Origin of the sequence: Caballeronia mineralivorans PML1(12) (assembly GCF_001028175.1) — a bacterium.
Lineage (GTDB): Bacteria > Pseudomonadota > Gammaproteobacteria > Burkholderiales > Burkholderiaceae > Caballeronia > Caballeronia mineralivorans.
The window spans coordinates 1-84,866 of record NZ_AEJF01000136.1 but is presented as its reverse complement, the minus strand read 5'-3'; the positions used below and the strand labels follow the sequence as shown (position 1 = coordinate 84,866).

General features: G+C 59.8%; 81 protein-coding genes and 2 pseudogenes. 41 read left to right on the top strand and 42 right to left on the bottom strand.

The features are described 5' to 3' along the window. The 7 genes and pseudogenes from EOS_RS22505 to EOS_RS45695 form a co-directional block, all read right to left on the bottom strand. A partial coding sequence (locus tag EOS_RS22505; protein ID WP_047848924.1) for a type VI secretion system baseplate subunit TssG occupies nt 1-680 on the bottom strand: 680 nt, incomplete at its 3' end. Continuing rightward, on the bottom strand, nt 635-2,398 hold the full coding sequence (tssF, locus tag EOS_RS22500; RefSeq protein WP_047848911.1) for a type VI secretion system baseplate subunit TssF: 1,764 nt from the start codon (nt 2,396-2,398) through the stop codon (nt 635-637). The genes EOS_RS22505 and tssF, both read right to left, overlap by 46 nt. A gap of 1 nt (nt 2,399) precedes the next feature. Then, the gene (gene tssE, locus EOS_RS22495; protein WP_047848910.1) at nt 2,400-2,855 is read right to left on the bottom strand and encodes a type VI secretion system baseplate subunit TssE; all 456 of its coding nucleotides are present in this window, start codon (nt 2,853-2,855) and stop codon (nt 2,400-2,402) included. Nucleotides 2,856-2,915: 60 nt separating this feature from the next. After that, nucleotides 2,916-3,407, bottom strand: a complete 492-nt coding sequence (locus EOS_RS22490; protein ID WP_047848909.1) for an Hcp family type VI secretion system effector — start codon at nt 3,405-3,407, stop codon at nt 2,916-2,918. A 67-nt stretch (nt 3,408-3,474) separates the two neighbouring features. Further along, nucleotides 3,475-4,971, bottom strand: coding sequence for a type VI secretion system contractile sheath large subunit (tssC, locus tag EOS_RS22485; protein ID WP_047848908.1), 1,497 nt, complete (start codon nt 4,969-4,971; stop codon nt 3,475-3,477). A gap of 52 nt (nt 4,972-5,023) precedes the next feature. Continuing rightward, a complete protein-coding gene (gene tssB / locus EOS_RS22480; RefSeq protein WP_047848907.1) occupies nt 5,024-5,560 on the bottom strand; it encodes a type VI secretion system contractile sheath small subunit in 537 nt (178 codons plus the stop codon). A gap of 386 nt (nt 5,561-5,946) precedes the next feature. Next, nucleotides 5,947-6,144: pseudogene (locus EOS_RS45695) on the bottom strand (DDE-type integrase/transposase/recombinase); the annotation flags it as partial. A 36-nt stretch (nt 6,145-6,180) separates the two neighbouring features. Here EOS_RS45695 and EOS_RS22470 point away from each other — a divergent pair. The 9 genes from EOS_RS22470 (at nt 6,181) to speB (ending at nt 13,625) form a co-directional block, all read left to right on the top strand. Then, nucleotides 6,181-6,681, top strand: coding sequence for an SDR family NAD(P)-dependent oxidoreductase (locus EOS_RS22470; protein ID WP_235442919.1), 501 nt, complete (start codon nt 6,181-6,183; stop codon nt 6,679-6,681). A gap of 362 nt (nt 6,682-7,043) precedes the next feature. Continuing rightward, a complete protein-coding gene (locus tag EOS_RS22465; protein WP_047848905.1) occupies nt 7,044-7,901 on the top strand; it encodes a transporter substrate-binding domain-containing protein in 858 nt (285 codons plus the stop codon). A gap of 15 nt (nt 7,902-7,916) precedes the next feature. Then, nucleotides 7,917-8,579, top strand: coding sequence for an amino acid ABC transporter permease (locus EOS_RS22460; protein ID WP_047848904.1), 663 nt, complete (start codon nt 7,917-7,919; stop codon nt 8,577-8,579). 7 nt (nt 8,580-8,586) lie between these two features. Then, on the top strand, nt 8,587-9,240 hold the full coding sequence (locus tag EOS_RS22455) for an amino acid ABC transporter permease (protein ID WP_047848903.1): 654 nt from the start codon (nt 8,587-8,589) through the stop codon (nt 9,238-9,240). Next, entirely contained in the window at nt 9,237-10,040 is an 804-nt protein-coding gene (locus tag EOS_RS22450; RefSeq protein WP_047848902.1) for an amino acid ABC transporter ATP-binding protein, read from the top strand. The genes EOS_RS22455 and EOS_RS22450 overlap by 4 nt, the downstream gene beginning before the upstream one ends. Further along, nucleotides 10,037-11,287 carry a M20 family metallo-hydrolase gene (locus EOS_RS22445; protein ID WP_047848901.1) on the top strand — a complete coding sequence of 417 codons (1,251 nt, stop codon included), beginning with the start codon at nt 10,037-10,039 and terminating at the stop codon, nt 11,285-11,287. Before EOS_RS22450 ends, EOS_RS22445 begins: the two co-directional genes overlap by 4 nt. A 25-nt stretch (nt 11,288-11,312) precedes the next feature. Next, nucleotides 11,313-12,005 (top strand): DUF1989 domain-containing protein, encoded by a 693-nt coding sequence (locus EOS_RS22440; RefSeq protein WP_047848900.1) that lies wholly within the window; start codon nt 11,313-11,315, stop codon nt 12,003-12,005. Nucleotides 12,006-12,133: 128 nt separating this feature from the next. Beyond that, nucleotides 12,134-12,676 carry a cupin domain-containing protein gene (locus EOS_RS22435; RefSeq protein ID WP_082163477.1) on the top strand — a complete coding sequence of 181 codons (543 nt, stop codon included), beginning with the start codon at nt 12,134-12,136 and terminating at the stop codon, nt 12,674-12,676. Nucleotides 12,677-12,686: 10 nt separating this feature from the next. Further along, nucleotides 12,687-13,625, top strand: coding sequence for an agmatinase (gene speB / locus EOS_RS22430; RefSeq protein ID WP_047848899.1), 939 nt, complete (start codon nt 12,687-12,689; stop codon nt 13,623-13,625). Nucleotides 13,626-13,708: 83 nt separating this feature from the next. Here the strand turns inward: speB and EOS_RS22425 are convergent, their stop codons facing one another. Continuing rightward, a complete protein-coding gene (locus EOS_RS22425) occupies nt 13,709-15,016 on the bottom strand; it encodes an MFS transporter (protein WP_047848898.1) in 1,308 nt (435 codons plus the stop codon). 189 nt (nt 15,017-15,205) lie between these two features. Here EOS_RS22425 and EOS_RS22420 point away from each other — a divergent pair, with 189 nt between their 5' ends. From EOS_RS22420 to mdcH, 8 genes are read left to right on the top strand one after another with little or no spacing between them, the layout of a single operon-like run. Next, complete coding sequence (locus tag EOS_RS22420) at nt 15,206-15,946, top strand: GntR family transcriptional regulator (protein WP_047848897.1); 741 nt, start codon at nt 15,206-15,208, stop codon at nt 15,944-15,946. A 32-nt stretch (nt 15,947-15,978) separates the two neighbouring features. Beyond that, the gene (gene mdcA, locus EOS_RS22415; RefSeq protein ID WP_047848896.1) at nt 15,979-17,655 is read left to right on the top strand and encodes a malonate decarboxylase subunit alpha; all 1,677 of its coding nucleotides are present in this window, start codon (nt 15,979-15,981) and stop codon (nt 17,653-17,655) included. 6 nt (nt 17,656-17,661) lie between these two features. After that, nucleotides 17,662-18,519, top strand: a complete 858-nt coding sequence (locus EOS_RS22410) for a triphosphoribosyl-dephospho-CoA synthase (RefSeq protein WP_047848895.1) — start codon at nt 17,662-17,664, stop codon at nt 18,517-18,519. A 15-nt stretch (nt 18,520-18,534) separates the two neighbouring features. Continuing rightward, complete coding sequence (locus EOS_RS22405) at nt 18,535-18,837, top strand: malonate decarboxylase subunit delta (RefSeq protein WP_047848894.1); 303 nt, start codon at nt 18,535-18,537, stop codon at nt 18,835-18,837. Beyond that, nucleotides 18,834-19,679, top strand: a complete 846-nt coding sequence (locus EOS_RS22400) for a biotin-independent malonate decarboxylase subunit beta (RefSeq protein ID WP_047848893.1) — start codon at nt 18,834-18,836, stop codon at nt 19,677-19,679. The genes EOS_RS22405 and EOS_RS22400 overlap by 4 nt, the downstream gene beginning before the upstream one ends. Next, the gene (gene mdcE, locus EOS_RS22395; RefSeq protein ID WP_047848892.1) at nt 19,676-20,497 is read left to right on the top strand and encodes a biotin-independent malonate decarboxylase subunit gamma; all 822 of its coding nucleotides are present in this window, start codon (nt 19,676-19,678) and stop codon (nt 20,495-20,497) included. Before EOS_RS22400 ends, mdcE begins: the two co-directional genes overlap by 4 nt. Further along, nucleotides 20,494-21,120, top strand: a complete 627-nt coding sequence (locus EOS_RS22390) for a malonate decarboxylase holo-ACP synthase (RefSeq protein ID WP_235442918.1) — start codon at nt 20,494-20,496, stop codon at nt 21,118-21,120. Before mdcE ends, EOS_RS22390 begins: the two co-directional genes overlap by 4 nt. Beyond that, nucleotides 21,117-22,055, top strand: coding sequence for a malonate decarboxylase subunit epsilon (gene mdcH, locus EOS_RS22385; RefSeq protein ID WP_047848890.1), 939 nt, complete (start codon nt 21,117-21,119; stop codon nt 22,053-22,055). Before EOS_RS22390 ends, mdcH begins: the two co-directional genes overlap by 4 nt. A 267-nt stretch (nt 22,056-22,322) precedes the next feature. On the opposite strand, the gene EOS_RS47140 is transcribed toward mdcH, so the two are convergent. Then, nucleotides 22,323-22,835, bottom strand: a complete 513-nt coding sequence (locus EOS_RS47140) for a class I SAM-dependent methyltransferase (RefSeq protein ID WP_160312519.1) — start codon at nt 22,833-22,835, stop codon at nt 22,323-22,325. A gap of 742 nt (nt 22,836-23,577) precedes the next feature. On the opposite strand from EOS_RS47140, the gene EOS_RS22375 reads away from it, so the two are divergent. Then, nucleotides 23,578-23,967: a hypothetical protein gene (locus tag EOS_RS22375; protein WP_047848889.1), complete on the top strand. Its 390-nt coding sequence runs from the start codon at nt 23,578-23,580 to the stop codon at nt 23,965-23,967. 213 nt (nt 23,968-24,180) lie between these two features. On the opposite strand, the gene EOS_RS48215 is transcribed toward EOS_RS22375, so the two are convergent. Beyond that, on the bottom strand, nt 24,181-24,591 hold the full coding sequence (locus EOS_RS48215; RefSeq protein ID WP_235442917.1) for a hypothetical protein: 411 nt from the start codon (nt 24,589-24,591) through the stop codon (nt 24,181-24,183). 522 nt (nt 24,592-25,113) lie between these two features. Here EOS_RS48215 and EOS_RS46380 point away from each other — a divergent pair. Then, nucleotides 25,114-26,370: a glycoside hydrolase family 71/99 protein gene (locus EOS_RS46380; protein WP_152693161.1), complete on the top strand. Its 1,257-nt coding sequence runs from the start codon at nt 25,114-25,116 to the stop codon at nt 26,368-26,370. A gap of 157 nt (nt 26,371-26,527) precedes the next feature. Here EOS_RS46380 and EOS_RS48210 read toward each other — a convergent pair. The 3 genes and pseudogenes from EOS_RS48210 to EOS_RS22355 all read right to left on the bottom strand — a co-directional run. Then, a pseudogene (locus tag EOS_RS48210) lies at nt 26,528-26,689 on the bottom strand (IS5/IS1182 family transposase); the annotation flags it as partial. A 254-nt stretch (nt 26,690-26,943) separates the two neighbouring features. Next, nucleotides 26,944-28,290: an IS110 family RNA-guided transposase gene (locus tag EOS_RS22360; protein ID WP_047848887.1), complete on the bottom strand. Its 1,347-nt coding sequence runs from the start codon at nt 28,288-28,290 to the stop codon at nt 26,944-26,946. 354 nt (nt 28,291-28,644) lie between these two features. Beyond that, entirely contained in the window at nt 28,645-28,935 is a 291-nt protein-coding gene (locus EOS_RS22355; RefSeq protein ID WP_047847947.1) for a hypothetical protein, read from the bottom strand. Between the two features lie 278 nt (nt 28,936-29,213). Here EOS_RS22355 and EOS_RS22350 point away from each other — a divergent pair, with 278 nt between their 5' ends. Beyond that, nucleotides 29,214-30,353: an acyltransferase family protein gene (locus EOS_RS22350; protein ID WP_047848886.1), complete on the top strand. Its 1,140-nt coding sequence runs from the start codon at nt 29,214-29,216 to the stop codon at nt 30,351-30,353. Nucleotides 30,354-30,844: 491 nt separating this feature from the next. On the opposite strand, the gene EOS_RS22345 is transcribed toward EOS_RS22350, so the two are convergent. Continuing rightward, nucleotides 30,845-32,047 carry a hypothetical protein gene (locus EOS_RS22345; protein ID WP_152693159.1) on the bottom strand — a complete coding sequence of 401 codons (1,203 nt, stop codon included), beginning with the start codon at nt 32,045-32,047 and terminating at the stop codon, nt 30,845-30,847. Between the two features lie 522 nt (nt 32,048-32,569). On the opposite strand from EOS_RS22345, the gene EOS_RS45690 reads away from it, so the two are divergent. Next, on the top strand, nt 32,570-33,421 hold the full coding sequence (locus tag EOS_RS45690; protein WP_082163471.1) for a glycoside hydrolase family 16 protein: 852 nt from the start codon (nt 32,570-32,572) through the stop codon (nt 33,419-33,421). A gap of 67 nt (nt 33,422-33,488) precedes the next feature. Next, nucleotides 33,489-34,628 (top strand): hypothetical protein, encoded by a 1,140-nt coding sequence (locus EOS_RS22330; RefSeq protein WP_152693158.1) that lies wholly within the window; start codon nt 33,489-33,491, stop codon nt 34,626-34,628. Nucleotides 34,629-35,209: 581 nt separating this feature from the next. Here the strand turns inward: EOS_RS22330 and EOS_RS22325 are convergent. Further along, nucleotides 35,210-36,862 (bottom strand): FAD-dependent oxidoreductase, encoded by a 1,653-nt coding sequence (locus tag EOS_RS22325; RefSeq protein WP_047848881.1) that lies wholly within the window; start codon nt 36,860-36,862, stop codon nt 35,210-35,212. Between the two features lie 578 nt (nt 36,863-37,440). Here EOS_RS22325 and EOS_RS47135 point away from each other — a divergent pair. The 3 genes from EOS_RS47135 to EOS_RS43635 all read left to right on the top strand — a co-directional run bounded on the left by EOS_RS47135 (nt 37,441) and on the right by EOS_RS43635 (nt 38,958). Then, nucleotides 37,441-37,617, top strand: coding sequence for a hypothetical protein (locus tag EOS_RS47135; RefSeq protein WP_160312518.1), 177 nt, complete (start codon nt 37,441-37,443; stop codon nt 37,615-37,617). Between the two features lie 169 nt (nt 37,618-37,786). Continuing rightward, a complete protein-coding gene (locus tag EOS_RS22320) occupies nt 37,787-38,392 on the top strand; it encodes a hypothetical protein (protein WP_047848880.1) in 606 nt (201 codons plus the stop codon). Beyond that, entirely contained in the window at nt 38,389-38,958 is a 570-nt protein-coding gene (locus tag EOS_RS43635; protein WP_053064011.1) for a hypothetical protein, read from the top strand. Before EOS_RS22320 ends, EOS_RS43635 begins: the two co-directional genes overlap by 4 nt. Before the next feature lie 425 nt (nt 38,959-39,383). On the opposite strand, the gene EOS_RS22310 is transcribed toward EOS_RS43635, so the two are convergent. From EOS_RS22310 to EOS_RS22295, 4 genes are read right to left on the bottom strand one after another with little or no spacing between them, the layout of a single operon-like run. Then, nucleotides 39,384-40,163 carry an AraC family transcriptional regulator gene (locus EOS_RS22310; protein WP_235442916.1) on the bottom strand — a complete coding sequence of 260 codons (780 nt, stop codon included), beginning with the start codon at nt 40,161-40,163 and terminating at the stop codon, nt 39,384-39,386. 50 nt (nt 40,164-40,213) lie between these two features. Continuing rightward, the gene (locus tag EOS_RS22305; RefSeq protein WP_047848878.1) at nt 40,214-40,936 is read right to left on the bottom strand and encodes an NAD(P)H-dependent oxidoreductase; all 723 of its coding nucleotides are present in this window, start codon (nt 40,934-40,936) and stop codon (nt 40,214-40,216) included. After that, nucleotides 40,929-41,663, bottom strand: a complete 735-nt coding sequence (locus EOS_RS22300; protein ID WP_047848877.1) for an enoyl-CoA hydratase/isomerase family protein — start codon at nt 41,661-41,663, stop codon at nt 40,929-40,931. The genes EOS_RS22305 and EOS_RS22300 overlap by 8 nt, the downstream gene beginning before the upstream one ends. Then, entirely contained in the window at nt 41,660-42,112 is a 453-nt protein-coding gene (locus tag EOS_RS22295; RefSeq protein ID WP_082163470.1) for a DUF2000 domain-containing protein, read from the bottom strand. Before EOS_RS22295 ends, EOS_RS22300 begins: the two co-directional genes overlap by 4 nt. A 562-nt stretch (nt 42,113-42,674) precedes the next feature. Here EOS_RS22295 and EOS_RS22290 point away from each other — a divergent pair. Both EOS_RS22290 and EOS_RS22285 read left to right on the top strand, forming a co-directional pair. Beyond that, nucleotides 42,675-43,433 (top strand): alpha/beta hydrolase family protein, encoded by a 759-nt coding sequence (locus tag EOS_RS22290; protein WP_152693157.1) that lies wholly within the window; start codon nt 42,675-42,677, stop codon nt 43,431-43,433. Nucleotides 43,434-43,685: 252 nt separating this feature from the next. After that, nucleotides 43,686-44,405, top strand: a complete 720-nt coding sequence (locus tag EOS_RS22285) for a DeoR family transcriptional regulator (RefSeq protein WP_047848875.1) — start codon at nt 43,686-43,688, stop codon at nt 44,403-44,405. A 22-nt stretch (nt 44,406-44,427) separates the two neighbouring features. On the opposite strand, the gene EOS_RS22280 is transcribed toward EOS_RS22285, so the two are convergent. The 8 genes from EOS_RS22280 to deoC form a co-directional block, all read right to left on the bottom strand. After that, nucleotides 44,428-45,501 carry an ABC transporter permease gene (locus tag EOS_RS22280; protein WP_047848874.1) on the bottom strand — a complete coding sequence of 358 codons (1,074 nt, stop codon included), beginning with the start codon at nt 45,499-45,501 and terminating at the stop codon, nt 44,428-44,430. Beyond that, nucleotides 45,498-47,027 (bottom strand): sugar ABC transporter ATP-binding protein, encoded by a 1,530-nt coding sequence (locus EOS_RS22275; protein ID WP_047848873.1) that lies wholly within the window; start codon nt 47,025-47,027, stop codon nt 45,498-45,500. The genes EOS_RS22280 and EOS_RS22275 overlap by 4 nt, the downstream gene beginning before the upstream one ends. A gap of 78 nt (nt 47,028-47,105) precedes the next feature. Continuing rightward, nucleotides 47,106-48,110: an autoinducer 2 ABC transporter substrate-binding protein gene (locus EOS_RS22270; RefSeq protein WP_047848872.1), complete on the bottom strand. Its 1,005-nt coding sequence runs from the start codon at nt 48,108-48,110 to the stop codon at nt 47,106-47,108. Nucleotides 48,111-48,186: 76 nt separating this feature from the next. After that, nucleotides 48,187-49,221: an ABC transporter permease gene (locus EOS_RS22265; protein ID WP_047848871.1), complete on the bottom strand. Its 1,035-nt coding sequence runs from the start codon at nt 49,219-49,221 to the stop codon at nt 48,187-48,189. 16 nt (nt 49,222-49,237) lie between these two features. Continuing rightward, the gene (rbsK, locus tag EOS_RS22260) at nt 49,238-50,194 is read right to left on the bottom strand and encodes a ribokinase (protein WP_047848870.1); all 957 of its coding nucleotides are present in this window, start codon (nt 50,192-50,194) and stop codon (nt 49,238-49,240) included. Continuing rightward, on the bottom strand, nt 50,191-50,679 hold the full coding sequence (locus EOS_RS22255) for an RbsD/FucU family protein (RefSeq protein WP_047848869.1): 489 nt from the start codon (nt 50,677-50,679) through the stop codon (nt 50,191-50,193). Before EOS_RS22255 ends, rbsK begins: the two co-directional genes overlap by 4 nt. A 92-nt stretch (nt 50,680-50,771) precedes the next feature. Beyond that, on the bottom strand, nt 50,772-53,159 hold the full coding sequence (locus EOS_RS22250) for an aldehyde dehydrogenase family protein (protein WP_047848868.1): 2,388 nt from the start codon (nt 53,157-53,159) through the stop codon (nt 50,772-50,774). A gap of 34 nt (nt 53,160-53,193) precedes the next feature. Next, on the bottom strand, nt 53,194-54,204 hold the full coding sequence (gene deoC / locus EOS_RS22245; protein WP_047848917.1) for a deoxyribose-phosphate aldolase: 1,011 nt from the start codon (nt 54,202-54,204) through the stop codon (nt 53,194-53,196). Nucleotides 54,205-54,443: 239 nt separating this feature from the next. Between deoC and EOS_RS22240 the strand changes: the two genes are divergently transcribed. Next, a complete protein-coding gene (locus EOS_RS22240; RefSeq protein WP_235442915.1) occupies nt 54,444-56,027 on the top strand; it encodes a sensor histidine kinase in 1,584 nt (527 codons plus the stop codon). 21 nt (nt 56,028-56,048) lie between these two features. On the opposite strand, the gene EOS_RS22235 is transcribed toward EOS_RS22240, so the two are convergent. Further along, complete coding sequence (locus EOS_RS22235; RefSeq protein ID WP_047848867.1) at nt 56,049-57,197, bottom strand: CaiB/BaiF CoA transferase family protein; 1,149 nt, start codon at nt 57,195-57,197, stop codon at nt 56,049-56,051. A gap of 344 nt (nt 57,198-57,541) precedes the next feature. Between EOS_RS22235 and EOS_RS22230 the strand changes: the two genes are divergently transcribed. Then, on the top strand, nt 57,542-58,345 hold the full coding sequence (locus EOS_RS22230; RefSeq protein ID WP_047848866.1) for a hypothetical protein: 804 nt from the start codon (nt 57,542-57,544) through the stop codon (nt 58,343-58,345). A 31-nt stretch (nt 58,346-58,376) separates the two neighbouring features. On the opposite strand, the gene dapA is transcribed toward EOS_RS22230, so the two are convergent. Both dapA and EOS_RS22220 read right to left on the bottom strand, forming a co-directional pair. Further along, entirely contained in the window at nt 58,377-59,234 is an 858-nt protein-coding gene (gene dapA / locus EOS_RS22225; protein ID WP_047848865.1) for a 4-hydroxy-tetrahydrodipicolinate synthase, read from the bottom strand. Nucleotides 59,235-59,464: 230 nt separating this feature from the next. Beyond that, on the bottom strand, nt 59,465-60,364 hold the full coding sequence (locus EOS_RS22220; RefSeq protein ID WP_047848864.1) for a DMT family transporter: 900 nt from the start codon (nt 60,362-60,364) through the stop codon (nt 59,465-59,467). 112 nt (nt 60,365-60,476) lie between these two features. Here EOS_RS22220 and EOS_RS22215 point away from each other — a divergent pair, with 112 nt between their 5' ends. Then, the gene (locus EOS_RS22215; protein WP_087881984.1) at nt 60,477-60,950 is read left to right on the top strand and encodes an Lrp/AsnC family transcriptional regulator; all 474 of its coding nucleotides are present in this window, start codon (nt 60,477-60,479) and stop codon (nt 60,948-60,950) included. Here EOS_RS22215 and EOS_RS22210 read toward each other — a convergent pair. Continuing rightward, entirely contained in the window at nt 60,933-61,865 is a 933-nt protein-coding gene (locus tag EOS_RS22210; RefSeq protein WP_047848862.1) for a LysR substrate-binding domain-containing protein, read from the bottom strand. The two genes, EOS_RS22215 and EOS_RS22210, sit on opposite strands and share 18 nt — an antisense overlap. 137 nt (nt 61,866-62,002) lie before the next feature. Here EOS_RS22210 and EOS_RS22205 point away from each other — a divergent pair, with 137 nt between their 5' ends. Continuing rightward, on the top strand, nt 62,003-63,184 hold the full coding sequence (locus EOS_RS22205) for a M20 aminoacylase family protein (protein ID WP_047848861.1): 1,182 nt from the start codon (nt 62,003-62,005) through the stop codon (nt 63,182-63,184). 53 nt (nt 63,185-63,237) lie between these two features. After that, the gene (locus EOS_RS22200; protein ID WP_047848860.1) at nt 63,238-64,554 is read left to right on the top strand and encodes an MFS transporter; all 1,317 of its coding nucleotides are present in this window, start codon (nt 63,238-63,240) and stop codon (nt 64,552-64,554) included. Nucleotides 64,555-64,611: 57 nt separating this feature from the next. Here the strand turns inward: EOS_RS22200 and EOS_RS22195 are convergent, their stop codons facing one another. Continuing rightward, nucleotides 64,612-65,670: an aldo/keto reductase gene (locus tag EOS_RS22195; RefSeq protein ID WP_047848859.1), complete on the bottom strand. Its 1,059-nt coding sequence runs from the start codon at nt 65,668-65,670 to the stop codon at nt 64,612-64,614. Beyond that, nucleotides 65,667-66,047: a TIGR04076 family protein gene (locus tag EOS_RS22190; protein ID WP_047848858.1), complete on the bottom strand. Its 381-nt coding sequence runs from the start codon at nt 66,045-66,047 to the stop codon at nt 65,667-65,669. Before EOS_RS22190 ends, EOS_RS22195 begins: the two co-directional genes overlap by 4 nt. Before the next feature lie 274 nt (nt 66,048-66,321). Between EOS_RS22190 and EOS_RS22185 the strand changes: the two genes are divergently transcribed. From EOS_RS22185 to EOS_RS22175, 3 genes are all read left to right on the top strand, one after another. Then, entirely contained in the window at nt 66,322-66,603 is a 282-nt protein-coding gene (locus tag EOS_RS22185) for a DUF3311 domain-containing protein (RefSeq protein ID WP_047848857.1), read from the top strand. Then, nucleotides 66,600-68,111: a sodium:solute symporter family protein gene (locus EOS_RS22180; RefSeq protein ID WP_047848856.1), complete on the top strand. Its 1,512-nt coding sequence runs from the start codon at nt 66,600-66,602 to the stop codon at nt 68,109-68,111. The genes EOS_RS22185 and EOS_RS22180 overlap by 4 nt, the downstream gene beginning before the upstream one ends. 121 nt (nt 68,112-68,232) lie before the next feature. Next, nucleotides 68,233-69,435, top strand: coding sequence for a porin (locus EOS_RS22175; protein ID WP_047848855.1), 1,203 nt, complete (start codon nt 68,233-68,235; stop codon nt 69,433-69,435). Between the two features lie 21 nt (nt 69,436-69,456). Here the strand turns inward: EOS_RS22175 and EOS_RS22170 are convergent, their stop codons facing one another. Further along, entirely contained in the window at nt 69,457-70,398 is a 942-nt protein-coding gene (locus tag EOS_RS22170) for a LysR substrate-binding domain-containing protein (protein ID WP_047848854.1), read from the bottom strand. Between the two features lie 223 nt (nt 70,399-70,621). On the opposite strand from EOS_RS22170, the gene EOS_RS22165 reads away from it, so the two are divergent. The 5 genes from EOS_RS22165 to EOS_RS22145 all read left to right on the top strand — a co-directional run bounded on the left by EOS_RS22165 (nt 70,622) and on the right by EOS_RS22145 (nt 75,334). Further along, entirely contained in the window at nt 70,622-71,944 is a 1,323-nt protein-coding gene (locus EOS_RS22165) for an aspartate aminotransferase family protein (protein WP_047848853.1), read from the top strand. Between the two features lie 47 nt (nt 71,945-71,991). Continuing rightward, nucleotides 71,992-72,900: an amino acid ABC transporter substrate-binding protein gene (locus EOS_RS22160; RefSeq protein WP_047848852.1), complete on the top strand. Its 909-nt coding sequence runs from the start codon at nt 71,992-71,994 to the stop codon at nt 72,898-72,900. Nucleotides 72,901-73,044: 144 nt separating this feature from the next. Next, nucleotides 73,045-73,773 (top strand): amino acid ABC transporter permease, encoded by a 729-nt coding sequence (locus tag EOS_RS22155; RefSeq protein WP_047848851.1) that lies wholly within the window; start codon nt 73,045-73,047, stop codon nt 73,771-73,773. Nucleotides 73,774-73,781: 8 nt separating this feature from the next. After that, the gene (locus tag EOS_RS22150) at nt 73,782-74,516 is read left to right on the top strand and encodes an amino acid ABC transporter permease (RefSeq protein ID WP_063779106.1); all 735 of its coding nucleotides are present in this window, start codon (nt 73,782-73,784) and stop codon (nt 74,514-74,516) included. Nucleotides 74,517-74,542: 26 nt separating this feature from the next. Then, a complete protein-coding gene (locus EOS_RS22145) occupies nt 74,543-75,334 on the top strand; it encodes an amino acid ABC transporter ATP-binding protein (RefSeq protein WP_087881983.1) in 792 nt (263 codons plus the stop codon). 31 nt (nt 75,335-75,365) lie between these two features. Here EOS_RS22145 and EOS_RS22140 read toward each other — a convergent pair whose 3' ends face one another. The 7 genes from EOS_RS22140 to EOS_RS46375 form a co-directional block, all read right to left on the bottom strand. Next, nucleotides 75,366-75,902 carry a cupin domain-containing protein gene (locus EOS_RS22140; protein WP_047848850.1) on the bottom strand — a complete coding sequence of 179 codons (537 nt, stop codon included), beginning with the start codon at nt 75,900-75,902 and terminating at the stop codon, nt 75,366-75,368. A gap of 294 nt (nt 75,903-76,196) precedes the next feature. After that, nucleotides 76,197-76,997 (bottom strand): MipA/OmpV family protein, encoded by an 801-nt coding sequence (locus tag EOS_RS22135; protein ID WP_047848849.1) that lies wholly within the window; start codon nt 76,995-76,997, stop codon nt 76,197-76,199. Nucleotides 76,998-77,141: 144 nt separating this feature from the next. Further along, nucleotides 77,142-77,726, bottom strand: coding sequence for a DUF4136 domain-containing protein (locus EOS_RS43630; RefSeq protein WP_160312517.1), 585 nt, complete (start codon nt 77,724-77,726; stop codon nt 77,142-77,144). Nucleotides 77,727-77,745: 19 nt separating this feature from the next. Beyond that, nucleotides 77,746-80,196, bottom strand: coding sequence for a CHASE2 domain-containing protein (locus EOS_RS22125; RefSeq protein ID WP_047848848.1), 2,451 nt, complete (start codon nt 80,194-80,196; stop codon nt 77,746-77,748). A gap of 9 nt (nt 80,197-80,205) precedes the next feature. Next, entirely contained in the window at nt 80,206-81,549 is a 1,344-nt protein-coding gene (locus EOS_RS22120) for a FecR domain-containing protein (RefSeq protein ID WP_053064009.1), read from the bottom strand. Nucleotides 81,550-81,617: 68 nt separating this feature from the next. After that, a complete protein-coding gene (locus EOS_RS22115) occupies nt 81,618-82,316 on the bottom strand; it encodes a response regulator transcription factor (RefSeq protein ID WP_047848846.1) in 699 nt (232 codons plus the stop codon). A gap of 108 nt (nt 82,317-82,424) precedes the next feature. Further along, on the bottom strand, nt 82,425-82,832 hold the full coding sequence (locus EOS_RS46375; protein ID WP_053064008.1) for a hypothetical protein: 408 nt from the start codon (nt 82,830-82,832) through the stop codon (nt 82,425-82,427). 771 nt (nt 82,833-83,603) lie between these two features. Here EOS_RS46375 and EOS_RS22100 point away from each other — a divergent pair. Next, nucleotides 83,604-84,386, top strand: coding sequence for a substrate-binding domain-containing protein (locus EOS_RS22100; RefSeq protein WP_047848844.1), 783 nt, complete (start codon nt 83,604-83,606; stop codon nt 84,384-84,386). An 18-nt stretch (nt 84,387-84,404) separates the two neighbouring features. Here the strand turns inward: EOS_RS22100 and EOS_RS22095 are convergent. Beyond that, the coding region (locus EOS_RS22095; RefSeq protein WP_047848843.1) for a zinc-binding dehydrogenase at nt 84,405-84,866 on the bottom strand (462 nt) is incomplete at its 5' end.

Here is an 84,866-nt window from a genome sequence, read left to right as displayed (position 1 = left end):
GACAGCAGCGCAAGCAGCCCCGTCAGCGAGTGCGGTGCGCCGCCGAACAGCCCTGCGTGGCGCAGCCAGAGCCGCGTGCCTTGTGGACCTCGTTCGCCACCGTGCAGACCGAGGTTGCCGAGCGCATCGAGACATGCCGCGAGCGCGGCGTCGTCGGGTGAGCGTCCGCTCAGGCCCGGCGCATGCTTCTGCCGGCTCCGGTACAGGAACGACAGGAAGCGGTGATTGAAAATGTCCAGAAGATCGGCCATTGCCGGCTCGCGCGTCGTGCGCCGCGCCAGCACCATCTCCGTGAACGGCAGGGGCAACGGGCCGTTCGCACCGGCCAGCGTCAACACCGGCGTGGTCAGCGTGTAGGTCTCGCGGGGTGCGCGCGCGGCTTGCTTTGCCGCGCTGTCGGTAGCGTCATCGACAGGATCGATCGCTGCCGTCTCCACTGCGTCCGGCAGCGCGTGACGGAGCACCGTGCGAATATCGCTGGCTTCAAACGCCAGCGACACGAACCCCTTGAGACGCACCGCTTCGTCCGTGCCATCGCCGTAGCCGAGCGCCCGGGCCCATGGCTGCGCACGCTCCAGCAGATGGATGGCCTGGAACAGGTCGAAACCCTGTGGCTGCGCGACCAGACGAGCGATCAAAGCAGTTGCTGGCAGCCGGTCATCGGCTCCCATTGCTTCCATATCTCGTCTCCCCGGCGCACCACCAGCCGTACAAAGGAATTGACCGACGTGTACATCGCGAAGAAGCGCGCGAGCACCGCACCCAACAGCAACGGCGAACCGCCGACAAACGCGTCGGCATCGAACTCGACGCTGACTTCAGTGCCGCGGCAATAGCCGCGCCACGCCTCGCCACCCACGTGTGCCGTGACGTTACGCGCCGCGATGCTCCTGATGCCGCGAATCTGATCCTGCTCGCGCGGCCCCTCCGAGGCGAACAGGCGCAGCATCTCCTGCAGCTCGCGCTGACCGGTCGCCCCGCTTACCAACGAGTGATAGTTGCGCGTCAGCAGCGATACCAGGCGCCAAAGCGTGTCGCTGCCGAGCGGCGGATTGCGCTGCGCAGTCGGTTCATAGAGGCAGCGCACCCGCGCGTTCTGCGAAACCCGTTCGACCAGCATGCGTGCACCGACCGGCACCTGTTCGGCGAGCCGGCGGTTGGTGCATAGCACGTTCGCATAGACGACCGGCGCATCGGGCTGGCCGGCCACGTTGCTTGCATCGACGAAACCCAGATACACGTCCACGCCCGGCAAGTTGCTACGCAGGCTGTGCTCACGGCGGGCAAACCAAAACATCGTGTCGCTGCCCGCCTCATTCCGGCCGCTGTGGTCGGCCGCTGTGAAACACGGCACCATCGTCTCGCGATCCTTTGCCGGATCGGACACGACCACCGACAGAATCGAATGGATCTCGGTGATCGGTTCGCGCTTCTGATCCGCGACGAGCCGGTATTCGTAAGTGCGTTGGTCGATCACGACCGGTTCGCTGGTCTGCGAGAACAGATTCACGATCGGCGTGCAGCCGAGCCGGAAATGCTGTGCGCCGAGCATGCCGAGCCCACTCGGCACGTGGTCCAGATGCAGCACGATGTCGCAGGTGCGCCCAGCGCCGAGGCGACCGGCCGGCAGACTCAGATCGAAGAAATGAAACTTGCGCGGAAACGCAAAGTACTCCTGCATCAGCCCATACGCCGGATGCGCGTGAGACGGCTGCGGCAGCACGCTGTCCTCCTCGGCGTAGCCGACCTCGCGCCATGCGGACGGCGACAGCATCACCGCCGGCCCCTGCCCCGGACGCAACGAGACATCGGTAACGCCCGACACGAGCAGTTCATAGAGTGGCATCGTCACCATCCAATCCCCGTGCAGATGGATGCGCAACTGCGTCAGGTCGAGTTCGGCAAAGTCGCCCCCCGCTTCGCATTCAAGCGTCAGGCGCAGCGTCGCGTCTTCGCCGAAGACCGCGCGGCTGATCTTCAACGGCCACAACACGGTGTCCCATGCGGTGCGAAAGCGGCACGACTCTCCTGTTTCGGTGCGGGCGGCAAGACCCGTGTGACGCGGTACACGAAATCCGGCTGTCACCTTCCCCTGAGTGAGATCGAGATCGAACTGCGCGACCGTCATCGACGGAATTGTCTGCACCAGCGATGGACAGACGTTCTCGAGCAACGCCCCGGCGATCTCCGGAAACGCCTGATCGAGATCGCGATGGACACGGGCGGCGAGAAATGCGGTCGCCTCGACCAGACGCTCCGTGTGCGGATCAAGCGATTCGGTTCCGTGCAGCGCGAGGCGCGCGGCAACCTTCGGGTATCGCTGCGCAAAGTCGGCACCCTGCGTGCGCAGGTACGAAAGCTCGCGTTTGTAGTACTGGAGAATGTCGTCGGACGCCATCTCAATCAAGCTCCAGCGGACGCGTCTCGACGGTGCCGCTGCCGCTGGTCGCCAGTTCGAAGAAGACGTGCTCGACCGACTTTCCCTGGCGCATGTCGCCGTCGATCGCGAGTATGGCGTGCTGCTCCCGCCCTGGCGGAAATGCGAACTCCACGGTGACATTCACGAGCCGCGGCTCGAACAGCTTTATTGCATGCCGGATCGCATCGGCGATTGCGTCTCGATCTGGGCCTGAACGCAGCGAACGTTCGGAGAAATCCGGTACACCGTAGTCGATCACCGTACCCTCGCTCTGGAGAAATGCCTCCATCGCCAAGCGCGAACGCGCATTGAGCAGACGCGATAGTTCACGCGCAACAGATTGCCGAAGCGCATCCTCTCCGAGCATCGATGCGTCCGCATTCTCGACGAGACGCTCGAAGAGGGGCAGGGGATAACCGTTGGCGATTGCCGACATAACGCGAAACCGGTTGAACTAGCTGGACGGGTCGCCCACCGGGCGGCGGGCGACGGCGTGTTACGCCTTGGGAGCGACGGCCTTGTTGGTCGAGCGATCCCAGCCGAACGGCGCAGTGCCTTTTTTCGTCGAGTCCGTGTTCTGCTGGGTGTATTGGGACGTCATCGCCGAATAGTTAATCGACAACGAATCCATCATGTCGGAACCGCCGCCGCTCGTCGCGATGTTTGCGACCATCGCATTGGTGAGCACGTATTTCATATGCAGCATGAACTTGCCGCCCTCGTTGCGCCCGATGGAAATCGTCGCGTCGCCGAGCTTGGTGCCGGCGGCGCAAGCCGCGTATAACGCAGGCGTCGACTGGTCCGTGCTCTTGCTGACCGAGAATTCGGAAAAAGACGGGCGCCCCAGGGTGCGCTCTGTATTGGAGGAATCGACGCCCATTGCCATTGAGACGCTGTGGGAAAACGACATGAGCAGGATGCCGTTGGCAAAACCGTCGACCAGCGAATTGCCCTTAATATCCTTGAATTGAAGGATGATCGTATCCATGATTGGCCTGAATTAGATAGTTATGAAAAGACAACACGACGCGCGGCGCGGTGCCGCACGTCGTCCATCAAGCTGCCGCAGCGGGCAGGTCTGCAACCAGACGAATCGATGCCGTGAGTTCTTCCATCTGGAAGTGCGGCTTCAGGAAGCAGGTCGCGCGATATGCGCCTGGCTTGCCAGGAACCTCGGTGACGTCGACCCGTGCTTCGCCCAGAGGAAAACGCGCCTTCTGCGCCTGCGACGCCGCCGGGTTGATCAGCACGTAATCGGCAATCCAGTTGTTCAGATAATTCTCCACGTCAGCGCGCGTCTGAAAACTGCCGACCTTGTCGCGCATCATCACCTTGATGTAGTGCGCGAAGCGCGACGCCGCGAGCACAAACGGCAGGCGTGCCGACAGTTGCGCGTTGGCGTTGGCCGCATCCTTGTTGTAGACCTTGGGCTTGTTGGCCGTCTGTCCACCGAAGAAGGTCGCGAAGTTCGAGCCCTTCGAATTGACGAGCGCGACGAAGCCGAGATCGCTCAGTTCCTTCTCGCGGCGGTCGGTGATCGTGACCTCGGTCGGGCATTTGAGAACAACGTCGCCTTCGCCGGTCTTGTAGGCATGCGCGGCGATGCCGTCCACCTTGCCGCCACCCTCCACACCGCGAATCGCGGTTGCCCAGCTGTATTTCGCGTAAGCATCCGTGATGCGCAAGCCGAGTTGATAAGCGGCGTTCGCCCACAGGTATTTGCTGTGATCCGTGCCGTCGACGTCTTCTTCGAAGTTGAAATTCTCGACCGGCTTGGTCTTCGCGCCGTACGGCAAGCGCGCCGCATAGTTCGGCAGCACGAGCGTCACGTAGCGCGAATCTTCCGACTCGCGGAAGCTGCGCCAGCCGGCCAGTTCAGCGCTTTCGAAGGTCTTCGACAGGTCGCGTGCGACACCGAGTTCGGTATAGGACTTGAGATCGAACAGGCTTGGCGCCGCTGCTGCCACGAACGGCGCATGCGCGGCCGCCGCGACGCGCGAGATGCGCTCGAGCAGCGCGATGTCCTGCGGATGCCGGCCGAACGTGTAGTCGCCGATCAGCAGCGAATACGGCTGACCACCGAAGGTGCCGTATTCGTCCTCGTAAATCTTCTTGAACAGCACGCTCATGTCGTGATCGACGGCCGACTCGAGATCCTTGAGCAGCTCTTTCTTCGTGACGTTGAGCAAACGCAACTTCAGGCGCGTGCTCGTCTCCGTACCGTACACCATGTCATGCATGCCGCTCCACGACGCTTCAAGCGCCTGAAAGGCGGAATCGTGCATGATCGCATTGAGCTGGTCCGTCAGCAGTCCGTCGATTTCAGCGACACGCTCGTTGATCATTGCCACCACGCTCTTGTCGGGGCTCGTGCGCATGCCCTCGTCGAGAATTTGCGAGGCGAGCTGACCGATCAGCTTCTTCGCGTAGACTCCCTGCGAGGGTTCCACGGCCATGTTGCCTTCCTGAACGATGCGGTCGAGGAGACTCAGCTCGGCCTCGTTCGAGGTCGTCCCGGCTACCGCGCTGTCGGCGGCAGAATTCGTTTTCATCTGGATCCCCCTTGGGGAGTTCGTTGCGTCAGCGACGCGGAGAATGGGTCCGTCACTCAGACGGCGCGCCTTCGGCCACTGGCGCCCCGGACGTATCGCCAGCATGTGCCTGGCTTTGCACCTTCTTCAGTTCTTCGGAGTTCTGCACAATGCTTTCGAGCATCGAGTCCAGCTCGTCGTTGCCGTCGAGCTTCGCAAGCAGATCGCGCAACTGTTGCCGGGCTTCGAGCAGCTTGGCGAGGCGCGGTACCTGGCTCACCAGGCTCTCCGGATGGAAGTCGGAGAACTTTTCGAAATTCAGCTCAACCTTCAGATTGCCTTCGCCTTTCATCGTATCGGGTACCGACAGATCGAGGCGCGGACGGATCTTGCTCATGATTTCGTCGAAATTGTCGCGATCGATTTCGACGAGGCGGCGCTCCTTGAGCTTGGGCAACGGCACTGCAGGTTGACCCGAAAGATCGGCGAGCAGGCCAACCACCATGGGCAATTCACGCTTTTCGACGGCATCGCCGAGCTCGACATCGTAGGTAATCTGAACGCGCGGGGGGCGATTACGTCCCACCCACTGCTGTAAACTGTTGGACATGAACCTCTCCGGGAATGAGAAACTCTAATGCGTTGGAAATCACCCAAACTCGCAGCGATCATCTGCGGATGGACACGATAAACAGTGGGATTGGGAAGCGATGACGCACGACAGCCATTGCCCAGATGCAACGCCAGAGCGAAACGATAGCCAGAGCAACAGGTTCCTCCGACCACGGCCCAAATACTCGTTGCCAGCACCTGCGGCAAAGCCAATGCAATCCCCCGACGCATTGACGACGAGGAGTGTAGGTGTGCCGCCAAGACCGAATTGATCGGGTGTCTCAGTTTTTAGAATAAATTTTGGCTCGTCCGCCCGCAGGACGAGTTCGGGTTCTGTCGGGGTAGGGATTTCCAGGCGATTCGATGCAAAGTTGATGGGAATGCTTAAATTGCAAGTTCGTAGAACTGTTCGGCGGCTGAGCGTTTCTGGTCGACGCCAGTCTGCATCTGTCCTTTCGCGATCATGTGCATAACTTCGATACCAGACAAGATGATGCGAGCGCAGCGAAAGTTCTTAAACCCAAGCATCGGCCGCGCAACACGTTTGATCGCTCGATGGTCCTGCTCAACAAGGTTGTTTAGGTTACGGTAAAGGCCGCGAAAGGACGCATCGACGTATTGCTCGCCAATGCGGGACTGGGAGACACCCAGCCGATTGGTTCGATCACCGAAGAATCGTTCGACCGGATTTTCGGCGTGAACGTCAAGGGAACTCTGTTCACCGTTCAGAAAGCATTGCCGATGATGACAGCGGGTGGGTCGATCATCCTTACCGGCTCGACGACGGATCAGATGGGAACGCCTGCCTTCAGCGTCTATAGTGCATCGAAGGCCGACATTCGCAATTTTGCAAGAAGCTGGGCGCTGGACTTAGTGGGGACCGGAATTCGTGTAAACGTGCTTTCGCCAGGCCCGACTTCCACACCGGGTCTGCTCAATGGACTGGCCCGCAGCGGCCAGCAGGAAGCCATGATGGCCGGCCTGATCGCTAAAACCCCTCTTGGGCGCATGGGGGACCCGGACGAAATCGCCGCTGCCGCACTCTTCCTTGCGTCTAATGACAGCAGCTTCATGACTGGAAGCGAGTTGTGCGTCGACGGCGGGTACGCGCAGATCTGAAGCGCTTGCCTTCGCAGGCATGGGTTGACCTACCCTTGGAGCGGCTCTAAGCCGCTTTCTTCAAAACCGCGTACGGCCCTCCGCGCGGCTTCCATCCATCTATATAGGGCTTGGCCGCGCCTTTTGCGGCGGCAACCCTATCCCTCCCCAAGCGAACGACCATCCTGTCGTTACGTTGTGCATGACGGCACTTTATCGGTGCCTGACCTCTTTCAAATTCCACGACGGTGCACGCAGGTCGCGTCAATTAACACCCGCACAAGCCTGTTTTATGTGGCACACTTCATGCATAGTGAATTTTATTCAAGTTACTTGAATACACTCACTAACCCATCTTTGCGGCGTGGCCGCACGGGAGCATCATGCATAAGTCACTCCGTACGTTTGTCTTGTCGATGACCGGCGCGCTTGCGCTGTGCGCGTCGATCCCGGGTCACGCGCAAAGCAGCGACCTGCTCGCACGCGTGAAGGCGAACAAGGAAATCACGGTGGGAACGGAAGCGCGTTATGCCCCGTTCGAGTCTATCGAGAACGGCAAGATCGTCGGTTATGACGCGGACCTTCTGCAATACGTGCTGAAGTCGTTGCCCGACGTCAAGCTCAAGCAACTCGACCTGCCGTTCCAGGGCTTGCTACCGGGCCTTGACGCAAAACGCTTCGACATGGTGATCACCGCCGTCACCGTCAATAAGGATCGCGCGAGCCACTTCGCGTTCACGTTGCCCATTGCGGATGCAACCGCAGGTGTGCTGGTGCGTTCGAACGAAGCTTCCATCAAGTCGCCGAACGACCTGAACGGCAAGATCGTCGGATCGCAAACGGGCTCGGCACAATTGCAGGCGTTGATGACACTCGACAAGAACCTGAAGGCCGCCGGCGGTCCGGGTATCAAGCAGATCAAGCAATACGTTGCCTTCGACGAAGCTTATGCGGATCTCGCGGTGGGCCGGCTCGATGCGGTCGCGCAGTCGGTCTCGAATCTCGGACCCTTGCTGAAGTCACGTCCGGGCGTGTTCACCCTGCTGCCGCAGAGCATTGGACCGAAGAGCTATTTCGCGTGGGTCGCGCGCAAGGACACCGACAGCGCGACGCTGCTCAAGCTCTTCAGCGACGGCATTGCACGCGCGAATCATGACGGCACCATGAAAGCGCTGCAGATGAAGTGGTTCGGCACGACCATGGACGTTCCCGCCGACGCCATGCCCGAACCGTCGATGTAAGCAGTATCCATCGACATGAATCCGCCCGATCTCCTCGCGCGCTGTCTCGGTTATCTGCCGCAACTGCTGGACGGCGCCATCACGACGCTGTGGCTCTCGGCGATCGCGGTGGCGTGCGGCTTCTTCGCGGGCATCTTCATCTACATGATGTCGGCGAGCAAGAGCCGCACGCTGGCCACGGCCGCACGGGCCTACGTGAGCATCTTTCGCGGCACGCCAGTGCTCGCGCAATTGCTGGTGTTTTTTTACGTGCCATCGGGGCTCGGGTGGGCCATCCCTGGTGTAGTCGCGGCGGCCGTGGGCTTATCGATGAATACGGCGGCGTATCAGTCGCAGATTCTCGGCACCGGTTTTATCGCGATTCCGCGCGGGCAGATCGAAGCGGCGCAGACCTTCAATCTCACGCGCCGCCAGACGCTGTGGCACGTCGAGATTCCGCAAGTGGTTGCGTTGACGTTGCCGGCGCTGGTGTCGGAGATGATCGATATCGTGAAGGCGTCGGCGGTAGTGTCGGTGATTGCCGTCACCGACCTGATGCGCGTCGGCCAGCAATTGTCTTCGGTCAGTTACCGGCCGCTCGAGGTCTACACGCTCGCTGCGTGCTTCTATCTCGCGATCACTTCGCTGCTGTCGCTCGCCGGCCGGGGTATCGAACGGCGCGTGGCGCGGCGAGCCTGAGCCATCTATGAACAGTTTCCTCTCGCTCATACCGCGCTTCGCCGAAGCCATCCTCGTTACGCTCGAGGTCAGCTTGCTCGCGGCCTTTATCGGCGCGCTGGGTGGCTTCGTGTTGAACGCGCTGCGGCTGCGGTTTCCGCGCTGGCTTGCTGGACCGTATCGCGTCTATGTGTGGCTCGTGCGTGGTACGCCGTATCTGTCGCAACTCGTGATTGTCTATTTTGGCTTGCCCGTGATCGGCATCACCATGACCGCCGTGCAGGCAACTATTGTGTCGCTGGCGTTCTATTCCGCGGCCTACTTCGCGGAGATTTTTCGCGCCGGCTGGGCCAGCATTCCGCGCGGCCACATGGAAGCGGCGCGCGCCTTTGGCATCAGCCGGTGGGCCGCTTTTCGCGGCATCGAAATGCCCCAGGCGATCGCGTTTGCCATTCCGTTGCTCGCGAACCAGACCATTCTTGTCATTAAGGAAAGCGCAGTGGCGTCGATCATCACCGTGCCTGAATTGACGATGACGGCAAGCGACATTGTCGCCTCGACTTATACGTACATCGCGCCGTACGCGATGTTGATCGTGTGCTACTGGCTTCTCACGCAATGCATCGCCATCGCCGCTCGGTGTGCGCAGGCGATGATTGCTCCTTCGCGGAAAACTTCATGAGTTCATTGCCCATTCTCGAACTGCGCGCCGTGGGTAAATCGTATGGCGCCAATCGCGTGCTCAAGGGCATCGACCTCGCGGTGACGCGCGGTGAAATAGTCTCGCTGATCGGGCCTTCGGGTTCCGGCAAGACGACCGCGCTGCGCTGCATGAATTTCCTCGAAGCCTACGATGAAGGCGAAGTGTGGATCAAAGGCCAGTTGCTCGGTTACCGCTCGGCGGGCCGCTCGGAACGTGATCGCGATAGTGAAAAGAGCATCGCGGAAGTTCGTCGGCCTGTGTCCATGGTGTTCCAGCAATTCAATCTCTGGCCGCACATGACCGTGCTGGGTAACGTGGCTGCGCCGCTGGTGTTGTCGAAGAAAACGAGCAGGGCCGATGCGCATAAACAGGCGCTGGCTGCACTTACGCGCGTCGGCCTCGCTGAAAAAGCGGATGCTTACCCCACGTCTCTCAGCGGCGGTCAGCAACAACGCGTGGGCATCGCGCGCGCGTTGGCAATCGAACCGGAAGTGATGCTGCTGGACGAGCCAACCTCTGCGCTCGATCCTGAACTCGTGGAAGAAGTATTGAGCGTGATCCGTTCGCTTGCGCAAGACGGCATGACCATGGTCATGGTCACGCACGAGATGAGCTTCGCTGCGAAGATCTCGGACCACGTAGTGTTCATGGAAGCCGGGCAGATTGTGGAAGCCGGACCGCCAGAACAGATTTTCGGCAACACTCGCACGCCGCGTTTGCAGCAGTTCCTGAAGCCGTGGTTCGATCGCAGTCTGACCTCTGTCACTGGAGTCGCATGATGCAGGACGACGCACTCAGGGCGAGCTCTTATGTCGATGCATCGCGTCTGCTCGATTCCATCGAAACGCTAGCTCATTTCGGTGCGGGCGAAGACGGAGGCGTGGATCGCCCGGCGCTGTCTCCCACGGACATACACGCGCGGCGCCATCTGATCGAACGCGCCATCACGCTCGGCTGCACCGTACGCACCGACGCCTGCGCGAACCTGTTTTTCCGTCGCGCGGGTCTCGAAGCCCTTCCACCGGTAATGACCGGCAGCCATGTCGATACGCAGCCGACCGGCGGCAAGCTCGATGGCTGCTACGGCGTGCTCGCAGGCTTCGAATGCCTCGCCGCACTGAACGATGCCGGTATCCAAACGCGCCGCCCGCTCGAAGTCGCGGCGTGGACCAACGAAGAAGGCACGCGTTTTCAACCGGGCGCGATGGGATCGAGCGCGTTCGTCGATCCGGGTTTGCTCGAGCATTATTACCCGGCAAAAGACGGCGATGGCATCACGCTCGCCGCCGCACTTGCTACTCACTGTGAAGCGTTTCCCACGCTCGAAACGCGTGCCGTAGAAAAGGCGGCGCATGCGTTTATCGAGTTGCATATTGAGCAAGGACCGTTGCTCGAACTCGCCAATATTCCCCTCGGCGTGGTCAAGGGCATTCAAGGCGTGCGCTGGTACGCGGTGCGTTGCAAGGGCGTCGCAGCGCACGCGGGCACCACGCCTATGCATGCGCGCCACGACGCCATGACGCTCGCCGTGCGCATACGCGCCGAGATCGCGGCCCTCGCGCATCAGCTAGGCGGCGACGACACCCGCATCACCTTCGGCCGCTGGACCGTGCTGCCAAACTCGATCAACACGATTGCATCGGAGGTCACGTTCAGCATCGACTTCCGCCATCCGGACCCGGCCGTGCTCGGCGCGTTCGATCGCAAGCTTCTGGACTGCACGGCGCGAAACGCCGTGACATCGGAGGCGCTCTTCATTCATCCGCCCGTCGACTTCGCACCCGCCGTGATTCAACGCGTAGCCGATGCATGCCACGCGCTTGGCGTGCCATCGCTGAGCATCACGTCGGGTGCATTTCACGACGCCATGTATCTGGCGAAACATTGCCCGAGCGCGATGCTGTTTGTTCCGAGTCGCGGCGGCATCAGCCACAACCCGCTGGAAGCCACCGACGACGATCACCTTGTACTGGGCGCACGCGCACTCGCGCACTGCCTGGTTAATCTCTGCAACGAAGCACCTTGAAACCGATACGACCGAAGGAGTCACCATGAGCACGCCGCACGTTGAACATCGTCACGACAACAGCCACGCACTCGGCGAAAACGCCACGCTGCGCGAACCCATTTCCGCCGACGGCACGCCCGAGATCGGCAAGACGTACACGGTCCCGGCGCGCAATGGCCGCGCGGTGCGCGTGAAGTCGGGCCAGACGATCCGCATCACGAATACACATGGCACCCAGGTCTGCGATACGTGGATCTTCAACGCCGATCACCTCGATGAATTCCTGTCATTCGAACATGCACGCGCATCGCTCGACAAGGTGATTCCGCAGGCTGGCGATCCGCTGATGACCAATCATCGCCGACCGATTGCCGAGTTCGTCACGGACACATCGCCGGGTGTGCACGACACGCTGATGGCCGCCTGCGACCTGTATCGCTACAAGAACCTGGGCGTAGCCGGCTATCACGATAACTGCGCCGACAACATGCGCATGGCGCTGAAGGCAATCGGTCTGCGCGCCCGCGAAGTGCCGCAACCGTTCAACCTGTGGATGAACATTCCGATCAAGCCGGACTATTCGATCGAATGGCTCGCGCCGGTATCGAAGGCGAGCGATTACGTGGATATCAAGGCGCTGATGGATTGCGTCGTGGTGATGTCCGCTTGCCCGCAGGATATTATTCCGATCAACGCGCTCAATCCGCTGGAAGTCGAGTTCACGGTGCTCGCGTAGATCCCCTACTTTTAGAAAGAGCCTTCCCGGTGGCCACAAAAAAAACTGCAACACGCAAACCGGCGAACCCGCGCCGGGCACAAGCCAAGCCGCTCGAAGCGCAGCCCGATCCGGCCGCGGCGCTCGGCGTGCGTCTCAAACACGCGCGCATGGTCAAGCAGTTGACGCTGAAAGCGCTCGCAGCGGAGGCCGGTTGCTCGGAGAGCATGTTGTCCAAACTCGAAGGCGGCCACGCGCAGCCTTCGCTTGCCACGCTGCACAAGATCGCGCTGGCGTTGTCGACCAACGTGGGTGCGCTCGTCTCGGGACCGGACATCAATACATCGCCCGTACAGCGTGCGAACGAGCGTCCCACCACCGAGTTCCCGTCTGCCGGCAAGCGTCTTTCGATCATGCTTGAACGGGTGATCGTGCCCGCTGCGGGACAACTGCTGCAAAGCGATATCCACGTGATCGCCCCGCTTGCCAGCAGCGACGAGCAGATCAGCCATGCAGGCGAAGAACTCGGTTATGTGATTGAAGGCGAGTTCGAACTGACGCTCGGCGATGACTGTTATCTGCTGCATGCCGGCGACACCTTCTATTTCCCCAGCACGGTGCCGCACAGCTATCGCAACCCCGGCAAGACTGTGACACGCGTGCTGTGGACCAATACACCGCCTACCTTCTGACGAGAACCTCATGCCCGGCACCGATCGAAGCCAGATGGCGTTACCCCGTTTCAGCGGCATTCCCACCTTCATGCGCGTGCCGTACTGCACGAGTATCGATCAACTCGATATCGTGCTGGCCGGCGTGCCGTTCGACGGCGGCGTAACAGCGCGACCTGGTGCGCGTTTCGGTCCGCGCGAGATTCGCAACATGTCGAGCATGACGCGTGCGATCCATCATGTGACACGTTTTAATCCGTTCGATGTCTGCCGCGTGGGCGATATAGGCGATGTGCCCTTCACCGACCTCTATCATCTGGAACGCTCGCATGAGGACATCCGGCGTTTCTTCGAGCCCGTCTTCGCGGCTGGCAAGATCCCGTTGAGCGCGGGCGGCGATCATTCCATCACCTATCCGATCTTCCAGGCGATGGCGCCGAAGCAACCTATCGGCATGGTGCATATCGATGCACACACGGACACTTGGGATAATTTCAAGGGATCGAAATTCACGCACGGCGCACCGTTTCGCCGTGCGGTGGAAGCGGGTTTGCTCGACCCGAAGCGGACCATTCAGATCGGCATTCGCGGTGCGCAGAATTCCGACGAAGGCTGGCGCTATTCGCTGGAGAGCGGCATGCGGGTGGTGTTTATCGAAGAGTTCGAGGCACGGGGCGTGGGTGCGATCATCGATGAAGCACGCAAGGTGGTGGGTGATGGCCCGACCTACCTTTCGCTCGATGTCGACGGGCTCGATCCGGTCTTCACGCCCGGTACGGGCACGCCTGAAATAGGTGGGCTGACGACGCGTGAAACCCTGGCGTTGCTGCGCGGACTCGACGGGTTGAATTGGATCGGCGGTGATGTGGTGGAAGTGTCACCGCCTTACGATCCGAGCGGTAATACTGCGCTTGTTGCCGCTACGCTGATGTATGAAATCCTGTGTTTGCTGGCGCGGCGATTCGAATGAGAGCCTTAGTGGTCGGGGGTGATGCCCCCGACCACCGGCGCCGGCAGACGAAAACCCAAACCCGTTCGCCGGCGCGAGCGATCCTATGTCGGTAAGTCCTGCCCCTTCGTTTCCGGCGCAAAAGGGATCACCGCAAGCCCGATCACAAACGCAACGGCAGTCAGTGCAATAGGCACGCCGAGCGTCTTCATGTGCAGCACCATTGCGCCGATCCCAAAGTTCACGATCGCCCCAAAAAACCGCCCTATCGATGTACAGAAAGCGAACGCCGTAGCACGCACGCGGGTTTCGAACTGCTCCGGCAACCACAGGCTGAACAACGCGAAGTTGCCGCCGAAGAAACCCAGCACCACCAGCAACGCGATAAACGGCACAAGCCCATTCTCCAAATAGAAGGCCCAGCCGAACGCCAGTACGATCGATAACGCCATACCCACGAAGTACACCGCCAGTGTAAGTTTGCGGCCAATACGCTCGGCAATAGGCGGCAACGCGAGACAACCGATAATCGTGCCGATCGACAACAAGCCTGTCGCAATCGATGCGGTTCGTGCAGCGTCCGCCTTCGTCATGCCGGCCTTCGTTGCAAGTTGAATGACGGCGGATGGTTCGTACACGGCCCCCGCCCACAGGCCAATAATCGCCACGGTCAACAACACCGTCGCAACGATGGTCCGCTGTTTATATTGCGCGGAAAAAATCGTTCGCAACGAACTGGCCTGCTTGACCACCGTTGCTTCGACCTTCTGCCACTTGTCGGTTTCCTTCACGCGCAGCAACACAATGATGGACACGATCACCGGCACTACGCCGACCAGGAACATCGCGCGCCAGCCAAAGGTTGCGCCGATCGTATAGTTAAGTGCAGCGGCCATGAAGAAGCCAGCGTAATACCCCGTCTGCAGATAACCCGCACCCATCTTGCGACGATCTTCCGGCCACGCTTCAGCAACATAAGTGCCGGCCAGCGCCCACTCCCCGCCAATACCCACGCCCGCAAGAAAGCGATAAATGCCCAGCTCCCACACCGTGTGCGAGGTCGCGGCAAGCCCGGTAAAGATCGCAAAGGTGAAGATGGTCGCGGCGAGCACCTTGGTGCGCCCGAAGCGGTCGGCAAGCGGCCCCCAAATGAAAGACAGCCCCCAACCCACGAGGAACAGCGCGAACAGGATCGACCCAGCCAATCCGACATTTGCCGGCGTGGCCGCGTAGCCTGACCTCGGCAACAGTTCCGTCAGCGCGGGCGCCAGTACCAGCGCATAGATGAACGAGTCCATGCCATCGAGCGTCCATCCCGCCCAGGCACCCCAGAAGCCTACTATCTGGGTCCGGTTAAGTGGCGTACGCGTGCGCCGGGCGGCGCCTATCGAACGTTCCAGCGTGCTTGGCATGACTGTCTTCCTCGTAGGTGTGACCTGATATGAACCTGATATAAGCGACGCACTCTCTTCGGTTGACCGGGCGTCTGCGGGTAAGCACCGGGTCTTGCGTTCCCGGCCTAAAGTGCAATTTCATATATAATATTTGAAAACGAGCTGTTGACCACTCCGCACTTGTACCTAGCTTCGGTAGGAAAAAGCATGAAAAACGAGCTGAATCCCCTGTTCCGCGAGGCGCAATTCGAGCCGCGCCAAAGCACGCCGCGTTATATAGCGGACGCGTTGCGCTCGGCGATTGTCGAAGGCACCCTGCTGCCGGGTGAGCCGCTGCGGCAAGACGCTATCGCCAGGCAGTTCTCCGTCAGCGCCATTCCCGTACGCGAGGCGTTCAGGCAACTGGACAGCGAGGGCTGGGTCACTATCGAGCAGAATCGCGGTGCATCGGTGAGTCTGCAATCGCCCGATGAAGCCCGCGAGATCTACGAGATCCGCGCGTCGCTGGAGAGTCTCGCGATCGGTATCGCGATCGAACGTCATACGGAGGCAACGCTGGCTGAGGCGCGCAAATTGCTGGAGGCCGCGGCCAACGAGCCGGACCCTGCGCTGTATGTAGTACGCAACGAGCAGTTCCATATGAGCCTGTATGCGCCCGCCGAGCGTCCTCATCTGATGGAACTGATCGGTACGATGCATCGGCGAGGCGAGCGTTATCTGCGGCTCAAGTTCGGTATGCCCACGTTCAAAGGCCAGTCGGACGCCGAGCACGAAGCCATTCTCGAGGCGTTGCGCGCCCGCGATACCGAAGCGGCCCAAACACTTGTCGCACGCCATCTGCTCGCGACGGGCGAACTGGTTTATCGTTTTCTCCACGATGCGCAAATGCAGGCTCAAGCCGCGCAGCCGAAGAAGCGCCGCCGTGCTTCCACTTCGCGGTCAGCCTGATCGCTGGATCCATTCAATACCGAGGCCACCGCATGAATCCTCCCGCCCAAGCTGAAACCGTCCCGGCACCGCGTCAGTGGAACACGCGTGCACTGGAAAAGGCCCGGCGCCTGAAGGCTATCGAAGGCTGGCTCGACAACGGCGTGCTCAAAGCAGAACGCATCGTCGATGCCCTCGAAACCCTGATTCAATCCGGCGATCGTGTCGCGCTGGAAGGCAACAACCAGAAGCAAGCCGACTTCCTCTCGCGCGCATTCGCCAAGCTCGATCCGGCACGTGTGCACGACGTGCATCTCCTCATATCCAGCATCAGCCGGCCCGAACATCTGACGTTGTTCGAACGTGGCATTGCCCGGAAAGTGGACTTCTCGTTCGCGGGGCCGCAGAGCCTGCGCGTGGCGCAATTGCTCGAAGACGGGCAACTCGAGATCGGCGCGATCTATACGTATATCGAGTTGTATGCGCGCATGTTCATCGACCTGACGCCGCAAGTCGCGCTGGTCTGCGCGGTGCAGGCCGATCGCCACGGCAATTTGTATACGGGTCCGAACACTGAGGACACGCCGACCATCGTTGAGGCGACTGCGTTCCGTCATGGCATCGTGGTGGCGCAGGTGAACGAGATCGTCGACGAATTGCCGCGCGTCGATATTCCAGGTTCATGGGTCGATGTAGTCGTGCAGGCCGACCGGCCGTTTGCCGTCGAACCGCTGTTCACGCGCGATCCGCGTCATATCGGCGAGTTGCAGATCCTCATGGCGATGATGACCATTCGCGGCATCTACGAGCGTTATGGCGTGACGGCGCTGAATCACGGCATCGGCTTCGATACCGCCGCGATCGAATTGCTGCTGCCGACCTATGGCGCGGCGCATGGCCTGAAAGGCAAGATCTGCACGCACTGGGCGCTCAATCCGCATCCCACGCTGATCCCGGCTATCGAAAGCGGCTGGGTGGAAAGCGTGCATTGTTTCGGCAGCGAAGTGGGCATGGAGGATTACATCGAAGCGCGCTCGGATGTGTTCTTTACCGGCCGCGACGGCAGCCTGCGATCGAACCGCGTGCTGTGCCAGCTTGCGGGTCAATATGGCGTCGATCTGTTTATCGGCTCGACGCTGCAGATGGACGCCGACGCGAACTCATCTACCGTGACGCTCGGCCGCCTCGCCGGATTCGGCGGTGCGCCGAACATGGGACACGATCCGCGCGGACGCCGTCATTCGAGCGCGGCGTGGTTATCGCTGATGAAAAACGACGGGCCGAACAACGCGATCGGACGCGGTCATAAGCTCGTTGTTCAAACCGCCGAAACCTTCAAGAAGGGCGGCGAGCCGACCATTGTGGATGCGCTCGATGCCATCGCCGTCGGCAAGCAGAGCAACATGCCGATTGCCCCGGTGATGATCTACGGCGACGACGTGAGCCATGTGGTCACTGAAGAAGGGATCGCGTATCTGCACGCGGCCGAAGGCGTGGAGGAGCGCCGTGCGGCGTTGAGCGCGGTGGCGGGCGTGACACCCATCGGCATGCGCGCCGACCCCGCCAAGACGGCGGAATTGCGTCGACGGGGCATTGTTGCGTATCCGGAAGACCTCGGCATCCGGCGCGGCGAAGCGAAACGCTCGTTGCTGGCGGCACGGAGTATCGACGATCTGGTCGCGTGGTCGGGCGGGCTGTATCAGCCGCCGGCAAAATTCCGCGGCTGGTGAAACGCGATGGCCTGCACTCAACCCGTATTCTTCGACATTGCCTGCGACCCATCGATCATCGCGGATAAAGCAGTCACAGCGTTGATCGACGAAGCGTGCCTCACGCCGAAACCCGCGCTGGTGGACCGGCGTGGAAGCGGTGCGCATCGCGATCTCGACCTCGACACCATGCTTCGTTCGGCGCGTTCGTTGCGATCAACTTTTCTTGAGCTGGCGTGCGCAGCCATTGGCGAAAAACCCTCGCAACGGCTGCGTGAGCAACTTGCGCGTATCGGCCGCGAAGGTGAAGTCGCTATGCTGCGTGCAACGAATGGCAGCAATGCGCATCGTGGGGCGATCTGGGTCGTTGGCTTGTTATGCGCCGCTGCCGCAATGAGTCCGCTCAGCGACCCCTCCGTACTCTGTGCGCAAGCCGCCGCTATCGCGCGCTTCGACGATCGTTTCGCGCCGTCGCCCAACGCGTTGAGTAACGGTGCGCGCGTGGTCCAGCGCTTCGGCGTGGCGGGCGCGCGCGGGCAGGCCGCAGAGGGTTTTCCGCACGTGCTCGAAGCCGGCTTGCCCGCGTTGCATCGATCGCGTGCGAATGGCGCGACCGAAGACGAAGCGCGGCTCGATGCGTTGCTCGCCATCATTGCGACGCTCGATGACACCTGCGTGCTGCATCGTGGCGGCCGCGTCGCGCTCGAAGCGGCGCAATCCGGCGCGCGCGACGTGCTGCAAGCAGGCGGCGCAGCGCAACCGCAAGGCCGCGCCGCGCTCACCCGTCTCGATCACCGGCTAACCGAACTGAACGCATCGCCCGGTGGCGCCGCGGATCTGCTGGCCGCCACCCTCTTCCTCGACACCTTGCCGCGCGTCGACTGACGCGGAGAACACGCCATGGAAAACTTGCGCTATGAATATCCCGCCACCCGCCCCGTGCCGCAACGCGCGCATGTGGGCGTGGTCGGCTCGGGCGACCTGGAAATCCTGCTGTCGCCATCGGAGAGTCAACACGCGGAAGTCGTGATCCGCACGAGCGTGGACGGTTATGAACACGTCTGGAAAAGCGTGCTCGACCGTTTCTTCTCGCGCTACGACGGCGCCGCCCGACTCGAACTCAACGACTTCGGCGCGACGCCCGGTGTCGTCATGTTGCGCCTCGCCGAAGCGGTTGAAGCGAGCGAAGGAGATGCACCGTGAGCGCCCACGATATCTTCATCGCGCAGCATAGTTTTATCGAACTGACCGCACGCGAGCGCGCCCGTGCATTGCTCGACGCAGGCACCTTTCGCGAGTTGATCGGGCCATTCGACCAGCTGGAATCGCCGTGGCTCGCCATGCAGAATGTCGTCTGCCAGTCCGACGACGGCGTGGTTATCGCACGCGGTAAGCTCGGTGGCGAGGCGGCGGTTATCGCTGCGATCGAGCCCGCGTTCCAGGGCGGCAGCATCGGCGAAGTGTCGGGTGCGAAGATCGCGGCGGCGCTTGAACTGGCTGTGCGCGAGCTCGAAGCGGGCCGCAAGATACGGCCAGTGATCTTGTTCGAAACCGGCGGTGTCAGGCTGCAGGAAGCGAATCTCGGGCTCGCGGTCATCGCGGAGATTCAGGCGGCGATCGTCGCGTTGCGTCGATACGTGCCGGTCGTCGGTGTGATCGGCGGCATGGTGGGCTGCTTCGGCGGAATGTCGCTTGCGGCGGCCTTATGCAGCCGGCTCGTGATGACACGGCAGGCGCGGCTGGGGATGAACGGACCTGAAGTCATCGAACAGGAAGCGGGCGTGGAGGAGCTCGATTCACGCGATCGTCGGCTTATCTGGTCGATGATTGGCGGCGAACAACGTACCGCCGTGGGTCTTGCTGATACTCTCGTGGAAGACGATACGAATCAGGTTCGCGACGCCGTGCTCAGCGCGTTCGAACGCGGTGTGCCGGCGAGCCATCGAACAGAACAGGTCGATGCGCAACTTGAACGGCTTGCGCGCGTCGATCCATCGACAATCGACCCCGCTGTGTTGCGGACGCTTTGGCAAGGAGATGCATGATGGAAGCATCACGTGGGCAGATCTGGTTCGACGCGTTGACGTCGGGCAAAGGATCGGCGTCGAACAACGAAGGTCCGATCCGCAACGCCGATGCGCCGCTCGGCGAGACGACCGCGCGTTTCATCACCGTCGTTCCCGATCCGCATAACCGCTTTCCGCGCGCAACCGATAACGTGGTCGGCCTCGAACAAGGCTGGCTGCTCGCGCGCGCCGTACGCAACGCGATAGATGCGGACCGCGAGACTTCGGTCAAGCGTCCTATCGTGGCTATCGTCGATGTGAAAAGCCAGGCTTATGGACGCCGCGAAGAATTGCTCGGCGTCCATCTCGCGTGCGCTGCCGCCGTCGATGCCTACGCGAGTGCGCGGCTTGCCGGACATCCGGTGATTGCGCTGATCGTTGGCCCGGCGATGTCCGGCGCGTTCCTCGCGCATGGTTATCAGGCGAACCGGATCATCGCGCTGGACGCGGACGGCATCAGCGTGCACGCGATGGGCAAGGAAGCGGCCGCGCGTGTCACGCGGCGCAATGTGGAAGGACTCGATGAACTCGGCGACCGCGTGCTGCCTATGTCGTACAAGATGAGCGCTTACGCGAAGCTTGGGCTGCTGCATGAGCTGATTGCCGGCATTGATGCGGATACGCCTGGACAAGAAGATATTGGACGCGTGCGGGCATCGTTGATCGCGGCTATCGACGATGCTCGGCAAGGACCGCGCGATCTGTCGTCGCGATTGAAATCGGCGGATGCGAAGCAGATTCGCGCGGCGTCGATAGAAGTCCGCAAGCGCATGGCGGAGCAATGGGACGCGTCGTGAGCCCACACGATCTGCTGCGGCTTGCGCCAGGTACGCCCAATTTTTCGGATGCGCCGGCGTGGATCCCGGCGTCATTGAAACGCGCACCGTTCGTGGTGGTTCGACGGGCCGTGTCGTTGAACGGCTTGATCGCGGTTGGCGTTCGGGGCGAGACACGCGGCGAACGCTTTGGCTCCTGGCTTGACCCGCGTTATGTTGAACTGGTGCTGAGGCCGGAAGCGCTTAGGAAGCTGAAGCCTTTAATGACGCGCAAGAGCTTGCCCGCGTTTGCATTGCTTCAAGCGATCTCCCCCCTCTGCAATGCAAGCGGCTACGTTTGGGGACCCACCGGCAGCGTCGGCTTCGAACTGGCGAGTGGCTGTCCAACGGTCACGCAAACGAGCGATCTCGATCTGCTGATGCGCGCGCCTGAGCGACTGGACCGCACCACCGCGAAGACATTATTCGATGCTCTCTCCCAAGCAGCGCTCGACCACGGCACACGCGTTGATATGCAAATCCAGACGCATGACGCCGCGTTCTCACTGGCCGAATTCGCGCACCCGGGCGCACGCGTGATGATGCGTTGCGCCGATGGCCCGAAGCTCGTCGCCGATCCCTGGCAGGCGGATTGCGCCGCATGATCGCGTTCCTCTTCCCCGGTCAAGGCTCGCAATTCGCGGACTTTTTGCACACGCTCGGCGGCGCCACGCCGCACGCACGGATTGCTGAGACCATCGAAGAAGCCTCCGACGTGCTGCATATCGACGTGCTCAATCTCGACCATGCCGATGCATTGAATTCGACCGTCGCCGTGCAGATCAGCTTGCTGGTCGCGGGTGTAGCCACGGTGCGGGCACTACACGATGAAGGCATCGTGCCGGACGTGGTGGCAGGTTTATCGGTGGGGGCTTATGGCGCGGCGGTCGCGTGCGAAGCCATTTCTTTCGATGACGCTTTAAAGCTCCTGCACCTGCGCGCGCAATTGATGGAGCGCGCTTATCCGCAGGGTTACGGAATGCTCGCTGTGTCCGGTCTTGGCGAGCGCGAGCTCGACGCGGTGATCGCGAATGCTCATACGCAGGCCGCTTACATCGCGAACTTGAATGCACCGCGACAGATCGTGGTCGCAGGCGCCGACGCGGATCTCGACCGCGTGCGCGAACGCGCGCTAAAAGCCGGCGCGCGCAAGGCCGAGCGGCTTGCGGTGAGCGTACCGTCCCATTGCGTGCTTCTCGACGATGCCGCTCGCGAACTCACCGAAGCCGCGAGCAGGATCGCGTTTCGTGCGCCATCGATTCCGTATATCAGCAATCGCGGCGCGCGGCCCTTGCGTCAGGCCGATGTCATTCGCACCGACCTCGCGACCAACCTGCGATATCCCGTTCGCTGGCACGACTCGACTATCGTACTGGGCGAACTCGGAGCGCAGGTGTTCGTCGAAATGCCGCCGGGGCGCACGCTGACGCAACTAGCCGAAGACGCGCTGCCTGGGATCGCGAAGGTCGCTGTGGAGCAGACATCGATTACATCGGCCGCCGCGCTGATACGGGCACGTGGCGGGTGCCAGACAAAGTGAAATCTGTTTCAGTAAATACTACACATTGAGAGAAATTTTTGCGAAAGGATCGGCGGGTGAAGGTCCGTTATCTGGGACGGTGCAGCGGTCATTCATCCTTCTGTCGGCAGGTCATTGGCCGTTGAGGACATTCATCGCTGGCCGACACGGTTTAGCGACGCTCACAAGAAGGGCTATCGCTGCGAGCATTCGGATCAGATTGAAGTTATTGTCGCGCTTTCCCGTGTACGCGTTCCCCAAGATCATAGACACTCCGTGTTTGTCTGCTTAGGCTTTAATGGCGTAGATCACTTTCATTGGGACCTGCTGTGATTTTGCTATGGTGACATCTGCCAGGCGGGCAGAGAATCCGACTTTTGATACTCGCTCGCAAATATCATGGTAACTGTGACGCCAAAACGTCAGGGCCGACTCCGGTCCACCGGTTCGGCTGTCGTGATATTCCGGTTCTCCAAAAAACTTGATCCCGTCGAGGCCTATCGCGGCAAGTTGCTGCGTTGTGGCGTAGTCGTATAGCGGCACGGTAAAAATCAACGCGCCGCCTTTTTTCAAGACTCGAAAGCACTCGCTATACCCTCGTATATCGTCTGGAACGTGTTCGAAAACTTGGTTTGACGTGATCAGATCGAGGCTCTCGTCCCCAAATGACAGGTTTTGGACATCCTGGCTCAGAGTCCCATTTACGATTTCGCCAGAAGGAACTTCAGAAAAGAACTCACTGGATGTCACATGGTGGAAAGTTCTTTTCAGGAAGGCGAGAACCGCACCGTAGGTCGACATCTCCCAGACCCTATCGATGTTGCTGTGCGCTGCATGCGACTTGATCACGGGAATCAACGATAGGTTCGTCGCATTGGTACCGCATGTTAAGCATCTCGTCATGAATGGGCTGCCACCCAGTGACAGAAAGAGGTGGCCATTGCAGTTAGGGCACTCGGCACGACTCAGCCGCCACTTGAAAATGTTGTCTGCCCATTGTAAGTACCGCAACGCGGCCCGCCATCTGGGTGGAACTGCGATGCTCGCTAAGGCGGATTTAGGGCGTGGGGTTGAACTAGTAGTCACGTTGCTTTCCTTAAAGTGAAGAACTTTCAGGTTTTGCTGCCTACGGTATGCCTACTGGACTCGGTAATGGCCAACCGGAACATCGTGAGTTACGGGTCGTTTGGTGTGAAATAGCAGCAGGATCTATCAGGATGCTAGCAATGATTAAACCCGGTCCGAGCGCCGGGCTTGTCGGTCATAGCATCGAAGCATCTCGTGCACCGAAGTCCGATCGGGACAATGCGTCGACGATCGTGCACTCAGCAGCATGCAAGAGCTAACGTAGCTATTGAGCAACCGGACATGGGTGCCGCGGACACGGATCGTCCGCTTCGGGCCGACCCTTGCCTGTCCGCGATCGGCGGCACGCGACCCGGAGTGGCCCTTCGGATTTGCCGATAGCGGCCGTTCAACATATACGGCTAACGCGCTGGTACGATGCCACCCGTGCTCCACTAGCATCGAAGTAAATCGGCCAATGAAATTCAACATTGAGGGTAAAGCGGGCATCGCAGCGCCGACGCAGGCTCAAATCAGCCGCGCAATTAAGTCGTTGCGAAGTTATGGACCGTCCTCCTATGCCTCTTTGACAGATGACGCCGGAAATTATGTGCAGGTTGCAGGTGGCGGCGTCTCCTGCATGGTTGAGCAATTCGAAATTGACGGGGAAAGGCGGCGGAGGGCATTCCATGACAAGCCCAGTCCTGTGCGTCCAAACGGCACGATTCTATTGTTCGGCGCGGGCAACGTTCCCATGCAGTCGGATGAGTGGTTCATGTCCGATCAGGTAGTGGAAATATTTCTAGCCTTCCTGGACGGAAAAGCATTTCCGCCATCCATTCATTGGCGGCCAGCCCCTGGGTTTTAATCCTGAGCTTTGCTTGACGCGCACCCTGTGTCCCCTCTCGGTCGCCGTCAACCTGACCTTTGCCTAGCGACGGACCTGTTTGTCAACGATCTGGCCGGCGATGTCCGATGGCCGTAGCTGGCCGCACTGGCACGTTCTCCGATCCGCGTTGCCAGCCCCAGACATGATCGTCAGGAGCCGCTTCCAGTCACACCGCAGCAAGTCGCGGTCAGACTAGCGATAGTTAATCAAGTTGACGATGTCATTGAGGAACCACGGCAGAATCAATTGCGTATCGGGATAGCTAACACCGACTCTGAGCCTCGGTGGCGTTGACGTGGAGTCACCGGACATCGCACCGTTAGTAGTGTGCAGAATGTAGGTATCAGTGTCGGCCGGACTTGGCCGGGCGGTCTGATTATTCGCGGGCGACCATGTCGAGGAGCAGCCGGCGGTGAGCACGACGAAGGCCGCTGCGAAGCAAAAGGGCTTCATGATGGCGTGAACTCCAGCAACGTTACTTTGACAATATGGCCGATGATGAATTCGTCCCGGTACGTGGCTGGACTCTGCCGAACGCAGGAGGCGCAGTCCGACCCGTTCCAGCCCTTCGGCGAGTTTTGCCGACGTCTCCACCCCTTTCAAGAGCGGCCGTTCCTAGACGCAGACCAAAACGGACTTCGCTCCGGTGGTAGATGATCGGTCCTGCCCGTGCTTGCGACAAATAATCACATCGTGGGCATGACGGTTTCGGGTCCATGGCATCTACAAGCGCTCTCTCGCCGACGCTCACAGACTTTATGCCAGCCCAGTGCATCCGAGCGCCGTTCTCAAGCTAAATACGACTACATCTGTAAGCAGTATGGCATTTCAGGGATTAGTCGCGTAGAACTCTATCCTGAACATACAAGTTAAGTCGGCTGCGTAATGACGATGATGTAGAGGTCTGCGAAGGACATAATCTCTATGCATGCGGAATCAAGCGCAGCTGCGCATTTCCAGGTTTCTCAATTCCGTCCCATGCGGAATGACTACATTGATGTGTACTCGAATTGCGAACTTATGCGCGCAAGATGATTGATAACTAAGGGGCGATGATTGAAGCCGCCCAACCGGGGGAGCGTACGGAAGTTATAGAATTCAATTCAACTTTCCAGGAGTTAAGTCATGAAAAACTTTTTATCAACCCTAGCGCTACTCGCATCTCTCCCGATTCACGCCCAGACAGTTAATAATCTGTTAGCACCCAATACTCCCGCACCGTATTTCACTGGAGCATCTGATGGAGATCTCGCAGGCTCCAACAATATCTCAGAACTAGATGTGCATTCGCTACTTTACTCTGGAAACTCCACACAAGTATATGTGCAATACATGCCTTGGTGGAGTGGTACGCACAATGGCAGTAGTATCAATGTCGGATACAATTCGAACGATCCAGCTTATATCCAGGACATGCTGGCATCTGTCGCAGGTCGAGGAATCAATGGCCTAATCGTAGACTGGTACGGTCCATCCGATAATACTACTCCATGGTGGGACACCACAGTTTCTTACTTTTCTGGAGCACCATCACTCAAATTCGCAATCATGGTTGATGCAGGAATGCTATCTGAGCCGTGCAACCAATGCAATAATCAACAGACGCTGCTAGCGGGTCTTGCATACATGCAATCGCATTATTTTTCCAATTCGCAATACCTAACAGATGGAGGTAAACAAGTTGTATTTGATTTCGGGATGACAGCTGTATCCGGAATCAACTGGACGACTGTCCAGAATGACTACCCAAATATCAAATGGATCCACCTAGATAACGCAACTAGTCCTTCTGGATTTGCGATTACCAAGAGTGCCGGTTCATTCTTGTGGATAGACCCTCCTCCGTATCCCACGCAGGAATCGCAAGCAGATATGTCGGAACCTGATTACTTCTACACCAATGCGCAGAGCTACCCGACGAAGATTGCTTTCGGGGGGGCGTTCGCAGGATTTGATAACTCTCTTGCAGCGTGGAATAACGGCCAACCGCAATACATTCCACAGAACTGTGGAGCAACTTGGTTAGCAACATTTGCACAAGTAAACAACTACTACAGCTCTACGCATCAGTTACCGTATCTCCAGTTAATTACTTGGAATGATTACGAAGAAGGTACGGAGGTCGAAACGGGAATTAAGACCTGCTCGGCCGCAGCGGCTTCTGTCTCCGGTCACACGGTAACTCTAAGCCTTACTCATCCGGAAACCATCGACCACTTCGAGCTCTGGAAGAAAATCAACTCCACCACCTATAACTACATTCAAGATGAGGCGAAAAGTGTTGGCTCCTTCACCGTTCCTACCTCAGGAACTTATTATCTGAAGGGTATCGGAGTTCCTTTCATGCAGAACTTCGTTTCGAACTCGATAACTATTAATTGAGCGAATGGGACGTCTATGATAGCTATAACTCGTTGATTGCGAGATGCTGTCGGAAGCCGCCCCACGTTATTTCCACCCAACGGTCAACTGTGCAGGATTGCGAAGATGGAGCCCCGATGGCGAGTCCGAAGATCGAAGCCGCAAGCCAGCGGTGGTAGATCTTCATACCGTCGACTGCGGCACCCTTGTATCCACGATCGACAATGGCGACTTCCGAAATGGCGTCCCTCGGGATCGCCGCCTGCGCCAACGCTTCAGCCAGCGTATGACCGTCGTACGGATTGGCCGGCATTGAGCGCATGTCAACTACCAGTCCTTCGTTCTGAATCGGGTCGAACGAAAAGCGTCGTCGGTCAAAATGACCGACGGAATCTAAACCGCCGCTCACAGCGCTTCAAAAAGAAGCTGGCTCGCCTGGCGACTCGCTGCTCATCAGCAGACGTTCGCCAATCAACTGCGAAGGACCGCTCATGGCCGCCCGCTGCCTATCGGTGATCGGCCCTTCATGACCCTGTCGGGTCTTCCAAGATCTCTCAAGAAACAATTTCAAGTAGTTGAAAAGACGAGTTATTTTCAATCAGATTGTCCTTGTGGCTGTATGGGCACGAGGTCGAGCCCCATGGCAGCGGCCCTTTTCTTGAGGTGAAAGAGCACGCGTTGCTGATAGCGTTCCTCGTAGTAGGCCTGCCCCTGATCGACGTATGCCGTGCCTTTGGTGAGCATGGCGTAGATCAGGCGTGCAAGTTTGTGTGCGACGGCGGTTACGGCTTTGGCCTTGTCTAGACGCCCGCACATACGTCGATAATAGGCGCCCAGGGCAGACTGGCTGGGGCGAAGTCCGACGGCAGCGAGCTTGAGGGCCTGGGCGGCGCGATTGGCGTTGCCTTTGGTTGCGCCCGAAAGGAGCTTGCCTCCAGATATCTTGGTTCCGGGGCACAAGCCAAGCCAGGAGGCAAAGTGCTTGGCGCTTTTGAAGCGGGACAGATCGGGGCCGACCTCGGCAATCACCTTCAGTGCCGTACTAACGTCGATGCCATCAATGGCAGTCAGGTCTACGCCGCAGATTTGGAACAGGTAGGTGCGCACATCAAACTTTGGGGCATTCTTGACCTTGCTGATGCGACGTCGCTTTGACGGTCCAGGCTCGGCTTGGGTTCGACTCAGCGTTCTTAGCATGCTTTCCAGTTGCACGTCACAGCGCTGGAGCGCTTGAGAATAGGCATCGAACAGTTCAACCGACTGAGCCAGGACAAACAGGTGTTCTTCCCGCCAGTTGCCCCGCAGCGACCTAGCGATCTCCTCTTTGCTCGCCCGAATTCGTGCGTGCTTGAGCTCAGCCAGCTTCAGCGGATCGCGCTCGCCAGCAACGATGGCGCGCAAAATCCTCTGCCCCGTCTCCCCGGCAACATCGGAAATGACGTTGGTCAACTGCACGTTCATTTGCGTGAGAGCCTTTTGCATATGCTGCACATGCCGCGCCTGGTAGGACAGCAGCATTGCGCGCTGTCGCATCACCGCGCGCAACGCACAGATCTCGTCCCTCGGACGAAACGCTCCTGACAACAGCCCGTAACTCATCAGCTGCTGCAACCATTGGCAGTCCAGCACGTCCGACTTGCGGCCCGAGACGTTCTTGACGTGCCGGGCGTTGACCAGATACACCCTCAGGCCCCTTGATTCCAGCAACTCGAACAGGGCAATCCAGTACACCCCTGTCGATTCCATTGCCACCGTGTCTACGCCGCACGCGACCAGCCAATCCGCCAGTCGCTCCAGGTCCTCCGTGAAACTCCGGAATTCCCGCACGGGCTGGTCGTCCCGATCAGGCGGTACTGCCACAAAATGACTTGCGGAACCGACATCTATTCCCGCGGCATTCGGGTTCGCTATTTCCAGCTTGACTCGCGTGCGCTGCGCCATTCTCCACTCCATAATTAATAGAGGAATGCCGCGCCGCTGAGGGTACGTCGTCACTGCTCAATCTCTCAAACGGGATGTTCGCTCGCACGAACTCACCAATGTCGCCGACGTGACCCCGGACCACGCTCGAAATCGGGCGTTCATAGCACCATTAAAATTTCGGTCTTCAGTGGCGCGACATGCCACCTTACCAAACCCGAAACCGCCGCTACGTTTCTTCGGAACGCCTGCCGTGCAGCGGTTACTACGCTCGTTAGCGGACCATCGTGACCGATTGATGCGGAGAAGCCTCAATCCGAGATTTTGAAATGTGATTCCCGTCCGGCGATGTGTGCGAGTTCGAAAATCGGGTCGCTATCGGATGCCGTCTTGGTGTATCACGGTCGTTTCCGTGCGGGATCCGTAGTGCTTCGTGACTTCGGCGCCGTTCATCAGTTTGGACGATTTCAGGATTGGACTCACCGCCACATACATCCGATCGGGATCGGAGCCGTACATATACAAATAGCCATCATTGCCATCGATGTGATATTCCGTTTCACCAAGTTCGCCGACACCCGCGCGCTTAATTGCGCTTTCTAGCCGATGTTCCAGAACGCCAATTCGCGCCCGGTCCTTAGGGTAGAAATCGAAATGGACCATCATTACCGGTCCTGGTGGCCTCTGTGGTTGTTCCGAAGCTGCGCTGCCTGCGAACAAAACTGTGCATAGAACCGCGACGAATACTTTTATTCTCAACATGGGTGCGATATCGTCCGCGAAATGAAGATCAATTGTCGACGATGTAGACAGTCCCGTCGAGCGTCCCTTGGCGGTCGCACTCTAACCGGCGATGCGGTTGGATCTGCTGAGGTAACCATCTCCTTGCGCGACGCGTTTCTGCAGGCGCTACCCGCGCGAGACGCGACGTCGGGACAGACGCCATGAGCGCCGGCCCACGCAATCTGCGGATCGATGCACTGCGCGGCGTATCTATCCTGCTTGTGCTGCTGCATCACTTCAGCATCGCTTACGCACTGAGCGATACGGCCGTCGCGCGCACATTCGGCTGGGACGCCGTGCATGCGGTGGTCCGAAACGGCAACTATGGCGTCACGATGTTCTTCGTCATCTCGGGCTACCTGATCACGTCAAACGCGCGGCGTCGATGGGGCCGTCTCAGTGCAATCAACGCGCGCACGTTCTATGTGTCGCGCATCGCGCGCATCATGCCGTGCCTGCTCCTGCTGCTCGTCCTCGTCAACGCGCTTGCGGTGGCCAGCGTGCCGATATTCCGTAATCATGCGCCGCTTGGCGTGCCTGTGTCGTTCTGGCTGGTCAATTTGGCGTCGTTGACTTTCTGGATGAACGTGCTGATTGGCACACACGGCTGGGTCAATTACGCGCTCGGCGTGCTGTGGTCGCTGTCGGTCGAAGAGGTGTTCTACCTGTCGTTTCCGCTGCTTTGCGTAGCACTACGCCGCGATGGGCGACTGCTCGCGTTCTGGGCGTTCATCGTCGCGATCGGCCCTGTATATCGTGCGACGCATTCGGGCGACGAAGGTGGATTTCTCTACGCGAACTTCGCGTGCTTCGACGGAATCGCGATCGGCTGCTGTACGGCGCTTTTGGCCGACCGGCCTCTGTGGCGCGCACTCGCGATGCGCGGCACGCAATGGCTGGCGGTCGCCGGAATGACGGTTCTCTATCTTGCGTGGCCCATCGCGCAAAGCCATGTCTTCGGGGTGACCGGCATCGCGCTCGGCACGGCCGTGCTGCTGATCGGCGCGCACGCCAATGGTGCTCGCGACAGCGCTCGCCTGCTGGCACCGCTACGCTGGAGCGGCAAACTCAGCTACGAGCTTTATTTGTTTCATCTCGTTGTGCTCAGCGGGCTTCGCACACTCTTTCCGCCATCGGCGACGCACGGGAATGAGAAACTGCTGTTGCTCGGCGTTTATCTGGTGCTATCGGCTACCGTGAGCACACTGATCGCGCGAGGCTATGCGACTCCGCTCGATCGCTTCGTTAAACGGCAGTGGCTGCGCGCCTCAGCGCGGGGTCCGGACGGCGCCCGCCTTTGACACCGCGGCCCGCGTCACCGCGACGCGAATTCTGCGCGCCGCTCTACGGGACCATGTTTCCTGCACCGCTTGCATCGATTGTCTGGCGCGATCCGTCGCAGCCATGAATCGAAGAAACGGGTGCGATCGGCTACTGCATTCGGTCACTGGAATCGAAATCGGCTGCTCAGGCAGTCGAGGGTATTGTTTGCTCACTTGACACCTGGCCCGCTAATGGGTGTCAACGATTCATACACCATCGTCGAAAGAAACTGGCCGAACCCGGTCCGATGCCGAACAACTGAAGTCGACCCACACGAGACAGACAGGTCGCCCCAAAGCGGCCATGCAATTTGAAAAGTGGCTGCGCAACACAACCGATCGACGCAACACTAGCTTCCGTGGCGCGAGAAGATGTGAGCCGAGCGTCGCACGCAGATTTACGCGTGGGGATCCGTTGGATTGCGCTGCTTACTAAAATCGTGACGGTCCCCGTGTCTTTGCCATCACATTCAATTTGCGACGATGTTGAACACGCGGCGGTACATGAGGTGTTGAGAGCCGACGCCAGTCCCCTTTGCGTAGTAGAGGTAGCCCGTCTGATCCGAAGTCCGGTCGGACGGCTGATCAGTGCTGACAATAGTCGGATACCAGTTGAACGGCGATGGCGGCTTCGTCGAGAAGGTCACGGTTGAATCTGGAACAGGAGCTTTCAGAATGACAACGCCCGGCGTCCAGCTAATCAGATCGAGAGATGTCTGGGCGTAAATTCCGCCATTTCCGATACTGACCATTAGAAACTGATTGAGATAGGTATTGAATGAGACTTGGGGTTGTCGCATATCGCCTGGGACTGTGGGATCGAGAACAATGTTCAACGGCGTGAATGTGCCCCCCAGGCCTGCAGTGCTAAAAGAGCCGCCGCTGTACTTTTGCCAACTCCCCGGCATGCCGTCGCTTGCGATCGGTGCTCGTGCGATCGCGAAGCCAGTCACCCTGCTCTGCGGATCGATTTCGCGAAAGACAACGTAGATGTACCCTCCGGACTCGACGGCCGAAGGCGTGAGCGCGCCTGCTCCGCCACTGGCCTGCGTCGGCAATTGGGGATCGTGAGCCCCGATAATCTCCCCCTCCCGCGTCCACGTCACGCCTCCGTCGCTAGACCGCGCGAGCCCTATAGCGACATAGAACGGATTACCCGAAGAGAGAACACCGTTGAAGAGGTGATTTTCGGCGTGATAGATCATCAATAGATCGATCCCGTTGGCAGACGGGAACACGCTGCCCGCACCGACGTAGTCGGCATCGAACGCGGTGGTTCGAGGTCCGGAGGGTAGCAAGACGCCTGTCGGAACGCCTCCGGAAGCCACGAGCGACGTAAAGGACAGCAAATCCGGACTCGCCAATCCGTAGGTCCCTGCACTACCACCGCCAGCGACCCAAAGCCGAAAGCTTCCGTCCGCCTGACGCCGAAACGACAAATGTTCATCCGGGTTGTCCGCTCCGAAGGGTGAGTCCGGGGGGATGACATTTTGTTCGTCTGAGCTCACGATGAACGATGAAATCGACTTTACAGTGGAGGCTGGCGCGGCCGTGTTTCCACTGCCTCCGCAGCCACATAACGACAGAATCACCGCAAAGGTGATGTTTCGTTTCCGGCTGTAAACTGAAAACCGCAGCGAAGATCGAAAGGACAGCAGCGAATGATTGAGCATGAGACCCTCACCTTGGTTAAGCTAGGTTGGCCGAAGCTAGGGGCATTAAACCGGGAGTGTATTTCAAGCAGAGGGCGGCAACAAAACGCTGCCTTGGTCGAACAGGTGTCGGCCGCGTCGCGAGCGCTTGCTGAGCAGGCGAAGGCATTCCGCAAGACTGTTGCGGTATTACGGTTGCACGATGACTATACAGTGACGGTATCGGGATCTACGGTCTGACTGAGGCCGTCATCGGCCAACCCTTAACCGGTTCGGAGGCGTCTTCCAAATTCGAGCGCTTTGATTGCTATCGATCCGGGCACCGATGTCGAACAGCCGCAACCGATTCTGGTCTATCCGCCACGAACAGATGTCGAGCCACTGCAGCCATGCAACTTTCTAAGGGACGGACACTCGCGATCGACAGACACAACTTCGCCATGTCGAATGAGTTACCCTCCAGTATTCGCGAAATAAACGATGCGCTCCAACCAATGGGCTGCCCGACGCCGGCGTACCGCGATCACTGACGAAGAACACTAAATGCCGAAAACCAACGTCTTCCCGGCAATGCTTGTTCGTGCGCTTTCTGCTGCTATAGCCGGTGCGCTGATGAGTTCGTTCGCACTGGCAACAAGCCTTTCCGGACCAGTTACGTTCGGGTCTCCGAATCAGCCATTCGGTATAAGGCGGCCGGTTACGGCTGCAGATCAAGCACTTATAGCGGGTTATCGTTCAATGGCACCGATCTTTACAACAACCTTCTCAAAACCTGACGAGCTTCGGTCGGATTGGACGGCTCAGACCGACGATCTCGCAGCCCTTAAATCGTGCCGTCGGCCCGGTAACGTGGAAACATCGAATGTCGGGGCGAGATTTGCGACTTTGGTCGCCACTGATTGTCGCGCGCGTTGGTCTACCGGTTCGATCTTTACCAAGGCACAGTACTCCTATGGTTTCTTTGAGGCCACGATAAAAATTGCTGACATCAAGGGTATGAACAATGCTTTCTGGTTGACCACCCAAGACCACTACGAAATCGACATTGGCGAGGTCCAATATCCGAACTACAGCCATATTGGATTGCAGTACTGGCCTACGGATAAGAGCGAAAAGCATGCTGGGGTCGGATTTGGCGCGAAGTTCACCGATAACCTTTCCTATGGTTTTCATGACTATGGTGTTTTGTGGACCCCGAAAGAGTTGATTTTTGAAGTCGATGGGGAACCCGTCGCGGCCTTGGTAACCAATGACGCCATCAAGGGACCCGTCAATATCTGGTTATCCGCTGCACTGGCGGATTGGGCGGGTGGCAGTGTCCCGGACCATCCTGAGGGGCACGGCATGGTAGTGAAATCGCTTCGCGTCATCGGACTCAAAGCCAGCGAGCGGTGAGTGGCGGTGGACCAGGATTTGTCACGTGAATTCCAGCACCGACAACGTTTGATGGATGGAGAACTTCATGCCCGTAATGAAGCGATATGGAGGCTTGATATCTGTCTGCGTTCTTCTCATCTCTTTACAGTTCGGGAGCTCGGCGCAAGCACAAGACGTCGTGCGCGGCGTCAACTTTGTTCATCCGCTACAGTACAGCGTGGCCGATCAGAATACCGCCCTCGCCAATCTGAAAGTTGCCGGCGTCCACGTCATCCGCTTTGGCATCGAGGAGGATCTGGATAAAAACATCGATTTCGTCCAGCGAGCCAACGCACAAGGAATTGCGACGGTTTTGATCCTGCATGGGAAATACACTCCTAATGCGCCAGTTCGCCCGTATCGCCCAAATGAATTTCCGGGCATGTGGGCGGGGCCGCAACTCTCTGCTTTGGACCCTGAGCTTTCCGGACAATATTTCCAGCAGGTGATGGACAAGCTGGATGCCGACGGGATTGTTCTGGCCGCACTGGAATTGGAAAACGAGATCAATATGGCCGGAAACAATCCGGACTTTAGCTTGCCCGGAGAGGGGAAAGTCCTTGGTCTGAACGATCTTTACCATGATCCGGAAGGGCAGCAAGTCGCGAAGGGTTATCTGCAATATCTGAAGGAGTTGGCGGCGCTGAAACAGGCACGGGATCATTCGAAACTCAACCGGCAGACGCCGCTGCTTCCGACGAGCCTTGTCGACATCGTGCAGGAGGGGCCATGGCCAACGCCCAAGAAATATGATGGAGTCAGCGTCGGCGCAACATTGGCATTTTTCCGCGCGAACGGGTTGGATAAGCTCGTCGATGCCTACAACCTTCACACCTATCCTTGGGCCGATGGTCCCGGTAATCAGGTCTCCGCAACACATCGTTTGCGACGCTTGCAGGGGTTGGTGACGCCTGTGTGCTCTCCCGTCGGTTTGCCAGATGGCAAACCTTGCTGGGTTACGGAGTGGGGATTTACGAATGCCAATAAAGTCTGCCCTTCAGATGAACATTCGCGCAGCGCACTCGTGCAGGAAATGATGGGAGACTTCGGTCAACTGACCCAGGAGAAGCGTCTCGTGGCGCTGATCTACTATTCCTGGATCGGCGACCCGCCGTTCGATGTTTATCGCTGTGGTAGGCTGACGGAAAGCGGCAGAGCGGCGATCGGCCCGATATCAACTCGTTGACTATCAATGGTGAGCTGTAAGTACGAAAGTTTGTCGCAGGAATTGTTAATCACGCGTTCCCCCGACACTTGCGGGAAAAATGATGGCCGTAATCAGAACATCTCAACATGCTGATGCCTGGAGGTCAGTCGCTTCGCGGATTACCGCCTTGGCTTCGCGATGAATGCGAGCTTTTCATGCCCGTCAAAACCTGCTGACTCATAAAACTGCGCAGTTGCTTTATCCTTTCTTCCTGTTAGCAATACGTCTTCGACGACGCGGCATACGTCCGATTTGACGTCAACGACGATGGTGTTCAAACCATATTGATTATTCGCTGACACGATATGTTATCGACGCGAGTGGTCCATTCCGCACGTTGATTTGCCTCCGATTCACGGCGCCGTCGTTCCTCCGAGCGGGGTCCGAAAGCGGAATTGGGCAATCGTTGGTCGGCATAACTAAGATTGGCCGATCACTGCTTGTCTACGATCGTCGGCACGCGACCCAAAGCGGTCTATCCGACTCATCGAAGCGGACGTTCAAAATCAATCGAAATCCGCTACGACAAGCACACATACGCCTCACTGTCGCACCCAATGCTATCTGGCGTCGTACTGCAAATATTTGTGCGCGAACGCGATCGCCATGCTGCCTTCGCCGACCGCTGAAGCGACGCGCTTGACCGGGCTCAATCTCACATCCCCACAGGCAAACACGCCAGGAACACTCGATTCGAGGAGGTAGGGATCCCGGCTATGGGACCAGCGTCCCGCCTTGACGACGTCGTCGCCGGTGAGAACATATCCGCGCACATCGCGTGCGATTTCCTCCGGCAACCACTCAGTCTCTGCATCGGCGCCAATGAACACGAACAATGCACCGCAGTCGTGTCGACGCACCTCTGCGCTCAACCCATCGCGTACGTCGATCGCTGTCAGATGGGTATCGCCGTGCGCACCGACTACGTCCGATCGCAGTTGCACCCCTACGTTTGACTTCCCACGAAGCTGCTCGACAAGGTAGCGAGACATGCTCTTCTCCAGCGAATCGCCTCGCAGGACTAGCGTAACCATGCGCGCATGATTGGCAAAGTACAACGCTGCCTGGCCGGCCGAGTTCCCACCGCCGATCAGATACACGTCGAGGCCGTGAGTAGCGTTCGCTTCGCTGCGTGACGCGCCGTAGTAAATGCCTTTACCGATAAACCGGTCGAAGCCGTCGATCGCGAGGCGGCGCCACGTGACGCCAGTCGCGAGAATGATCGTTCGCGCCCGGATGACGCCGCCTCCGTCGAGGTGAACGCTACGGCCGGCGACATCGATTCGAGCGACAGACCGTGTCACCAGAATCTCTGCACCGAGCCGCCTTGCCTGCTGCAGTGCACGGCTCGCCAGTTCGTCGCCCGACACGCCGTTGGGGAAGCCGAGGTAATTCTCAATACGCGAGGAGGTCCCGGCCTGCCCGCCTGGCGCTTCGCGCTCCAGCACCACAGTACGCAAGCCTTCCGACGCACCGTATACTGCCGCAGCGAGACCGGCCGGCCCGCCACCAATGATCATCGTGTCGTATTCGGCGAGGCGAGGCTGTGTCTGCAGACCCAGCAACTCCGCAAGCTCTCGTGTCGTAGGTCGGCTCAGCACCGTCCCGTCGACCAGTCGCAATGCCGGGCAATCCTGCTCTGGCGGACAGGTTCCAGGCCAGCGCGCCGTCACTTCGGGCGCATCCCGTGTCATCCAGTCGTAGCTGATCTGGTTGCGGGCGAGGAACACGCGCAACGCGGTACAAGCGGTGTCCCAGCGACTTCCAATCATGGTCACGCGGGCCTTGGGCGGCTCGGCGGAAAGGCCCTGCAGTCCGCCAATCCGCTCACGCGCAAGGGCGCCCATCTTGAACGCAATTTCCGGCGACGCCGCAGCAAGTACGTAGTAACGCTGAGCGTCCACGCGCATGACACGCGACGGCTCCGCGGCCCGATAGGCACCTGGAAACGGCGAACTCAGCGCGAGCGGCACCTCGCCAAAGATGGTTCCGGGCAGACGCCAGCCCAGCGTGCGCTCGATACCGTCGAACGTCTTGATGACTTCCATCTTGCCGGACACAACGGCGTACAGTGCGCGCTCTCCACCTTCATGGACCGCGAACTCACCCGCGCACAGATGCAGGTCTGCGCACGTGTGCGCGAGATGTTCCAGTTCGTCGTCGGGGAGTGTTGAAAACAGTGGAATCGCCCGGATGTCGTCGATTGTCAGCATGGCTTCGTCCAAACAGGCAATTGAGGTGAAGCTCGGTCCACTTGGTTTCACGTCGCCCGCCTGGCCAAAAGAACATGCGCAAGCAGACGGCTCAGCCCCTGGCGTTCGATCCGAGGCGGGCACAACGCCGTTAGTCTTCCCGCACCGAGTGCACCAATACCGCTCGAATAGTTATGCGAACGCATACCATAGCTGCGCGATAGACAGCAGGCAGACCGAGCCAGTATATGACTTTCGGATGCGAATGTTTATTCGCTGGAGCCAGTTCCCCGGTCTAAGCGCGGCGATAGCGTTCGCCGCTCCTACGAGGCAACCAAGGTCGGAGGTCCGCTTTGTGCCTCACGACACGAATGACGGCTCCTGGCCGCCCCCTGCCTGTCGACTATCGGCAGTACCCAACCCTCTCCGGACGTCAGAGCTGACTAGCGCGACACTTCTGCCATATACGAGTCTCGCATAACTTGCCCTCATTTCTGCCTTGCTCCCGAAGCGACTAGCGATCATGTTCGGCCATCACGGCCGTTCAGGCCTTCCCAGTTGCGGCCATCGGGCGATGTCCGGTATCGCGCACCTGCCAATTGGCGCAATCGATCCGTTTCGCCCAGTTGGACAACCGTGCGATCGTCGAGGGACGACGACAGGAAGCGCTCGATTCCGTCGCGAAGTCCAATCCTGCCATGCAGACAGAGGTGATCAATGTTCAGGATCCGCGGGACATCGAGCGCTTAGATGCCCAGTGCCTTTCAAAAAAATAACGCCGACCACGAAACCTAAAGAATCGCAATTGTGGGCCGTAAAGGAAGATGCGCCTTTTCGTCGGTCGATGCATCTGATGCTTCTGATGCAGTCCGATCCCTCGAGCGGCGGCTACCGGGGATAGCTTCTCTTCCAGATAATCCGAAAAAATAGAAACAAGAGATATTTATGTTCAATACGAAACGTACAATCGTGCTTGCCGGTGCAATCGGTCTTGCCCTATCGCTCTCCGCCTGCATGACGCCACATTCCTATGTGGACCAGTCGCTCGGCGAGCCGCACTACGCGGATCTGAAAAAGTCCGCAAGCCCACAGCCAATCCAGTTGCTGGTCGAATTCCAAAGCAAGGGCGTAGCAAATGCACGGGCTACTGAGGCCGTTAAACCACGCGTGTACGAGCAGGTATCGCAATCCGGCCTGTTTAGTCAGGTGTCGTACGACCCTGTACCGTCTGGCCGCAAGCTGTCCATTTCAATCAACAACATCGCGTTGACAGACAACGTAGCAGCCAAGGGATTCGGTGTCGGACTGACGTTCGGCCTCGTGGGCACGATGGTCACCGATGGGTATATCTGCACCGTCAACTACGTCGAACCTAAACATGATGCAGTGACCAAGGTGGTCAAGCACGCTATCTACACGACGATCGGCAACGCATCTGGCCCCGCGGGACTTCAACCGATGCCTATTCAACAAGCCTCCGACACAATGATCCGACAGATCGTGGCCAAGAGTCTCGAAGAAGTCGACCAGTCGTCGGACCTGGCCCAGTGACACGCTACCCCGGAGCCCGTCGGCGCTTTGCCAGATCGCTTGCCGGATCGGCGATCCTGGCTGGTGCGCTGACCGTGAGCGGGTGCGTCACGCAGCAAGTGCTGTCCTACCAGGCCAGTGTGGCGAACCAGATGACGCTAGCGCGTCTTCCTCCTGAAGCACGCTACCGGGTGACGACCGGAGCCGATCCCTCCGACGTTCAGACATCGGTGCGAGCCATTCGATTCTCTGCGCCCGGAAGCGGTTCGTGGTCCTCATACCTGAACGAAGCGATACGTACCGAGCTGTCAACGTCGGGGAATTACGACGCTAGCGCAACTGCAACGTTGGAAGCAACGCTGCTTGAAGTCCACGTGACAGACGGTAAGGCAGAACTGGCGGCACACTTTGTCGTCAGACGGGACCAGACCGTCCGGTATGACAAACTGCTGCGCGTGAACACCCAGTGGGATTCGGAGTTTCTTGGTGTGCTCGCCGCGTCGAACGGACTTAACCACACCACGGCCATCTTCCAGGATCTGCTTCGCAAGCTCTTCGAAGATCCGGATTTCGTCAAAGCCACGTAGTCCGGAGCTTCGTCTGGATCGCCAGGTTGGGCGGCAACTGGATATTTGATCGCTAGTGCATGCACTGCGATTCGTCAATTCCCAGGGTGTTGACGTTGGTTAAAGTCACAATGCCTTTGTTATTGCGACAATGCATTTCGACTTCGCTTGTCTCGCTTTCGCGCTTATCATTCGCCAACGGGGCTCCGGCGCTTTCGACGCAGGGGAATTCCGAATATGTTCGCCCAAAGGTAGTTTCGTAAGCCGATGCATGAAGTATTTGGTTAGATACATAACGATACAAATCCATTGGAATCCTAACTGTTTATGCCAATGCGGAATTCGAAAAGAGTTTTCGCTTTCTCTGTACCGTTGCAGATCAACATCCGCGCCGATGCTTTTCCGTGTACGCCCTTCACGGCAGCTCACACGGTCAAATCACCTCATCATGAGAAGGCATCCTGATAGACCTTCGGCGTCACGCCAGTCTGCTGCTTGAACACGCGCGTGAAGTGCGGTTGGTCCGCAAAACCCATTAGCGCGCCCACCTCTGCGATGGGCCTGCCGGCTCGCAACAACGGCATCGCATTGCGCACGCGTTCCTGTTGCTGGAAGGCATGCGGGCTCAATCCCGCGTCGCGCACAAAGGCACGCAGCAGCACGAAAGGCGTCACGCCAAACTCGCACGCAAGCGTCGACAAGGTCAGGTGTGCGTGCAGTTCGTCGCGCAGCCGGGACTTGACCGCGCGCGCCAGCGCGGGCTCGCTGCGCACCACGGGCAGCGCGGCAGACCGGCCCGTGTGTCGGGCATGCAAGCCGATGACGGCGCGGGCCAGCGTTTCACTGCGCTTGAAGCAGTCCTCGTCCACCTCGGAACACCAGTTCACGCCGTAGAGCTGCTGTGACAGTTCAGCGTCGGCGACGAACGGACTCGGGATGTCGAACCGCTCGCGCCGGGGAATGCCAAGCCTCTCGCAATAGGCAGCCAGGGCTGCGGGCTGCACATGTGCCACGCGCATCTTCCATTGCCCATCGCCGGCGGCCGAACCGGCGTGCACCACGTCGGCATCAATGACGATCACGTCGCCACGGCGGCACACGCGTCGCTCGTCCTGAACTTCGACCGCCAGCGCCCCGCCCGTAATCACCGCAAGGCAATGCGTGTCGTGCGCGTGCGGCGGATAGCGGTGGCCGACGAACTGGCCCTTGAGCATGACGGCGTCCATGACGTCTGGCGCGTGCCAGAGCTTGATCGACTTCGTCGGTCCAGTGGTGTTCATGGTGAGGCTGCCCCTGGAAGTGGCTGGAAGATTTCATCATATTCCTCAAGCCGCGGCATCGGCATGCGCGGCTGCTCGTCGAGGCGGGCGACGAAGTCGCCCCATCGCTTGAGCGTGTCGACTCGCTGGGCGTGCGAACAGTAAGGAATGTGCCAGGCAAAGAACGGATCGAGCACTTCATAACCGACGTAACCCAGGGTCCCCTGTAGCAGGTGACGCAGCATGCCGCGTGCAAGTTCGCCATGTATCCCTTGCGGCCCGAACATGTGCTCCCGGCCGCCCAGGCTTACCCCGACCACCGCGCGCTTGCCGACCATGCCACCGCGACCGTAGATGCGCTTGCCGCCGTAAAGCGCGCCGGACAGGAAACAGCGGTCGATCCATCCCTTGATAAGCGCAGGCACCGAAAACCAGTAGAGCGGGAACACCAGCACCAGCGTATCGCTGGCCAGCAGCGCGTCGACTTCCCGCTGGATGTCGGGCGCAAGGGCGTTGCACTCAAGTGCGTGGCGCTGCTCCTTGGCGTAGACGAGGTAGTCGCTGTTGGCGCGCTCGGAGAAATCAATAGCGCGCGCCACGGGATCGAAGTTGAGCGCGTAGAGGTCTGAAAAACTCACATCGTCGCCGCGCAACTCCAGCAGGCGCTGGGCTTCATGGGCCATGGCCGTGCAGAAAGAGCGCGGCTCCGGGTGGGCGTGGACGACGTGAACTTTAGGCATGAGGGATCGAGCGCCGGGTAACGGCAGGAATGAACTCGTTCAGATGGGCAAGCTCGCGCTGGATGGCTTCGCTGGCTGGCAGCGTGGCGCCCTCCCGCAACAGACGCCGCATACTTTGCAACGCTGTCGGCGGCTTGGCGGATAGCAGCGCGCAGTATTCGTCGGCAGCTGCGCGCACATCCGCGTCTGGCACCACGCGCGAAACGAAGCCCCGCTGCAATGCCTCCGCGGCCGTTATCGGCCGGCCGCTCATGAGCCAGTCGCGTGCACACAAATCGCCGACCCGGCGGGCCAGCAATGCGGTTGCGCCAGCTTCAGGCACGATCCCGAGATCGGCAAACGGAAAGCGGAACATGACCCCCTCGCCGGCGACCACCCAGTCGGCGTGCAGCAGCAACGTGGCACCAAACCCGACTGCCGCGCCATTGACAGCTGCCACGAGCGGCTTGGGCTGGTCCGCGAAGGCCTCGATGCAGCGCGCGACCGCGCCGTCGGCTGCCTGCGGCCACAAGGAAGCGAACTCGGCCGTGTCGTGGCCCGAGCAAAAACATTCGCTGGTTCCGTGCAACAGCACGCAACGAACACGCTCGTCTCCTTGCGCCACGCGCAAGGTGTTTGCCAACGCTTCGAACAGAGGGCCGTTCAGCGCATTGCGCTTTTCCGGACGGCCTATGCCCACAGACCAGACGTGGCCGTGGAGCTCCGCGGTGAGGTTTGTATCCATCATGCGAACAGGGCGAAGCCGCCCACCAGTTTGCCAACCTTCTTCCTGGGTCCGACCAGTCCGACTGCCAGGTACTGGAGGGACTCGCCCGGCAGCACGCGCACCGCGTGTAAAAAGGCGTCGTAGTCGACTGTGGCCTGTCCTTGCACAGGAAAGTCGACCACGTCGCAGTGCACCAGCGATTTTTGGCGCAGCGCGTTCAACTGACCAGCCGGGGCTTTGAGAACCGGGATGCCAATGGGAATGAGACCAGGGTGCGCCGTGCCGTCCTGCTCTCGCAAGGGCTCTCCGACGAGATGGCTGTGGCGCTGGCCCAGCGTGAACGCCACCACTGCAGCGGCGTTCGAGGCTTTGCCGGGCGGGAGCGCTTCGTCCACGACGATGACACAACGCTCCGGCTCGGGCGGGGCTTCAATGGCGTTAGCGCCACTTGGTTCGTTTTGTAATAACAAAGCATCTCTCCAGAAAAACAAGCGATAGAGGGAATGCTAGGTAGATTCAGGCCAAAAGTATTGAACGATCTTGCAGCGAGCCGAGATCGTGTCGGCGGCGATGACACGCTCAAATCTCCACCTCTTGTGGCGGACAACTCAACGCCAGTAGCATTTCAGGTAGGTCGACACCGACGAGCGGGGGCAAGCGACTTTAGCGATCGTCTCGTGCCGGCCCGGTAACAGACGGTCGCAAATCGTGCACGAACGGCTCTTGATGGCCGCGTGCTGCCAGACACTGCCATCTCGGAATGGCCCATTTCGATCAATTCGGCCTGCCACAGCAGCGTGACCGCATATTTTCGCGCCTACTGGATCTCAGCGGCCGATTCTCTGTCATGTAGCTTCCCGGCTGCTGCATTCTTTATCCGGCTGACCTATGCTGCGAGTTACACAATGACGCGGTTGCAGAATGCCCGATAAAAAATCGACAACCCGGCGCGCTATTGCCAATTTCAGCGGCAGTCTCCAGAAACTGCTGCTGCGAATCGCCGTTCCAGTATGTGCTTTTGCATGCACTGTCGTGAGCGCACTTCCGGCGTATTCGGGCGAACTGGTGCGGCTGCCGATACGCGGGCAGCAGACGCAGGCGATCTTCATCGAACAGCCGTCTGCCGCGCCGCCATGGGTCATCGTACTGTTTGCCGGCGACAACGGTATGGTCGCTCTCGACGACACCGGTCCTACGACACTGAGGGCAAATTTTCTTCTGCGGACCGCAGAATACTGGCTGTCTGCGGGCGATGCGCTCGCTATCGTTGATGCACCGTCGGATCGATCATCCGGCATGAATGATGAGTTCCGCCTGAGCGAAGCTCACGCGCAAGACGTGCACGTCGTGGTCGCGGCTCTCAGGCAGAGTTTTCCAGCCGCAAAGATTGCGCTCGTGGGCACCAGCCGGGGCACGATTTCAATTGGCAACGTGCTCAAGCGGGAGCCCCGGTTGGCCGACGCGTATGTCCTCACCTCGCCCGTCACAATCGGCATGAATGGCCAGTCAGGTCTCTCGGGTGTGCACTGGGACGTCAACGCGACGCCGGTCCTCGTTGTGTCGAACGAGAACGACGGGTGCCGGGTTTCACCATTTAGTGCGGCCCGTGCTCTCGCTGAGGACAGCCGGTTGCAGTTTCTGGCCGTGTCGAGCAGCGAGCGCGGCGGGCTTCGCGCTGGCGAATGCGGCGCCAAGTCGCCGCACGGCTTCCTCGGCATAGAGACCCAGGTACTGTCGGCCATCTCGCGGTGGCTTGAGAATCCGAGTTCGGTCGGCGCCCCGTCGCACTAATCCATCGAAGAAATCTCTTAAATTCAAGGCCGGGCTTTTGAGGAATCGCGGCGACCGTCAGCACGCGCCGCTGGATAATCGCCGGTTTGCGCTTCATCGTTTAGGCTGCCGCAGATTTCATAACCCCCTTAATCGCAAAGCGTTTTCCCCGATCACTATTCGCAATTGAGCTTGTTATAATCATTTCATCTAGCGAGCAAAATCTAACAACCACATTCACGACGTGTAGCTTGCGTCCACTGCCCTTTGCGAATGACCAAAAGCGATCGTTTGCGTGTTCTTGCCGATGCTTTGCGTGAGCAAAGCGTGATGCGTCTTCGCGATGCTGCGACCTTGCTCGATGTATCGGAGATGACGGTTCGCCGCGACATTGCGGCAAGTCCGGGGACCTTCACGTATCTTGGCGGTTATATCGTTCGCGCCTCGGATGTCCCGAACAGTGCCGGTTATACGATCGACGAAGAGAAGGATCATTTCGCGCAGGCCAAGGCGGAGGCATCGGCGGTGGCGGCGCGGCTGCTTGCGGACAACGAGACCATTTTCATCGATTGCGGGACGACGCTGACCACCTTGGCGCGGCTCATTCCTGCGGAAATGCATTTGACGGTGCTGTGTTATTCGCTGAATGTGGCCGAGATTTTGCGGCGCAAGGCTAATGTGCGGATGATTTTACTGGGCGGCGTTTATGCACCCTCGTCGGATTCGTTTTCCAGCGATGAAAGTATCGAGACGTTGCGGCGAATGGGCATTAATAAGGCGTTTATTTCGGCCGGTGGAGTGGATCAGACGCGTGGCGTGACGTGCTGGAATTTTCACGAAGTGGCAATTAAACAGGCTGCGATGGAGAGCGCGGTCGAGAGGCATCTTGTTGTGGATGCCAGCAAGTTGGGGAAAGTGAAGGCGGTGCGGTTTTCTCAGCTGGATCAGTTTGATTCGTTGATTACCGAGACGGGGATGGTCCCGAGGAAGTGAGTAGAACCATGAACAACGCTCCCTATCCCGCCCGCCGCCCCAGCGCAAACAACGTCCCCGCCACCAGAATAAACGCCCCGATAATCACCTTCTGCCAGGTACTGGGCACGCCGACCAGAATCAAAACGCTATTGATGAGCGTAACCAGAATCACCCCGAGCAGGGTCCCGACCACGGTCCCGGTCCCACCCGTAATCCGGGCCCCGCCAAGAATCACCGCCGCGATCACATCCAGCTCAGTCCCAACCAGATCAAACGGATTCGCCAGCCGATTAGTAGAGACGTGCAAAATCCCGGCAATCCCCGCCAGCATCCCGGTGTAACCAAAAACAAACAGGTGAATAGCCCGCAGGTTATAACCAAGCCGCTCGGCGATCGGCAAACTCCCGCCCATCGCATAAACACCGCGCCCCATCATCGTTCGATTGAGCAACCACCACGTCACGCCCGCGGCTAAAAACAGCGCAATCACCGACACCGGCAACACCGCCCGAAGCCCATCGTTCGTGTGATAGAAAAACAGCGGCAGACGCCCGAAGCTATCCATGCTGTGCGGGATATTCATAAAAAACTGCGTGCCCACAAAGGTCAGCAGCAACCCGCGATACAAATACTGCGTGCCAATAGTCACAATCAACGAAGGCGCTTTCAGCCGATGCACCAGCACGCCATTGATCAGCCCAAGCAACACGCCACCCACCGCGCCACAAAGCAGAATCAGAACAAACGGCGCATCGGGCCACCACGCAAACACAGCCTTGGTGATCGAATACATCGTAAAAGCAGCGATCGCGGTGAACGATACATCGATACCGCCCGACGCCAGCACGACTAGCGTCCCCAGCGCAAACAACGACACTGTCGTTCCTGAATGCAGCAGATCGAACAGCGTCGCGAACTGGAAGAAGCGTGGATTGAGCGTGCCCACCACGAGGCACGTCACGACAATCAACCCGAACGTGAACCATTCAGGATTGCGCACCAACCGCGCAGTAAAACTGAGTTGCCGCATCTGGGGCGCAACCTCCGCCAACGCCGGACTCAGCGCGGAAGCGCCTTGCGATGTCTGAGCAACGCGATGAAGTGACTCGCTCATGCTGCCTCTGAAAGTAAAGCGTGATAAAGATCGGCTTCAGTCAATTGCCCCGCACGATATTCGTTCGAGACACGGCCTTTCTTCATCATCAGGATTCGATCGCAGTTCTGCAGCAGCTCAGGCAAGTCATCGCTGATCAAAATAATACCGATGCCCTGCTCCGCCAGCCGCTGCATGATGCGGTAAATAATGTCCTTCGATCCCACATCCACGCCCACGGTCGGCCCGTGCAGGATCAAGACGCGTGGATCGATGGCAAGCCATCGGCCGATCAACACGCGTTGCTGGTTTCCACCCGAAAGCGACTGAACCGGTTTATCGACATCAGGCGTCGCAATCTGCAGTTCCTTCACGGTGCGCTCGGCAAGCTCGCGCGTGCGTCGCCGGTCGACCTGTCCGAAACGATCGCGCAAGCTCGAAATCATCGCGGTGATGACGTTGTCGCGGATGGATTTATCGAGGAAAAGGCCTTCATTCAAGCGGTCTTCAGGCACATAGCCTATGCGTTGCCACTTCGCGTCGGAGGGTGTCTTGAGCCGCACGATGGAGCCATCCAGCGTGACCGTGCCGCTGTCCGCAGGCGCGACACCTGCCAGCGCCCGCGCCAGTTCGTTGCGCCCCGAGTCGAGCAATCCCGTCACGCCAAGAATCTCCCCGCGATGCAGCGAGAACGTGACATCGGCGAATTGGCGGGAACGCGATAACGCCTTCACATCCAGCACGATGTCGTGACCATCCATGACTTCAGCCTGCCGATACCGCTCGTTCGATAACTGCTTGCCCGTCATCAACTCGCCAATCTGCGCCTTCGTGTAATTCTCGATCGGCCCTTGCGCCATCTTCTGGCCATCGCGCAACACGATCACTTCACCGCCGATCGCATAACACTCATCCAGCTTATGGCTCACGAACAGCACGGCCACGCCATCGGCACGCAGCTTGGCGAGCACCGAGATCAGGTTATCGACTTCCTTTTGCGTCAGCGATGTAGTCGGCTCGTCCATGATGACGAACTTCGCCTCGCTCGCAATCGCACGCGCGATTGCCACGAGTTGCCGCGTCGCCAGCGGCAACTGCTCGACCAGCGTGGCCTGGAAATCGGCATCGCCGGGCAAACCCACTGCTTCTAAAGCACACGCCGCAGTGCGCGCCAGCACGCGGCGATCGAAGGTTCGCGTAAGCCGTCCCGCATGCGCGGCCAGCTCCGAAGTCAACGCCACGTTCTCCGCGACGCTCATGTTAGGCAGCAGCGAAAGATCCTGATACACCGTCTCGATACCCGCTGACAACGCCTCCAGCGGCGCAAGCCGCGCATGCCTTACGCCTTCGATCACGAGCTCGCCCTGATCGGGCGGCTGCGCCCCGGAGATGATCTTGATCAGCGTGCTCTTGCCACAGCCATTCTCGCCGAGCAGATGATAGATCTGCCCACGCTGGAACGAAAGGCTCACGCCACGCAGCGCATAGACGCCGGTAAAGCGCTTGTGGATATCAACGACTTCGAGAAGCGGCGCTGTACTCATCATTGAACCTTCGACCCTTTCAAGCTTCCTCAAGAGGGCGCGCACGGCTGCCGTGCGCGCCCTACTGCTTCCGCATAAAAATCAGAACGGATACTGCTTGTAGTTGGTCTTGTCGACGTCCACCCAGCCGGCGCCGCGCACGATGATGCCCTTGCCCGGACCTTTGCTTACCGTGACCTTGTTATAACCAACAATGCCCAGGTCCGCGCCGTTCTCCACCGTCTTGCCATCGATCAGCATTTTCGCGACCTTGTTCATCGCGATACCGGCGAGCTTCGGATCCCAGAACGCGATGCCGTTGATCGCGCCGCTCTCCAGGAACTTGCCGGCTTCCGTCGGCAGACCCGTACCGTACACGCAGATCTTGCCAACCTTGCCGGCCTCTTCCACCGCACGCCCGATGCCGATCACATCCAGCGACGACGACCCCTGGAAGCCCGTCAGGTCCGGGTGTTTGCGCAGCACTTCCTTCGCAACCTGATACGCGCGTTCGCCGTCGTTGTTGGTCTCAAGCTTCGGCTCGACCAGATCCATCTTCGGGTACTTCTGCTTCGCATTGCCAATGCCACCATCGGCCCACTGAACCTGCGAACGGCTGCCAAGCGAGCCCACCAGCACCGCCCATTTGCCCTGATCACCCATGCACTTCGCAAGACGTTCGTTCAGGCCCGCGCCGTACGCGGTGTTGTCGAAGGCTTCGATGTCGACCATCGTGTTCTTCTCGTTGTCCGCTTCATGCGTAACGACCTTGATGCCGCGATCCATCGCTTTCTTGAGCGCCGGTTCGAGCGTCGGCGGATCGTAGGGAACGACCGCGATCGCCGTGACCTTCTTCGCGATCAGATCTTCGATGATCTTCAGTTGCTGTGCAGCGTCCGCGCGTCCCGGCCCGGTCTGATACGCGTTCACGCCCGGGTTGCTCTTGGCGAATTCCTTCACGCCGTCGTCCATCCGGTTGAACCAGTTGATACCCGTGACCTTGACCACCGTAACGATGGTTTCATCGGTCGCGGCCTGCGCGACAGCAATGGCTCCGGCCGCAAGCGTGACTGCGGTGAGCGCGATGGCGATTCGACTGAGTTTCATGCGTTTGTCTCCGTTATGGTTTGTATGTGCTGCACATGAGGTGAAGTTTTGAAGCCCGAGGAAGCTCGAAGTCAGGTCAAGCCGCTGGCGGCTTTGACACTTTCGAAATGGGCGCGGCGCCGCCGAGCCCGAAGATGGCGCGCACGCGCTCTCCACCCGCCAGCGCAAGCGACGCCAGCAGCAGGAAACCCCACGCACAGTCGCCGAAGAACTGCGACACGCCGAGCAGGTTGAACAAGCTCGACAGGAACTGGAGCACGGTCGCGGCCAGGAACACGCACACGATCCGGCCATAACCACCCGCCGGATTCACGCCGCCCATCACGGCAATCAGGATCGCGATCAGCAGATACGAATTGCCGTAGTCCCACTTCGCGCTGGACGTATGCGTCGCGCTGATAAGACCCGCTAACGACGCAAGCACGCCGCACATGCCATAGGTCAGGATCAGCATGCGGTCGCGCGGAATGCCGGCGTAGAACGCGGCTTTCGGATTCGTGCCCATCAGATAGAGCCGCAAACCGAAGGGCGTGCGTTTCAACACCCAGCCGAGCAACAACACCGTGGCCACGAAAATCCACAGCGAGATGGGAACTTGCAGGAAGGTGCCGTTGCCGATGTTGGAGAGTGCATCGACGTATTCCACTCGCACTGAAGCACCATTGCTCAGCACCACGGCTATGCCGGTGAAGAGCAGCGAGGTACCGAGCGTGCAGAGGATCGGCGTGAGTTTCAGGCGCGCGATGATCACGCCGTTCATCAAACCGCCTGCTGCGCCGAGCGCCACGGTGATCGCGCAAAACACCGCGGTATAGAGCGACGGCGAGTTATCGGCGGAGACGAGCATCGGCAGCAGTTGCGCCGCGACCATGCCCGAAAGATTGGCGAGCGCGACGCCCGACAAGTCGATGCCGCCATTGCCCGACACCATCGAGAGCATGATGCCGAGCGCGAGCAAGCCGAGCTCGGGCAACTGGCTGCCCATCGACTGGAGGTTGTCGATATCGACGAACTGGCCATGTGACAACGCGGTCGCGACAATCACGACCAGCAGGTTCACGGCGACCAGGAAATTCAGTTGCCGGTCGGCGAGCCATTTCGATGTGTTCATCGAGGCGCTCCTCCGTTCAGGAATGTTGAGCCAACACGCTGCCGGACTTCGCAGCTTCGCCGAGCACCGCTTCGATCTCGGCGAGCGTCGGCATCGACGGTGCGGTGCCCGCACGCGTGACGGACAAGCTAGCGAGCGCGCAGCCAAAACGCACGGCGTTCAACGGGTTTTCACCGCGCGCAAGCGCTGCGGCGAACCCGCCAGTAAAACCGTCGCCCGCGCCTGCGGTCTCGACCACGCGACCGCAATTGAAGGCCGGCACGAGCACCGATTGCTCCGGCGTATGCAGCAACGCACCCGCTTCGCCCAGCGTCACAATCACGGCACCTACGCCCTTGGTAAGCAAGGCATCGGCTGCACGGCGCGCGTCGTCGACGGACGTTATCGCGATACCCGTCAGCGCCGTTGCTTCGGTTTCGTTCGGCGTGATGTAGTCGCAGAGCGGGAAGATGTCGTCCTCGAGTGGCAACGCAGGCGCCGGATTGAACACGGTTGTCACACCATGGCGACGCGCGAGTTCGAGTCCGCGCCTGGCGGCGGGAACGGGTTGTTCAAGCTGCGTGACGAACACAGCGGCGGCCGCGATATCCGCTTCGATCGCTTCGACGTCTTCAGGGCATAACCGTCCAGCCGCACCCGCTGCAACGATGATCGCGTTGCCGCCCGTTGCATCGTCGACGAAGATGTGCGCTGCGCCCGTGGCCACGCCATCCGTGGATATCGCCCGTGCCGTGATGCCTTCGGCGGCCCAGGTCGAGCGCGCAATGTCGCCGAATGCGTCGGCACCGAGGCGCGTGCAGAAGACCACGTGGGCACCGGCACGCGCTGCGGCCACGGCCTGGTTCGAGCCCTTGCCGCCGGGTCCCATCGCAAATGCCGATCCGGCGATCGTCTCGCCAAGCAACGGCATGCGCTCGGCGCGAAACGTGAGATCCGTTACGTAGATGCCGAGGATGACGACGCCGCGGTTCATCGCGCGCTCTCCGAACCCAAAGCTGCAGCTGGAGCATCGGGCGCGAGATTCACGCCCTTCTTGAAGATAAAGCAGCCATAACCGCGCGCTTCGCCAGTGGCGATCACGCAATAGGCTTTTTTGGCGCGTTCATAAAACGCGAAACGTTCGATGGAAGCGAAGGGCGTCGCGTGCCCTTCGGCGGCATCCACTTCAGTTTGTGCTTCGCGCTGCACGGCGGGGAGCGCGTTTGCGTCGCCGACCACTTCCATGCGCTCGGCCGGATGATCGACGAAGCTGTCCAGCGGCAACACCGACAACACCGCGCGGATCGCGCGCGGCGCGTTCACGCCATCGAGTCGCAGCACATGACCGAGCACCGTTTGGCGCGCGACCGAATCGGCGGGAAAATTCGCGTCGCAGATCACGACTTCATCGCCATGGCCCATCGCGCACAGGGCGTGCAGGACGTCGGCATTCAGCAGCGGATCGAGGTTCTTCAGCATTGCGTCTCCTTCATGTTGAGCGTGCCTCGCTGTGTTGCGAGGTCATCGCTCATGATACTAATTCGTCTGCTTCGAACCCGCACGGCTGGCGTTTAGTCGCCGTACGGGATCCAGATGTTCTTCACTTGCACGGCTTGGCGCAAGAACGGCAGGCCTTCGCTGGCTGCGGTGTCGAACCAGTCGAACACGCGGCCATGATCGACGAACGTGCGCTTCAGGTTCCCCACCGACTCGCGCTCCGCCACCGTCGATAAATCCGCGCCGCCGAAGCACCACAACGCGTCGACATCGTCGTGTTTTGCCAGGGTCGAAGCCAGCGCTTTGCGCTCACCCGTGACGATGTTCAACGCGCCCGGCGGCACATCCGAAGTCTCCACCACCTGATAAAAATCCGTCGCCATCAGCGGACATGTTTCGCTCGGCACCGCGACCACACGATTACCCAGCGCAAGCGCCGGTGCAATCAGCGAGACGAGGCCAAGCAACGGCGCTTCGTCCGGACACACCACGCCGATCACGCCAAGCGGTTCATGCATCGCCAGCGCAACGCCTCTTAGCGGCGGCGAGTGCACTGCGCCATCGAACTTGTCGGCCCATGCGCCGTAGGTGAACAAACGCGTGATCGATGCTTCGACTTCACGCTCGGCGTCGGCGGAAGAAACGCCTGTCCGTGCCGTGAGCTGCTTAGCAAATTCATCTGCACGCGCCGACAGGTTTTCCGCGAGGTAATACAGTACTTGAGCACGGTTATGCGTGCTGGCTTGTGACCACTTTTCAGCACTGCGCGCCGCCGCGACCGCGTTGCGCACGTCCTTGCGATTGCCCTCGCCCACTTCACCTACGATCGCCCCCGACGGTGCATGCACGAGCCGCGAGTAACCGCTGTCCGGCCGAACCTGCTTGCCGCCGATGAACAACTTCGCGGTGCGATCGAGCGCGCTGACATTGCTCTCGGTGGCAGCGGACTGAGCATGCGTCGCGGTAGCGTTCGAGCGAACGGCCAGCTTAGTCCACGCACGCAGCTTCAGATACTCGTAAATCCCCTCGCGTCCGCCTTCGCGGCCGAAGCCCGACTCGCGATAACCGCCAAAGCCGACGCTTGCATCGAAGAGATTGGTCGCGTTGATCCAGACCACGCCGCATTGCAAACGCGGCGCAATATCCAGCGCGCGGCCGATGGTCTCGCTCCACACGCTCGCCGCCAGTCCATAGCGCGAATGATTCGCCAGCGCAACGGCTTCGTCGGGTGTGCGAAAGCTCATTGTCACCAGCACCGGCCCGAAGATTTCCTCTTGCGCGAGCGTGGACGCAGGCGCGACGTTGGTCACCAAAGTAGGCGGATAAAACGCGCCTTGCTCGGGCATGCGCAAGCCCTTGGGCTGATGAATCTCACAGCCTTCCTGCACGCCGCGCTCAACCAGCGCACGAATACGTTCGAGCTGCACGGTATCCACGATTGCGCCCAGATCGATGCCCTTGTCGAGCGACGGCCCAACGCGCAGCGTGTCCATGCGACGTTTCAGTTTATCAATGAAGCGCTTCTCCACGCCTTCCTGCACCAGCAGCCGCGAACCCGCGCAACACACCTGGCCCTGGTTGAACCAGATAGCATCGACGACACCTTCCACGGCGCTGTCGAGATCGGCGTCATCGAACACGATGAACGGCGACTTGCCACCGAGCTCCAGTGTTAGCGACTTGCCCGAGCCTGCTGTGGCAATACGAATTTGCCTGCCCACTTCCGTCGATCCGGTGAACGCAATCTTCGCTACGCGCGGATGCTCGACCAATGCGGCGCCGGTGCGGCCATCGCCGGTGACTACGTTCAGCACGCCCGCCGGCAAACCTGCACGCGCTGCTAATTCGGCAAACAACAACGCGCTCAGCGGCGTGTATTCGGCGGGCTTCAGCACCACGCAATTACCCAGCGCGAGCGCCGGTGCGATCTTCCACGAGAGCATCAGCAGCGGAAAATTCCACGGCACGATCTGGCCGATCACGCCCAGCGGCGCCCAGTCGGCAAACTCGCGATCCTGCAATTGCGCCCAGCCTGCGTGATGCAGGAAATGCCTTGCTACAAGAGGGATATCGATGTCGCGCGACTCGCGAATCGGCTTGCCGTTATCGAGCGATTCGAGCACGGCGAACAGGCGGGCATGACGCTGCACCATCCGCGAGAGCGCGTACAAATGCCGTGCACGGCCCGCGCCGCCGAGCGCTTGCCACGCGGGTAAGGCGCGATGCGCGGCATCGACGGCTGCGTCGATATCCGCTTGATCGCCTTGCGCGATACTCGCAAGCACGCGCCCGGTAGCGGGTTCCAGCGAGTCGAACTGCTCACCCGCCGATGGTGCGCGAAAGGCGCCGTCGATGAAATGACCGAAGCCGTTCGTGTGTTGATCCAGCCAGGCGCGCACGGCGCCGTCGTCTTCCGGTGCAGGTCCGTAATCCATCGAGGAGAAGTAGTCGGCTACGCTCATGGGGAGCTCGTGTAAGAGATGATGCGGTGCTGATTCAAGCAACCGGATGTCGATGGAAAGCCGAGTAGCGGCCGGTGACGTGATGCTCGAGTTGCCGTTCGATATCGGCGAGCAGACTCGATGCGCCTATACGAAAGAGCTCCGGTTCGAGCCATTCGCGGCCCAGCTCTTCCTTCATCAGGATCTGGTATTCGAGCACCGACTTGGCGGTGGACACGCCACCCGCTGGTTTGAAGCCGATCATCATGCCCGTCCGTTCAAGGTATTCGCGGATCATGCGCACCATGACGAGGGAAACGTCGAGCGTGGCGTTGACGCCTTCCTTGCCGGTGGAGGTCTTGATGAAATCGGCGCCGGCCATCATGCAAACCATTGAGGCCTTGGCGATGTTCGAGAGCGTGCGGATGTCGCCGGTCGCGAGAATGGCTTTGATATGCGCCGGGCCGCACGCTGCGCGGAAGTCATGCATTTCGTCGTAGAGCGCTTGCCAGTTGCCGGTGAGCACGTGTTCACGCGTGACGACGATATCGATTTCCGCCGCGCCGTCTGTCACCGATGCCTCGATCTCTTTCAACTTCAGCGGATGCGGGATAAGGCCGGCGGGAAAGCCCGTGGATACGGCTGCGACCGGGATACCGCTACCCGCAAGCGCTGCGACTGCCGTGCCGACGAAGCGGTGATATACGCACACTGCACCGGTCTTGATGGAGCCGGGCGGCATGCCGAGCGCGTCCAATAAATCGTCGCGAATCGGACGACGCGCTTTGGCGCATAAGCGTTCGACGCGTGCGGCGGTGTCGTCGCCATTGAGGGTGGTCAGGTCGATGCAGGTGATGGCCTTGAGCAACCACGCTGCTTGCGCGTCCTTTTTAACCGAGCGGCGCGTGCCGAGCGTGCTGACGCGGCGGCTGACTGCTGATTGATTGACTCGCAGGCCGTCGACCCAGGAGAGATCCAGCGGCACGCCGGGATTGCGCTGTTCCGCGTGAGTGGAAGGCGGTTTGCCGCGCAAGGGGATAACGGGTTGAGAAGCAACATCGAGCATGAGCGTGGCCGGTTGTGCGGTGCACAACATTTTTCGGTTAATCGATGCATTATTCTAACACCCGGTTGTTATGATTGTAACATTCGGGATTACACCAAGGGCGGCGGGGTTCGTTCGCACTTGGGGTTGGTAAGGATCTGCTGGCGCTCGTTGGTCGGGGGTGCGAACACCCCTACTCCTGCGGCTTTTTAATCTCCACGGTTAGAATTACCCCTTGCGCATGCATCGCCGAAAAAATCATGGGCGACGCCGCGGTCAAGGAGAACCCGATGGATGCATTGCCACCCGAAGAAACCATCCGCAGCGCCATCGACCGGTCGGTGAGCCGCTTGCGCCTGCAGCACGAGATCGCCGTGCAATTCGCGACCTCCGTCCTGCGGGTACACAGCGCCAACGCGCTCCTCGACGAGGCATGCAAGGCGGTATCGGCTGGATTGCGCTCGCGTTTTGCCAAGGTGCTCCGCTATCAGCCCGAAAGTGAAACCTTCGTACTCGAAGCCGGAGTAGGCTGGGACCCCGCAGACATCGGCACCACGGAACTCGGCGCCGACGACGCCAGCCCCGCCGGCCACGCGTTCGCCAGCGGTCGCCCGGTGCTATCGAATCATCTGGGCACCGAACATCGGTTCCGCACGCCCGACCTGCTCGCTCGCCACGGCATCAAGCGCGCCATCAACGTCCCCATCCGCGGCATTCCGGAAACCTTCGGCGTGCTCGAAGCCGATAGCTCCGACGACGAAGACTTCACCGAAACGGACATCGTTTTCCTGGAAGCAATCGCGAACGTCATCTCCATGGGCCGCGAACGGCTAGCTGCAGAATCGCAGACCGGCGCCGACGAGCTGTTCTCCACCAGCGTGCTGAACGCGAGCACAGACTGCATCCAGGTGCTGTCGCTGAATGGCGGTATCGAATTCATGAACGATAACGGGCTGGCGGCGCTGAGCATCGACGACTTCGCAGACATCGGCGGCACGTTTTGCGCCGACCTGTGGCCGGAGGATCAACGCCCGAAAGTCCTGCAAGCTCTGGCGAAATCGGCCGAAGGCGAACCGGTCCGCTTCGAAGGCCCCTGCACGACCCGCGCCGGCGATGCCCGCTGGTGGGATGTATCGGTCGCGCCCGTTCGCGATGCCGACGAGAGCGTAAAACGTATCGTGCTGACCATGCGCGATGTCACCGAACGGCACGAGAACGAAGAAGAACTCGCGGCGCTCGTATCGAGCCAGGAAACGCAGCTTGGAAATTCGGCGCTGATGATGAAGGAGGTTCATCACCGCGTTCGCAACAGTCTTCAACTCGTGCAGACGCTGCTCGCGCTGCAGGCGAATCTTGCCGGCGACAAGTCCGTCGCGACGCATCTGCAGGCCGCGGCCACGCGCGTGCGCACGGTCGGCTCGGTGCATCACCGGCTCTATCAGGACGATGGCGCCGAAGCGACGGACGCCACCAGTTACCTGCGAGGCTTGACGGCCGATCTGGCTGAACTGGCGGCGGGGCGGGAGGTATCGCTGGAAGGGGAATCGATCGTGCTGCCCGCCGCGCGGCTCGCGCCGCTCGGGCTCGTCACGGCGGAACTGGTGACCAACGCGCTCAAGTACGGTCGCGGGACAGTGCGCGTAAAGCTGGAACGATCCGGCGATGTCGTGCTGCTCTCGGTGGAGGACGAGGGGGACGGTTTTCCTATCGACTTCCCGAAGCCGCAGGGCACGGGCCTCGGCATGCGGCTCGTAACCACGTACGCGGGCAAGGGCGCGGGCGCAGTTACCGTCGACAGGACGGTGCCGTTCAGCCGTATTTTGGTGAGGTTCCCGGCGGGGTGAAGGCGCTAATAGGCGTAGCCGTTAAATCACCCCCTTCTCCCTTAACCTTTCGATCATCGCGCCCGGCACATCCCAGTCACGCAGGATCGCTTCGTTATCTTGCCCTGGACTCGCCGGCGGCCCACTCACCTCGGGCACCGTGCGACTGAAGCGCGGTGCAGGTCCCGGTTGCGTCACCCCATCCACTTCAATGAATGTTCCTCGCGTCCGGTTATGCACATGCTCCGGTGCTTCGTTCATATCGAGCACGGGAGCAAAGCAAACATCCGTGCCTTCTATCAACTCGCACCACGCCTGCCGCGGTTTCGTCGCGAAGATAGCCGCAATTTTGGTTTTCAACACAGGCCATTGTTCGCGATCCATCTGGCTGTCGAAGGCGGCATCGTGGATATCGCAGAGCTTCAGCAGCAGGGCATAGAACTGCGGTTCGATCGCCCCGACTGACACGAATTTGCCGTCCGCGCATGCGTACGTGTTGTAGAAATGCGCGCCGCCGGCAAGCATGGCCGAACCTCGCTCGCCCGACCACGCGCCAAACGCCTTGTAGCCGTAGATCATCGCGCCGAGCAGCGCGGAGCCTTCGACCATGGCGGCATCGATAACCTGGCCCTTGCCCGAACCACGCGCTTCCAGCAGCGCACACACCACGCCGAACGCGAGCATCATCCCGCCGCCGCCAAAGTCGCCGACAAGATTCAGCGGCGGCACCGGCGGCGCATCGCCACGGCCGATCTCGTGCAACATGCCGCTCATCGCGATGTAGTTAAGATCGTGACCGGCGGTCTTGGCCAGCGGACCATCCTGCCCCCAGCCCGTGACGCGGCCATACACAAGCCTCGGATTGCGCTCCAGGCACACGTCCGGCCCGAGGCCAAGCCGCTCCATCACGCCGGGGCGAAAACCTTCGATCAGCGCATCGGCCTGAGCAACAAGATGCAGCGCCAGTTCGCGTGCTTCCGGTTGCTTCAGGTCGAGCGCCAGAGAGCGGCGGCCACGCGCCATGACGTCGAATTTCGTGCCTTGCATGGGATAGGGTGTCGTGCCGCCGGCCGGCTTACGGTCGATGCGGATCACTTCCGCACCCATGTCGGCGAGCATCATGGCGGCGAACGGACACGGGCCAAGCCCAACCATCTCGACAATACGAATCCCCTTTAGCGGCCCGCTCATCGCAGGGTCCGGTGCGATAAGCAATTCGACCTTGGCGGCGCGTGAATAGCGGGAAATTTCATGTCGACTTTCCTTAGCGGAATGGTTATGCGAGTCCAGCGTTTCTCTTAATCGCCTGAGTCTCAGGCGCTCGTCGATTTGCGAAACTTTACACCCCGCCCGGTCATTGAGCGGACCCTCGCCTTACGTTTAATACGGCTCACTTGCCGCACCATGCGTGCAATGCCCCCATTTATCTTTTCTAGCCGGGTACCATTGAATAGAATTGAATTAAATCGACTCAAGCGCTGCTCATGCAGCAAGAAGACCAGACGGTCCGCGATCATGTCCAAGGGAGTCTGCTAATGAGTCTTCAGAAAATCAAACGAGCGAGCGTAAGCGCCGCTTGTGTTCTTCTTTGTCTGTCCGGGGCGGCGCACGCTCAAAGCGCCAGCAGTGCCGTCGCGGCGTCCGAACAAACAGCTGGCGCAGCCCCGGTCAATGTCCTGGTGACGCCCAATTTCACCGGCGACGATCCGGCCGCCGTCAGGGACGCGCTGGCGCGCAAATTCACCGATAGCAAAACGCGCTCGTTCGCTCATCGAGTCGAAGACCTGATTGGCGAAGCTTTGCCGAAGACGTTGCACGACGCAGCGTTGACAGACGCCAAGCTGAGCCGCGATCTCGCGTTCGTGGTGCCCGCACCGTATGGAATCCGCTATCGGTCGAAGGTCCGCGTGATGACAGTGGACGTGGATCTGTCGGACAGCGATCACCCGGATACGATCGTCCTCAAAAAGACGATTACCGGACCGCGCGGCCACAAGCTCGTTGTAGCGGCCGAAGCGAAATCCAAAGGCTATATCCAGACTGTCGACCTGATCGAGCTGGATCCCGTCAACAAGCACAACAAGACCACCGTGCATGGACGCTTCGTGCTTTCACCGGCTGCCTTCTCGGAGGAAGACGGCGATCTCGCGCTCGTATTGATTTGCCGCGTGGTGCCGCCTTACTTGACGGAGACACAGGACCATACCGACCCGAGCAACGAGGAACCTACAGACATCACCACGCGAACGGCAACGCTCCACGCGAACATCGGCGACATCTGGCTGATCAATCGCGAGAAGGGCATTGTGCTGGCGAAGGGACTGCACTTGGTGAAGTAAGCAGATACCCGTGGAACCACACTTATTTCGCTCAGCTCGATAGCAAAACTCCAAGCTGATGACGAAGCTGTTCAGTCGCTGGAGTCATCGGCGCACGCAGTTCCTGGCGGATCATTCCCAGGACTTCGAGTGCACACTTCACAGGTGCCGGGTTAGGTTCGGAAACAAGCGCTTGTATCAAAGGCACCAGACGATGAAACCGCTCACGCCCTTCATCGATACGCCCATCCTTTATCGCTCTATAGACCGCAACGAAGTCGGCCGCGCGCACGTGCGCACTCGCTGCGATCGCGCCATGGCCGCCAAGACATAGCGTGCTGAACATATTCAGGTCTTCGCCCGCCAGCACGGACAAGCGTCCATCGAGAATCAGCGCGAGTGTTGTTTCCAGTGATCCAGCACAGTCCTTGATTGCGTGAATGTTGGGATGACCGGCAAGCGTCAGCAGCGTCGCGATATCTAACCGCACGCCGGTCCTGTAAGGAATGTCATAGACAACCAAAGGAGACGCGCTGATATCGGCGAGGGTCGTGAAATGGCTCAATAACCCTGCCTGCGAGGGCCGCACGTAATACGGCGCAGGGACGAGCAACCCGGCAAGCGGAAGCTCGTTCAAGCGCAGAACGCGTTCGCGAAGCTCCAGCGCGTTGTTGCCAGCCAGCCCGATCAAGACCGGAAGATCCTTCGCGGCGTCGAGGATAGTCGCGTGAACCTGTTCTTGCTCAGCGTGATCGAGCGACGACGGTTCGCCCGTTGTTCCCAGCGCAACGAACCCCGCGACCTTCGCTTCGATATAAGACCGGACGAGACCTCGCAGCGCGTCGTGATCGACACGTCCGTTTGCAAACGGCGTGACAAGCGGAATCCAGATACCAGAGAAAATCGACATTCCATACTCTCCTGTTTGACCGATAAAAACCGTCAGGGCATCGGAAAGCAGAGATGGAAAATCGAGCAGCCGCATCCGTTTCGTCGCACCTGACGGAACAGCGCTCCGGTCAGATAAGCAACGGTTATTTGCGTTTGGAACCTGCGCCCGCAAGCAACCCGATCGCGCTGACGCGATCAAGTGCATTGCGAGGAAACAACTGATGCTTGTTCATTTGACGGGTAGATTCGTTACTCGAAAGCCGCCCGCTTACCGGGCATGAATTGCCAGCCCAAGGTAGTTCCTGCGGCCGCCAGGAGGATCAGCGCTGCACCGATAATCTGAAGCCACCCTAAGCGTTGACCGAAGGCGACCCGGTCAACAACTATTGCCACGACCGGATAGATAAACGACAACGCGCCTGTCATCGCAGTCGGCAATTTCTGAATCGCGCCATACAGCAGCACGTACATGACGCCCGTGTTGACCACGCCGAGTACGACGAGATCCGCCCAATGATTCGGCGTCGTGGGCAGGTGCTTGAAATCGACAAACGGTGCAAGCGTGACGATGCCAAGCGCCACATGCAATAACGCAATCAAATGGGGTGGTGTCCCCTTGAGCCGCTTGGTCACGATCGAACAAATGGCGTAGAGAAATGCCGCGCCAAGCGCATACGCGATACCTTCCAGATACTCGCCGGGTTTGGCCAACACCGCAGGCTCCACTCTAACGACCAGTACGAGACCCACGAATGCGACAGTGAGCCAGAAGATCGTGCGAAGGGTTATTCGTTCGCGAAACACCACCGCCCCGAGCAGTACTAGCATGAACGGCTGGGTGTTATAGACGGCTGTTGCCATCGAGATGGATGCTCGCGAATAGGCCGCAAACAGCAGGACCCAGTTGCCCACAATCGTGGCGCTGCCAAGTGCGACTAGTCCGAGCATGCGCCATGAAAACAGGCTCCGGCGCAACATTCCTTTGAACGCGCAGATCACAAGCAGCGTCGCCGCACCGAACACACAACGAATGAACACGACGTTCAGCGGCGATTGCTGCGACGACACGACGAGCCAGCCGACCGTGCCGGATATCAGCATCGCTACGCTCATTTCTACGCAACCAACGCGCGTCTCTCTGGAGCCCATCGCTTCGTCTTTTAAAATGGTTTCGGCTCCATCAGTCTAGTGGCGTCGCGAGCGAGATTCCATGTGTAAAATGAACGGACATCGACGTTTTAACTTCAAATCGAAGGCTCATTTGAAGAATCGCCTTTCTTCCCCGCCGGGTCTGGTCTTGCTCGACCAGACCGACCGCGAATTGCTCGCCGTTCTGTCCGAGGACGGCCGCATCGCCATGAGCGAACTCGCGCGCCGGATTGGATTGTCAGCGCCCAGCACGGCCGAGCGCGTGCGGCAACTTGAAGCGCGCGGCGTGATCCAGGGGTTCGCGGTCCGACTCGACCCCCGTGCGCTCGGGTACACGCTTCAGGCCATCGTTCGGGTCAAGCCATTGCCTGGACAGTTGCATCTTGTGGAAGAAGCGATCCGGCGCATTCCCGAATTCGTTGAATGCGACAAGGTCACCGGCGACGACTGCTTTGTTTGCCGGCTATTTCTCAAGACAATCGAACAGCTCGACGAGATTCTTTCGAAGATCACAGAGCGGGCCGAGACGAGTACGGCAATCATCAAGTCGACGCCTGTCGAACGACGCTTACCGCCCTTGGGTTGAGCGGCGTGCCGGGACATTCAAGCGTAGCGATGCAACCGCGTCCTGCAAACAATCCAGCAGCAGCGAAGCAGCCGCCGTCAGCGGACTGTCGCGGCGCGTCACTACGCCGATGGGTATTGGCGGCGGCAGGTCGACTATAGGCAACACGGCGATGCCTTCCCTCACCCACGGTTGGTCGAGCAAAGGCTCGGGCAACGACGCAACCGTGTCCGAGCCGCGCAGCAAGCCGTGCGCAATGACGAAGCTCGGACACTCGATAATTTTCTGCGGCACCGTCAACCCACGCGCGGCGAACAAATCGAGCAACCCGCGTGTCGAACTTTCAGGCGACGGATTCAACAGCCATTCCGCATCGACCAGTTCAGCAAGCGACGTGCATTGCGCGAGCGGATGACCTTCCCGCGCAACGACCACCGAGCTGATTTTGTATAGCTCGATGTAATCGAACTCGGGTCCCAGGTTTTCCGGCACGACCACAGCCACGACGAAATCAAGCGACCCGTCACGCAGGCGCGGCAATGCAACGCCCGGAAATCCTTCGATAAAACTCGCGCGTGCATGGGGCATCTTCGTTCGAAATGCCCGGAATGCTGTCGGCAAGACAGACGACGCGGCGGTCGGCGTGACGGCCGCCGCAACGCTGCCGGTCACCGCGCCTTTCATATGCGCGATGTCGTCTTCGGCGCGGCGCATTTCGCTCACCACCATCTGCGCGCGAATCCTCAATTGCAAGCCGAACGCGGTCAATTGCACGCCGCGCGCGGTACGCAGCACGAGGGGCACACCCAGGTCCTGTTCGAGCTCCTTTAACGCCTTCGTCAATGCCGCTTGCGAGAGATGCAGGCTACGCGCCGCCGCGCGGATGCTGCCCTGCTCGGCGACTGTCAGGAACGCGCGCAATTGATGGTATTTCATTGGGAATTCAAGGGTTTATACCGACAACTGTAGGTAGTCACAAATTAAATTAACTGTCTTTTGGTTTTCTTTGTGACTTTATATGCTTGACCGGAAGCAGTCACGTCGAACTATCGAAATGTAATAAGGAGTTGTTCATGCTGTCAGTCGATCCCGTCATTCCCGGAATTGCCGCCATCGCGCCCGACCTCATCGCCGTGCGGCGCCAGATCCACGCGCATCCGGAACTCGCGTTCCAGGAGCGGGCAACCAGCGATCTCGTCGCGAGCCTGCTCACGCAATGGGGCTACGACGTCACGCGCGGCCTCGGCAAGACCGGCGTGGTGGGGGTGCTGAAGCTTGGCGGCGGCAGCGGGCGTATCGGCCTGCGCGCCGACATGGACGCGTTGCCCATCGAAGAAGCGACAGGCCTCCCCTACGCGAGCGCCGTCCCGAAGACCATGCACGCCTGCGGTCACGACGGCCACACTGCGATGCTCCTGTGCGCCGCACGTTATCTCGCAGAAAGCCGGCAGTTTTCCGGGACGCTGACGCTGATCTTCCAGCCCGCTGAAGAGAGCTACGGCGGTGCACGCGCCATGATCGAAGACGGTCTTTTCGAGCAGTTTCCCTGTGACGCCGTGTTCGGCCTGCACAACATGCCCGGTTACGAAGCCGGCGGCATGAACTTCTGCACCGGGCCCGCGATGGCTTCCGCCGACCGCGCCACGATCGTGCTGCGCGGGGTAGGCGGCCACGGCGCGTTGCCGCATCTGTCGCGCGATCCCATGCCCGCTGTCGCCGGCATTATCCTCGCGTTGCAGAGCATCGTGGCGCGCGAAGTCGATGCGCAGAAGTCAGCGGTAATCTCGGTCGGCAGTGTGAAGGCAGGCGAAACCTTCAACGTGATTCCGCAAACCGCCGAGATGAAACTCTCTATCCGCGCGCTCGATCCCTCGGTACGCACGCTCTTGCGGGAACGCATCACGGCGCTTGTTCACGCACAGGCTGCGTCGTTCGGCGTGGAAGCGGATATCGACTATGAATGGGGTTATCCGGTGCTCGTCAACCATGCCGAACCAACCGCTTTCGCAGCCGAGGTCGCGCAGAAGATGCTCGGTACGCAACGCGTGGATACACAAGCGCACCCGCTCATGGGCAGCGAGGATTTCGCCTTCATGGCCGAGGTCGTGCCGGGTGCCTATGCGTGGATCGGCAATGGCGTCGAAGGCAAGGGGAGCTGCATGGTTCATAACCCCGGCTACGACTTCAACGACGACATTCTTGCCATCGGCGCGAGCTACTGGGTGCGCCTGACCGAAGCCTATCTAGTCGACTGAATCGCCGACTGAGCGATCCGGCCTTATCCCCAACTGCAGTTTCGAGAGAAGACATGAGCATACCGACCGTATCAAGCCTCGACGTTCCGCCGGGCGCGGCGCTGGATCAGCGCAAGCAAAGCCGCGTGCGGCTCGTCACCGCGGCAGCGGTCGGCAACGCGCTCGAGTTCTACGACTTCACCGTCTATGGTTTCTTCGCGCTGCTGATCGGCAAGCTCTTCTTTCCCGTGCAAGATCCAGTCGGGCAGTTGTTGCTCGCGGTCGCGAGCTTCGGCGTCGGTTTTTTCACCCGACCTGTGGGCGGTCTTGTGATCGGGATGTACGCCGATCGCGCCGGGCGCAAGAAGGCGATGGTGCTCACGCTCGGGCTGATGGCAGTCGGCACGGCGATGATCGCCGTAGCGCCGACCTACGGACAAGCCGGGATCGCAGGCCCCGTGATCCTGGTGATCGCCCGGCTCATTCAGGGATTTTCCGCGGGTGGTGAAGTCGGGGCATCGACCACGCTTTTGATCGAGCAAGCGCCGCCGAATCGGCGTGGCCTGTATGCGTCGTGGCAGTTCGCGAGCCAGGGTCTCGCCGCGCTCGCGGGCGCGTTGACCGGCGTTGCGTTAACGGCCTCGCTTTCGACCGCGCGACTCGAAAGCTGGGGGTGGCGCATGCCGTTCCTGATCGGCACGCTGATCGTGCCGGTCGGCTGGTGGTTACGCAGGACACTCGAAGAAGAGCCCGTGCACAAGCCGCAGCAAAAAGCGCCGAAGCTGCCTCTCCTCGATGTCCTCCGCGATCATCGGCGCGCCGTGCTGACCGGCCTGGGACTGACGATTGCCGGCACATCGGCGCATTTCATCATCGTTTTCTATCTGTCGATCTACGCCGTCAAGACACTCGGCCTGCCTCCGGGAATAGCGATGCTGTCGGGCTGTGTATCGGGCGCGATTCTTTTTCTGGTCGTGCCGATCGGCGGATACCTGAGCGACCGCTTCGGGCGCAACATCCTCGCGCAAGTCTCGCGTGTCTTGCTGTTGCTCGCCATCTATCCGGCCTTCGTTGCATTGAACCGATGGCCTACGGTCACTACGCTGCTCACGGTCGTCACGCTCCTCTCGTTGGTCCACGCGATCAATATTGGCGGCGTCGGCGCGATGCTCGGCGAGCTCTTTCCGCGCTCGGTGCGAGCGACCGGCGGTGCCGTGGTCTATAGCCTCGGGGTCGCGATTTTTGGCGGCTTCGCGCAATTCTTCGTGACCTCGCTGATCGTCGCGACCGGCAGTACGCTTGCGCCCGCGTGGTATGTGATCGGCTGCGGTTTGCTGGGGTTGATCGCCGTTGCGTTCATTGAAGAAGGGTCGCAGAAGGCGCTGGATTGATTGGCTTGCCCGCAGACACCATGAATGTCTAAGCGGGCTCGAAACAAAGCAGCGCTATCAATGCGGCGTCTCATTCAGGTCGTATTTCATGACCCGTCCGTGGCGCCCTTCCAGATCGCGCTCGCTGCTGTACACATCGCCATCCGGCAAACGACGCTGCACCAGGACCGCATCGAGCGCGGCTAGATCGGCGGTATCGAGCGTGGCCTGCATCACGCGCAAGTGATCGGGCAAATGATCGCCGCGTCGTACACCGACAATGATGGCCGCGACCTGTGGTTGCTGAAGCACCCAGCGCATGGCGATAGTCGGAATGGAAAGCGCATGACGCTCCGCAATTCCCTTCAGCGCGGATAGAAGCTGCTGAAACAAATCCCAGCCGCCGAAGTCGTCGACCATCAGTTTGTATTTGACGAGCGACCGGTTCTCCAGATCATCGGTCGGCTCGCTCATGCCGAGCCAGCGTTCCGACAGAAATCCCCCCGCTACGGTGCCGTAGCACAGCAACTGCATGCCCGCGCTCGCACAAAACGGCGAGAGTGCCGACGACGGCCGCTGATCCAGCAACGAATACTGAACCTGCATGCTGACGAGCGGCGTCCCGCCTTCCACAAGCTCGCGAGTGCGCGCGGTATCGAAATTGGTGCCGCCAAGATGCGCGATCTTTCCTGCCCGCTGCAACTCGGTAAGCCAGTGCGCCGTCTCGAGGTAACGCGGCACGTTGTAGTCCCACCAATGAAACTGCACGAGATCGAGACGTTCGACTCCAAGGCGAACCAGCGACCGGTCGATGGTCCGCTCGACCTGCTGCAGATCGAGCGTAGCCAAGGTCGCGAGATCGGGAACGTACTTGGTGTGAACGCGCAAATCGCGAAGACTGTCCTGGCCGTTGCGAGCGAGGTAATCGCGGCGGAATTCACCGATCAATTCTTCTACGCCCGTGTAGATATCCGCGCAGTCGAACGTCGTGATACCGGCTTCGTAGTAGGCCGCCATGTCGGCGATCGCCGTGGCGCGATCGACCGAACCATGACCACCCGCGAGCTGCCATCCGCCTTTGAGCAGACGCGAAATCGTATAGCCGGGGGCCAAGTCGATGCTGTACTGCGAACTCATTGCTGTTGCTCCGTGGAAGGAAGTTTGACGGCCGTGGTGTCGGCGTGGCTGAAACGGCGCAGACCCGTACGCACGATTCGGAAACGCGAGGGGCAGTTCGGATCGGGACAGGCGACTTCTGCGTCGGTACTCATCCAGTCATTCGGATGCAGCCGCCGTTGCTTCGATGCAAGCAGCGGCAACAGCGCCGCGAGCGAGTAGATGGAGAAACCTTGATCGGGCGGCAAATGCAGCATCTCGCCCTTCAACTCAAAGTAGTCACCCACCTTCGCGCCGCAATACAGCTTCGCCCCGTCCGGCGCGACGACCTCGACGCGCAGGTCGTATAACTCGAATACGTCGTCTGCGGAGTCGGTCGGGTGTTGCGTGGAAGCCATTGAACTCTCCTGGGAATAGCTGGCCAGCGGATATGCCGCATCGACATCGAAAACAACATCGTGCAGTCACAACATACACTTTGAGCGAGTGTACGTATCGTTATTTTGTACGTCAATACTGCACTGCGGCATCCAGTCAATACCAGAATCAAGCCAATTTCCGGCACTATCGCGATTATTTTCAACGATTTATTTTGACATGCTTGAATTCGTGTGCTGCCTGAGTGCACACTTCATATCACAATGTGTGCAGTCAGAATTTACAGGAGGTGGCATGAACAGCAACTTTCAAGGTGAACGAAGTCGCCCTCGTCATTGGCATCGATGGATGCTGGTCATTCCGTTCATCTGGCAGGCGTTATTGGCTCCGGCCGTAAACGACGTCGCAGTGAAACCGTTTGGCTTGCCGTTCCCCATGTTCTGGCAAATGGCGGGCATCGTCCTGGCGAGCATCGTCATCGGGCTTGTTTTCTTCATGGATCGCCGTGCTGGCGTAGAAGACGAGGAAGCGTCCTTCCTCGAGAAAACCTCTGCTTCTACGGGGGATGCGCAATGAAGATGGCAATCGTGTTGAGTATTCTGCTTGCGACGGTCCTAGGCGCAGTCGCTTACGGGCGACGCACCCGCAAGAGCGCAACCCTCGCCGAATGGGCCGTCGGCGGACGCAGCCTGGGCACGCTGATCTTCTGGTTCATGAATGCCGGCGAGGTCTACACCACCTTCGCTGTACTCGGTATTTCAGGCTATGCATGGGCGCTTGGCGCGCCCGCCTACCTCGCCTTCTGTTCCGTATCGATGAGTTACGCAGTCGGATACTGGCTGATGCCCAAGATCTGGAAAGCCGGCCGGCTTGGAAAACTCGTCACGCAAGCCGACTTCTTCGCAGCGCGCTTCGACGCGCCCTGGCTCGGCGTGATCACTGGCGTGATCGGAATCGCGTCGCTGATCGTGTATGTCCAGATCCAGTTGGTGAGCCTCGGACTGATCGTGCAACTCACGCTCGACGACACCATCTCGAGCCGCGCGGCAACCATTGTCGCGGGGCTGCTCATGATTGCGTTCGTGTTCGTCGCGGGCATCCGCTCGGCCGCATTCGCGGCCGGCGTGAAGGATGTGCTGATGATCGTGGTGGTGGTATTGCTGAGCGCGACCGTGGCAAGCAAGGTCGGCGCAGGTTCGTTACTCGATATCTTCGGCATGGTCGAAGCGAAGCATCCGGGCATCGGCAAGTTTCCGGGACTCGACGCCAGCTCGCCCACCACCGCGATCTGGCTGATGACATCCGCGATCAACATTGCATTCGGCAACTGGGTCTTTCCGCATCTGTTCCAGATGTCGTACTCGGCGCGAAGCGCCACATCCATTCGACGCAACGCCATCTGGCAACCGCTGTATTCGCTCGCGTATTTCTTCATCATCCTGCTAGGCTTCGCTGCGCTGCTCGCCAATACACATCCGCCCGGCGACAACCTGAACGCCGCGTTGCTGCAGTTCGTATCGGAGCGTTACCCGTCCTGGGTGATTGGCCTGGTGGCGGGAACCGGATTCCTGCTTGCACTTGCGCCGGGAGCCTTGCTGCTGGTCGCGGCGGGTTCGATCTTCACGCGAAATGTGGTGCGGCCGTTCGCTCCGCGTCTGAGCGAAGCTCAGTCGCTGGCGTTGTCACGTGCCTCGCTGGTTTGTTTTGCCGGCGTGGCCGTCTATTTGTCGCTCGCTCAGAAGGGCTCGCTGGTCAAGATTCTCCTCGATGCGTACTCGGCTATCGGCATGCTAGCCCCCGCCGTCTTCCTCGGTTTCATCTGGAGACGCACGAGTGCAACCGGCGTTCTCGCTGGCATGCTCGCCGGTTTCATCACCTTGCTCGCACCGTTCTCCGCGCACTACTGGGGAACACATTGGCCGCAGTGGGAACCCGGCTTGATCGCCATGGCGATCAACGCTGGCGTGACCATTCTGGTCAGCCTCGTCACGCCGGCACCCGCGCCGGCCGCCATTGGAATCGGCCTGCTGGACAGCGCCGCGCCGGCAACAACTTCTCGCAGCGGCTACAAGCTCGGTGCGTGAGACGCGGTCCCTGACACGCGCTTAAACCATCCATCGCCCTATCCACGTTTGCCCACGCCGCCATCGGCGCATGGCGAACGCGTCCTGCCTGACATCCTCGACACGCCTTCTGGAGATCGCCGTGAAAAAGAGCTGGTTCTGTATTGGCGCGTTAATTGCGTCGCCTCAAGTTGTATTTGCCCAAAGCAGCGTGACGCTTTACGGCCTCGTGACGGCAGGGGTTACCTACGTCAACAACACCGGCAAGGGGCCCGTATACGAGTCCGAGACTTGTGCGCCGCCCGGATGTAACCGATGGGGATTGAAGGGCCGTGAAGACCTCGGTGGCGGCAATGCAGCGATCTTCACGCTGGAGAACGGCTTCAATATCCAGAATGGACGGCTGGGCCAAGGGGGCACTGAATTTGGCCGGCAGGCGTTCGTTGGTTTGACGAATAACTACGGGACCATCACGCTTGGACGCCAGTACGATTCGTTGTCCGATACGGTTGGGATGTTTCCATCGAGCAATAACTTTGCGACCGGGTACGGTTCGCACTTCGGCGACCTGGACAACCTGAACCAGTCGATCCGCATCAACAACGTGATCAAGTATGTGAGCCCGATCTGGAACGGTCTTCAAGTCGACGGCATGTTCAGCCTCGGTGGTCAGGCAGGCGATTTTTCGACGAACCGCGTATGGGCGCTTGCCGGTTCGTACACCGCGGGGCCGTTCGCATTCGCAGCCGGTTACCTCGATATCAACACGCCCGCGACGAACGCGAACGGAACGGGCGGTGTCTATGCGTCGAACGGCAACTACGTGGGTTCGCTGAGCAACTACGTTGCTCTACAGGATGCGAACGCCATGAAGGTTCTTAGCGCCGGCGCGTCCTATTCGATTGGGAATGCGAACGTAGGCCTGGTCTATTCGCATACCGTCCTGAAGAACAGCCAGTATTTTGTCGCCAATGGTTTCGCTAACGCCGGAAGCGGCAGCGATTTCAAACTCGACAGCTATGAAGTGACGGCCACGTATCGCTTTACGCCTGCGCTGCTTGTGGGAGGCGCTTATATCTACAACGCGGGCAAGGCGGATTATGAAGGGCTGAAGCCGACCTTCCAGCAAATCAACCTGGGCGCCAACTATTCGCTATCGAAGCGCACCAGTCTCTTCGCCGTGGCCGTGTTCCAGAAAGCAGGCGGAGACGGCATAGCGCCCGTATTCAACTCGGCCGGCGCTAACGTGGGCCGGACAGCGATAGCGGAAATCGCTGGTGCCGGAGTCGACTCGAGCTCGGCGAAACAGGTACTTGTGTCGGTAGGGATTACGCACACGTTTTGAAACGCCGCTGCCGAGAGTGGCTCACACTCCACCCGGTTTTGACGTTAGATTCGCCGCATTGAAAGCGGACCGCAACCAGCTCTCAAACGTCATCGCAGCTTGTGAGCTGGTGTTATAGCCTCTCGATCGAACCAGGTAATAAGACGTCACGTCGATGCTGAACCGGGCGTCGTCGAAAGGCGCGATAAGCCGTCCGTCTCTCAGTTCCTCCGCAGCCAGAACCTCGCTTTCCAGTACGACGCCAAGACCGTCGACTGCAGCCTCGATCGCCATGACCGACCGATCGAGCCAGAGTTCGTTGTCGGGCCGGACTTCCTCGTCGCAAACCCGCCTCAAGTACTCCGACCATGTCAGCCCGTTGGACGAATGAATCAGCGTGGCCCGCAAAAGATCCCGTGGATTCTTCAGCGCGAGTGTGGTGGCCAGCACAGGGCTGCACAACGGGCGCAGCCGCTCAACCAACAAGGGCTCGACATCGAGCTTCGAAGTATGCGGATGACCATAGGCGATCGCGATATCGAATCGAGTCGTCTCGAGGTCGTCATGATCGGACAGCGTGGATAGCCGGATCCTGATTTCCGGATTGGCGCGCAGGAATTCCGGAAGCCTGGGTTGCAGCCACTTGGCGGCGAAACTTGGACCCGATGCAACCACCAGATAGCCTCGCTGCGACTGCGGCGCGACCAGATTAGTGGCGTCGGCGATCACACCGAACGCGCGTTCGATCTCGCGGGCGTAGGTGCGCCCCGCGGCCGTGAGAACGGCTCGCCCCGGATGCCGTTGAAACAACGGCACACCCAAAAAATCCTCGAGTTGCTGGATGTGGTGACTGACCGCTGACGGCGTGACCGCGAGCTCTTCCGCGCCGAGCGCAAAGCTTCCCCTTCGTGACGCCGCTTCGAACGCAAGCAGCGCCTTGAGCGGGGGCAGGCGGGATTTCGTCGTGCTTCTAGTTGAGCTCATTTCACGAGGTGCTGAGTTATATGCGTTGGCGCCGGTATTTTCGCCTGCCTATGATCTTTTCTGACGGCGGTCAGCAAGAGCAAGTCGTATGCCAAATGTTGTACTTCGACGAGCATGGCGCCGGCGGCGGTCGTCCGATGTGTCGGCCGATGTGATGCTACGCAACCCAGATTATCCCGCCAATGATGAGATATGGCCGGATAACGAGCCAACGGAGTGAACGATGAAAGAAGGACTTCTGCAAGCATCCCGCGATTTTTTGGTCAGATACGGCGGCGACGCCTTCCCGAACCTGTTCACGTCCGCCAAGGGCACTATCGTAAAGGACAGCAACGGACGTGAATACCTGGACTTCACTTCAGGGCAGATGTGCGCCACGATCGGGCACAACCATCCGGCGATTGTCGAAGCCGTTCACCGGGCAGGCGAGAAGGCCTTCCACATGTTCAGCGGCATGATTCCCGAGGTCGTGGCTGAACTCGGGCAGACGCTTGCACGCGACTGGTTGCCTGGCGATATCAAGAAGACGATCTTCATCAACACCGGGTCTGAAGCGACCGAGGTCGCGCTGCGCATGGCGAAGATGTACACCGACGGCTATGAAGTCCTGGCTCTGGGTGGTTCGTGGCATGGCATCACGGGCGGTGCGAGTACCGTGTCCTTCGCTAGCGACCGCAAGGGATACGGCGTTCCCGCACCCGGCGTGTTCCTGATTCCCGAGCCGAATTCATATCGCCCATACATTCAGGGGGCAACGCCGGAAGAATCGGCACTGGCAAACCTGAACCTGGCACTGAAGATGTTCGACATGCAGTCGAGCGGCCGGGGCGCGGCGATCATTGTCGAGCCCGTTATCAGCGCGGGGGGTGTCCTGGTGCCTCCGCGTTCATTCATGCAAGCACTGCGCAAGGCGGCGGACGACCGCGGCATGCTGCTCATTTTCGATGAAGCGCAAACGGCATTTGGCCGTATAGGAACCCGGACCGGATCTGAATTTTTCGATGTCGTTCCCGACATCATGACTATGTCGAAAACGCTCGGTGGAGGCTTGCCGCTCGCCGCGGTATCGACGACCGTAAAGATCGAAGAAGTCCTCCACCAGAAACACTTCACGTTTTACACAAGCCACGTTTCAGACCCGCTGACGGCTGAAGTTGGACTTGCGGTCTTGAAGGTGATCAAGGAAGAAAACCTCATTGCGCGCGCGAACGAAATGGGGGGCTACCTGCGTAGCCGCCTTGAAGAATTGCAGCGGCGCTATGAGGTGATCGGCGACATCCGGGGCGCGGGCCTTCTGCTTGGCGTCGAACTGGTGACCGACCGGGCATCGCGCAATCCGGCTCACGAACTCGGTGCAATGACGACCAGGAAATGCTTTGAAAACGGTCTGAGCATGAATATTCGCCGTCGGCCGGAACGCGGCTCCGTATGGCGCATTGCGCCTCCGCTTACGGTTTCAACGGACGAGATCGATCGTGCGGTGGACATCCTCGACAAGGCGTTGCGCGACAGTCTCGATGAGACAGCAATCGCGAAAGCTGCCTGAGCGTTGCGATCAGGATCGAACGGATTTCATTCAATACTGGGGAAACCATGAAGCACATTGCGGCGAGACATTGGCTAGTCATTGCGGCCGTTACGGGCTTTGGACTTACTGCGCCCGCGGTGCACGCGGAAAGTCCGACACTGGAAAAAATCCGTTCGTCGAATACGCTTACGCTTGGCTATCGCGAATCGTCGATTCCGTTTTCTTTTCTTGGTGCAGACCAAAAGCCGGTGGGTTTCTCGCTCGACCTTTGCGCCGCGATTGCGGAGAAGTTAAAGGCGGATCTGAAGATGCCGAGGCTAAATGTCGCCTATCTCGCGGTCAGTGCGGCAAACCGGATACCGCTCCTGCAAAACGGCACGATCGACATTGAATGCGGAAGCACCACCAACACAGCCGAACGCCAGCAGCAGGTCGGGTTTTCGGTCGCCACCTTCGCCGGCGCGCCGACCTGGCTGACGACCGCGTCGTCGGGTATTACAGACGAGAAAGGGCTTCAAGGTAAGACGGTCGTGATGACGCAGGGTTCGCTGAACCTCGGTCTCGCCATGAAGATCAATAGCGATCTAAAGCTCAATATGACGATCCTTCAATCCAAGGAGCAAGCCGAATCTCTTTTATTGCTGCGCACAGGGCGCGCTTCTGCATGGTTTGAAGACAACATTCTGGAGGCAGGTCTCGTCGCCGGATCGCCTGAACCCAAGACATTTCGATACCTGCCAAACGCAGGCGGGCAGGTCTATTACTACGGCTTGATGATTCCAAGGAACGACCCGGAATTCAAGTCTCTGGTGGATGGCGCCCTACGCGCTCAAATGGCATCCGGGGAATTTTCAAAGACTTACACCAAGTGGTTCACCCAGCCCATTCCGCCCCACGGACAGAACCTTGCGTTGCCCATGAACGAAGCGCTCAAGGCTCGCGTAGCGGCGCCCAGCGATTCTCTTACCCCGTAGCGCTGCAGCCCGCGTAAGCCGTGACCGGCTAAAGGCGGACCGTTTCAAGGGGTCTCTGCCTCAAGACATTCACATCATCTGGCCGTCGACCTGTTACCCGATGTGGCGCCCCGTCGCGGGCGCCCTTTCAGTGAGGGAAAAGCAATGCAAGTGCTCTTTGACCAGGCAGCCGACGGTGGCACCTACCTTGGCTGGTTGATGTCCGGCCTTTTCTGGACTTTGCTCCTGTGGTTTGTTTCCGGCGTGCTCGCGTTCGCCATAGGCATTGGCGTCGGTGCGGCTCGCACCGTCCGCCATCTTCCACTGCGAATTGCGGCGCGGCTTTATGTTCAGGTGTTCCGCAATGTCCCGCTCCTCGTGCAAGTGTTCCTTTGGTACTTCGTCCTTCCCGAAGTAATCCCAACCACATGGGGAAGTGCAATCAAGCAGATCGCGCCGCCCTGGGCAAGTTTTTATCCCGCCGTAGCCGGACTTAGTTTGTACACGGCATCACGTATTGCGGAACAGGTTCGCGCCGGCGTCAATTCTCTCTCCGATGGCCAGAGAAAAGCAGCAGACGCGCTTGGCTTGACCGCCTTTCAGACTTACATCCTGATTCTATTGCCGCAGGCACTTCGCATCACCATTCCAACGCTGACCAGCGAAGCACTTGGCCTCCTCAAAAATACGTCCGTCGCGCTGACGATCGGCCTGCTTGAGATCACTGCCCGGGCGGCACAGATCAATGAGTTCACGTTCAGGACGTTCGACGCGTTTGCGAGTGCAACCGTTCTGTACTTGCTAATCGCGCTCGTGTTGCATCAAGTCGCGTTTCAGGTGGAGCGGATCCTTCGTATTCCTGGAATGAGCCCAAACAATACGCCCAGAAAGTAGGTGACCTCATGTCCTTTGACTTCGCTGCTGTCGTCAGCGCTACTCCGTACCTGCTGCAAGGACTTCTCTTTTCCGTCGAGCTCACGCTGGTGGCCATGATTGGCGGAATGCTGTTAGGGACGTTCATGGCAATCATCAGGCACATGGGCGTGCCGGTTGCTGCCGAGGCCGTTCGCGCATACGTCACCCTGATGCGTTCCATTCCCCTGATCCTTGTTCTTTTTTGGTTCTTCTTTCTAGTTCCACTGTTGCTGGGTCACCTGACGCCCACCGGCCACTCGATACCGCTCGGCCCAAGGTTCACCGCTTTTATTACCTTTACCCTTTTTGAATCTGCTTACTATGCGGAGATTGTGCGGGCCGGACTTAAGGCAATCGACAAAGGGCAATATGAAGGCGCAAAGGCACTTGGTCTTTCCACCTCATCCATGTATTGGAGTGTTGTCGTTCCGCAGGTTTTGCGGGCAACCGCACCAATAATCGTGTCGCAGACAATCATCCTGTTTCAGGACACGGCACTGGTGTATGTGCTGTCTCTTACCGACTTCCTCGGTGCGGCGGCAAAGATCGCTCAGCGCGATTCGAAACTCGTGGAATTTTATTCGACGGTCGCGGTTGTCTATCTGCTCATTTGCTCGATAGGGTCTGAGCTCTCGGAAAGCTTCCGGAAAAAACAAGGGCAGCGTTCATCCAACGGCAGGCTCGAACGCGCAAAACGCATGTTCGGCCTTGCCCGTCCTTAAATCATCGTTACCTTCAAGGTCTGATCATGGATGACGCATTTTCAACTCAAAACGAAATCCTTCAGATCGAAGGGCTTGAGCAAAGCTATGGAGCGATTTCTGTCCTGAAGGGCATCGATCTTCGCGTCAAGAAAGGAGAGCGGATCGTCATATGCGGTCCATCGGGTTCGGGCAAGTCGACGTTGATCCGGTGTATCAATGGACTTGAGACATTCAAGTCCGGAACGATCCATGTAACCGACGTGCATAACGGTGAGCGCTTGAGACAGCTCAAGGATATTCGTCGCGAAGTAGGCATGGTCTTTCAGAGTTTCAATCTGTTTCCGCATTTATCGGTGGTTGAAAACTGCATGCTGGCACCCGTCAAAGTGCGCGGCGTGAAGAGGACCGAGGCACGAGAAAGAGCGCTTTATTTTCTGAATAAGGTCCGGGTCCTCGATCAAGCGAAAAAATATCCCGGGCAGTTATCGGGCGGACAACAACAACGGGTCGCGATAGCACGTGCGTTATGCATGCAGCCTTCCATCATGCTCTTCGATGAACCAACCTCGGCGCTCGATCCGGAAGTCGTGCAAGAGGTGCCGGCCACCATGGTTGGCCTTGCGAAAGAAGGCATGACGATGATTTGCGTCACGCACGAAATGGGGTTCGCGCGAGAAATCGCCGATCGCGTTATTTTGATAGACGGGGGGAAAATCGTTGAAGAAGCAGCGCCCGCACAATTTTTCGACACGCCCCGGCACGAACGCACGAGGGCATTTCTCGGCCGCGTGCTTCGCGGACATCCCGAAACGGCACGAGGACTGGCGCATAGCTGAGCAGCGACCGTCGCGAGACCCGCAAGACCCCTCAGGGATTCGGCGGTGTAACCGACAAGATGATCTCGGTTTGTTTATCCGACTCATTCCGGTAACGATGGGCCAGCCGTCCATCGAAGGAAACGCTCTCACCGCCGACAACGGTGTAGTCGACACCGGCAATCTCCGCGATGAGCTCACCCGCAACCACATAGACACACTCCGTTGAAGCGTGACCGCGTGGCTCCTCGGCTGATGTCTGGCCGGGATCGAGCACTGCCCGCAGCACTTCGAGCTGACCGTTGCCGGCGGTCAGCCGTTCATAGGTCACTTGCCCCATGGGGGCGATTAGTCTTGCGCGGTTGCCGGGCCGGCTGATCCACACAGACGGCGCCGCCGTTGCGGTAAAAAGGGACGCGACGGATTCGCCGAATACACCGGCTAGTCGCCGCATGGTTTCCAGGCTGGGATCGGTGACGGATCGTTCGACCTGGCTCAACAACGTTGCGGATACGCCTGCCTGACTTGCCAGGTCCCGCAACGACAGGCCGTGGGCAGTGCGCAATTCCTTAAGTCTCTCGCCGATCACGATGTAGCCACCCGCTTGTAAAGTCTCAATTAACAAAAATAAGTATATGGAGGCCACCGCAAGCGGTCAAGCCGGTGGCAAACCACCTTGGCAAGACTGGCCGAATACCTCGCCAAGCCAGCCCACAGGGGAGCACACAGCGCTCGGTACTTTACGGAGCGGCGACGAAGCAGATTTGGAAAGCGCGATGGAACCGCATCGCGTGTGCAGTATTTCTTCACAACAGGCTCTGGCGAACGCGCCACATTCTGAAGAACCGCGTGAAGCGAAACATTACGCGATAAAAGCCGCAGATCACTTGAACCGGTAGTTCACTGCGGCGAGGAAATTCAATTCGGTCCGGCGTTCGGTGATCGGGCTGTTCCCTGCATTGTGCTCAAGCCGGCCGGCCGTCAGCGAAACCGAACCCACCCATTTCTTCGAGAAATCGTAACTGACATAGGTATTCAGGTGGATGTCCCGGATGCCCGAACTGGTGTTATATACCGGCAAACCAGACGCAGCGCTTTGACTGGCCGACACGCCGAACAGCGTACGGTTATAGACGGCGTTGGCCCACGTCACGCCCGGTCCAATAGACACCAGCAGCTTCGACGTCAACGGCATATTTGCCACCAGATCGCCACTGACAAGCAAACCCTGCCCCGTGCCCGCGATGTCCTGATAAGCCGCGACCGAACCCGTCAGCAGCGACACCGAATAGTCGGCAAACACCTTCAGCTTCGGACCGTAGTGCACGTTGCCCAGGCCGCGCAGGTGCGGATCGTCGGACTCGTTACGCGATTGAAAATCGAAGCTGATCGCCGTGCCGAAATGATAAGCCGGGCCTTTCAGGAGATTGATGCCGAGTACGTCGAGACCTTGCGAGAAGATCCGGTCGTCGTAGGAGATATCGAGCGATGGCAGCGGCAAAACCTGGAACGAACGCGAACCAGGGTATTTCGGTGAGACCATCAGCGCAGGGCCGACCGAGATTTTCCATGGATCGGCGGGGCTCGCATCGGGAGCGGCGCTTTGCTCGTCGGCAACGGCGTTCGTGACCCAGACGCACGTGAAAGAGACTAGGGTGCAACGGCAAAAATCGGCAAACTTCACTGCGGGTTCCCTGGCATGTCGAGTCCTTAGGGCTCGTGTGGACTGAACGTCATCAACGGCTTGGCTCGGTCGCCCGCACCACTCGCCGCTTCGTTCAGGCGCAAGAATACGCCAATCTCCCGCATGCCGATTTTCCGCTAGCCGTTAATCACACCGCGCGACCTCGCGCCGCTCGGCATTGTGCATCGGAAAGTCCGCGAACGCACAACTCATGAGGCCATGCAGCGCTGCGCTGCCAACGGGATCGCGATCCGCATGCGTCACGCTCACCTGGTAACCGACCGCCCCGCTCGCACGTTCGACAAACTGGATCGTCAGCGCATGGACGTAGCGTTTGGGTCCAAACCAATTCTTCTCCGGCGCCACGTCGTCGCATGCGCTCTCCGGCGCGCCCGTGCACGCGGCACGCACACGCACGGCTTGCGGGCGGGTTGCATAACCCAGCTTCACGAGGTAGTCCGCGCTGTTCGGAGGCATCGGCCGAAAACCCTTGGTGGCCAGCGCTTCATCAAGCCAGCGGGCGGGCGCCGCGTTGGTCGCGGCATCGCCCTGAGGCTCGACACTCGACGATTGCAGCGCATAGGTCTTGACGCTGCTCGTCGTGAAATCGCCTCCGAATTTGTCCCCGAATTTGTCCCGATACGCGCTGATCCGCACCGGCTGCTCGCTAGCGCAGCCGGTGAGAAGTGCGAGAAGAAAAACGGCGCCTGCTATCGATCGTATGTTCACTTCGTTCCCCAGAAAACGTTTATTGCTTTTGCGCCGCGGGTTCGTTGTCGCTCGCTTCACGCGGCTCGACGGTCTGTGCGCGCAGGGTGATCGTCACGGTCGTCCCCTGGTCCGGCGCGCTTTTAATAGCAATCTCGCCTGCGTGGCGGCTGATCACCGTCTTGACGAACGCCATCCCGAGCCCGGTTCCGTCGCTTGGCGGCTGACCATCGAGATGAAAGCGCCGGAAGCGTTCGAACAAATGCGCCTGCTGCTCGAGCGCGATGCCGTAGCCCATGTCCTGCACGACGCACACGATCGCCCCCGGCATCTCGCTGACGATGCAGTCCACACGCGTAGCAGGCGGGCTGTATTTCACCGCGTTGCTGAGCAGGTTGATGAGCGCGCGCGTCATCAGGGACCGGTCGGCCAGGACCCAGAACGCTTCGCCTTCGCTCTCGCAACGCACCTCGATGTCCTTCGCGTGCGCGAGCGGCCAGATCTCGTCGCTGGCGTCGATCGCGAGTTCGTGCAGGTTCAGCAGTTCGAGGCTGTAATGCTGCGACTCGGCGCGCGCGAGTTGCACGAAGTCATCGGCTAGCGCGAGCGTGCGCCGTGCGTAGCGTTCGACGCGCTCCATCAGGTCCATCGCGCGCGTGGAGTCGATGTGCGGCCGCTCGGTGTCGAGCAGCGCGAGAATCGACGCCTGCGGCGAGCGCATGTCGTGCGACAGCAGATGCAGCATGTCGTCGCGCTGGCGCTCGGAGGCATGCAGCGCGGTGATATCGACCCAGCTCGCGATCCACCCAAGCGATCCGCCCGCGCTCGTCGTGCAGGGCGCATAACGCAGCATATGGTCACGCCCATGGCGATCGCGCACTTCGATGCCGTGCATCATGACCTCGGCGTGACGCTCGACACGCGGGTCGAGCATCGCCGGCCATGACATCCCGCTGGGCAGTGCGCCGCTGCTGTCCTCGTCGACCAGACGCACGAAGTGGAAGTCACTGAAGATCTGCACGATCGACATGTCGTTGAAACGCACGGGGCCGAAATGCAGCCGTGCGGGATCGTTGACCATCAGGATGCGGCCGTCGCGGTCGCAAACCATGATTGGCTCCGGCAAACTGTTCAGGCTGTCCCAGATGAACTGCCGCATATTGCGCTGGCGCTGCACCGCCTGGCGCGTGAGTGCGATCAGGCGCTCGAGCAGATCGCCCGCCGCGCCCTGGGGTTTCTGCTCGGCCCCGGGCAGCAGGTTGGGCTCGGCGGCAAGCAGGCGCAGCTCCTGTCCGAGATAAGACATGGCGACCTCGAGACGCCGCCAGCTCCACAGCAGATAGATCAGCGCAAGGCCGCCGAGCGCCGGCACCGGCGAGAGCCAGCGCGAGCGCAAGTACACCATGCAGGCGCTGGAAATCAGACTGGCGCAGGCCAGCGCGATGGTGAGTATCAGCGACTGGAACGGCGACATCACCAGCAGGCCCGCGAGCAGGATGCCTATCGGCACGAGGCTCGTCCAGCCGGCCGCCTTGTTGCTGACCGGTTCGATGGCGCGGCCGTCGAATAATCCATCGAGGATAGTCGCGTAGATATCGACGCCCGGCAGCTCGCCCACATCGCCTGAAATCGGCGTGGCAAAGCGGTCGCGCAGGCCGGCCGCCGTTGCACCGACCAGCACGATCTTGCCCGCGAAAAATTCAGGCGGAACCGAGCCTTGCATCGCGGCCGCGAACGACACCCGCGGATAATCCAGCGACGTATGCGAAAACGGAATCATCATCCGGTGCGCACGTTTCAGCTCTCCCGCGCCCGCCGGACCTGACGCAGCAAAAGCCGCATCGGCCGCCGCCGGTTCGATGCCGGGCAGTGGCGCATCCGGGCCACGCATCGCGCGATAAACCGGCACCGTGATGCTCGGCCACCAGTTCTTGCCGCTGCCCTCGAACAGCGAGACGCTGCGCACGATGCCGTCCTGATTCACTTCCAGATCGATATGACCCACGCCCGCCGCCGCCGCGCGCAACACCGGAACGGGTTCGACCGCCGCGGGCTCGTTCTGGTTGACGGGCAGGCGATCGACGAGAAGCGGCAGATAGGTCGGCACGTGCTTCATTGCCTGGGCGAAAGCGGCGTCGCCGGGAGAAGGCTCGGTGAACAGCACGTCGTAGGCAACGCTGGCCGGCTTCGCCTTCGCGAGTTGATCAAGCAGCGCTGCGTGGGTCTCGCGCGGCCACGGCCAGCGCCCGAGTTCCGCGATGCTCTCGTCGTCGACCGCAACGATCACAATGCCGGCCGACGGACGGCTCGCCGAGTGCGACAGCAACTGATCGTAGATCAGGAAACTTGCGCGCTCCGTCAACGGGCTCACGACGCCGTAGAGTACGGCGGCAACGCCCACCGCGCCAATCAGCATCCACTCGAGGAAGAAGCGCTTGCCTATCGACGGTCCCGGCCAGCGCGGGTTGCGAAAGGGGAAGCGCCATGGCATGGGTCGCGCCTACCGCGTTTGAGTGAACGACCGGATTTCGCTCGGAATCGACAGGAGCCGGCCGTTTTCGAAGGTATCGACAACAATCGTCCAGTAGTACTTTCCGGGCGCCAGATGCGCCACCGACATCTCGCCGCCCGACACGTCGAGCAGGTCGATGAGCGGCGCGCTCAGGTCCGCATGACTCGACAGGATGAAGCGATACCGCGTGCCCTGCCCGTTGCCGTCCACATGCCAGCGGAACACGTAGCCATTGCCTTCGATCGGCGTAGCCGCCGCGTTGGTCGTATCGAGATGGCGGCTGAACGTGAAGACCTGCGGCAAACCGTCGATGCCGTGCGTGTCCATGGCCGAGACACGCACGAAATAGTTGCCGTCGGGAATGTTGTCGAACGCCGCATGCAGGCCGGTCGTGCGCTGGTCGCGAAGCAGGTCGAGAAAATCGGCATCGGTCGCGATTTCCGTACGGTATGCACCGGCGCCATCGACCGGCGTCAGGTCGAATGCAACTTGCGGAGCACGCTGCAACTTGTCCGGATCGACAATGTCCGGCGGATCGAGCAGCCGCACCGACGCGCCCGCGGTCTGGCCCGTGCGAGTCACGTTGCCGTAGCCGGCCAGAACGAGTGTCTGCGCGCCGCTCTGAACCGGTAGCGGGGCGGCGTTATCGGCACCGGCTCCGTCCACGCCGATCTTGCCCGCCAGCACCTCGACGGTGGTCGCATCCTGCGCGGCCAGGTAGTTCACCCGGAAACGCGTGCCGCGCACACCTGCCACCACCGACGGCGAACTGACCCGGAACGAGTCGCGCGGGTTCTTGAACGGCGTGACGTCGGTCGTGACCTCGCCTTCCTTCAGGTCGAACTGGCGTTCAACCGCGCCGGTCAGCACCGTGGTCCGCAATCGCCCGATCTGGATACGGCTGCTCGACGGCAACACAACGTGCGAGCCGTCGGGCAGCGTCATGGACACGAACGCGTCGCGGCCGGTCTGGATTTCGTCGCCCTCCACCAGCAGCGTCCCCGCGCTCAACGGCACGGGCGGCGCGCCCGCAGCGCCTTCTTTCTCGACGTTGCCTCGGACCGCCACCACCTGCGCCGTCAGCAATTTCTGCCTGAGGCGCGAGGTGGGTAGGGAGAGACGGGTATTGATCTGCAAGTGGCGCGGATTCGCAACGTGATTGATGTCGCGCAACAGCCGCCAGTCGACAGGACTCTGCATATAGCGGTCCGCGAGCGTATAGAGCGAATCGTCGGCACGCACTACATACGGCGTCATGTCCTGCGGCGGCACGCGTTTGGCGTGCGCCGGCTGGATCGAACAGACGATCGCGACGATGCCGGCCACCGCCATTGCGGTTTCCAGCCCCGTACGTGGACGTTGATGCGCCGCCGGACCGCGCCTGTTTTTATGGAACCCGTTCACGGCGATTCATTCCCCACTTTTTCCAGCCGGTAGCCGTAGCTATAAATGGGTGTTATGCGGTAACCGTTTTGCGGTCGCAACACCAGCTTGGAGCGAATCTGCGACACATGGGTATCGATTGTCCGCGAGGGAATATCCACGTCTTGCCGCCAGACCGATTCGCGGATATGGCTGCGTGACAGTGGCCTCGACAGGTTACGAAAGAGCAGCAGCGCAAGCTCAAATTCCTTTTGCGTCAGCGCGGCCGGCGCTTCGCTGACCAGTGCGGTCTGAGTAGTGAGATCGAATCGATAAATGCCGTACGTTTCCTGGGTCACCTCGTGCTGCTGCATGTAAATCCGCCGCAACAACGCTTCCACGCGCGCGAGCAGCACAGGCCGCGACACCGGTTTGAGGATGTAGTCGTCCGCACCGGCATTGAGCATCTGGACGATATCGGCTTCAACGCTGCGGCTCGTCAGGAAGAGGACCGGCAGATTCGTGGTGAGGTTTTTCCTGACCCATTGCAGTACGACGTCGCCCGGCATTTCCGGCATGTTCCAGTCGAGCAGCAGCAAGTCGTAAGGCTGACGCCTCAGCTCATGGATCAGGCTCTTGCCGTCCGTAAACACTTGGCAGAGGTGCCCGGCCGCGGTCAGTGTCTGAGCCACAAACTCCGTCTGGCTCAGGTCGTCGTCCAGCACGCAAATCCTCATTGCCTGATATCCCGTTAAATAGTCAAGACGGCCCTGTCGTTTATTTTGCTTAACACCCAATGCCAATGCAGATTATCGCGTTCGTTTTATTATACTTTTTACCGCGATTCAACGCATTTGAACCAGCATCCGGTCAAAGCTTTTCATGACATGATCCCACGCCGCATCCGAGTAATCCTCACGCGCCCGCGCACACATGCAGGCAAATGCCATCAATCGCCGCGCCGTCTGTTCGCAATAAGTCAGCGGCATTGGGGCGGCTTCATCTTCGCGAAATCCCGCAAAATGATCCTGAGTGCGGTCCACCGAACGGTTCAATGTCTCCAGTCGCGTTCGCAAAATATCCGCCAGCCATGGCAGCTCGGCCGCGCATGAATCGCTGTAAGCCTCTATCGCCGCGCGCGCATGCGAATCCGACGCGAGATCCAGCGTCACATAACGCAAGCTATCAGTCGATTGCCCCGGCTGGATTTTCGACTTCCACGCAAGTGGGCCACCACTGGATTTATTCAACATTCGAAGCACCCGGTACTGTCCTGTTACCCGACATAAACAATCGGCCTGGATACGTTGGATTCCCCACGTCCCGTTTCTTGCACTCCGGTCTAGGCGGACTCTACGAGATCGCTTAAAAGCGACTGCACCGCGACGTCCTGCATATGACTCAGACCGGAATCCCGTAGCGTCAATAAACGGTTGCGCCAATAGTTCGCGTGAAAAATCGCGCCATCGGCTCCCGTCGCAAGACAACGAGACATGATCGCCTCAATATGTACTATTTCCGCGTCGATAATGACGGACGCACGATTCCCTTGGTATAGCGTTTTGGTATTCACTAATATCCCCGAAAACTGACATCTTGACCGTGCGGCGAACCAGCCTCTCAGCGCTGAATAAAACGGCTCGCCTTCGTGGGATGGCATTCCTTAGCGCATAACGCCGGAAGTGTTTTTTCCCACCGATTTTATTTACCGAGGGACAAACCAGAACTGTCCTTCGATGATGCACTTTACTGCCAATCACTAGGCCATTTAACGTACTTTTCAGTATTTAACACTTCATTCGCCCGGCATCGGTATGGATGTCAAAGAGGGACCGCAAGCACAGCATTTGCGTGTTCGGTAAGTAAATTGTCAGTCTATGCCGCGCCCTATTTCCGTGTCCGTACGCTGCATATCACAGGGTGTTCCCTAGCGGCCATTGTGCTCGCGGCGTTTAAAATTCGTCGGCGCAAATCTCATCGATTTATCAACCCTTATCAACTCTTATAACTCTTTACAGTCACTCATGAAATCTTTCTTGCTGAAGCTGTCCGCATTCGCGTTCATCGGCGGCGTTGTTGCCGCGACCACCGTCCAGGCCGCTGAACTGCATGTCATGAGTTCCGGTGGATTTACCGCCGCCTATAAGATCCTCGGGCCAAAATTCGCGGCGGCAAGCGGCAATACCTTGGACACCGCCCTGGGTCCGTCGATGGGAAAAGCGCCCGAAGCCATCCCGAACCGGCTGGCCAGGGGCGAACCGGCGGACGTGGTGATCATGGTGGGTTACGCGCTCGACGACCTCATCAAGCAAGGCAAGGTCATGCCCGGTTCGCGCGTCGAACTCGCCGATTCCGCTATCGGCATGGTGGTTCGCGCCGGTGCACCGAAGCCGGACATCGGCACGGTGGCGGCTTTGAAGGAGGCGTTGCTGCACGCGAAGTCGGTCGCCTATTCCGACAGCGCGAGCGGCGTGTACATACAGAACGAGTTGTTCAAGCGCCTGGGTATCGAGGACCAGATCCGGCCCAAGGCCACGATGGTGCCGAAGATTCCGGTGGCGTCAGTGGTGGCCACCGGTGACTACGAACTCGGCTTCCAGCAGGTGAGCGAACTGCTGCCCGTGCCGGGCGTGACGTTCGTTGGCAAGATTCCCGAATCGGTGCAGTCGATCACGCGATTCGCGGGCGGCATCCCGGTAGGCGCGCAACATCCGGCCGAAGCGAAGGCGCTGCTCGACTACCTAGCTTCGCCGGAGGTCTCACCAGTCGTCAGGCAGACGGGGCTCGATCCGGTCACGCCGCACTGAACGCTGAAGGGGGATGTCTCAAGACCGATCTGTACTGACCCAGTCGCCGCAAGCCACCGTGCATTGCAGACCCGACATGCGGCCGGCTTCGTCAATGGCAGCTTCCAGCGCGGCGAATGGAAAGGTCTTCAATTCGACGGACTCCAGCGGCAACTGGCCCGAAGCCACCAGCGCAACCAGCGCGAGATAGTCGCCGGGCGTGTACATGAAGTGGCCGATCAGTTCCCGACTGTGCAGCAGCATCTCGCCATAGGGAACCGGCAGGTCCACCAGCATGCTGCCCATCAGCACGAGGCGCCCCCCGCGGCGCAAGCTTCTTAGCGTGGCTAGCGTGGCGTTAGCATCGCTGGCATTGCCGACCATGTCGAAGGCCAGGTCCGCGCCGCCGCCCGCAGCCGAGCAGATGGCCGCCACGTCCTGCGCAGCATCGCCCGAGAGCACGACCGGCACCACGCGGCCTCGTCCGAGCTCCACGAGCGT

Excerpts from the sequence above, each read along its gene's own strand:
- mdcA (WP_047848896.1), top strand. The coding sequence starts at position 15,979 with ATGAATCCTCCCGCCCAAGCTGAAACCGTCCCGGCACCGCGTCAGTGG.
- EOS_RS22300 (WP_047848877.1), bottom strand. The coding sequence starts at position 41,663 with ATGATGGATACAAACCTCACCGCGGAGCTCCACGGCCACGTCTGGTCT.
- EOS_RS22455 (WP_047848903.1), top strand. The coding sequence starts at position 8,587 with ATGAACAGTTTCCTCTCGCTCATACCGCGCTTCGCCGAAGCCATCCTC.
- EOS_RS22230 (WP_047848866.1), top strand. The coding sequence starts at position 57,542 with ATGAGTCTTCAGAAAATCAAACGAGCGAGCGTAAGCGCCGCTTGTGTT.
- EOS_RS22120 (WP_053064009.1), bottom strand. The coding sequence starts at position 81,549 with ATGGCGGTGGCCGGCATCGTCGCGATCGTCTGTTCGATCCAGCCGGCG.
- EOS_RS22155 (WP_047848851.1), top strand. The coding sequence starts at position 73,045 with ATGCAAGTGCTCTTTGACCAGGCAGCCGACGGTGGCACCTACCTTGGC.
- EOS_RS22445 (WP_047848901.1), top strand. The coding sequence starts at position 10,037 with ATGATGCAGGACGACGCACTCAGGGCGAGCTCTTATGTCGATGCATCG.
- EOS_RS22250 (WP_047848868.1), bottom strand. The coding sequence starts at position 53,159 with ATGAGCGTAGCCGACTACTTCTCCTCGATGGATTACGGACCTGCACCG.
- EOS_RS22195 (WP_047848859.1), bottom strand. The coding sequence starts at position 65,670 with ATGAGTTCGCAGTACAGCATCGACTTGGCCCCCGGCTATACGATTTCG.
- tssB (WP_047848907.1), bottom strand. The coding sequence starts at position 5,560 with ATGTCCAACAGTTTACAGCAGTGGGTGGGACGTAATCGCCCCCCGCGC.
- rbsK (WP_047848870.1), bottom strand. The coding sequence starts at position 50,194 with ATGAACCGCGGCGTCGTCATCCTCGGCATCTACGTAACGGATCTCACG.
- EOS_RS22375 (WP_047848889.1), top strand. The coding sequence starts at position 23,578 with ATGAAATTCAACATTGAGGGTAAAGCGGGCATCGCAGCGCCGACGCAG.
- EOS_RS22360 (WP_047848887.1), bottom strand. The coding sequence starts at position 28,290 with ATGGCGCAGCGCACGCGAGTCAAGCTGGAAATAGCGAACCCGAATGCC.
- EOS_RS22180 (WP_047848856.1), top strand. The coding sequence starts at position 66,600 with ATGAAGATGGCAATCGTGTTGAGTATTCTGCTTGCGACGGTCCTAGGC.
- EOS_RS22125 (WP_047848848.1), bottom strand. The coding sequence starts at position 80,196 with ATGCCATGGCGCTTCCCCTTTCGCAACCCGCGCTGGCCGGGACCGTCG.
- EOS_RS22420 (WP_047848897.1), top strand. The coding sequence starts at position 15,206 with ATGAAAAACGAGCTGAATCCCCTGTTCCGCGAGGCGCAATTCGAGCCG.
- EOS_RS22325 (WP_047848881.1), bottom strand. The coding sequence starts at position 36,862 with ATGCTGACAATCGACGACATCCGGGCGATTCCACTGTTTTCAACACTC.
- EOS_RS22320 (WP_047848880.1), top strand. The coding sequence starts at position 37,787 with ATGTTCAATACGAAACGTACAATCGTGCTTGCCGGTGCAATCGGTCTT.
- EOS_RS22425 (WP_047848898.1), bottom strand. The coding sequence starts at position 15,016 with ATGCCAAGCACGCTGGAACGTTCGATAGGCGCCGCCCGGCGCACGCGT.
- mdcH (WP_047848890.1), top strand. The coding sequence starts at position 21,117 with ATGATCGCGTTCCTCTTCCCCGGTCAAGGCTCGCAATTCGCGGACTTT.
- EOS_RS22200 (WP_047848860.1), top strand. The coding sequence starts at position 63,238 with ATGAGCATACCGACCGTATCAAGCCTCGACGTTCCGCCGGGCGCGGCG.
- EOS_RS22210 (WP_047848862.1), bottom strand. The coding sequence starts at position 61,865 with ATGAAATACCATCAATTGCGCGCGTTCCTGACAGTCGCCGAGCAGGGC.
- EOS_RS46375 (WP_053064008.1), bottom strand. The coding sequence starts at position 82,832 with ATGTTGAATAAATCCAGTGGTGGCCCACTTGCGTGGAAGTCGAAAATC.
- EOS_RS22345 (WP_152693159.1), bottom strand. The coding sequence starts at position 32,047 with ATGCTCAATCATTCGCTGCTGTCCTTTCGATCTTCGCTGCGGTTTTCA.
- EOS_RS22255 (WP_047848869.1), bottom strand. The coding sequence starts at position 50,679 with ATGCTGAAGAACCTCGATCCGCTGCTGAATGCCGACGTCCTGCACGCC.
- EOS_RS22440 (WP_047848900.1), top strand. The coding sequence starts at position 11,313 with ATGAGCACGCCGCACGTTGAACATCGTCACGACAACAGCCACGCACTC.
- EOS_RS22100 (WP_047848844.1), top strand. The coding sequence starts at position 83,604 with ATGAAATCTTTCTTGCTGAAGCTGTCCGCATTCGCGTTCATCGGCGGC.
- EOS_RS22205 (WP_047848861.1), top strand. The coding sequence starts at position 62,003 with ATGCTGTCAGTCGATCCCGTCATTCCCGGAATTGCCGCCATCGCGCCC.
- EOS_RS22305 (WP_047848878.1), bottom strand. The coding sequence starts at position 40,936 with ATGCCTAAAGTTCACGTCGTCCACGCCCACCCGGAGCCGCGCTCTTTC.
- EOS_RS22410 (WP_047848895.1), top strand. The coding sequence starts at position 17,662 with ATGGCCTGCACTCAACCCGTATTCTTCGACATTGCCTGCGACCCATCG.
- EOS_RS22450 (WP_047848902.1), top strand. The coding sequence starts at position 9,237 with ATGAGTTCATTGCCCATTCTCGAACTGCGCGCCGTGGGTAAATCGTAT.
- EOS_RS22330 (WP_152693158.1), top strand. The coding sequence starts at position 33,489 with ATGCCCGTAATGAAGCGATATGGAGGCTTGATATCTGTCTGCGTTCTT.
- EOS_RS22160 (WP_047848852.1), top strand. The coding sequence starts at position 71,992 with ATGAAGCACATTGCGGCGAGACATTGGCTAGTCATTGCGGCCGTTACG.
- EOS_RS22190 (WP_047848858.1), bottom strand. The coding sequence starts at position 66,047 with ATGGCTTCCACGCAACACCCGACCGACTCCGCAGACGACGTATTCGAG.
- EOS_RS45690 (WP_082163471.1), top strand. The coding sequence starts at position 32,570 with ATGCCGAAAACCAACGTCTTCCCGGCAATGCTTGTTCGTGCGCTTTCT.
- EOS_RS22170 (WP_047848854.1), bottom strand. The coding sequence starts at position 70,398 with ATGAGCTCAACTAGAAGCACGACGAAATCCCGCCTGCCCCCGCTCAAG.
- tssC (WP_047848908.1), bottom strand. The coding sequence starts at position 4,971 with ATGAAAACGAATTCTGCCGCCGACAGCGCGGTAGCCGGGACGACCTCG.
- EOS_RS22465 (WP_047848905.1), top strand. The coding sequence starts at position 7,044 with ATGCATAAGTCACTCCGTACGTTTGTCTTGTCGATGACCGGCGCGCTT.
- EOS_RS22490 (WP_047848909.1), bottom strand. The coding sequence starts at position 3,407 with ATGGATACGATCATCCTTCAATTCAAGGATATTAAGGGCAATTCGCTG.
- dapA (WP_047848865.1), bottom strand. The coding sequence starts at position 59,234 with ATGTCGATTTTCTCTGGTATCTGGATTCCGCTTGTCACGCCGTTTGCA.
- EOS_RS22115 (WP_047848846.1), bottom strand. The coding sequence starts at position 82,316 with ATGAGGATTTGCGTGCTGGACGACGACCTGAGCCAGACGGAGTTTGTG.
- EOS_RS22220 (WP_047848864.1), bottom strand. The coding sequence starts at position 60,364 with ATGGGCTCCAGAGAGACGCGCGTTGGTTGCGTAGAAATGAGCGTAGCG.
- EOS_RS22150 (WP_063779106.1), top strand. The coding sequence starts at position 73,782 with ATGTCCTTTGACTTCGCTGCTGTCGTCAGCGCTACTCCGTACCTGCTG.
- EOS_RS22355 (WP_047847947.1), bottom strand. The coding sequence starts at position 28,935 with ATGATGGTCCATTTCGATTTCTACCCTAAGGACCGGGCGCGAATTGGC.
- EOS_RS22280 (WP_047848874.1), bottom strand. The coding sequence starts at position 45,501 with ATGAGCGAGTCACTTCATCGCGTTGCTCAGACATCGCAAGGCGCTTCC.
- EOS_RS22405 (WP_047848894.1), top strand. The coding sequence starts at position 18,535 with ATGGAAAACTTGCGCTATGAATATCCCGCCACCCGCCCCGTGCCGCAA.
- EOS_RS22460 (WP_047848904.1), top strand. The coding sequence starts at position 7,917 with ATGAATCCGCCCGATCTCCTCGCGCGCTGTCTCGGTTATCTGCCGCAA.
- EOS_RS22350 (WP_047848886.1), top strand. The coding sequence starts at position 29,214 with ATGAGCGCCGGCCCACGCAATCTGCGGATCGATGCACTGCGCGGCGTA.
- mdcE (WP_047848892.1), top strand. The coding sequence starts at position 19,676 with ATGATGGAAGCATCACGTGGGCAGATCTGGTTCGACGCGTTGACGTCG.
- EOS_RS47140 (WP_160312519.1), bottom strand. The coding sequence starts at position 22,835 with ATGTCGACCTACGGTGCGGTTCTCGCCTTCCTGAAAAGAACTTTCCAC.
- EOS_RS22270 (WP_047848872.1), bottom strand. The coding sequence starts at position 48,110 with ATGAAACTCAGTCGAATCGCCATCGCGCTCACCGCAGTCACGCTTGCG.
- EOS_RS22145 (WP_087881983.1), top strand. The coding sequence starts at position 74,543 with ATGGATGACGCATTTTCAACTCAAAACGAAATCCTTCAGATCGAAGGG.
- tssE (WP_047848910.1), bottom strand. The coding sequence starts at position 2,855 with ATGTCGGCAATCGCCAACGGTTATCCCCTGCCCCTCTTCGAGCGTCTC.
- deoC (WP_047848917.1), bottom strand. The coding sequence starts at position 54,204 with ATGCTCGATGTTGCTTCTCAACCCGTTATCCCCTTGCGCGGCAAACCG.
- EOS_RS22165 (WP_047848853.1), top strand. The coding sequence starts at position 70,622 with ATGAAAGAAGGACTTCTGCAAGCATCCCGCGATTTTTTGGTCAGATAC.
- speB (WP_047848899.1), top strand. The coding sequence starts at position 12,687 with ATGCCCGGCACCGATCGAAGCCAGATGGCGTTACCCCGTTTCAGCGGC.
- EOS_RS22285 (WP_047848875.1), top strand. The coding sequence starts at position 43,686 with ATGACCAAAAGCGATCGTTTGCGTGTTCTTGCCGATGCTTTGCGTGAG.
- EOS_RS46380 (WP_152693161.1), top strand. The coding sequence starts at position 25,114 with ATGAAAAACTTTTTATCAACCCTAGCGCTACTCGCATCTCTCCCGATT.
- EOS_RS22240 (WP_235442915.1), top strand. The coding sequence starts at position 54,444 with ATGGGCGACGCCGCGGTCAAGGAGAACCCGATGGATGCATTGCCACCC.
- EOS_RS22265 (WP_047848871.1), bottom strand. The coding sequence starts at position 49,221 with ATGAACACATCGAAATGGCTCGCCGACCGGCAACTGAATTTCCTGGTC.
- EOS_RS22275 (WP_047848873.1), bottom strand. The coding sequence starts at position 47,027 with ATGATGAGTACAGCGCCGCTTCTCGAAGTCGTTGATATCCACAAGCGC.
- EOS_RS22185 (WP_047848857.1), top strand. The coding sequence starts at position 66,322 with ATGAACAGCAACTTTCAAGGTGAACGAAGTCGCCCTCGTCATTGGCAT.
- EOS_RS22235 (WP_047848867.1), bottom strand. The coding sequence starts at position 57,197 with ATGAGCGGGCCGCTAAAGGGGATTCGTATTGTCGAGATGGTTGGGCTT.
- tssF (WP_047848911.1), bottom strand. The coding sequence starts at position 2,398 with ATGGCGTCCGACGACATTCTCCAGTACTACAAACGCGAGCTTTCGTAC.
- EOS_RS22310 (WP_235442916.1), bottom strand. The coding sequence starts at position 40,163 with ATGGACGCCGTCATGCTCAAGGGCCAGTTCGTCGGCCACCGCTATCCG.